General features: G+C 72.0%; 98 protein-coding genes and 2 pseudogenes (1 of these 100 cut by a window edge). 40 read left to right on the forward strand and 60 right to left on the reverse strand.

The features are described from left to right. Positions 1–103: 103 nt before the first annotated feature. From ACZ7EC_RS26085 to ACZ7EC_RS26100, 4 genes are all read right to left on the reverse strand, one after another. Positions 104–823, reverse strand: a complete 720-nt coding sequence (locus ACZ7EC_RS26085; protein ID WP_471066222.1) for a methyltransferase domain-containing protein — start codon at positions 821–823, stop codon at positions 104–106. 76 nt (positions 824–899) lie between these two features. Then, complete coding sequence (locus tag ACZ7EC_RS26090) at positions 900–3,461, reverse strand: ATP-binding SpoIIE family protein phosphatase (RefSeq protein ID WP_471066224.1); 2,562 nt, start codon at positions 3,459–3,461, stop codon at positions 900–902. Positions 3,462–3,615: 154 nt separating this feature from the next. Continuing rightward, positions 3,616–6,069 (reverse strand): MFS transporter, encoded by a 2,454-nt coding sequence (locus ACZ7EC_RS26095; RefSeq protein ID WP_471066226.1) that lies wholly within the window; start codon positions 6,067–6,069, stop codon positions 3,616–3,618. Between the two features lie 171 nt (positions 6,070–6,240). Then, entirely contained in the window at positions 6,241–6,684 is a 444-nt protein-coding gene (locus tag ACZ7EC_RS26100; protein ID WP_471066228.1) for an SRPBCC family protein, read from the reverse strand. 150 nt (positions 6,685–6,834) lie between these two features. Between ACZ7EC_RS26100 and ACZ7EC_RS26105 the strand changes: the two genes are divergently transcribed. The 4 genes from ACZ7EC_RS26105 (at position 6,835) to ACZ7EC_RS26120 (ending at position 11,482) form a co-directional block, all read left to right on the forward strand. Next, positions 6,835–7,881, forward strand: a complete 1,047-nt coding sequence (locus ACZ7EC_RS26105; RefSeq protein ID WP_471066230.1) for an Rv2578c family radical SAM protein — start codon at positions 6,835–6,837, stop codon at positions 7,879–7,881. Positions 7,882–8,073: 192 nt separating this feature from the next. Continuing rightward, positions 8,074–9,627, forward strand: a complete 1,554-nt coding sequence (locus ACZ7EC_RS26110) for an alpha/beta hydrolase (protein ID WP_471066233.1) — start codon at positions 8,074–8,076, stop codon at positions 9,625–9,627. A 147-nt stretch (positions 9,628–9,774) separates the two neighbouring features. Next, the gene (locus ACZ7EC_RS26115; RefSeq protein WP_471066235.1) at positions 9,775–10,842 is read left to right on the forward strand and encodes a YihY/virulence factor BrkB family protein; all 1,068 of its coding nucleotides are present in this window, start codon (positions 9,775–9,777) and stop codon (positions 10,840–10,842) included. 163 nt (positions 10,843–11,005) lie between these two features. Then, positions 11,006–11,482, forward strand: a complete 477-nt coding sequence (locus ACZ7EC_RS26120; protein WP_471066237.1) for a hypothetical protein — start codon at positions 11,006–11,008, stop codon at positions 11,480–11,482. Positions 11,483–11,631: 149 nt separating this feature from the next. Here the strand turns inward: ACZ7EC_RS26120 and ACZ7EC_RS26125 are convergent, their stop codons facing one another. Continuing rightward, on the reverse strand, positions 11,632–12,276 hold the full coding sequence (locus ACZ7EC_RS26125; protein WP_471066239.1) for an adenylosuccinate lyase: 645 nt from the start codon (positions 12,274–12,276) through the stop codon (positions 11,632–11,634). A 400-nt stretch (positions 12,277–12,676) separates the two neighbouring features. Here ACZ7EC_RS26125 and ACZ7EC_RS26130 point away from each other — a divergent pair, with 400 nt between their 5' ends. The 7 genes from ACZ7EC_RS26130 (at position 12,677) to ACZ7EC_RS26160 (ending at position 21,952) form a co-directional block, all read left to right on the forward strand. Further along, positions 12,677–14,479, forward strand: coding sequence for a 3-hydroxyacyl-CoA dehydrogenase family protein (locus tag ACZ7EC_RS26130; protein ID WP_471066241.1), 1,803 nt, complete (start codon positions 12,677–12,679; stop codon positions 14,477–14,479). Positions 14,480–14,636: 157 nt separating this feature from the next. Beyond that, entirely contained in the window at positions 14,637–15,455 is an 819-nt protein-coding gene (locus ACZ7EC_RS26135) for a TetR family transcriptional regulator (protein ID WP_471066243.1), read from the forward strand. 430 nt (positions 15,456–15,885) lie between these two features. Continuing rightward, the gene (gene ccrA / locus ACZ7EC_RS26140) at positions 15,886–17,223 is read left to right on the forward strand and encodes a crotonyl-CoA carboxylase/reductase (RefSeq protein ID WP_471066598.1); all 1,338 of its coding nucleotides are present in this window, start codon (positions 15,886–15,888) and stop codon (positions 17,221–17,223) included. A gap of 9 nt (positions 17,224–17,232) precedes the next feature. Then, positions 17,233–19,260 (forward strand): protein meaA, encoded by a 2,028-nt coding sequence (locus ACZ7EC_RS26145; RefSeq protein WP_471066245.1) that lies wholly within the window; start codon positions 17,233–17,235, stop codon positions 19,258–19,260. Next, the gene (locus ACZ7EC_RS26150) at positions 19,257–20,219 is read left to right on the forward strand and encodes an HpcH/HpaI aldolase/citrate lyase family protein (RefSeq protein WP_471066247.1); all 963 of its coding nucleotides are present in this window, start codon (positions 19,257–19,259) and stop codon (positions 20,217–20,219) included. Before ACZ7EC_RS26145 ends, ACZ7EC_RS26150 begins: the two co-directional genes overlap by 4 nt. 15 nt (positions 20,220–20,234) lie before the next feature. Next, a complete protein-coding gene (locus tag ACZ7EC_RS26155; RefSeq protein ID WP_471066249.1) occupies positions 20,235–20,747 on the forward strand; it encodes a MaoC family dehydratase in 513 nt (170 codons plus the stop codon). Then, the gene (locus tag ACZ7EC_RS26160; protein ID WP_471066251.1) at positions 20,747–21,952 is read left to right on the forward strand and encodes an acyl-CoA dehydrogenase family protein; all 1,206 of its coding nucleotides are present in this window, start codon (positions 20,747–20,749) and stop codon (positions 21,950–21,952) included. The genes ACZ7EC_RS26155 and ACZ7EC_RS26160 overlap by 1 nt, the downstream gene beginning before the upstream one ends. 36 nt (positions 21,953–21,988) lie before the next feature. Here ACZ7EC_RS26160 and ACZ7EC_RS26165 read toward each other — a convergent pair whose 3' ends face one another. Continuing rightward, the gene (locus ACZ7EC_RS26165) at positions 21,989–22,114 is read right to left on the reverse strand and encodes a hypothetical protein (RefSeq protein WP_471066253.1); all 126 of its coding nucleotides are present in this window, start codon (positions 22,112–22,114) and stop codon (positions 21,989–21,991) included. A gap of 18 nt (positions 22,115–22,132) precedes the next feature. On the opposite strand from ACZ7EC_RS26165, the gene ACZ7EC_RS26170 reads away from it, so the two are divergent. After that, positions 22,133–22,789, forward strand: a complete 657-nt coding sequence (locus tag ACZ7EC_RS26170; protein ID WP_471066255.1) for a phosphatidylserine decarboxylase — start codon at positions 22,133–22,135, stop codon at positions 22,787–22,789. A gap of 22 nt (positions 22,790–22,811) precedes the next feature. Next, positions 22,812–23,630 (forward strand): CDP-diacylglycerol--serine O-phosphatidyltransferase, encoded by an 819-nt coding sequence (pssA, locus tag ACZ7EC_RS26175; protein WP_471066600.1) that lies wholly within the window; start codon positions 22,812–22,814, stop codon positions 23,628–23,630. Positions 23,631–23,801: 171 nt separating this feature from the next. On the opposite strand, the gene ACZ7EC_RS26180 is transcribed toward pssA, so the two are convergent. Continuing rightward, positions 23,802–24,938, reverse strand: a complete 1,137-nt coding sequence (locus ACZ7EC_RS26180; RefSeq protein WP_471066257.1) for a glycerate kinase — start codon at positions 24,936–24,938, stop codon at positions 23,802–23,804. Between the two features lie 307 nt (positions 24,939–25,245). Between ACZ7EC_RS26180 and ACZ7EC_RS26185 the strand changes: the two genes are divergently transcribed. Next, positions 25,246–25,740, forward strand: coding sequence for an NUDIX domain-containing protein (locus tag ACZ7EC_RS26185; RefSeq protein ID WP_471066259.1), 495 nt, complete (start codon positions 25,246–25,248; stop codon positions 25,738–25,740). Positions 25,741–25,822: 82 nt separating this feature from the next. Then, positions 25,823–26,560 carry an SIR2 family NAD-dependent protein deacylase gene (locus ACZ7EC_RS26190; RefSeq protein ID WP_471066261.1) on the forward strand — a complete coding sequence of 246 codons (738 nt, stop codon included), beginning with the start codon at positions 25,823–25,825 and terminating at the stop codon, positions 26,558–26,560. Between the two features lies 1 nt (position 26,561). Here the strand turns inward: ACZ7EC_RS26190 and ACZ7EC_RS26195 are convergent, their stop codons facing one another. The 15 genes from ACZ7EC_RS26195 to ACZ7EC_RS26265 all read right to left on the reverse strand — a co-directional run bounded on the left by ACZ7EC_RS26195 (position 26,562) and on the right by ACZ7EC_RS26265 (position 42,756). Continuing rightward, complete coding sequence (locus ACZ7EC_RS26195) at positions 26,562–27,050, reverse strand: methylated-DNA--[protein]-cysteine S-methyltransferase (RefSeq protein WP_471066263.1); 489 nt, start codon at positions 27,048–27,050, stop codon at positions 26,562–26,564. 27 nt (positions 27,051–27,077) lie between these two features. After that, positions 27,078–28,565, reverse strand: coding sequence for an AlkA N-terminal domain-containing protein (locus ACZ7EC_RS26200; RefSeq protein WP_471066265.1), 1,488 nt, complete (start codon positions 28,563–28,565; stop codon positions 27,078–27,080). Between the two features lie 85 nt (positions 28,566–28,650). Beyond that, positions 28,651–29,520 (reverse strand): methylenetetrahydrofolate reductase, encoded by an 870-nt coding sequence (locus ACZ7EC_RS26205; RefSeq protein WP_471066267.1) that lies wholly within the window; start codon positions 29,518–29,520, stop codon positions 28,651–28,653. 157 nt (positions 29,521–29,677) lie between these two features. Next, on the reverse strand, positions 29,678–30,508 hold the full coding sequence (locus tag ACZ7EC_RS26210) for an enoyl-CoA hydratase/isomerase family protein (RefSeq protein WP_471066269.1): 831 nt from the start codon (positions 30,506–30,508) through the stop codon (positions 29,678–29,680). Further along, entirely contained in the window at positions 30,505–31,776 is a 1,272-nt protein-coding gene (locus ACZ7EC_RS26215; RefSeq protein ID WP_471066271.1) for a cytochrome P450, read from the reverse strand. The genes ACZ7EC_RS26210 and ACZ7EC_RS26215 overlap by 4 nt, the downstream gene beginning before the upstream one ends. Positions 31,777–31,846: 70 nt before the next feature. Continuing rightward, a complete protein-coding gene (locus tag ACZ7EC_RS26220; protein WP_471066273.1) occupies positions 31,847–33,202 on the reverse strand; it encodes a cytochrome P450 family protein in 1,356 nt (451 codons plus the stop codon). Between the two features lie 13 nt (positions 33,203–33,215). Continuing rightward, complete coding sequence (locus tag ACZ7EC_RS26225; protein ID WP_285552514.1) at positions 33,216–33,776, reverse strand: GTP-binding protein; 561 nt, start codon at positions 33,774–33,776, stop codon at positions 33,216–33,218. A gap of 3 nt (positions 33,777–33,779) precedes the next feature. Beyond that, positions 33,780–34,163 (reverse strand): DUF742 domain-containing protein, encoded by a 384-nt coding sequence (locus ACZ7EC_RS26230; protein ID WP_397983128.1) that lies wholly within the window; start codon positions 34,161–34,163, stop codon positions 33,780–33,782. Beyond that, positions 34,160–34,999, reverse strand: coding sequence for a roadblock/LC7 domain-containing protein (locus ACZ7EC_RS26235; protein WP_471066275.1), 840 nt, complete (start codon positions 34,997–34,999; stop codon positions 34,160–34,162). Before ACZ7EC_RS26235 ends, ACZ7EC_RS26230 begins: the two co-directional genes overlap by 4 nt. Beyond that, on the reverse strand, positions 34,996–36,183 hold the full coding sequence (locus tag ACZ7EC_RS26240) for an ATP-binding protein (RefSeq protein ID WP_471066277.1): 1,188 nt from the start codon (positions 36,181–36,183) through the stop codon (positions 34,996–34,998). The genes ACZ7EC_RS26235 and ACZ7EC_RS26240 overlap by 4 nt, the downstream gene beginning before the upstream one ends. Before the next feature lie 329 nt (positions 36,184–36,512). Continuing rightward, positions 36,513–37,022, reverse strand: coding sequence for an O-acetyl-ADP-ribose deacetylase (locus tag ACZ7EC_RS26245; RefSeq protein WP_471066279.1), 510 nt, complete (start codon positions 37,020–37,022; stop codon positions 36,513–36,515). A gap of 477 nt (positions 37,023–37,499) precedes the next feature. Further along, a complete protein-coding gene (locus tag ACZ7EC_RS26250) occupies positions 37,500–38,918 on the reverse strand; it encodes a phytoene desaturase family protein (RefSeq protein WP_471066281.1) in 1,419 nt (472 codons plus the stop codon). Between the two features lie 151 nt (positions 38,919–39,069). After that, positions 39,070–40,845: a gamma-glutamyltransferase family protein gene (locus ACZ7EC_RS26255; protein ID WP_471066602.1), complete on the reverse strand. Its 1,776-nt coding sequence runs from the start codon at positions 40,843–40,845 to the stop codon at positions 39,070–39,072. 193 nt (positions 40,846–41,038) lie between these two features. Next, a complete protein-coding gene (lysA, locus tag ACZ7EC_RS26260) occupies positions 41,039–42,367 on the reverse strand; it encodes a diaminopimelate decarboxylase (protein ID WP_471066283.1) in 1,329 nt (442 codons plus the stop codon). 44 nt (positions 42,368–42,411) lie between these two features. Next, positions 42,412–42,756: an SAV_915 family protein gene (locus ACZ7EC_RS26265; protein WP_471066286.1), complete on the reverse strand. Its 345-nt coding sequence runs from the start codon at positions 42,754–42,756 to the stop codon at positions 42,412–42,414. Between the two features lie 326 nt (positions 42,757–43,082). Between ACZ7EC_RS26265 and ACZ7EC_RS26270 the strand changes: the two genes are divergently transcribed. Beyond that, entirely contained in the window at positions 43,083–43,649 is a 567-nt protein-coding gene (locus ACZ7EC_RS26270) for a universal stress protein (RefSeq protein ID WP_471066288.1), read from the forward strand. Between the two features lie 199 nt (positions 43,650–43,848). On the opposite strand, the gene ACZ7EC_RS26275 is transcribed toward ACZ7EC_RS26270, so the two are convergent. From ACZ7EC_RS26275 to kdpF, 5 genes are all read right to left on the reverse strand, one after another. Beyond that, the gene (locus tag ACZ7EC_RS26275; protein ID WP_471066290.1) at positions 43,849–44,532 is read right to left on the reverse strand and encodes a response regulator; all 684 of its coding nucleotides are present in this window, start codon (positions 44,530–44,532) and stop codon (positions 43,849–43,851) included. Positions 44,533–44,628: 96 nt separating this feature from the next. Beyond that, positions 44,629–45,261, reverse strand: coding sequence for a potassium-transporting ATPase subunit C (locus ACZ7EC_RS26280; RefSeq protein ID WP_471066292.1), 633 nt, complete (start codon positions 45,259–45,261; stop codon positions 44,629–44,631). Positions 45,262–45,266: 5 nt separating this feature from the next. Beyond that, the gene (kdpB, locus tag ACZ7EC_RS26285; protein WP_471066293.1) at positions 45,267–47,393 is read right to left on the reverse strand and encodes a potassium-transporting ATPase subunit KdpB; all 2,127 of its coding nucleotides are present in this window, start codon (positions 47,391–47,393) and stop codon (positions 45,267–45,269) included. Next, positions 47,393–49,054, reverse strand: coding sequence for a potassium-transporting ATPase subunit KdpA (gene kdpA, locus ACZ7EC_RS26290; protein WP_471066295.1), 1,662 nt, complete (start codon positions 49,052–49,054; stop codon positions 47,393–47,395). Before kdpA ends, kdpB begins: the two co-directional genes overlap by 1 nt. A gap of 2 nt (positions 49,055–49,056) precedes the next feature. Further along, positions 49,057–49,146 carry a K(+)-transporting ATPase subunit F gene (kdpF, locus tag ACZ7EC_RS26295; protein ID WP_016434100.1) on the reverse strand — a complete coding sequence of 30 codons (90 nt, stop codon included), beginning with the start codon at positions 49,144–49,146 and terminating at the stop codon, positions 49,057–49,059. Between the two features lie 289 nt (positions 49,147–49,435). Here kdpF and ACZ7EC_RS26300 point away from each other — a divergent pair, with 289 nt between their 5' ends. The 6 genes from ACZ7EC_RS26300 (at position 49,436) to ACZ7EC_RS26325 (ending at position 54,262) form a co-directional block, all read left to right on the forward strand. Then, positions 49,436–50,500, forward strand: a complete 1,065-nt coding sequence (locus ACZ7EC_RS26300; protein ID WP_471066297.1) for a lipoate--protein ligase family protein — start codon at positions 49,436–49,438, stop codon at positions 50,498–50,500. 160 nt (positions 50,501–50,660) lie between these two features. Continuing rightward, entirely contained in the window at positions 50,661–51,197 is a 537-nt protein-coding gene (locus tag ACZ7EC_RS26305) for an SAV_915 family protein (protein WP_471066299.1), read from the forward strand. Next, positions 51,194–51,499, forward strand: coding sequence for a DUF6317 family protein (locus tag ACZ7EC_RS26310; RefSeq protein WP_471066301.1), 306 nt, complete (start codon positions 51,194–51,196; stop codon positions 51,497–51,499). Before ACZ7EC_RS26305 ends, ACZ7EC_RS26310 begins: the two co-directional genes overlap by 4 nt. Next, positions 51,499–52,788 carry a WXG100 family type VII secretion target gene (locus tag ACZ7EC_RS26315; RefSeq protein WP_471066303.1) on the forward strand — a complete coding sequence of 430 codons (1,290 nt, stop codon included), beginning with the start codon at positions 51,499–51,501 and terminating at the stop codon, positions 52,786–52,788. Before ACZ7EC_RS26310 ends, ACZ7EC_RS26315 begins: the two co-directional genes overlap by 1 nt. After that, a complete protein-coding gene (locus ACZ7EC_RS26320; RefSeq protein WP_471066305.1) occupies positions 52,766–53,311 on the forward strand; it encodes a hypothetical protein in 546 nt (181 codons plus the stop codon). The genes ACZ7EC_RS26315 and ACZ7EC_RS26320 overlap by 23 nt, the downstream gene beginning before the upstream one ends. Before the next feature lie 267 nt (positions 53,312–53,578). Beyond that, on the forward strand, positions 53,579–54,262 hold the full coding sequence (locus ACZ7EC_RS26325; protein ID WP_471066306.1) for a hypothetical protein: 684 nt from the start codon (positions 53,579–53,581) through the stop codon (positions 54,260–54,262). Positions 54,263–54,291: 29 nt separating this feature from the next. On the opposite strand, the gene ACZ7EC_RS26330 is transcribed toward ACZ7EC_RS26325, so the two are convergent. The 8 genes from ACZ7EC_RS26330 to ACZ7EC_RS26365 all read right to left on the reverse strand — a co-directional run bounded on the left by ACZ7EC_RS26330 (position 54,292) and on the right by ACZ7EC_RS26365 (position 63,771). Then, positions 54,292–55,827: an NCS1 family nucleobase:cation symporter-1 gene (locus tag ACZ7EC_RS26330; protein WP_471066308.1), complete on the reverse strand. Its 1,536-nt coding sequence runs from the start codon at positions 55,825–55,827 to the stop codon at positions 54,292–54,294. 156 nt (positions 55,828–55,983) lie between these two features. Next, entirely contained in the window at positions 55,984–57,006 is a 1,023-nt protein-coding gene (locus tag ACZ7EC_RS26335) for a TIGR03842 family LLM class F420-dependent oxidoreductase (RefSeq protein WP_471066310.1), read from the reverse strand. An 11-nt stretch (positions 57,007–57,017) separates the two neighbouring features. Beyond that, positions 57,018–58,421: a dihydropyrimidinase gene (hydA, locus tag ACZ7EC_RS26340; RefSeq protein WP_471066312.1), complete on the reverse strand. Its 1,404-nt coding sequence runs from the start codon at positions 58,419–58,421 to the stop codon at positions 57,018–57,020. A gap of 28 nt (positions 58,422–58,449) precedes the next feature. Then, positions 58,450–59,292: a nitrilase-related carbon-nitrogen hydrolase gene (locus ACZ7EC_RS26345; RefSeq protein WP_471066314.1), complete on the reverse strand. Its 843-nt coding sequence runs from the start codon at positions 59,290–59,292 to the stop codon at positions 58,450–58,452. A gap of 156 nt (positions 59,293–59,448) precedes the next feature. Then, complete coding sequence (locus tag ACZ7EC_RS26350; protein WP_471066316.1) at positions 59,449–61,026, reverse strand: PucR family transcriptional regulator; 1,578 nt, start codon at positions 61,024–61,026, stop codon at positions 59,449–59,451. A 56-nt stretch (positions 61,027–61,082) separates the two neighbouring features. Next, positions 61,083–62,369: an aspartate aminotransferase family protein gene (locus ACZ7EC_RS26355; protein ID WP_471066318.1), complete on the reverse strand. Its 1,287-nt coding sequence runs from the start codon at positions 62,367–62,369 to the stop codon at positions 61,083–61,085. After that, positions 62,366–63,208 carry a nitrilase-related carbon-nitrogen hydrolase gene (locus ACZ7EC_RS26360; RefSeq protein WP_471066320.1) on the reverse strand — a complete coding sequence of 281 codons (843 nt, stop codon included), beginning with the start codon at positions 63,206–63,208 and terminating at the stop codon, positions 62,366–62,368. The genes ACZ7EC_RS26355 and ACZ7EC_RS26360 overlap by 4 nt, the downstream gene beginning before the upstream one ends. Positions 63,209–63,519: 311 nt before the next feature. Next, positions 63,520–63,771: a helix-turn-helix domain-containing protein gene (locus ACZ7EC_RS26365; RefSeq protein WP_397983153.1), complete on the reverse strand. Its 252-nt coding sequence runs from the start codon at positions 63,769–63,771 to the stop codon at positions 63,520–63,522. Positions 63,772–63,893: 122 nt separating this feature from the next. Between ACZ7EC_RS26365 and map the strand changes: the two genes are divergently transcribed. Further along, entirely contained in the window at positions 63,894–64,670 is a 777-nt protein-coding gene (gene map / locus ACZ7EC_RS26370; RefSeq protein ID WP_471066322.1) for a type I methionyl aminopeptidase, read from the forward strand. 143 nt (positions 64,671–64,813) lie between these two features. Further along, positions 64,814–67,390 carry an ATP-dependent Clp protease ATP-binding subunit gene (locus ACZ7EC_RS26375; RefSeq protein WP_471066323.1) on the forward strand — a complete coding sequence of 859 codons (2,577 nt, stop codon included), beginning with the start codon at positions 64,814–64,816 and terminating at the stop codon, positions 67,388–67,390. Between the two features lie 62 nt (positions 67,391–67,452). Here ACZ7EC_RS26375 and ggt read toward each other — a convergent pair whose 3' ends face one another. After that, complete coding sequence (ggt, locus tag ACZ7EC_RS26380; protein WP_471066324.1) at positions 67,453–69,258, reverse strand: gamma-glutamyltransferase; 1,806 nt, start codon at positions 69,256–69,258, stop codon at positions 67,453–67,455. A gap of 142 nt (positions 69,259–69,400) precedes the next feature. On the opposite strand from ggt, the gene ACZ7EC_RS26385 reads away from it, so the two are divergent. Continuing rightward, entirely contained in the window at positions 69,401–70,147 is a 747-nt protein-coding gene (locus ACZ7EC_RS26385) for a hypothetical protein (RefSeq protein ID WP_471066325.1), read from the forward strand. A gap of 620 nt (positions 70,148–70,767) precedes the next feature. Here the strand turns inward: ACZ7EC_RS26385 and ACZ7EC_RS26390 are convergent. The 5 genes and pseudogenes from ACZ7EC_RS26390 to ACZ7EC_RS26410 all read right to left on the reverse strand — a co-directional run bounded on the left by ACZ7EC_RS26390 (position 70,768) and on the right by ACZ7EC_RS26410 (position 75,179). Then, positions 70,768–71,181, reverse strand: a complete 414-nt coding sequence (locus ACZ7EC_RS26390; protein WP_471066326.1) for a DUF6278 family protein — start codon at positions 71,179–71,181, stop codon at positions 70,768–70,770. A 15-nt stretch (positions 71,182–71,196) separates the two neighbouring features. Beyond that, positions 71,197–71,976, reverse strand: a complete 780-nt coding sequence (locus ACZ7EC_RS26395; protein WP_471066327.1) for an exodeoxyribonuclease III — start codon at positions 71,974–71,976, stop codon at positions 71,197–71,199. A 46-nt stretch (positions 71,977–72,022) separates the two neighbouring features. Then, positions 72,023–72,658, reverse strand: a complete 636-nt coding sequence (locus ACZ7EC_RS26400) for an MBL fold metallo-hydrolase (protein WP_471066329.1) — start codon at positions 72,656–72,658, stop codon at positions 72,023–72,025. Between the two features lie 91 nt (positions 72,659–72,749). Next, on the reverse strand, positions 72,750–74,045 hold the full coding sequence (gene pcaDC / locus ACZ7EC_RS26405; RefSeq protein ID WP_471066331.1) for a bifunctional 3-oxoadipate enol-lactonase/4-carboxymuconolactone decarboxylase PcaDC: 1,296 nt from the start codon (positions 74,043–74,045) through the stop codon (positions 72,750–72,752). 32 nt (positions 74,046–74,077) lie between these two features. Beyond that, positions 74,078–75,179 (reverse strand): annotated as a pseudogene (locus ACZ7EC_RS26410) (IS110 family RNA-guided transposase). Positions 75,180–75,862: 683 nt separating this feature from the next. Between ACZ7EC_RS26410 and ACZ7EC_RS26415 the strand changes: the two are divergent. After that, the gene (locus ACZ7EC_RS26415; RefSeq protein ID WP_471066333.1) at positions 75,863–76,906 is read left to right on the forward strand and encodes a hypothetical protein; all 1,044 of its coding nucleotides are present in this window, start codon (positions 75,863–75,865) and stop codon (positions 76,904–76,906) included. Positions 76,907–77,194: 288 nt separating this feature from the next. On the opposite strand, the pseudogene ACZ7EC_RS26420 reads toward ACZ7EC_RS26415, so the two are convergent. Further along, positions 77,195–77,617: pseudogene (locus ACZ7EC_RS26420) on the reverse strand (FG-GAP repeat domain-containing protein); the annotation flags it as partial. Between the two features lie 58 nt (positions 77,618–77,675). Here ACZ7EC_RS26420 and ACZ7EC_RS26425 point away from each other — a divergent pair. Both ACZ7EC_RS26425 and ACZ7EC_RS26430 read left to right on the forward strand, forming a co-directional pair. Continuing rightward, on the forward strand, positions 77,676–78,839 hold the full coding sequence (locus ACZ7EC_RS26425; RefSeq protein WP_471066336.1) for a hypothetical protein: 1,164 nt from the start codon (positions 77,676–77,678) through the stop codon (positions 78,837–78,839). A 247-nt stretch (positions 78,840–79,086) separates the two neighbouring features. Then, on the forward strand, positions 79,087–79,464 hold the full coding sequence (locus ACZ7EC_RS26430) for a hypothetical protein (protein WP_471066338.1): 378 nt from the start codon (positions 79,087–79,089) through the stop codon (positions 79,462–79,464). A 96-nt stretch (positions 79,465–79,560) separates the two neighbouring features. On the opposite strand, the gene ACZ7EC_RS26435 is transcribed toward ACZ7EC_RS26430, so the two are convergent. Further along, the gene (locus tag ACZ7EC_RS26435; RefSeq protein ID WP_471066603.1) at positions 79,561–80,535 is read right to left on the reverse strand and encodes a cation diffusion facilitator family transporter; all 975 of its coding nucleotides are present in this window, start codon (positions 80,533–80,535) and stop codon (positions 79,561–79,563) included. Between the two features lie 226 nt (positions 80,536–80,761). Here ACZ7EC_RS26435 and ACZ7EC_RS26440 point away from each other — a divergent pair, with 226 nt between their 5' ends. Continuing rightward, positions 80,762–81,118 carry a metalloregulator ArsR/SmtB family transcription factor gene (locus ACZ7EC_RS26440; RefSeq protein WP_471066340.1) on the forward strand — a complete coding sequence of 119 codons (357 nt, stop codon included), beginning with the start codon at positions 80,762–80,764 and terminating at the stop codon, positions 81,116–81,118. 55 nt (positions 81,119–81,173) lie between these two features. Here the strand turns inward: ACZ7EC_RS26440 and ACZ7EC_RS26445 are convergent, their stop codons facing one another. Both ACZ7EC_RS26445 and ACZ7EC_RS26450 read right to left on the reverse strand, forming a co-directional pair. After that, positions 81,174–81,581: a (2Fe-2S) ferredoxin domain-containing protein gene (locus ACZ7EC_RS26445; protein ID WP_471066342.1), complete on the reverse strand. Its 408-nt coding sequence runs from the start codon at positions 81,579–81,581 to the stop codon at positions 81,174–81,176. After that, complete coding sequence (locus tag ACZ7EC_RS26450) at positions 81,578–83,560, reverse strand: heavy metal translocating P-type ATPase (protein ID WP_471066343.1); 1,983 nt, start codon at positions 83,558–83,560, stop codon at positions 81,578–81,580. The genes ACZ7EC_RS26445 and ACZ7EC_RS26450 overlap by 4 nt, the downstream gene beginning before the upstream one ends. Before the next feature lie 110 nt (positions 83,561–83,670). Between ACZ7EC_RS26450 and ACZ7EC_RS26455 the strand changes: the two genes are divergently transcribed. Together ACZ7EC_RS26455 and ACZ7EC_RS26460 are read left to right on the forward strand one after the other, a co-directional pair. Then, positions 83,671–84,075 (forward strand): ArsR/SmtB family transcription factor, encoded by a 405-nt coding sequence (locus tag ACZ7EC_RS26455; protein ID WP_471066345.1) that lies wholly within the window; start codon positions 83,671–83,673, stop codon positions 84,073–84,075. Positions 84,076–84,186: 111 nt separating this feature from the next. Continuing rightward, on the forward strand, positions 84,187–84,693 hold the full coding sequence (locus ACZ7EC_RS26460) for a cation efflux transmembrane domain-containing protein (RefSeq protein ID WP_471066347.1): 507 nt from the start codon (positions 84,187–84,189) through the stop codon (positions 84,691–84,693). 104 nt (positions 84,694–84,797) lie between these two features. On the opposite strand, the gene ACZ7EC_RS26465 is transcribed toward ACZ7EC_RS26460, so the two are convergent. Next, complete coding sequence (locus ACZ7EC_RS26465) at positions 84,798–85,097, reverse strand: DsbA family protein (RefSeq protein WP_471066349.1); 300 nt, start codon at positions 85,095–85,097, stop codon at positions 84,798–84,800. A 315-nt stretch (positions 85,098–85,412) separates the two neighbouring features. Here ACZ7EC_RS26465 and ACZ7EC_RS26470 point away from each other — a divergent pair, with 315 nt between their 5' ends. Then, positions 85,413–87,740, forward strand: coding sequence for a heavy metal translocating P-type ATPase (locus ACZ7EC_RS26470; RefSeq protein ID WP_471066351.1), 2,328 nt, complete (start codon positions 85,413–85,415; stop codon positions 87,738–87,740). Positions 87,741–88,757: 1,017 nt separating this feature from the next. Here the strand turns inward: ACZ7EC_RS26470 and ACZ7EC_RS26475 are convergent. The 3 genes from ACZ7EC_RS26475 to ACZ7EC_RS26485 form a co-directional block, all read right to left on the reverse strand. Continuing rightward, entirely contained in the window at positions 88,758–89,516 is a 759-nt protein-coding gene (locus tag ACZ7EC_RS26475; RefSeq protein ID WP_471066353.1) for a hypothetical protein, read from the reverse strand. Further along, positions 89,476–89,778, reverse strand: coding sequence for a hypothetical protein (locus tag ACZ7EC_RS26480; RefSeq protein WP_471066355.1), 303 nt, complete (start codon positions 89,776–89,778; stop codon positions 89,476–89,478). Before ACZ7EC_RS26480 ends, ACZ7EC_RS26475 begins: the two co-directional genes overlap by 41 nt. Positions 89,779–90,836: 1,058 nt before the next feature. Further along, complete coding sequence (locus ACZ7EC_RS26485; RefSeq protein ID WP_471066357.1) at positions 90,837–91,490, reverse strand: TetR/AcrR family transcriptional regulator; 654 nt, start codon at positions 91,488–91,490, stop codon at positions 90,837–90,839. Positions 91,491–91,671: 181 nt separating this feature from the next. Here ACZ7EC_RS26485 and ACZ7EC_RS26490 point away from each other — a divergent pair, with 181 nt between their 5' ends. After that, positions 91,672–92,703: a medium chain dehydrogenase/reductase family protein gene (locus tag ACZ7EC_RS26490; protein ID WP_471066359.1), complete on the forward strand. Its 1,032-nt coding sequence runs from the start codon at positions 91,672–91,674 to the stop codon at positions 92,701–92,703. Positions 92,704–92,759: 56 nt separating this feature from the next. Further along, the gene (locus tag ACZ7EC_RS26495; RefSeq protein ID WP_471066360.1) at positions 92,760–93,290 is read left to right on the forward strand and encodes an SRPBCC family protein; all 531 of its coding nucleotides are present in this window, start codon (positions 92,760–92,762) and stop codon (positions 93,288–93,290) included. A 96-nt stretch (positions 93,291–93,386) separates the two neighbouring features. Here ACZ7EC_RS26495 and ACZ7EC_RS26500 read toward each other — a convergent pair whose 3' ends face one another. Then, positions 93,387–93,515, reverse strand: a complete 129-nt coding sequence (locus ACZ7EC_RS26500) for a hypothetical protein (protein WP_471066361.1) — start codon at positions 93,513–93,515, stop codon at positions 93,387–93,389. An 862-nt stretch (positions 93,516–94,377) separates the two neighbouring features. Between ACZ7EC_RS26500 and ACZ7EC_RS26505 the strand changes: the two genes are divergently transcribed. Next, positions 94,378–94,803: a hypothetical protein gene (locus ACZ7EC_RS26505; RefSeq protein WP_471066363.1), complete on the forward strand. Its 426-nt coding sequence runs from the start codon at positions 94,378–94,380 to the stop codon at positions 94,801–94,803. A 13-nt stretch (positions 94,804–94,816) separates the two neighbouring features. Here ACZ7EC_RS26505 and ACZ7EC_RS26510 read toward each other — a convergent pair whose 3' ends face one another. The 8 genes from ACZ7EC_RS26510 to ACZ7EC_RS26545 all read right to left on the reverse strand — a co-directional run bounded on the left by ACZ7EC_RS26510 (position 94,817) and on the right by ACZ7EC_RS26545 (position 106,237). After that, entirely contained in the window at positions 94,817–96,721 is a 1,905-nt protein-coding gene (locus ACZ7EC_RS26510) for an ArnT family glycosyltransferase (RefSeq protein ID WP_471066365.1), read from the reverse strand. Positions 96,722–96,762: 41 nt separating this feature from the next. Continuing rightward, a complete protein-coding gene (locus ACZ7EC_RS26515) occupies positions 96,763–97,824 on the reverse strand; it encodes an NlpC/P60 family protein (protein WP_471066367.1) in 1,062 nt (353 codons plus the stop codon). Between the two features lie 43 nt (positions 97,825–97,867). After that, positions 97,868–98,350 carry a poly-gamma-glutamate biosynthesis protein PgsC/CapC gene (locus ACZ7EC_RS26520; protein WP_471066369.1) on the reverse strand — a complete coding sequence of 161 codons (483 nt, stop codon included), beginning with the start codon at positions 98,348–98,350 and terminating at the stop codon, positions 97,868–97,870. Then, positions 98,351–99,949: a poly-gamma-glutamate synthase PgsB gene (gene pgsB, locus ACZ7EC_RS26525; RefSeq protein ID WP_471066371.1), complete on the reverse strand. Its 1,599-nt coding sequence runs from the start codon at positions 99,947–99,949 to the stop codon at positions 98,351–98,353. 14 nt (positions 99,950–99,963) lie between these two features. Further along, on the reverse strand, positions 99,964–102,207 hold the full coding sequence (locus ACZ7EC_RS26530; RefSeq protein ID WP_471066373.1) for a HAMP domain-containing protein: 2,244 nt from the start codon (positions 102,205–102,207) through the stop codon (positions 99,964–99,966). Between the two features lie 349 nt (positions 102,208–102,556). Then, positions 102,557–103,897, reverse strand: a complete 1,341-nt coding sequence (locus ACZ7EC_RS26535; protein ID WP_471066375.1) for an alpha/beta hydrolase family protein — start codon at positions 103,895–103,897, stop codon at positions 102,557–102,559. Positions 103,898–104,268: 371 nt separating this feature from the next. Then, complete coding sequence (locus ACZ7EC_RS26540; RefSeq protein WP_471066377.1) at positions 104,269–105,303, reverse strand: DNA topoisomerase IB; 1,035 nt, start codon at positions 105,301–105,303, stop codon at positions 104,269–104,271. A gap of 445 nt (positions 105,304–105,748) precedes the next feature. Beyond that, positions 105,749–106,237 carry a GNAT family N-acetyltransferase gene (locus ACZ7EC_RS26545; RefSeq protein WP_471066379.1) on the reverse strand — a complete coding sequence of 163 codons (489 nt, stop codon included), beginning with the start codon at positions 106,235–106,237 and terminating at the stop codon, positions 105,749–105,751. A gap of 168 nt (positions 106,238–106,405) precedes the next feature. Here ACZ7EC_RS26545 and ACZ7EC_RS26550 point away from each other — a divergent pair, with 168 nt between their 5' ends. Genes ACZ7EC_RS26550 through ACZ7EC_RS26565 form a run of 4 tightly spaced genes read left to right on the forward strand, consistent with a single transcriptional unit; the run spans position 106,406 to position 110,024 of the window. Continuing rightward, complete coding sequence (locus ACZ7EC_RS26550; RefSeq protein ID WP_471066381.1) at positions 106,406–106,795, forward strand: GntR family transcriptional regulator; 390 nt, start codon at positions 106,406–106,408, stop codon at positions 106,793–106,795. After that, positions 106,792–107,757 carry an ATP-binding cassette domain-containing protein gene (locus tag ACZ7EC_RS26555; RefSeq protein ID WP_471066383.1) on the forward strand — a complete coding sequence of 322 codons (966 nt, stop codon included), beginning with the start codon at positions 106,792–106,794 and terminating at the stop codon, positions 107,755–107,757. The genes ACZ7EC_RS26550 and ACZ7EC_RS26555 overlap by 4 nt, the downstream gene beginning before the upstream one ends. After that, complete coding sequence (locus ACZ7EC_RS26560) at positions 107,754–108,749, forward strand: ABC transporter permease subunit (protein WP_471066385.1); 996 nt, start codon at positions 107,754–107,756, stop codon at positions 108,747–108,749. Before ACZ7EC_RS26555 ends, ACZ7EC_RS26560 begins: the two co-directional genes overlap by 4 nt. Positions 108,750–108,800: 51 nt before the next feature. Continuing rightward, positions 108,801–110,024, forward strand: a complete 1,224-nt coding sequence (locus ACZ7EC_RS26565) for an acyltransferase family protein (protein WP_471066387.1) — start codon at positions 108,801–108,803, stop codon at positions 110,022–110,024. A gap of 153 nt (positions 110,025–110,177) precedes the next feature. Here the strand turns inward: ACZ7EC_RS26565 and ACZ7EC_RS26570 are convergent, their stop codons facing one another. After that, positions 110,178–111,107 (reverse strand): ketopantoate reductase family protein, encoded by a 930-nt coding sequence (locus ACZ7EC_RS26570; protein ID WP_471066389.1) that lies wholly within the window; start codon positions 111,105–111,107, stop codon positions 110,178–110,180. 385 nt (positions 111,108–111,492) lie between these two features. On the opposite strand from ACZ7EC_RS26570, the gene ACZ7EC_RS26575 reads away from it, so the two are divergent. Beyond that, positions 111,493–112,176 (forward strand): transglycosylase SLT domain-containing protein, encoded by a 684-nt coding sequence (locus ACZ7EC_RS26575; RefSeq protein ID WP_471066390.1) that lies wholly within the window; start codon positions 111,493–111,495, stop codon positions 112,174–112,176. A gap of 119 nt (positions 112,177–112,295) precedes the next feature. Here ACZ7EC_RS26575 and ACZ7EC_RS26580 read toward each other — a convergent pair whose 3' ends face one another. Beyond that, positions 112,296–113,260 carry the 3' end of an SWIM zinc finger family protein gene (locus ACZ7EC_RS26580; RefSeq protein ID WP_471066392.1) on the reverse strand. 1,180 nt of this gene lie beyond the right edge of the window, so 965 of the gene's 2,145 nt are visible here — the last part of the coding sequence; its start codon lies beyond the right edge, outside the window; it ends in the stop codon at positions 112,296–112,298.

Consider the following 113,260-nt stretch of genomic DNA (forward strand, 5'->3'; position numbering starts at 1 on the left):
CCCCCCCCCCCCCCCCCCCCCCCCCCCCCCCCCCCCCCCCCCCCCCCCCCCCCCCCCCCCCCCCCCCCCCCCCCCCCCCCCCCCCCCCCCCCCCCGGGCCCGGCTACCGTCCGGCGAGCACGAACCAGCGGGCCGGCAGGTCGATACGGGTGCCGTCGGTGAGGTGTTCGGTCTGCGGCAGGACGGTGTCGCCCTCGGCGAGGACGGTCAGTCCGGCCTCGCCGAGCAGGCGCGGGATCTCGCCCTCGTCGGCGTCGGCGGGCTTGAGGTGGTGGTGGAAGACGCGCTGGAGCTTGGGCGGCGGCCCGGACGGCTCGGCGGCGGCCCGCCCCAGGACGTCACGGGAGGCGGGGGTCAGCTCCACGACGAAGGCGCGGCCCGCGCTGCCGATGAGCGTGGCGACGGCGGCGGCGACGGCGGGCCGGGCGGCGGGCTCGCTCTGGTGGATGACGGCCCGCATGTAGACGTTGCAGTCGCCGAGCCGGTCGTGCAGGGCCTTCACCGCGTCACTGTCGGTCAGATCGAGCTGTTCGAACTCCACGGGCGCGTCCCCGGCGGCGCGCCGGGCGTGCTCGACGGCCGCGTGCGAGAGGTCCACGCCGATGGCGCGGGCGAACCGGGTGGCCAGGTAGCGGGTCTGGGTGCCGCTGCCGCAGCCGAGGTCGACTATGGTGCGGGCCGGATCCGCGTGCGGCAGGAGCAGCGCGGAGTGCGGCTCGGCGGTCAGCGAGGGATCGGAGTCCCAGATCGCCTCGCCCGGAGCGTCGGAGGTCTCGCTCCAGTAACTCTCCCAGTTGGCACGGTAGTTATTCGAAACGTTCATGCGCTCTCCCACGGTCGGTTGCCGTGATCGGGATATCGCGCCTACCGGGGTGCGGGCAAGGGGCGGGCGGCCACCTTCACCGGACGTACCGACGCTCCTCGCCGGCCCGGCCGCTGTCCGTGACCGGCTGTTCGAACCAGACCGTCTTGCGGTGCCCGGAGGCGCTCGCGCCCCATTCGCGGGCGAGCCTGCTGACCACGCGCAGCCCGCGCCCGTACTCGTCGCGGGGACCGGCGGCGATCATCGCCGGCAGGGTGGGCTCGTCGTCGGTGACCTCGAACAGCAGCGCGTCGGTGCGCACCACCCGCAGCCCGATCCGGTCGCCCTCGGCATGCCGTACGGCGTTGGTGACGACCTCGCTCACCAGCAGTTCCGCGGTCTCCACGGGCCCCGGCAGCCCCCAGGCGAGGAGTTGCTCGCGGACCAGGCGGCGGGCCCGGCCCACCTCGCGGGGATCGTTGTCGAGCCGCCACTCGGCGACGTGTTCGGCGGGGATGCCGTTGAGCCGGGCCATGAGCAGGGCGACGTCGTCCTTGCGTCCGCCGCGGGTGTTGAGGGCGCGGATGATGGTGTCGCAGGCGTCGTCCATGGAGGCGGCGGGGTGGGCGGCGGACTCGCAGAGCGCGGCGAGGCCCTCGCCGATGTCCGAGCCGCGCACCTCGACCAGCCCGTCGGTGCACAGCACCAGCCGGTCTCCGGGCGAGACCCTGATCCGGGCCGCCTCGAACGGGACGCCGCCGACGCCGATGGGCGCCCCGGTGGGCAGGTCGAGCAGTTCGCTGCCGCCGTCCTCGGCGCGCACCACCACCGGCGGGATGTGTCCGGCGTTGGCGAGGGTGATCTCGCCGCGGATCGGGTCGTAGACCGCGTACAGACAGGTGGCGAGGTAGTTGTCGCCGAGCCGGCGGGCCAGGTCGTCCAGGTTGCGCAGGAGCTGGGCGGGCGGGGTCTCCATCGCGGCCATGGTCTGTACGGCGGTGCGCAACTGGCCCATCATCGCGGCAGAGTTGAGGCCGTGGCCCATGACGTCGCCGACGACGAGGGCGGTGCGGGAGCCGGACAGCTTGATGGTGTCGAACCAGTCGCCGCCGATCCGCCCGAGCAGGGTGCCCGGAAGGTAGCGGGTGGCCACGTCGCAGCCGGCCATCCGCGGGGCGACCTGCGGGAGCATGCTGTCCTGGAGGGTGTCGGCGACGTTCTCCTGGTACGTGTACATGCGCGCGTTGTCGAGCACCAGCCCGGCGCGGGCGGCGAGTTCGGCGCCGGTGGTGCGGTCCATGTCGTCGAACGCGGGCCGGTCGGGGCGGCGCATCAGCACCATGAAGCCGAGGACGACATTGCGCGCCTTGAGCGGCACGATCAGCAGCGAACGCCCGCCGATGAGCGGTCGGAGGTCGCGCTTCTCGAACTGTCCGGAGATGCGTTCGGACAGCTCCTCGGTGACCTCCGGGATGAGGACCGGGTCACCGGTGACCATGCACCGGTAGAACGGGGTGTGTTCGGGGAAGGCGAAGGCCTCGCCGACCGGCACGGTGTCGTCCCAGCGGCCCGGTTCGTCGTTGTGCTCGACCCAGACGCGGAACATGACGGTGCTGGCGTCGGGCGGGCCGTCCGGGAAGCCCTCGCCCGCGAGGACGGCCGCGCGCAGATGGGTGCCGGCGAAGTCGGCGAAGCGGGGCACGGCGGCGCTGGTGACCTCACGGATGGTCTCGCCGAGGTCGAGGGAGGAGCCGATGCGGGAGCTGACCTCGTTGAGGAATTCGAGGCGCTCGCGGACGGCGGCGTACTCCAGGTCCCGTTCGGCGCCCGCCGGCGCGATGGCCACGGCGGGCGTGCGCTGCCGCGGTACGCGGCTGTCGGCGGTCTCGGCCGGGACGCGGCCGGGCCGGCGGGGCACGCCCCAGTACGGAGTCACCGGAACCCGCTCGAACTGGCTGAACTCCAGCACGGGATAGCCCAGTTCGAGGATCTGGGAGACGATGCGGCCGCTGAGTCCGGGGCCCATGTTGGGCAGGATCTCCGGCAGCCGCCGTTCGAGTTCGTCGAAGGCGGGCAGCTCGGTGTGGCGGGCGAAGCCGGGTGCGATGCGTTCGGCGGTCTCGTCGTCGTCACCGCGCTCCTGGCGCAGCCGGGTGGCGTCGGCGGCGAGCACCAGCAGCCGGGCGGTACCGGGGCCGACCAGCGGGTAGGCCCACCAGAGCACGTCGATCCGCTCGCCGCCCGCACGCGGATCGCCGTCCGGGTCCCGGCGCACCGAGAGGTGGGCGCGGCCGGCCTTGGGGAAGGAGGTCTGGCCGCCGAGGGACGCCTCCAGGTCGGGGCCCGGTCCCGGCTCGTCGCCGTCCGGACCGCCGTACGGCGCGCCGGCGTCGCGCTCCCCGTCGTACGCCTCGTAGGCGTCCGGCATCACGCCGCCCTGGAGGTGGTCGGGGAGGGCGCCGGAGACCGGCAGCAGATCGCCGGCGGGGCGGCCGACGGCCTCCTCCCGGCCGACGCCGAACAGCCGCCGCGCCCCGCTGCTCCAGTGGGACACCAGGCCGGTGCGGTCCACGACGATCACGGCAAGCGGAATCCGGCCCGCGTCGGTGTCGCCGGCGCCGCGCGCGGGAGTCGTGTCCCGCTCGCTGCCACGGTCCATGGCCCAGGCCCCTTCTCCCCACGGCTGTTCGCAAACGATCTGTGCCGCGGCCACTACGGTACGGCGGCGGCCGGTGGCGATGTGTGGCAATCCGGGAATTGGTTTCACATGATCGCACCGGCCCGCGGCCCCCGGCGCCCGGCGGGGTGCCGCCTCAGTCCTCGTGCCCGAGCTGGAGATCCCGCTCCGTCCGGCCGCCGCCCGCGACCTGGAGGACCGTGGCGACCGGCGGGTAGCCCGCGGCGATGACCGTGTACTCGCCGGAGGACAGGTCCACGAACCGGAACGCGCCGTCCGCCCCGGTTGTGAGGGTGTCCACGACGTTGCCCGCGGCGTCCAGCAGGGTGACCCGCGCGTCCTCCACGGGCCGTCCCCCGCTCGCCCGTACGACACCCCGCAGCACGGCGCCGCCCGCGAGTTCCACGTCCTGCCGGGTCTCGCGGGACGCCTGCACGCTGACCGGGAGGGCGGCCGGGCGGAAGGCGGGGGCGCTGGCGGCGAGGGTGTACTCGCCGGCGACCAGCTCGGTGATGACGTAGCCGCCCTCGCGGCCGCTGCGGGTGGTGGCGACGACCTCGCCGTGCACGTTGGTGAGCGTGACGGTGGCGTCCCGCACCGGGCTGCCGTCGGCGGTGAGCACGCTGCCCGCGAGGCGTCCCGCGCCGCCGAGGACGACGTCGAGTTCCACGGGCCGCTCGCCCACGGTGACGGAGACGGCCTGCGGCTGGTGTCCCCCGGCGGCGGCGATCAGGACGTACGACCCGGAGCCGGGCGTGCTCAGCGCGTACCGCCCGTCGTCGCCGCTCGCGCCCCGGCCGACCTGCTGTCCGGTGACGTCGATGAGGGTGAGCGCGGCGCGGGGCACCACGGTGCCGTCGGGGTGCTGCACGGTGCCGCACACGGGGATACCGGCGGGGTACGGCGAACGGGCGTGCGGGACCGAGGCGTTGACGCTGTCGGGGTCGGAGTCGGTGGCGTGGTGGGACACCAGGGGTTTCTCCTTGAGGAAGAAGGCGATGAGGAGGCCGAGGACGAGCACCGGGACCAGGTACAGGAAGATCCGGGGCATCGCGTCGGCGTACGCGCGGATGTAGGCGTCGCGCAGGGCCGGGGGCAGCGCGTGGACGAGCTGCGGGGTGAGGGACTCGGGGTCGGGCAGCCGGGCACCGGCGCGCGGGGGCAGCTCCCGGCGCAGGGCGTGGCCGAGCCGGTTCGCGAAGAGGGTGCCGAAGACGGCGGCGCCGACGCTGCCGCCGATCTGCCGGAAGTAGTTGTTGGCGCTGGTGGCGGTGCCGAGGTCGGCGGGGCGCGCCGAGTTCTGCACGGCGAGGACTAGGACGGGCATCACCAGGCCGATACCCGCGCCGAGTACGGCCATCCAGACGCTGTACTCCAGCCGGGAGGTGCCGGCGTCCAGGCGGGACAGCAGCCACATGCCGGCGACCGACACGGCGCCGCCGAGCACGGGGTAGAGCTTGTAGCGCCCGGTGTGGCTGATGAGCTGGCCGGAGACCAGGGAGGCCACGACGATGCCGGCCGTCATGGGCAGCATCAGCAGCCCGGAGCCGGTGGCGCTGGCCCCGTCGACCATCTGGAGGAAGGTGGGCAGGTAGCTGGCGGCGCCGAACAGGGCGACGCCGACGACGAGTCCGACCAGGCCGGTGACGTTGAAGACGGAGTCCCGGAACAGCCGCAGCGGGATGAGCGGTTCGGCGGCGAAGCGCTCGGCGACGAGGAAGAGAAGCGTGGCGGCCAGCGCGCCCGCGCCGAGACCGAGGATCTGCCGGGAGCCCCACGCGTACTCGGTGCCGCCCCAACTGGTCAGCAGGACCAGGCAGGTCGACGCGGCGGCGAGCAGCAGGGAGCCCAGCACGTCGAGACGGCCGCGCGTTTCGGGCCTGGGCAGTTTGAGGACGGCGGCGACCACGGCGAACGTGACCAGCCCGAAGGGGACGTTGACGTAGAAGCACCAGCGCCAGGAGAGGTGGTCGGTGAAGTAGCCGCCGAGCAGGGGGCCCGCGACGGAGGCGAGGCCGAACGCGGCGCCGATCAGGCCCATGTAGCGGCCGCGCTGCCGGGGCGGCACGATGTCGGCGATGATCGCCTGCACCCCGATCATGAGCCCGCCGGCGCCGACGCCCTGGAGGGCGCGGTAGGCGATCAGCTGGTCCATGCTGCCGGCGCGTCCGGCGAGCGCCGAGCCGGCCACGAAGACCGCGATGGCGAACAGGAACACGCCCTTGCGGCCGAAGAGGTCGCCGAGCTTGCCGTACAGCGGCAGGCCGATGGTGGAGGTCAGCAGGTAGGCGGTGATCGCCCAGGACATCCGGTCCAGGCCGTGCAGTTCACCGACCACCTTGGGCAGCGCGGTGGCGACGATCATCTGGTCGAGGGCGGCCAGCAGCATCGCCAGCATCAGCCCGAGGAAGACCAGCCGCACCCGGCGCGGGCTCAGCGTAGGGCCCGCGGCCGGGGCTCCGGGTCCGCCCGCCGCGCCGCCCGCCGGCGGATCCTCCGGGGGGTCCGCCGGGGCGCCCTCGGCGGGCGCCTTCCGGGCGGTGGGCAGCAGCACGAGCGTGTCGTGATCCACCAGAGTCGTCCCGCCCACGTGCCGCTCCCCTCGTCGCCGTCATCGCGGCTGCCGTAACCCGTGCGATTTCTCGCGCGAGGCGACAACTACGAACAACAGCGGTGGGTTACGGGGCGGTTCCCGGTGGGCGGTACTTCCACTCGAACCGGTGAAGGAAGGCAACTTCCTTTCACCGGCCGGGGGTTGGGGCTACTTCTCGACCTCGGCGGCGAGCCGGGCGAGCACCGCGTCGTAGATGCGGCCGAGGCCCTTGGGCGCGAAGGTCCGCTCGAAGAAGCCGCCGATGCCGCCGGCGCCCTTCCAGGTGCTGGTGACGACGACGCGGGCGCGGCCCTCGCCGGCGGGGGTGACGCGCCAGGTGGTGACCATGGAGGAGTTGCGGTCCTTCTCGACCAGCTCGCCGTCGGAGGGTTCGCTCACCTCCAGCAGGCAGTCGCGCACCCGCTTGCTGGTGGCCTGGAGCTTCCAGTGGACGAGGGTGCCCTCGCCGTCGCCGCCCTCGCGCACCTCGTACTCGCTGAACTGCTCGGGCAGCAGCTTGCGCCGGGTGCCGCGGTAGTCGGCGAGGGCGTCGAGCACCTTCTCCGCGTCCGCCGCGACGACCCGCTCCGTAGTGGCCTCGACCTGCGCCATTGCGTTCCTCCAGGACCTGATTGCTCGGGGTTGGGAAAAGCCAACCACTTCGGGTTCCGACCGCCCAAATCGGGGGGCGTATCCGGGTGCGCACGATCATGGGAACACATGTTCTATTGTGGCGGCGAGTGCTACCGAGGAGGACGGCTCATGCGCTGGGACAACCTCACCGACGAGCCCGTCGAACACGGCCGGGCCCCCGACGCCGCGCTGTTCGGCGCGGACGCCGTGACCACCCGTACGTTCGACACGCCCGAGTTCCGCGGGATCACCTTCCACGAGGTCCGCGCGCGCTCGGTGCTCAACCGGGTGCCGGGGGCCTCGCGGATGCCGTTCGAATGGACGGTGAACCCGTACCGGGGATGCTCGCACGCCTGTGTGTACTGCTTCGCGCGCAAGACGCACGGCTATCTGGACCTGGACACGGGCATCGGCTTCGACACCCAGATCGTGGTCAAGGTGAACGCCCCGGAGGTGCTGCGCCGCCAGCTCGGCTCCGGCCGCTGGCGCGGCGACCACGTGGCGATGGGCACGAACGTCGACTGCTACCAGCGCGCCGAGGGCCGCTACCGGCTCATGCCGGGCATCATCTCCGCCCTCACCGAGCACGCGAACCCGTTCTCCATCCTGACCAAGGGCACGCTCATCCTGCGCGACCTGGATCTGCTGGTGCGGGCCGCCGAGGTGACCGACGTCGGCATCTCGGTCTCGGTCGGCTTCCTGGACGCCGCCCTGTGGCGCACCGTGGAGCCGGGCACGCCCGCGCCCGAGCGGCGGCTCGACGTCGTCCGCGCCCTCGGCGAGCACGGCATCGGCTGCGGTGTCCTGATGGCGCCGGTGATCCCCTTCCTGAGCGACCGTCCGGAGCAGCTGCGGGCGACCGTCGAGGCCATCGCGGGGGCCGGGGCGACCTCGGTGACCCCGCTGGTGCTGCACCTGCGGCCGGGGGCGCGGGAGTGGTTCATGGCCTGGCTCGCCGAGCACCACCCGTACCTGGTGCGCCGCTACGAGCGGATGTACGCCGGCGGTTCGTACGCGCCGACCTGGTACCAGCGCCGGATCACCCGCCAGGTGCACGAGCTGGCGCGGGAGTACGGCATCGGGCCCGCGCGCGCGGGCGCGGCCCGCCGGATCCGCCCGGCGCAGCCCGCGCCGGCCCCCGAGGCGGCCGAGCCGACGCAGCTCACCCTGATGTGAGGCGCCGTCAGGAGCGTTCGAGCGCTTCGTGCGGGCAATTCGAGCGCTTCGTGCGGGCAATTCGAGCGCTTCGCGCGGGCAATAGGGTCAACTATCGGCCGGACACGTTCTCCAGGGGCCTCGCATCGGGACGATGCGGCGGGGACCGCGATCGCGCGGTCCGCTCGACCTCTCCGTCCCCAGGGAGGACCCATGAGAAGACGCGCAGCCGTGCTGTGCGCGGCCGCCGCCGTCCTGGCGGGCTCGGTCACCGGAGCACCGGCGCGGGCCGCCGCGCCCGCGCCGCTCACCTGGAAGAAGTGCGCCACCGCCGACTACCCGACGCTTCAGTGCGCCTCCCTGGAGGTACCGCTGGACCACACGGACCCCGCGGGCCGGCGGATCACGCTCGCCCTGTCGCGCGTCCCGCACACCGCGGCGGCCTCCCAGGGCCCGCTGCTGGTCAACCCCGGCGGCCCCGGCGGCAGCGGGCTCACACTCGCCGGGTTCGTGGCCTCGGCGCTGCCGAAGGACGTGGCGGCGCGGTACGACGTGATCGGCTTCGACCCGCGCGGGGTCGGCCGCAGCAGCCCGGCGCTCGACTGCGCCCCCGGCCACTTCCAGCCGGTGCGCCCGGACACCGTGCCGGGCACGCCCGCGCTCGAACAGGCGAACCTGGAGCGCGCGCGGGCCTTCGCCGCCGACTGTGGCAAGCGGTACGGCGATGTGCTGCCGTACATGGACACGGTCAGCGCCGCGCAGGACATGGACAGCATCCGCGCGGCCCTCGGCGCGCCGCGGATCAGCTACTTCGGCTACTCGTACGGCACTTACCTCGGCGCGATGTACGCCAGGCTGCACCCCGAGCGGGTCCGCAGGCTGGTGCTGGACTCGATCGTCGACCCGACCGGGGTCTGGTACGCGGACAACATCGGCCAGGAGCGGGCCTTCGACGACCGGCACCGCGCGCTGATGGCGTGGATCGCCAAGTACGACGCGACGTACGGGCTCGGCAAGGACCCCGCGAAGGTCGAGGCCGCGTGGTACGCGATGCGCGCGGCCCTGGCGAAGAAGCCGGCCGGCGGGAAGGTGGGCGCGGCCGAGCTGGAGGACACGTTCATTCCGGGCGGCTACTACAACGGCTACTGGCCCTACCTCGCCGAGGCGTTCGCCTCCTACGTCCACGACAAGAAGACCGGGCCGCTGGTGGAGGCGTACGACGACTTCGCCGGGGTGGACTCCTCCGGGGACAACGGCTACAGCGTGTACACGGCCGTCCAGTGCGGGGACACCGCCTGGCCGCACGACTGGGCACGCTGGAAGCAGGACGCGTGGGCGGTGTACGCGAAGTCGCCGTTCATGACCTGGAACAACGTCTGGTACAACGCGCCGTGCATGTTCTGGCCGACGGGCCGCACCCGGCAGCCGAGCGTGGCCAACGACAAGCTGCCGCCCGCGCTCCTCTTCCAGGCGACGGACGACGCGGCGACGCCGTACGCCGGGGGTGTCGCGGTGCACCGGCTGCTGGCGGGCTCCCGCCTGGTGGTCGAGCAGGGCGGCGGCAACCACGGCATCACCCTGAGCGGCAACGCGTGCCTGGACCGCCACCTGTCCGCGTATCTGGCCGACGGCACGGTCCCGCACGGCTCCGGCCCGGCCGACGCCGTCTGCCCCAAGTCCCCCGACCCGGCCCCGCTCGCCTCCAAGGCGGCGTCGCGGACCTCACCCGGCTCGATCCTGCACGACCTGCTGGGTTTCCGGAGCTGAGAGCCGGGGCCGGCCGGGGGGCGGAGGTCATGGCGACGGGCCGGCTCGTCGCCGTGGCACCGCGCTCGGGGTGGCGGCCCGGCCTCCCCGGACCAACCGGCTGACTCCGGTCGCACGACGTGCGCGGACTCGGGGTACTCGCCCCCCATGGACAAGCCGCATCTGCCAGGACGCAGGAACCAGCACGGCGATGACGCCGGGCGGACGGACCGGGTGCCCACCCCCGAGGAGGCCGGACCGGGACGGGAGGTGGAGGAGAGGGCGCCGCGGTCACCCGTGAAGCTGCCGAGGGCCGCCTGGGCGGCGGTGTTCAAGGGGAGCCTGAAGGAGTTCCAGAAGGACGAGCTGACCGACCGGGCCGCGGCGCTGACCTACTACTCGGTGCTGGCCCTGTTCCCGGCGCTGCTGGTGCTGGTCTCCCTGCTGGGCATCACCGGCCGTTCGACCACGGACCGGCTGCTGAACAACATCAAGCAGCTCGCCCCCGGCCCGGCGCGGGACATCCTCACCCGGACCGTGCAGCAGTTGCAGAACAGCGCCGGTACCGGCTCGGTCCTGGCGATCGTGGGCCTCGTCCTGGCGCTGTGGTCGGCGTCCGGATACGTCGCCGCCTTCATCCGCACCGCCAACGCCGTCTACGACGTGCCCGAGGGCCGTCCGATCTGGAAGGTGCTGCCGGTGCGCCTCGGCGTCACCGTGGTGCTGATGCTGCTGGCGCTGGTCTGCGCGGTGATCGTGGTGTTCAGCGGCGGCCTGGCCCGGCATGTCGGCCAGGCGCTCCACATGGGGGACGCGGCGCTGACCGCCTGGTCGATCGCCAAGTGGCCGGTGCTGGTCGTCCTGGTCGTCCTGATGATCGCCCTCCTGTACTGGGCCTGCCCGAACGCCAAGGTCAGGGGCTTCAGGTGGATCACTCCGGGCAGCTTCCTGGCGCTGCTCATCTGGATGGCCGCCTCCACGGGCTTCGCGATCTACGTGGCGAACTTCTCGTCGTACAACAAGACCTACGGGGCCATGGCGGGCGTCATCATCTTCCTGATCTGGCTGTGGATCACCAATCTGGCGATCCTGCTGGGCCTGGAGTTCGACGCGGAGACCGCCCGGCAGCGGGCCATCGCCGGCGGCCATCCCCCCGAGTCCGACGCGCCGTACGCCGAACCGCGGGACACCGCGAAGTGGGACGAGGACGACGTCCGCCATATGAAAGACAGCTGATCGCCGCCCGCGCGCCGGATGCGCGGGGACGGCGCGCTGGACGTGCCCCCATTGCTCCTTGTCCACGCCCCCGCACTGCTGTCAACCTCGGGCTCGGGCCACTGCGCGCACGATGTGTCGACAGCCGGTGACACCACGCAGTCGGCAGGAGGGGGGCAGCCGCATGATCATCACGTCCAGGGGTGTGGTGGCGGCGATGGCCGGTGTGGCGATGCTGGCCGTCGCGTCGGCCGCGACCGCGACGGCGGCGCAGACCGCGCGACCGGCCGGCGCCGCGGCCTCGTGCGGTACGAGCATCGATCCCGCCGCGCGGATCCCGAGCGGACGTCGGCACACCGGGCCGACCCTGCGCATCGGCGGTGCCACGGTCACGGTGCGGTACGGCAACGCGAAGCGGGGCGCGCCGTACTACGCGTGGGCGGCCATCTCCGGCGCCGGCAAGGGCGACACGGTCGCGCTGGAGTGGGACGTCGACTACGGCTCGTGGGCGGACTTCGGGGTCTGCTCGGCGACCGTGCACTCGGGCGGCAAGCAGAACACCCGCGCCGTCAAGTACGTGCACGGAAAGGGCTGGCACCTGGAGGCCCAGGCCTGCGGACGACACGCGGGCCGCCGGGCGTGCACGGCGTACTGGCCCTGACCGGACGGTCCGGGGGGCCTGCCGCACGGACGACGGAGCAAGGGGCAAGGGCGACACGGTCCAGGGCCGTACAGGCGGCGGCCCGTTCGAGCCGCCGCCCGCCCCACAAGCCGCGGGCCGGGCGCCGAACCGTCCGGCCCGCCCGTCCGTCACCCGGCCTGCTTCCCCCTCGCCTTCCCTCTCCCCCTGCTCCTCGCGCTCTCCTTCTCCTCCCCCTTCGCCCCCTCCTTCGGCAGCCGTGCCAGCGCGTGCACCGCCGCCTCCGCGAGTGCCGGGTGGGCGAGGGCCTCCGCGAGGACGCGCCGGGCGCGGGGGTCGCCGAGGGCGCCGAGACCCTCCACGCAGGCGAGGGCGACCCGCCGGTACGGATCGTGCGGGCGCAGCCGGCGCTCCAGGGTGGTGATCAGCGCGGGCACGGACTCCGGGGCGCGCAGGGCGACGAGCAGCCGCACCGGGTGCAGGGCGTAGGCGACGCGCAGTTCGTTGGTGGCGAGGGCGGCGGCCGCGCGGGCGGTGCGCGGGTCGCCGAGCCGGGCCAGCGCGTGCGCGGCGCCGGCGCAGCGCGGCGGGTCGCGGTGGTTGAGCAGGAGCACCAGGGACTCGAAGGCGCGCCGGTCGCCCGCGCGGCCCAGCCGGAAGGCGGCCAACTCCCGCGCCCACAAAGGCTGTCCGGGTGCGGTGAGCACCTCCGCCAACTCGTCCGGATCCTCGGTCGCCACCAGCGCGTCGAAGGCCGCCGAGCCCCCCGACTCCTGCCGTAAGCGCTCCGTGAGCGATCGCAACTCTTCGTCCACGGCTTCAGGTTAAGCATGTCGCCGGGGCAACGGGAGTCACCTGGCACACAAAGAACCCGAAGGGGGCTGGCGCGCTCGTTACCCACCGGTTAAGCTCAGACGAGCGAGCAACCCTCTCGCACCCCGCTGGCGACGGTCTGGTGACGCGGCCGTCGCGGGCAAGGATCGGTTCGGTACGCGTATGCGCCTCGTGCGCCAAGTACCGGGAGTACGACCCGGCTTCGGGACAGAGCCGGTCGGAAGACATCGCCGCTGCCGGGCGTGTGCACGCCCGTCGGCACCGGCACCGGGCGTGTGCGCTCGTCAGCCCGGCAACACCCGCACTCCTTCGCGTTCCGTGGTGCGCCTTCGGCGCACCCGGCGCTTCCTCGTCGTCACCCTCTTTCCCTGGAGTCCCGCGATGGCCACTCCCCTGTCCGACACCCCTCTGTCCCTCAAGAAGATCGCCGTCGTCGGCCTCGGCACGATGGGCACCGGCATCACCGAGGTCCTCGTGACGGCCGGCCGCGAGGTCGTCGGCATCGACGTCAGCGAGGCGCAGGCCGCCCGCGCGCTGGCCGCCGTGGAGGCCTCCACGGCCCGGTCCGTCGAGCGCGGCCGGCTCACCGGGGCCCAGCGCACGGACGCCCTCGCCCGGCTGCGCACCACCACCGACCTGGCCGCGGCCGCCGACGCCGACCTGGTGATCGAGGTGGCCCCGGAGTCGTACGAGATCAAGCACCAGATCTTCCGTGAACTGGACGGCGTGGTCCGCCCGGAGACCATCCTGGCCACCGGCACCAACGCGCTGTCCGTGACCCGGCTCGCCGCCGACTCGGCGCGTCCCGAGCGCGTGCTGGGCCTGCACTTCTTCAACCCCGCTCCGGCGATGAAGCTGGTGGAGGTCGTCTCCTCGGTGCTGACCGCGCCGCAGGTGGTCGCCGCCGTCACGGACCTCGCGATCGAGCTGGGCAAGGAGCCCGTCGCGGTCGGCGACCGCCCCGGCTTCGTCGCCGACGGCCTGCTGTTCGGCTACCTGAACCAGGCCGCCGCGATGTACGAGGCCCGCTACGCCTCCCGTGAGGACATCGACGCGGCGATGCGGCTGGGCTGCGGCCTGCCGATGGGCCCCCTCGCACTGCTCGACCTGATCGGCATCGACACCGCGCGCACCGTCCTGGACGCCATGTACGCCGAGTCCCGCGACCGGCTGCACGCCCCGGCCCCCATCCTCAAGCAGCTCAGCGAGGCGGGCCTGACCGGCCGCAAGTCCGGGCGCGGCTTCTACACCTACGAGGCGCCGGGCAGCGCCACCGTGGTGCCGGACGCGCTGACCCCGGCGGCGGACGGCGCCCGCGCCCGAGGCCGCGAGGTCCGCTCGGTGGGCGTGGCCGGTTCCGGGACCATGGCCTCCGGCATCGCCGAGGTGTTCGCCAAGGCGGGCTACGGCGTCGTGCTGGCCGCCCGCAGCGAGGAGAAGGCCGAGGCGGCCAAGGCCCGGATCGGCAAGTCCCTGGCGCGCTCGGTGGACAAGGGCCGGCTGACCGCCGAGGCGGCCGCGCAGGCCCTGGAGCGGATCGCCCCGGCCGGGTCCTACGACGCGTTCGCGGACGTCGACCTGGCCGTCGAGGCGGTCGCCGAGGACCTGGAGGTCAAGCGGCAGCTGTTCCAGGCGCTCGACAAGGTCTGCAAGCCCGGCGCGGTGCTCGCCACCACCACCTCCTCGCTGCCCGTCGTCGCCTGCGCCCGCGCCACCTCGCGCCCGCAGGACGTGATCGGCATGCACTTCTTCAACCCGGCCCCGGCGATGAAGCTGGTCGAGGTGGTGCGCACGGTGCTGACCGACGACGAGGTGCACGCCACCGTCCGCGAGGTCTGCCGCACGGTCCGCAAGCACGCGGTGGACTGCGGCGACCGGGCCGGATTCATCGTCAACGCGCTGCTGTTCCCGTACCTGAACAACGCGGTGAAGATGGTCCAGGAGCACTACGCGACGCTGGACGACATCGACGCGGCGATGCGGCTCGGCGGCGGCTACCCGATGGGTCCGTTCGAGCTGCTGGACGTGGTCGGCCTGGACGTCTCGCTGGCCATCGAGAAGGTGCTGCACCGCGAGTTCCGCGATCCCGGCCTGGCCCCGGCCCCGCTCCTGGAGCACCTGGTGGCCGCCGGCTGCCTGGGCCGCAAGACCGGCCGCGGCTTCCGCGAGTATGCCCGCCGCTGACGGCGGCGGCGACCGGTCCCCCGCGCCGCCGGACGCGGAGGCGGACTGGGGCGGGCTGCTCGGCCCCGCCACGGCTGTCCCGCCCGGCCCTCCGGGGCCGGGCGGGGCAAACCGGACTCCCGCGCACGGCACCGCGTCCATGCAGTACGTTCGGGTCATGTCCCAGCCCGCCAAGTCCTCCCGTACACCAGCTACGCCCGACGCGCCGGAAAGTGCCGCAGGCAGTCGCGCCGCCGCCCAGCGGCTCAAGATGCGCCGAGAACTGGCGGCCGCCGCGATGGAGCTGTTCGCGACCAAGGGGTACGAGGCCACCACCGTCGACGAGATCGCGGCGGCTGCCGGTGTCGCCCGCCGCACCTTCTTCCGCCACTTCCGCTCCAAGGAGGAGGCGATCTTCCCGGACCACGACGACACCCTGGTCCGCGCCGAGGCGGTGCTCAACGCCGCCCCCGCGCACGAGCATCCGCTCGACACGGTGTGCCGGGGCATCAAAGAGGTCATGAAGATGTACGCGGCGCACCCGGACATCTCCGTGGCCCGCTACCGGCTCACCCGCGAGGTGCCCACCCTGCGCGAGGCCGAGATCGCCTCCGTCGCCCGTTACGAGCGGCTGTTCACCCGCTATCTGCTCGGCCACTTCGACGAGCGGGCGCACGCGGACGACGCCAACGACGACCCGCTGCTGGCCGAGGTCGCCGCCTCCGCGGTCGTCACCGCGCACAACCACGTGCTGCGGCGCTGGCTGCGCGCGGACGGCAAGGGCGATGTGGAGGCGCAGCTCGACCACGCGTTCGCGATCGTCCGCAAGACCTTCGGCACCGGCATCGGCGCCGGCCGGAGCACGGCCGCCCGACCGGCCGCCTCCGCCCCGGCGACGGTCTCCCCGCACGGCGAGGTGCTCGTCACGGTCGCCCGCACCGACGCCCCCCTCGAAGAGGTCATGCGCACCATCGAGGAGGCGCTCAAGGAGCGCTGAACCGCTTTTCCACTGTGCCGACGGCCACCCTTCGGGGTGGCCGTTTTGGCATGTCAGGGGCGCTTTTCGCGCGGATTCCGGGGGCCGTTCGATCGATCATCGCTCATTTGTTACGTAAAGATTTCATCTGAGAGGAAGTTCTGGCACTCAGTGCCTTGTCACCTGACACGCGGTGTCATACGTTGAAGGAAGTCCGGGCGGCCGGCGAGCAGCGACCAGCGTTCGCCGGCTGTCCCCGCAGGCCATGGCCTGCGCGCCCGGACGCCTGCGTCACAGGCAACCTCCCGCGCCACAAAGCGCTGCCGAAGCACCACCGAGCCGAACCGACGGCACCTTTCCACAAACCCTCAGCAGCACGCACCACAGCACCGACGAACCCCCAAGCGCCCCTTTCTCGGGGGCGCTCACCGCCGGAGGCACTACCGTGACCGTGAAGGACATCCTGGACGCGATCCAGTCGAAGGACGCCACGTCGGCCGACTTCGCCGCCCTGCCGCTGCCCGAGTCGTACCGGGCGATCACCGTGCACAAGGACGAGACGGAGATGTTCGCGGGCCTCGAGACCCGCGACAAGGACCCGCGCAAGTCGATCCACCTGGACGACGTCCCCGTGCCCGAACTCGGGCCGGGCGAGGCCCTGGTGGCCGTGATGGCCTCCTCGGTCAACTACAACTCGGTGTGGACCTCGATCTTCGAGCCGCTGTCCACGTTCGGGTTCCTGGAGCGCTACGGCCGCACCAACGAGCTGGCCAAGCGGCACGACCTGCCGTACCACATCATCGGCTCCGACCTCGCGGGCGTCGTCCTGCGCACCGGCCCCGGCGTCAACGCCTGGAAGCCCGGCGACGAGGTCGTCGCGCACTGCCTCTCGGTGGAGCTGGAGTCCTCCGACGGGCACAACGACACGATGCTCGACCCCGAGCAGCGCATCTGGGGCTTCGAGACCAACTTCGGCGGCCTCGCCGAGATCGCCCTGGTCAAGTCCAACCAGCTGATGCCGAAGCCGGACCACCTCAGCTGGGAGGAGGCCGCCGCCCCCGGTCTGGTCAACTCCACCGCGTACCGGCAGCTGGTGTCCCGCAACGGCGCCGCCATGAAGCAGGGCGACAACGTCCTCATCTGGGGCGCGAGCGGCGGACTCGGCTCCTACGCCACGCAGTTCGCGCTGGCCGGCGGCGCCAACCCGATCTGCGTCGTCTCCAGCGAGCAGAAGGCGGAGATCTGCCGGTCGATGGGCGCCGAGGCGATCATCGACCGCAGCGCCGAGGGCTACAAGTTCTGGAAGGACGAGCAGACCCAGGACCCCAAGGAGTGGAAGCGCTTCGGCAAGCGCATCCGCGAACTCACCGGCGGCGAGGACATCGACATCGTCTTCGAGCACCCCGGCCGCGAGACCTTCGGCGCCAGCGTCTACGTCACCCGCAAGGGCGGCACCATCACCACCTGCGCCTCGACCTCGGGCTACATGCACGAGTACGACAACCGCTACCTGTGGATGTCCCTGAAGCGGATCATCGGCTCGCACTTCGCCAACTACCGCGAGGCATGGGAGGCCAACCGCCTCATCGCCAAGGGCAAGATCCACCCCACCCTGTCGAAGACGTACCGGCTGGAGGACACCGGCCAGGCCGCCTACGACGTCCACCGCAACCTGCACCAGGGCAAGGTCGGCGTCCTGTGCCTCGCCCCCGAGGAAGGTCTCGGCGTGCGCGACGAGGAGATGCGGGCCCGGCACATCGACGCCATCAACCGTTTCCGGAACATCTGAGAGCCGTAGATGACTGAGCGTCAGAAAGATCGTCCGTGGCTGATGCGGACGTACGCCGGCCACTCGACGGCCGAGGCGTCCAACGAGCTGTACCGGCGCAACCTCGCCAAGGGCCAGACGGGTCTGTCGGTGGCGTTCGACCTGCCGACGCAGACCGGCTACGACCCTGATCACATCCTCGCCCGCGGCGAGGTCGGCCGGGTGGGCGTGCCCGTCTCGCACGTCGGTGACATGCGCCGGCTGTTCCAGGACATCCCCCTGGAGCAGATGAACACCTCGATGACGATCAACGCCACCGCCATGTGGCTGCTGGCGCTCTACCAGGTCGTCGCCGAGGAGCAGGGCGCGGACATCACCAAGCTCCAGGGCACGACCCAGAATGACATCGTCAAGGAGTACCTGTCCCGCGGCACGCACGTCTTCCCGCCGGGTCCCTCGCTCCGGCTGACGACGGACATGATCGCGTACACGGTGTCCCACATCCCGAAGTGGAACCCGATCAACATCTGCAGCTACCACCTGCAGGAGGCCGGGGCCACGCCGGTGCAGGAGATCGCGTACGCGATGTCCACCGCGATCGCCGTGCTGGACGCCGTGCGCGACAGCGGCCAGGTGGCGCAGGAGCGCATGGGCGACGTGGTCGCCCGGATCTCCTTCTTCGTGAACGCGGGCGTGCGCTTCGTCGAGGAGATGTGCAAGATGCGGGCGTTCGGCCGCATCTGGGACCAGGTGACCCGCGAGCGGTACGGCATCGAGAACCCCAAGCAGCGCCGCTTCCGCTACGGCGTCCAGGTCAACTCCCTCGGCCTGACCGAGGCCCAGCCGGAGAACAACGTCCAGCGGATTGTCCTGGAGATGCTGGCCGTGACGCTGTCCAAGGACGCCCGCGCGCGTGCCGTCCAGCTCCCGGCCTGGAACGAGGCGCTGGGCCTGCCCCGGCCCTGGGACCAGCAGTGGAGCCTGCGCATCCAGCAGGTGCTCGCCTACGAGAGCGACCTGCTGGAGTACGAGGACATCTTCGACGGCTCGAAGGTGATCGAGGCCAAGGTGGCGCAGCTGGTCGCCGACTCCCTCGCGGAGATGGCGCGGATCGAGAAAATGGGCGGCGCGATGGCCGCCGTGGAGTCCGGCTATCTGAAGTCGCAGCTGGTCGCCTCGCACGCCGAGCGCCGGGCCCGGATCGAGTCCGGCGAAGAGAAGATCATCGGTGTCAACGCCTTCGAGGGCACCGAGCCCAACCCGCTCACCGCCGACCTGGACACCGCGATCCAGACGGTGGACCCGGCGGTCGAGGCACGGGTCATCGCCGCGCTCCAGCAGTGGCGGGACACCCGCTACCAGCCGCCGTTCAACCACCCGCGCCCCTGCAAGGCGCTGGAGCGGCTGAAGGAGGCGGCACGCGGTACCGAGAACCTGATGGAGGCCACCCTGGAGTGCGCCCGCGCGGGGGCCACGACCGGCGAGTGGGCGGGGGCGCTGCGCGAGGTGTTCGGCGAGTACCGGGCGCCCACCGGGGTCTCCTCCGCGCCGGTGGCGGTTCCCGCCGAGGCCGGCTCGGCGCTCGCCGAGGTCCGCGCCAAGGTGGACGCCACCGCCCGCGACCTGGGCGTCGGCAAGCTGCGCTTCCTGGTCGGCAAGCCGGGCCTGGACGGGCACTCCAACGGCGCCGAGCAGATCGCCGTACGGGCCCGTGACGCCGGCTTCGAGGTGGTCTACCAGGGCATCCGGCTCACCCCGGAGCAGATCGTGGACGCGGCCCTCGCCGAGGACGTGCACGCGGTCGGCCTGTCGATCCTGTCCGGTTCGCACGCCGAGCTGGTCCCGGACGTGCTCCGGCGCCTGCGTATGGCGGGTGCCACAGATATTCCGGTGATCGCAGGTGGCATCATCCCGAACGGTGACGCCGAGCAGCTCAGGGCCGCCGGAGTGGCCGCCGTCTTCACCCCGAAGGACTTCGACATCACCGGGATCATCGGCCGCATCGTCGACGAGATCCGGACCGCGAACAAGCTCGACCCCCTGGAGGTCCCCGCATGACGACCGTCAACCGCCTGCGCCCGCGGCGCTCCTGCCTCGCCGTACCGGGCAGCAACCCGCGCTTCCTGGAGAAGGCGCAGGGCCTGCCGGCGGACCAGGTCTTCCTGGACCTGGAGGACGCGTGCGCCCCGCTCGCCAAGCCCGAGGCGCGGCACACCATCGTCAAGTTCCTCAACGAGGGCGACTGGACGGGCAAGACGCGGGTGGTCCGCGTCAACGACTGGACGACCGAGTGGACGTACCGCGACGTCGTGACGGTCGTCGAGGGCGCCGGGCCGAACCTCGACTGCATCATGCTGCCGAAGGTGCAGAACGCCGAGCAGGTCGTGGCGCTGGACCTGCTGCTCACCCAGATCGAGAAGACGATGGGCTTCGAGGTCGGCCGGATCGGCATCGAGGCGCAGATCGAGAACGCGCAGGGTCTGAACAACGTCAACGCGATCGCACAGGCCTCCCCGCGCCTTGAGGCCATCATCTTCGGCCCGGCCGACTTCATGGCCTCGATCAACATGAAGTCCCTGGTCGTGGGCGAGCAGCCGCCCGGCTACCCGGCGGACGCCTACCACTACATCCTGATGAAGATCCTGATGGCCGCCCGCGCCAACGACCTCCAGGCGATCGACGGCCCCTACCTCCAGATCCGCAACGTCGACGGCTACCGCGAGGTCGCGAAGCGCGCCGCCGCGCTCGGCTTCGACGGCAAGTGGGTGCTGCATCCGGGCCAGGTCGAGGCCTCCAACGAGATCTTCTCGCCGTCCCAGGAGGACTACGACCACGCCGAGCTGATCCTGGACGCGTACGACTACTACACGTCCGAGGCCGGCGGCAAGAAGGGCTCCGCGATGCTCGGCGACGAGATGATCGACGAGGCCAGCCGCAAGATGGCCCTGGTCATCGCCGGCAAGGGGCGGGCGGCGGGCATGCGCCGCACCACCACGTTCGAGACCCCCACCAGCTGAGGAGCCCTGAGCGCGATGCAGTTCGGACGCACCTACGAGGAGTTCGAGGTCGGGGCGACGTACAAGCACTGGCCGGGCAAGACGGTCACGGAGTACGACGACCACCTGTTCTGTCTCCTCACCATGAACCACCACCCGCTCCACATGGACGCCAACTACGCGGAGAAGACGACGGACTTCGGCAAGAACGTCGTCGTCGGGAACTACATCTACTCGCTGCTGCTCGGCATGTCCGTGCCGGACGTCTCCGGCAAGGCGATCGCCAACCTGGAGATCGAGTCGCTCAAGCACGTGGCGCCGACCTTCCACGGCGACACGATCTACGGCCAGACGACCGTGCTGGACAAGTGGCCGTCGAAGTCGAAGAACGACCGCGGCATCGTCTACGTCGAGACCAAGGGCTACAAGCAGGACGGCACCCTGGTGTGCGTCTTCCGCCGCAAGGTGATGGTGCCGACCGAGACGTACATCAAGGAGCGCGGCGGCGAGCAGCCGGGCCGCCCGGAGCCGAAGCAGCAGGAGAAGTGATGGCGCGCCTCGCCCAGACCGCCGGTCTGACCGACGTCCAGCAGGAGATCGTCTCCACGGTCCGCGATTTCGTCGACAAGGAGATCATCCCGGTCGCCACCGAGCTGGAGCACCGCGACGAGTATCCGCAGCAGATCGTGGACGGCCTCAAGGAGCTGGGCCTGTTCGGTCTGATGATCCCCGAGGAGTACGGGGGTCTGGGCGAGTCGCTGCTCACCTACGCGCTGTGCGTGGAGGAGATCGCCCGCGGCTGGATGTCGGTGTCCGGCATCATCAACACCCACTTCATCGTCGCGTACATGCTCAAGCAGCACGGCACGCAGGAGCAGAAGGACCACTTCCTGCCGCGGATGGCGGCCGGTGACATCCGGGGCGCCTTCTCGATGTCGGAGCCGGCGCTCGGCTCCGATGTGTCGGCCATCTCCTCCAAGGCGGTCAAGGAGGGCGACGAGTACGTCCTGACCGGTCAGAAGATGTGGCTGACCAACGGCGGCACGTCCTCCCTCGTGGCCGTCCTCGTGCGCAGCGACGAGGGTCACCCGGAGGGCACGGCCCCGCACAAGTCGATGACCACCTTCCTGGTCGAGAAGGAGCCGGGCTTCGGCGAGGTCCGGCCGGGCCTCACCATCCCCGGCAAGATCGAGAAGATGGGCTACAAGGGCGTCGACACCACCGAGCTGATCATGGACGGTCTGCGGGTCCCGGCCGATCGGGTGCTCGGCGGGGTCACCGGCCGAGGTTTTTACCAAATGATGGACGGCGTGGAGGTCGGCCGGGTCAACGTGGCCGCCCGCGGCTGCGGTGTCGCCCAGCGCGCTTTCGAGCTCGGCGTCCAGTACGCCCAGCAGCGGCACACCTTCGGCAAGCCGATCGCCCAGCACCAGGCCATCCAGTTCAAGCTGGCCGAGATGGCGACCAAGGTCGAGGCCGCGCACGCGATGATGGTCAACGCGGCACGCAAAAAGGACTCCGGGCAGCGTAACGACCTGGAGGCGGGCATGGCGAAGTACCTCGCCTCCGAGTACTGCAAGGAGGTCGTGGAGGACGCCTTCCGCATCCACGGCGGGTACGGTTTCTCCAAGGAGTACGAGATCGAGCGCCTGTACCGGGAAGCGCCGATGCTGCTCATCGGTGAAGGTACCGCCGAGATCCAGAAAATGATCATCGGTCGCAGGTTGCTCGAAGAGTATCGATTCCAGGGCTGATTGTCCGTATACGGGGTGTTTTCTTCGAGGGGAAGATCACACCCCGTAGACGTTGTTCAGCCGGTCTTCGGCCGCCGACTCGGCTTCCTGGCTTGCCCAGTTGCGGCCCGCGACCGGTACGATCCCCGGAAAGCCGCCGTCCCCCGTCTTGTGCGGCATCATCCGCTACGAAGGTCATCCATGCCCCACAGCCAAACCTCTGCACCTCGCGACAGCCGAGTCGGCGTACGCCTCGCGCGCGGAGCATCGCCGTGGCTTCTCCCGACCGTCGCCACCGCAGCCCTCAGCCTGGCCCGCGCCCGCCGCTCGGGCGCCGCCAAGGCCGTCGCCGTGCCCGCCACCGCGCTCGCGGCGGGCATGCTGTGGTTCTTCCGCGACCCCGAGCGAGAGATCGCCGAGGGCCGGGTCATCTCCCCGGCCGACGGTGTGGTGCAGAGCATCATGCCCTGGAAGGACGGGCGCACCCGCGTCGCCATCTTCATGAGCCCGCTCAATGTTCATGTCAACCGCGCGCCGCTCGCGGGCACGGTGACGTCGGTCGAGCACATCCCCGGCGGCTTTGTTCCGGCTTTCAACAAGGAGAGCGAGAACAACGAGCGCGTAGTCTGGCATTTCGACACCGAACTCGGCGACATCGAGATGATCCAGATCGCCGGCGCGGTGGCCCGCCGTATCGTGCCCTACATCCCGTCGGGCACGAAGGTCGAGCAGGGCGACCGTATCGGTCTGATCCGCTTCGGCTCGCGTGTCGACCTCTACCTGCCCGAGGGCGTGGAGGTGGCGGTCGAGGTCGGACAGAAGACCGTGGCTGGGGTGACTCGCATTGACCGTGATTGATCCGGAGACCCAGGCGAACTGGGTGCCCGAGGCCGACGAGGTGGACGAAGCGGAGGAGATGCCGCTCTCGCTCCGCTTGTCGATAGCGGACACCCTCACTCTCGGCAACGCCACGTGCGGGTTCATGGCGGTGTACTTCACCACCACCGGCATCCTGATCCCGCACCTCACCGGCAGCCAGGAGTCCGGCATGGCCCGCCACAGCGCGGCCACGGCGGTCATCCTGATGCTCTGCGCGGCGGTGTTCGACCTCTTCGACGGGCTGGTGGCCCGCAAGCTGCGGTCCTCGCCGATGGGCGCCGAGCTGGACAACCTGTCCGACCTGATCAGCTTCGGACTGGCGCCCGCGTACTTCGTCCTCGTCTACGGCATGGTCGCGGACGACGCGCACCAGAGAGTGGCGGCGCTCGGGGCGATCGTGGTGCTGCTGGCCGTCGTCCTGCGGCTCGCCCGCTTCTCGTGCGTGACGATGAAGGACGGCGTGTTCCAGGGCATGCCCTCGCCGTTCGGCGCGCTCACCGTCGTCTCGATCGTGCTCCTGGAGCTGCCGTTCGTGGCGACGCTGCTGGCGATCGTCGGTACGGCGTGGCTGATGGTGAGCCGGGTGGAGTACCCGAAGCCGCGGGGGCGTCTGGCCGGGGCGATGCTGTCCTGGATCGTGCTGTCCATGGGTCTGCTGGCGGCCTGGGCCTTCGACGCGCCCAGCGGTCAGCTGCTCCTCCAGACGGGGTGTGCGCTCCAACTGGTCATGGGCGCGGTGATCCCGCTGTTCGCGACGGCGCGGAGGGTGAACAACTTCCGCGACAACCGGCGGGAGGCGCGGGCGGCGCAGTTGCCGTGACGGCGTCCTGGCAGGGGCCTCGGATCCAGGGTTGGCTGGGTTCGGGGCCCCTTGCTTTTTCGGCCGGGGGTGGTGGGCACCTGGCTGCACGCACCGCCCGGAGGCTCCGCCCCCGGCCAGCCGAACCCTCTGGCCGCCCGCCCTCCAGCCGGGGGGCGGGCGACAGCGGGGTTACCGCAGGAGGTCCTCCGCGATGCCGGAGGCGATGCGTTCCAGGATGGGGCCGGCGTCCGCGATGCAGCGGGCCACGTCGGGCTCGGCGGAGGTGAGGGGATACGCGCGGCTGATGCCGGCCGCGTGCAGGGCCGCCTCCGGCAACGCGAGCCGTCCGCACACCGCCACCACCGGCTTCCCCGCCGCCCGCGCCGCCGACGCCACCCCCGCCGGGGCCTTGCCGTGCAGCGTCTGCTCGTCCAGGGAACCCTCGCCGGTGATCACCAGGGACGCGCGGGCGAGGGCGGGCGCGAAGCCGAGGACGTCGAGCATGATCTCGATGCCGGGCCGGAACCGCGCGCCGAGCAGCAGCGCGCCGTAGCCGATGCCGCCGGCCGCCCCCGCGCCCGGCGCCGCCGCGTACTCCGCCGCCCGCGCTCCGACCGACGCCTCCAGCACCCTCACGTAGTGCCCGAGCGCCGCGTCCAGGGCCCGTACGTCATCCGGCGAAGCCCCCTTCTGCGGGCCGTACACCGCGGGCGCGCCCTTCGGCCCGGTCAGCGGGTTGTCGACGTCGCTGGCCAGCACCAGAGAGACCGCGAAGAGGCGGGGGTCCAGGCCGGAGAGGTCGGCGCGGGCCAGCGCGGCCAGGCCGCCGCCGCCCGGTCGCACCGGCTCACCGTCCGCCGCCTGGAACCGCGCCCCGAGCGCCGCCAGCATTCCCGCGCCGCCGTCCGTCGTGGCACTGCCCCCGACGCCGAACACGATCGTCCGCGCGCCGGCGTCCAGCGCGGCCCGCAGCAGTTCCCCGGAGCCGTACGTGGAGGCGGTCAGCGGGGCGAAGACGCCGGCCGGCAGCCGGTGCAGCCCGCTCGCCTCGGCCATCTCCACCACCGCGGTGCCGTCGCGCAGCGCGAAGGCCGCCGTCACCGGCTCCCCCAGCGGCCCGGCCACCGTCACCTCGTGGCGCTCGAACCCGGCCGCGACCGCCGCCGCCACCGTCCCGTCGCCGCCGTCCGCGACCGGCAGCGCCTCGACCTCAAGATCCGGCACCACCCGCCGCAGCCCGGCCGTCACCCGCTCGGCGACCTGCACGGCCGTCAGCGAGCCCTTGAACTTGTCCGCGGCGATGAGTACCCGACGGCTCTCACCCACAGCTTGCGCCACCTTGCCATCCCCTTGCTCTCCGGGCCCCGCGCGCGGCGGGACCAGTCGCGCCGCTGCGACCCTAACCTCAGCCTCCCCTCCCCGTCATGCCCCGACCACGGGCTGAACCGGCCCCGAGGACACGACCGGGGCAGGCCGGATCGGGCGGATCGCCGGCAACATGCCCGGCAAGCCGGTGGTACCCATGGTCTTCCGTTGGGACCAGGCCGGGCTCGCGGGTCCTGGCACCGCGCCCTGACCGGAGCTGTTTCAGACGAAGGAACGTGGTCCGGACCCGGCTGGATACCCTTCGGGCATGACCTCCACCGCTGACTACGCCGCGTACATCGCCGGGCTGCCCAGGGTCCTCGCCGGGGCGGCCGCGCTTTTCCGGGACGGAGCGGGCCGGGTGCTGCTGGTCGAGCCGAACTACCGCGAGGGCTGGGGGCTTCCGGGCGGGACGGTGGAGTCGGACCGCGGGGAGACGCCCCGGCAGGGGGCCCGGCGGGAGACACGGGAGGAGATCGGTCTCGACCGGCCGCTCGGTCGGCTGCTCGCCGTGGACTGGGTGCCGGGCACGGGGCGGCCGCCGCTGGTGGCGTACGTGTACGACGGCGGGGTGCTCACGGACGACGAGCTGGGCGCGATCCGGCTTCAGGAAGAGGAGCTGCTGTCCTGGCGGCTGGTCCCGCGCGGGGAACTCGCCGCGCACCTCCCCGGCGCCCTCGGCCGCCGCGTCCTGGCCGCCCTGGACGTCCTCGCCGGCGACCGCGGCCCGGCCGAGCTGGAGAACGGCTACCGGGCGGACTGACCTGTACGGCGCCTCGGTGCCGGAGGCCCAGCGCGCCGATATCCCCTCGCTCCGCCCGGCACCGCGCCCTACCCTCGGCCCCATGGGCAAGCCTCTCGTGGCCATTCTCAGTGGCGCAGGTATCTCGACCGACTCCGGCATCCCCGACTACCGGGGTCCCGACGGGCTGTGGCGGCGTGACCCCGAGGCCGAGAAGCTCGTCACCTACGCGTACTACATGGGCGATCCGGAGATCCGGCGGCGGGCCTGGCGGATGCGGCGCGCCAGCCGGGCGCTGGGGGCCGAGCCGAACGCCGCGCACCGGGCCGTCGCCGAGCTGGAGCGGTCCGGGGTACCGGTGCGGGTGATCACGCAGAACGTGGACGGGCTGCACCAGCTCGCCGGGACGCCCGCCCGCAAGGTGCTCGAACTGCACGGCACCGCACGGGAGTTCCTCTGCACGCAGTGCCACACGCGGGGCCCGATGGAGGACGCCCTGGAGCGACTCGACGCCGGTGAGGACGACCCGCGGTGCCGGGAGTGCGGCGGCATCCTGAAGTCCGCCACCGTGATGTTCGGCGAGCGCCTCGACCCGCTGGTGCTCGGTCAGGCCGTCGCCGTCACCAAGGCGTGCCAGGTGTTCATCGCCGTCGGCAGCAGCCTCCAGGTCCAGCCCGCCGCCGGCCTCGCGGGCGTCGCCGCGGACCACGGCGCCCGCCTGATCATCGTCAACGCGGAACCGACGCCGTACGACGACCGGGCGGACGAGGTGATCCGCGAGCCCATCGGCACCGCGCTGCCCCGGCTGCTGGCCGGGCTGGCCGGGGACGCGGCGGGCTGAGTCAGAACAGGGACGCGCCGCGTTCGAAGTCCAGCAGGCGGCGTTTGCGCTCCAGGCCGCCGCCGTAGCCGGTGAGGCTGCCGTCGCTGCCGACGACGCGGTGGCAGGGCACGATGATGCTGATGGGGTTGCGGCCGTTGGCGAGGCCGACGGCGCGGGAGGCGCCGCGATTGCCGAGGGCGTCGGCGAGTTCGCCGTAGGTGCGCGTCTCGCCGTACGGGATGCGGGTCAGCTGTTCCCAGACGCTGCGCTGGAACGGGGTGCCGCGCAGGTTGAGTTCGAGGGTGAACTCGCGCAACTCGCCCGCGTAGTAAGCCTCCAGTTGTTCTCGCGCGGCGCCGAAGCAGCGCAGCGTGTCGTCGCGCGGGCCGAAGCTCTCTTCGGGTGGGCGGTGCCGCTGGCTGGTCATGTAGAGGCCGCTCAGGGCGCCGTCGGCGGCGACCATGGTCAGCTCGCCGTACGGGCTGTCGGTCACGGTGTGGCAGATCATGGCAGAACCTTCTTACGCGGAGCCTTCCTACACGGGAAGGAAGTTGATCGGGTGGCTGTCGGTCGCCCACAGATACTGCACCGCGTACGCCCGCCACGGGCGCCATGCCTCGGCGCGGGCGGTGAGCGCGGCGGGGGTGGACGGCAGCCCCAGTTCGCCCGCCGCGCGGCGGATGCCGAGGTCGGTGGGGAGGAAGGCGTCCGGATCGCCGAGGGCGCGCATGGCGATGACGTCGGCCGTCCAGGGTCCGAAGCCGGGCAGCGCGAGCAGCCGGGCGCGGGCCTCGGCCCAGTCGGATTCCACCCCCAAGTGGAGTGTACCGTCGGCGAGTTGACCCACCAGAGTGGTGAAGGTGGTGCGCCGGGTGCGGGGCATCGCCAGGGTCTCGGGATCAAGGGCGGCCAGCGTCTCGGGCGCGGGGAAGAGATGGGTGAGGCCGCCCTCGGGATCGTCCAGGGGCTTGCCGTGGGCGGTGACCAGGCGGGCCGCGTGGGTACGGGCGGCTGCCGTGGACACCTGCTGCCCGAGCACGGCCCGTACCGCGAACTCGGCCTCGTCCACCGTGCGCGGCACCCGGCGGCCCGGTGCCTTGTCGACCAGCGGGGCGAGCAGCGCATCGGTGCGCAGCCGGTCGTCGACGGCGACCGGGTCGGCGTCCAGGTCGAGCAGCCGCCGGCAGCGGGCGATGGCGACCGCCAGGTCGCGCAGGTCGCTGAGGGTGAGGCGGCAGGCGATGTGGTCGGGGCGGGGGGTGAGCGCGGCGATCCCGTGGCCGTACGGCAGCCGGAGGGTGCGGCGGTAGGCGCCGTCCCGCCACTCCTCGACGCCGGGTACGGCGGTGGCTGCGAGGTGGCCGAAGAGATTGGCCGGGTTGAGCGGGGCGCGGAACGGCAGCCGCAGGCACAGGGTGCCCGGAGTGCTGTCGCCCGGCGCGCGGCCGGCCGGTACTCGGCGGCGCAGCTCGCTCGGGGTGAGCGCGTAGACCTCGCGGACGGTGTCGTTGAAGGCGCGGATGGAGGAGAAGCCGGCCGCGAAGGCGATCTGGGCCATGGGCAGCGCGGTGGTCTCGACGAGCAGCCGGGCGGTCTGGGCGCGCTGGGCTCGGGCCAGCGCGAGGGGTCCCGCGCCCAGCTCGGCGAGGAGCTGCCGCTCGACCTGGCGGGTGCTGTAGCCGAGCCGGGCGGCGAGACCGGGCACGCCCTCGCGGTCCACGACGCCGTCGGTGATCAGACGCATGGCGCGGGCCACCAGGTCGGCGCGCTGGTTCCATTCCGGGGAGCCGGGGCTGGTGTCGGGGCGGCAGCGCTTGCAGGCGCGGAACCCGGCCTGCTGGCAGGCGGCCGCGCTCGGGTAGAACGTCATGTTCCGGGGCTTGGGCGGGACGACGGGGCAGCTTGGCCGGCAGTAGATCCGGGTGGTCAGCACGGCCGTGTAGAACCATCCGTCGAACCGCGCGTCCTTGGACTGCACGGCGCGCACGCAATGCTCCCGGTCGAGGTGCGTCGCTGTCTGCATGCCTCCAGGATGGCCAGCGCGGGGGCGGGGTGCTGGCGGAATTCCGACACGTAGGCCGGGGGCCCGGACCAGGTTCGCGGGGCCTCTACCGGGCCCGTTCGCGAAATCCGCCGACCCATTCCGCGGTGGTACGCAGCCCGCCGAACGTGTAGAAGTGCACCTTGACCACGCCGTGGCGCGCGGGGTCGTAGCGTTCGCCCAGCGTGTGCAGGAAGCGGTCGGGGCCCGCCGTGCCCAGCAGGTTGGTCAGCGAGAAGCCGTACTTGCGGGCGACGGAGGCGCTGGTGCCGACGCCGAAGCGGGTGGCGTAGCCGACAAGGCGGCGGACGCCGGCGGGGCCGGGGACGCCGATGCGCACGGGGAGGTGGACGCCGCGGGCGCGGACGGCGGCCAGCCAGTCGAGGACCGGCTCGGCGTCGAAGCCGAACTGGGTGATCACGTCGCCGGTGAAGGGGCCCGCCTCGATGGCGGCGGCCTTGCCGGTGAGCGCCGACCACAGCGCGGGGCCGGATATCGCGGGGTGGCCCTCGGGGTAGCCGCTGATGCCGATGTGGCGCACGCCGTAGCGCTCCAGCAGTCCGGTGCGGATGACGGCGAGCGCGTCCTCGTACGGCCCCTCGGGGCGGGCCGGGTCGCCGCCGACGACGAAGACGTTGTCGGCGGTGCCGTCCTCGGCGAGGCCCGCGAGGAACTCCTCCAGGGCGGCGGACGAGGACAGCCGGCGGGCGGAGATGTGGGGCACGGGGACGAAGCCGAGGCGGCGGACCGCGCGGGCGGCGGCGAGCCGGGTGGCGTGGTCCTCGCCCGCGAGGAAGGTGACATTGATCCGGGTGCCCTGCGGGATGCTGCCCCGCGCCTCCTCCAGGGCGGGCACGTCCTTGCCGGTCATCTCCAGCGAGAAGTCGTCCAGCAGGGCGGTGCCCACCGTGGCCGGGGCGGTGACGGCGGGGTTCATCGGTCTCCTTGCGGCTCGGGCGCTGCGGTGGCCGCCGGACGGGGCGCTGGCGGCCGGCCGGGGGTCCCGGCCCCGGCCGATGATGCCACGGGGGCATGGGCGTGCCGCGCACGGGCCCGCGGTGGCCCGTTGCCTGCTTGCTCGGGTCCGACCCCGGTCAGGGAGTGACCGGGGTGGAGGACGGGGCGGGTCGGCCGGCCCCGGCCAGGCTCAGCTGGGCGCTGAGCAGATGGGCGTCGAGCAGGCCCACGTCGGCGGTGCGGGCGGCTCGCGCGTAGCCGTTCAGCATGCGCTTGGTGAGGACGAGCGCCTCGGGCGCGCGCCGCAGCAACGGCCTGATCCAGGAGTCGACCGCCGCGTCCAGGCCGTCGCGGGGCGCGACCTTGTGCAGCAGGCCGAGCCGCTGGGCGGCGATCGCGTCGAAGTTCTCGCCGGTGAGCATGAGTTCCCGGATGTGCGAGATGCCGGCCTCGGCGATCAGCCGGCCCATGGCGCCGCCCCAGGCCGGGGGCAGGCCGAGGGCGACCTCGGGCATGCGGAACCGGCAGTCGTCGGCGCCCGCGCGCAGGTCGCAGTAGGAGGCGAGGGCGAGGCCCGCGCCGATCACCCGGCCGTGCAGCCGCGCGATGGTGATGGCGTGGGTGGCCTCCAGGGCCTCGCACACGCGCAGCGCCTTGTCGTTCATGCGGCGCAGGGCGGTGCCGGTGGGGTCGTCCGCCAGGGCCGTCCGGAACTCGGTGCGCTCGGCGCCCAGGTTGAAGTCGTCGCCCGGCCCGGTCAGCACCAGGACGCGGATGTCCGGCCGGTCGTGGAGGGCGTGCAGGACGGCGAGGAGGTCGTCGAGGACGGCGACCGTGAAGGTGTCGTCCGCCGGGGTGGCGCCGAGGCGGATACGCAGCACGGGGCCGTCGAGGTCCGTCCGGATCGCGGTGGTCGCGCAGGGGAGGTGGGGGCCGGCCTGCCGGGCCGTTACGGGTATGTCGGTCATGGGAGGGTGACGTCCAGGTTCAGCAGTCGTCTGAAGGCCACGCGCGGCGCCCAGGTCGGGCGGCGGACCAGGGTGAGCCGCGGGAAACGCGTGACCAGCTGGTGGAGGAGGGTCTGGGCCTCCAGGCGGGCCAGCGGCGCGCCGAGGCAGTAGTGGATGCCGCCGCTGAAGGCGAGGTGGGCGGGTCTGCGGTGCAGGTTGAACAGTTCGGGGTCCTCGTGCTTGGCGGGGTCGCGGTGGGCCGCGCCGATCAGCAGGTGGACCATCTCGTTCCTGCGGATCTCCACACCGCCCAGTTCGCAGTCGCGCGAGGAGACGCGGCTGATGACATGGGTGGGCGGGTCGTAGCGCAGCGACTCCTCGACGGCGGCCGGCACCAGGTCGGGCTGGACGGTGAGCCGTTCCCACTGGCGGGGGTGTTCGAGGAGCAGCAGGACGGTGGTGGACAGCAGGGTGGTCGTGGTCTCCAGGGCGGCCAGGAGCACGAACAGGGCGAGGAAGTAGACGGCCTCGTCGGCCTTGTCCCGGTCGCTCTCCATGCCGTCCCACAGCGTGATCCAGCGGGAGACCGGGTCGTCGCCCGGACGGGCGCGCCGCTCGCGGACCAGGTCGGTGAAGTAGGCGCGCAGTTCGGCGGTGGCCGCGTCCGAGAGCGCCAACTGACTGGCGGTGGGCAGCAGTTCCTGGGCGAACACCTGGTCGTGGGTCAGCTCGCGCAGCCGGGGGTGGTCGGCGGTGGGCAGGCCCAGCCAGTGGCCGATGACGGCGACCGGCAGTTCCTCGGCGACCAGTTCGTTCAGGTCGGCCTCGCCGTCGCCCAGCCGCTCGGCGAGGTGGTCGAGCAGTCTGGTGGTGAACTGCTCTGTTATCCCGCGCATCTGGTCCAGGGACCTGCGGTCGAACATGCCGGCCGAGCGGCGTGCCCAGGTGTGCTCCGGGGGGTTCAGAGCGGGCAGCATGCGGCTCATCTCCCGTGCGGAGGGGGCCGTCCAGCGGGGGCTGTCGGCCTGCTGTTCTCGCCAGCGGGCGTCCGGCTCCAGCCAGTCTCTGCTGCGCACGACCTGGTCGCATACCTCGAATCCGGTCACGACATGGCCGCCCCAGGGTGCGGGGGCCACCGCTCCCCGGCTGCGCAGTTCGGCGTAGACCGGGAACGGATTGGCCTGGCCCTGGGGCGTGCGCAGCCGGCGGAACAGCGATATGGCGAGGCGTCTGTCGGTGGGCTGAGTGGCGACGGTTTCCACAATGACCCTTTCTGATCTAGACATCAGCCCGCATGCATACCCTCCGCTTCTGACGCATATACAAAATGACTATGTGAGCGGCGGGTTGCCTTCCTCACTCGCCCCGCGTCCATGCCAGGAAGCGGCTGAACAGGCCCGCCTTGGGCTTGGGGCCACCGCCCATCGGCGGCCGGGGCGTGGCCGTGACCTGGTTACCGGAAGCCGCCACCGGGGATTCCGCCTTCTGCGCCGCCGTGGGCACCACGATGCGCGGGGTGAAGCGGACCGGAAGCGCCACCAGGGAGCGGCTCCACGGCGCCGGGATCCAGCTCAAGTCCTTGAACGGCATCCGGACTTCGACATCCGGAAGCCGGTTCAGCAGGGTTTCCACGGCGGTCACCGCGATCACGAACGCCGGGTCCTTGGCGGGGCAGGCGTGCGGACCCGCGCCGAAGGCCAGGTGCGCCTTGGCGCTCAGCTGTTCGCGGTGCTCGGCGAGCCGGGGATCGGTATTGGCCGCGGCGAAGGAGATCAGCACCGGGTCGTTCGCCTTGACCACCCGGCCGCCCAGCTCCACGTCGTGGGTGGGGTAATGAGCCGCGTAGTTGGCGATGGGCGCGTAGTTCCACAGCACCTGGGTGACGGCGTCCTCGACCGGCAGGCCCGACTGCCACTCCTCGCCGAGCATCAGCGCGCTCGCGGTGCCGATCACGGCGGACAGCGGGGCGGTGCCGCCGGACAGCAGGGTGACGAGCTGGTGCAGCACCTCCTCGTCGGTCAGCTGCGCCGAGTGCTGCATCAGCCGCGTCGTCAGGTCCTCGGCGGGATTGCGCCGCTTGAGCGTGATCAGCTCGTTCAGCGCTTCGGCGAGGAGCTGGTCGGCGCCGTTGCTGCCGGAGAAGATGCCGGTGATGCCGGCGATGACGCGGTCGCCGATCTCCGGCGGGCAGCCGAACAGATCGCTGAACACCAGCAGCGGCAGCGGCTGGGCGTACTCGGCCATCAGCTCGGCCTGGCCCATGCGCTCGGAGCTGAAGCGGCTGATCAGATAGTCCGCCGAGGCCTGCGTCTGGCGCACCAGCTGCAGCTCGTTGACGCTGGCCAGCGAGTCGGTGACGGCCTGGCGCAGCCGGGCGTGCGCCGCGCCGTCGCTGAACAGCGCGTTGGGCCGGTAGGCCAGCATCGGCAGCGCGGGGCTGTCCTCGGGCACCCGGCCCTCGTTCAGCGCGTTCCAGCGCCGCGAGTCGCGGACGAAGGAGGCGGGGTTCTGGAGGATGTAGAGCGCGGCGTCGTAACTGGTGACCAGCTCGACCTCGACGCCGGGCGCGATGTCCACCGGCGCGCTCGGGCCGAGGCTGCGCAGGTAGGCGTAGTGGCCGTCCGGGTCGGAGCCGAACCGGGGGCCGTAGAGCGGGACGTTTCCGTGTGCGGGGCAGCCGGGGGGCGGCTCTATGCCGGGTCGCTGCTGCATGAGCGGGGGGCTCCTAGTCGATGAGGGAGAGAAGGTGGTGCACGAGGGTGATCAGCGCGTGGGCCGACGACTGCTCGTTGCGGACGTCGCAGGGGACGACGGGGGTGTCCGCGGACAGGTTGAGGGCCTCGCGCACCTCGGAGAGGGGGTAGCCGGGCGTGCCGTCGAAGTGGTTGACCCCGATGGCGTACGTCAGCCCGAACCGCTCGACCAGGTCGAGAATGGGGAACGACTCGGACAGCCGCTCGGGATCGACGAGGACGAGCGCGCCGAGGGCACCTCGGGACAGCTCCTCCCACATCTCCTTGAAGCGTTCCTGGCCGGGGGTGCCGAAGAGGTACAGCACCACCTCGTCGTTGATGGTCAGACGGCCGAAGTCCATGGCGACCGTCGTGGTGGTCTTGTCGGGGGTGCCCGACAGATCGTCGAAGCCCTCGCTGGCCTCGGTGATCTCTTCTTCGGTCCGCAGCGGCTCGATCTCGGAGATGCTGGCGATGCACGTGGTCTTGCCGACCCCGAAGTGCCCCACCACGAGCACTTTCACCGCCGTACGGACACCTGAGTCCAGGTACACGAATCACGCTCCGAATCGGGCTCTGAGGCCGTCGAGCACGGCGTTCAGTACTTCTCGGTCGACACGTTCCGCGCGGGGCACCGGCTTCCGCGCGATGATCAGGCCGCTGTCCTCCAGCTCGGCCAGGAGGATCCGTACGACCCCCAGCGGCAGATGGGTGTGGGCGGCCACCTCGGCCACGGACAGGAAGCCGTCCATGACCAGGTCCAGGACCTGCCGGGCCTCCGGGGTGAGCGTGCGCACCGTGGTGGCGGCGTGCTCGCTCGCGGACACGAGCGTCGTATGCCCGTAGGCGTGTTCCGGGGGCAGGGAGCGTCCGTTCGTGATCACGAAGAACGGCACTAACGCGCCGGTGAGTTCCAGGTCCTCGTCGGGCTCGTCACTCACGCGCGGCTCGCCTCCCCGTACGGGGACAGATAGGCGCCGAGGCGGGGCACGACCCGGTGCAGCCGGGTGGTGAACTCCTCGATGTCGGCGTCGTGCTGGGCCGCGGCGGCGAGGAAGGCGCCCCGTCCGGCCGAGATCAGGAAGATCCAGCCGTGCTGGAACTCGATGACCGTCTGCCGCCAGGCCGCGTCCGGCTGCGCGCCCGCGAACTGGGCGGTGGCCCGGCTGTAGGCGTGGATGCCGGTCATCGCCGCGGAGATGGTGTCCGCCAGATCCTGGCTCATGCCGGTGGTGGCGCCGCGGGGCAGGCCGTCGCCGCCCAGCAGGACCGCGTGCCGGGCGCCGTGCACCTCGCTGATCACCTCGTCCAGGTCGGCGATCCGGATGCCGGTGCCCGTCTCCTGGCCTGCGGGGGCGCGCCGGGCGCGTTCCCGGGCCTCGTCGGCGTGCACCCGCGGCGGCGAGGTGAGGTTGTTGCCGAGCCGGGCGACGAGCCGGTGCATGCGGAAGGAGATCTGCTGCATGTCGACATCGGGTGCCGCGGCCGCCGCGAGATAGGCGCCCTGCCCGGCCCCGATCAGGAAGATCCAGCCGTGCGAGAACTCGATGATGGTCTGGTTCCACTGCCGGTCCGGGCCGTCGCCGGCGAAGTGGGAGGTGGCCCGGCTCAGCGACTGCATGCCCGCCATGGCGGCGGCGATGGTCCGCACGTCCTTCTCGGCCATGCCGTCGGTCGCCCCGCGGGGCAGGCCGTCCGCGGACAGCAGGACGGCGTGGCGTGCCTTGGGCACATTGGCCACGATGTCCTCGAGCATCCACGACAGGTCTGTGATCATGTGTCATCGGACCCTTCGGACGGTGCCGCGGAGAGGTTGCGGCCGGAGAGCGTGCCGCGCTGGAAGGCACCCAGGCTGCGGCCCGCCGCGCGGCCGGCGTCCTCCTCCGCCGCGAGGTGCGGCAGGCCGACGGTGTCCTGGTCGGGAACGCTGGCGATGGGCACCTGGCGGGCGCCGCGCCGGGGCAGGCCGTTGGCGGTGCGCGCCACCGGTTCGGGCCGGGCGGGGACGCCGGGCTGCTCGATCACGGGCTGGATCTCGTCCACCGGTGCCGTCTCCTCCTCGGTCCACAGCTCCTCGGGCAGCAGCACGACCGCGCGCACACCGCCGTAGCGGGAGACACCGGTCACGTCCACCCGGAAGCCGTACTGCTGGGACAGCAGGCCGATCACCGGGAAGCCGAACTTGGGCTGGTTGCCCAGCTGGGAGAGGCGGGGGCGGTACTGGCCGGAGAGCAGGGCGGTGGCCTTCTGCCGCTCCTCGTCGTTCATGCCGACGCCCGCGTCGTCGATGACGATGCACAGATTCCGCTGCACCCGCTGGAACGTCACCTCGATGGGCGAGCCCTGCTGGGAGAAGCTGGCAGCGTTGTCGAGCAGCTCGGCGACGGCGAGGGCGACGGGCGAGACCGCCGACGCCTTCAGCGCGAGGCCGGTCTGCTGCATGATCTCCACGCGCCGGAAGTTGCGGATCTGCCCCTGGGCGCTGCGCACCACGTCGTAGACGCTGGCGGCGCGGCTGCGGCGGCCCAGCGGGGCGCCGCACATCACCGCGATGCCCTGCGCCTTGCGTGCCATCTGCGCGTTGGCGTGGCCGACTTCGAGGAGGTCGGCGAGGACGGAGTGGCCGCCGTACTTGCGCTGGATCTCCTCCAGCAGGGCGAGCTGTTCGGCGGCGAGGCTCTGCAGGAAGCGGGCGGAGCCCTTGAGTACGGCCTTGGTGCTGTCCTCCGCCGCCTCCTCGGCTTCCTGGATGGTCTTGGCGTGGTCGGCGCGGTGCTGGTGGAGCTCCGCTCGTAAAGCGGCCAGCCGGCCGTCGGCCTCGCTCAGCCTCTGGGTCAGTGCGGCTTCGGACCTGTCCTTGTTGGCCGCTATGGCCTTGGCGCGACGACTGAGGACCACGGCCGCGGCGACGCCGAGCGCCGCGACGACAGCCAGGCACCAGACAAGTGCGTCTCGATTCATGGAAACCTTTCCTGGCGGTTAGCCTGCGGCCGTTGGCGGAAGCGCACCGCGCCACCGGTGCGGGACGACCGGTCGCGAAAGGGTCGGGCAGGTCACGCGGAGGACCGGACCGAAACCGTTTTCTGCGGTGCCTGAGCCGAGGGGACCAAGGTCACAGACGCGGGGATGCTATCACCCGCTTAGGTGAACCTTTGCCACTCCAAGGCATGCCAACAAGCCTGCTCACCGCCTGGGTTGCGGTGGTTACGCGCTGCTGGCCGGACAATTCCGGATAGCGGCCCGGCAGTTGCCTGAGGGGGCCGCCGACGGGGCCCGAAGGGGCGGCTGGATCAGCCGATCTGACGGGCGAACACCTCGTACGCCGGGGAGTCGAACAGCACGAAGCGGACCTCCTCGACGGCCGTGTCCGCGCTACGGACGCTCTCCACGGCGATCCGGGCGGCGTCGTTCATCGGCCAGCGGTAGACGCCGGTGGAGATGGCCGGAAACGCCACCGTGCGGGCGCCGAGCGCGTCGGCGACGGTCAGGGACGCGCGGTAGCAGGAGGCGAGCAGCGGCGAGCGGTCCTCGGCCGTGCTGAAGACCGGTCCGACGGTATGGATCACCCACCGGGCGTCGAGCCGTCCGGCGGTGGTCGCGACGGCCTGCCCGGTCGGCAGCCCCCGGCCGTAGCGGGCGGCGCGCAGGGCGCGGCACTCGGCGAGGATCTCGGGTCCGCCGCGGCGGTGGATGGCACCGTCAACGCCTCCGCCGCCGAGCAGCGAGGAGTTGGCCGCGTTGACGATCGCGTCGGCGCTCTGGTGGGTGATGTCGCCCTGGACGAGCAGAATGCGGGTCATGACCGCCTCCGCCTCCTCCGGATGTCGGATCGTCTACCTCGGCCTCCGCCGGATGCCGGGTGCTCTGCCTGAGCCTCCCCCGGAGGCCGGGCCGTCCGGCGCAGTCTCCGCCGGATGCCACGTCTGTCTCAGCCTCCGCCGGACGCCAGGCCACCGGCCCCGGCCTCCGCCGGACGCCAGGCCGTCTGCCGCGGCCTCCGCGGGCCGACAGATCGCCTGCCCCAACCCCCGCCGGAGATCACGCCTCCCCCACCATCCGCCGGACACCAAGCCGTCTGCCCCAGCCTCCGCCAAACGCCAGGCCGTCTGCCCCGGTCTCTGCCGGAGGCCACGTCTGTCTCAGCCTCCGCCGAACGCCAGGCCGCCTGCCCCAATCCCCGCCGGAGATCACGCTCGCCCCAGCCTCCGTCGGCAGCCAAGCCGTCTGCCCCACCCTCCGCCGAACGCCAAGCCGCCTGCCCCGGTCTCCGTTGGAGGTCACGTCTGTCTCAGTCTCCGCCAGACGGCCTTCGCCGCGTTGTGCCCCGACATGCCGTGGACGCCCGGTCCGGGTGGGGTGGCCGAGGAGCAGATGAAGACGGCCGGGTGGGGGGTGTGGTACGGGAACAGGGTCGGCCGGGGCCGCAGCAGGAGCTGGAGCCCGGAGGCGGCGCCGCAGGCGATGTCGCCGCCCACGTAGTTGGCGTTGCGGGCGGCCATCTCGGCGGGGCCCGCGACGGCGCGGGCGAGGACGCGGTCGCGGAAGCCGGGAGCGAAGCGCTCCAGCTGGCGCTCCATGGCGTCGGTGAGGTCGCCGGACCAGCCGTTGGGTACGTGTCCGTAGGCCCAGAAGACGTGCTTGCCCGCGGGGGCGCGGCCGGGGTCGGCCACGCTCGGCTGCACGGTGATCATGAACGGCTTCTCGGGGGCCCGGCCCTCGCGCGAGGCGGCGCGCAGGGCGGTGCCGATCTCGGCCTGGCTCGCGCCGATCTGGACGGTGCCGGCGACGCGGGCCTCGGGGGCGGTCCAGGGCACCGGGCCGTCCAGCGCGTAGTCGATCTTGAAGACGCCGGGGCCGTAGCGATAGCGGTCGTAGAACCCGCCGAAGCCGGCGATGCGGGCGACGGCGGCGGGCGAGGTGTCGAAGACGTACGCACGGGCGGGCGGCAGGTCGTCCAGGCGTTTGACCTCGTAGTCGGTGTGGATCGCGCCGCCGAGGTCGGCGAGGTAGGCGGCCAGCGCGTCCGAGATCGCCTGGGAGCCGCCGCGGGCCACCGGCCAGCCGCGGGCGTGCGCGGCGAGCGCGAAGACCAGGCCGACGGCGCCGGTGGCGAGCCCGTCCAGCGGGGCCATCACATGGGCGACGAGCCCGGCGAACAGGGCCTTGACCCGCTCGTCCCTGAACCGGCGCAGCAGCCACGTGGACGGCGGCAGCCCGGCGAGGCCGAAGCGGGCCAGGGTGACGGGGTCGCGGGGCAGCGCGGTCAGCGGCAGGGACATGAAGTCCCGCACCAGGGTGTCCCAGTGGGCGAGCAGCGGCTCGACCAGTCTTCGGTACGGCCCCGCGTCGCGCGGTCCGAAGGAGGCCGCGGTCTCGGCGACCGAGCGGGAGAGCACGGCCGCGGTGCCGTCCGGGAAGGGGTGCGCCATGGGCAGCTCGGCATGCAGCCATTCGAGGCCGTAGCGCTCCAGGGGCAGGGCGCGGAAGGCGGGCGAGTTGACGCCCAGGGGGTGGGCGGCCGAGCACGGGTCGTGCCGGAAGCCGGGCAGGGTCAGCTCCTCGGTCCGGGCGCCGCCGCCCACGGTGGAGCACGCCTCGAACAGGGCCACGGAGAAGCCCCGCCGGGCCAGTTCCACGGCGGCGGTCAGTCCGTTCGGCCCCGCACCCACCACGACCGCATCGAGCATCGACGGCACCTTCGGACCCCTTCGTCAGCCGATGGCCACTCGGCTTCAGGATATGCCGGGGCACCGACAGTGCGGGCCGGGGGCGGCGGGCGTACGGGGAGCCGGGGCACTCGGGGATCAGCGGGCCGAGGGAATCAGAGGTGCCCTGAGACCCGGATGTTCAGCGTCCCACCGCGTAGCCCTGCATCCCCCGCGGGTTCGCCGCCGCCGACAGGATGCCGGTGTCCGGGTCGCGGGCGACCGCGCACAGCCGGCCCTCGGACCAGGCGGGGCCCACGGTGAGGCGGTGGCCGCGGCGGCGCAGGCCGGCCACCACCGCGTCCGGCATCCGGGACTCGACGGTCAGCGCGCCGGGGTGGTGGCCGCGGGGGTAGAAGGAGCTGGGGAATGCCTCGTTGTGCCAGTTGGGGGCGTCGACGGCGCCCTGGAGGTCGAGGCCGCCGCGGACCGGGGCGCGCAGCGCGACGGCGAGGAAGAAGTGCGGCTGCCACTGGTCCTGCTGATCGCCGCCGGGCGTGCCGAACGCCATCACAGGGACGCCGTCGCGCAGCGCGAGGGAGGGGGTGAGGGTGGTGCGGGGGCGGCGGCCGGGGGTGAGGGTGTTCGGCAGGCCCTCCTCCAGCCAGGCCATCTGGAGCCGGGTGCCGAGCGGAAAGCCCAGTTCGGGCACGACGGGGTTGGACTGGAGCCAGCCGCCGCTGGGCGTGGCCGCGATCATGTTGCCCCAGCGGTCGACCACGTCGAGATGGCAGGTGTCGCCCCGCGTCGCCCCGTCGGGGGCCACTCGGGGGTCGCCGGACAGCCGGGCGACGGTCGGCTCCCCCACGCCCATCGGGTCGAACTCCTCCCGCGCGAGCGGCGCGGGCTTGCCGACCCACTCGGGCAGCCGGGGGGTGCGGCCGCCGGGGGCGCCGGGGCGCAGTTCGTACGACGCCTCGTGCCCGATCAGGGTGCGCCGCACGGCGTTGTAGTCGTCCGACAGCAGCTCCGCGAGCGGCACCTCGGCGGCGTCGCCGTACCAGGCCTCCCGGTCGGCCATGGCCAACTTGCAGCCCTCGACCAGGAGATGGACGTAGTCGGGGCTGCCGTACTCGGGCAGTTCCGCCGGCAGCAGGGCGAGTTGCTGGAGGAAGGCGGGGCCCTGGCTCCAGGGTCCCGCCTTGCACACGGTCCAGCCGTTCCAGTCGTACGACACCGGATCCTCGTACCCCGCCGACCAGTTGGCGAGGTCGTCCGCGTCGAGTGTCCCGGTGTGCCGTTCGCCGCTGGTGTCCAGGGTGGGGCGCCGGGACTGCCGGATCAGGGCCTCGGCGATGAAGCCGCCGCGCCACACCTCGCGGGCGGCGTCGATGCGGGCCTCCCGGTTCCCGGCCCGCGCGGTCTCGGCGAGCAGCCGGCGCCAGGTGGCGGCGAGGGCGGGGTTGCGCAGCGGGACGCCGGGGCGGGGCGCGCGGCCGCCCGGCAGGTACAGCCGGGCCGAGGAGGTCCACTCCGTCTCGAACAGCGTCCGTACGCTGTCCACGGTCGCGCCGAGGTTCTCCACCGGCGGGTGTCCGTGCTCCGCGTAGCCGATGGCGTATTTCAGCACGTCGTCGAGGGGCTTGGTGCCGTGGTCGCGCAGGAGCAGCAGCCAGGCGTCGAAGGCGCCGGGTACGGCGGCGGCGAGCGGGCCGGTGCCGGGCACGAGGTCCAGGCCGAGGTCCCGGTAGTGGGCGGCGGTGGCGCCTGCGGGTGCCGCGCCCTGTCCGCACAGCACCCGCACCGCGCCGCCGGCCGGGGCGAGCAGGATGGGCACCTCCCCCGCCGGGCCGTTCAGGTGCGGCTCCACGACGTGCAGCACGAAGGCGCCGGCCACGGCAGCGTCGAACGCGTTGCCGCCGTCCTCCAGCACCGCCATCGCGGACTGGGCGGCCAGCCAGTGGGTGGCGGAGGCCATGCCGAACGTGCCTTGCAGGGTGGGCCGGGTGGTGAACTGCACGTCTCACCTCGCGGGGGTGCGGACCGGTTCCGGCCGGCCGGGCGTCCGGCCGGGCGTCCATCGGCCGCCAGGCTACCGACGCTTCCGTCCCCTGTCCCGCCCCCGCCGCGGGTGCCGGGGGCGGGGGCGCGCTCCGGTGGGCGGCCGTGGGTCACAGGCCCACGTCGCGGCGGCGGATGTCCTCCAGGGACTCCCGGCGGACCAGCAGGCGGGCGTGGCCGTCGCGTACGGCGACCACGGGCGGGCGGCCGACCAGGTTGTAGCCGGAGGCCATGGAGAGGTGGTAGGCGCCGGCCACCGGTACGGCGAGGAGGTCGCCGGGGCGCAGGTCGGCGGGGAGTTCCGCGTCGGCGGCCAGCACGTCGCCCGCCTCGCAGTGCCGGCCCACGACGGTCACCCGGACCGGATCGGCGGCGCTGGGCCGGCCGATCAGCCGGGGCGCGTACCGCACGCCGTACAGGGCCGGGCGCGGGTTGTCGCTCATGCCGCCGTCCACGGCGACGAAGACCCGCTCGCCGGTGTGCTTGACCGCCAGCACCCGGTACAGCGCGATCCCGGCGGGGCCCGCGATGGCCCGGCCCGGTTCGATGATCAGGCGGGGCACCGGCAGCCCGGCCGAGGCGCAGGCGTCGGCGAGTTCGGCGCGCACCCTGCGGGCCAGCGCGGTGAGGTCCAGGGCCGCCTCACCGGGCCGGTAGGCGATGCCGTGGCCGCCGCCCAGGTCCAGTTCGGGCAGCACCACGCCGTACTGCCCGTGCAGCCGGGCCATCAGGCCCACGATCCGGCGCACGGCGGTCAGATACGGCTTGACGCTGGTGATCTGGGAGCCCAAATGGCAGTGCAGACCGCTGAGTTCGAGGTTGGGCTGGTCGAGGATGCGGGTGAGGGCGTGCAAGGCGTAGCCGTCGCGGATGGAGAGGCCGAACTTCTGGTCCTCGGTGCCGGTGCGGATCTTGTCGTGGCCGCCCGCGCTGATACCGGGCACGACGCGCACCATCACCTTCTGCCGGGCGTCGGGGCCGACGGCGGCGGCCAGCCGGGCGATCTCGCCGGGGCTGTCGATGACGATGCGGCCGACGCCCAGGCGCAGCGCGGTCGCCAGGTCGCGGGGGGTCTTGGCGTTGCCGTGCAGCACGATCCGCTCGGGCGGGAAGCCGGTGGTGACGGCGAGTTCGAGTTCGCCGGCGGAGCAGACGTCGAGCCCGAGTCCCTCCTCGTCCATCCAGCGGGCCATGGCCCGGCACAGGAACGCCTTGGCGGCGTACAGGACTTCGGCGTCGGGGAAGGCGTCGCGGTAGGTACGGCAGCGGTCGCGGACCTCGGCCTCGTCCAGGACGTAGACGGGGGTGCCGAAGCGGTCGGCGACCTCGGCGAGGGGCACACCGCCCACCGTGAGGTCGCCCGCGCGGGGCTCGGTGGTGGCGGCGGGCCAGACCGACAACGCGGCGGCGGGGGTGGGCAGTTCGTGGATGGTGGTCATCTCGGCGTTCCTCTTTCGGGCGGTCCGGCTCGGGCGGCGGGGGTTCAGGCGATCCGGGCGATCCGCGGGGCGCGGGCGGCGGCCGGGGCGGCCAGCGGCGCCGCAGCGGGGGCGGTGAACTGCGGGTCCACCGTGAGGACGGTGACGCCGAGCGGTGCGGTCAGGGTGCGCAGTTCGGTCCCCGCGAGGCGGATGAAGGCGTGACCGGGGCCGAGCGCGGCGGTGAGCCGGGGCACGGAGGTGAAGCCGACGGCGGTGCGCGCGCCGGGCGGGGTACGGAAGAGGCGTACCGCGTATCCGGAGGGTCCCGGCCGGACGGGGACGTACAGGGGTCCGGCCGGGAACGGTTCGGGGGGCTCGGGGTCGTCGCCGTGGCGGAGTTCTGTCATGGGGTGCCTCCCGTGCGGCAGGGAGTGTGGAGTCGAAAGACCCCGGACGCGGGGAGGCGGTCCGGGGTGCGCTGTCGACGGTATGCCCGGACCACCCGCTCAGCGGGCCCTTCCTGACGCGACGCTGACGGGGATCCGGGCGGCTTTGACGGGTTGCTGACGTTCCCGCCGAAAGGGGGGCGGACAGGCCGTCAGCGGAGCGCCAAGAAAGGGCGTTCGCCCTGTTCCGGGGCCTGGAACGCGGGTGTGATGGAGGGGATTCCCGAGAACCCCCGGCCGGGGCGGCGGCGCCGTCTTCCGGTCGCCGTCCGCAGAAGGTGGAAGCGATGCCCGAGTACCAGGAGCCGGCGGCGGCGCGCGTGCTGGTGGGGGTCAGCGGCTCGCCGGGCAGTCTCGCCGCGCTCGGGCGGGCCGCCGCCGAGGCGCGCTCGCGCCGGGCGGAGCTGTGGCCGGTGCTGGCCTGGGAGCCGCCCGAGGGGGATCTCGCCGCGCGCCGCTTCCCGGCCGCGGCGACGGTGGTCCCGGAGTGGGAACGGCTCGCCGGGGAACGGCTCCTCGGCGCGCTGCGCGCCGTGTTCGGCGGGACGTCGACCGGGTTGCCCGGAGGGGCACTCGTCGCGCGGGGCGCGCCCGGACCCGTGCTGGTGCGGCTCGCCGACCGTGACACCGACCTCCTCGTGATCGGTGCCGGTGGCCGCGGCCGGCTGCGCCGCGCCCTGTGGCCCTCGGTGAGCCGCTACTGCCTCGCCCGCGCCGCCTGCCCCGTCCTCACCGTCCCGCCCTCTCCCCTGCACACGGCCCTGGCGCACGCCCACCGCCGCAACGCGCTGCGGCTGCGCCTGGACAGCGGGGATGTGGAGCGGGAACTGGGGCTCGGACGACACGGGGCGTGAGGCGGCGGGCCGGAGGCGGCGGCTTGGAGGCGGTGCGACAAGCCGGGAGGCCGGGCGGCGGGTCGGACGGTGGGCCGGCCGGGACCTGCGCCGACTCCCGAAGCCCGAGCCGACCTGTCCGAACCGGCCCCCGAAGCCCGAGCCCACCCCGCGTCCGCCTCACCCCACCCCACGCCTGCCCAAGCCCGCTCACACCCGCTCACACCTCGAAGCGGTACCCCATCCCCGGCTCGGTGATCAGGTAGCGGGGGTGGGCGGGGTCGGTCTCCAGTTTGCGGCGGAGTTGGGCCATGTAGACCCGCAGGTAGTTGGTCTTGTCGGTCCGCGTGACGCCCCACACCTCCCGGAGCAGGTGCCGCTGGGTGATCAGCCGGCCGGGGTTGGTCACCAGGATCTCCAGCAGCTGCCACTCGGTCGGGGTGAGCCGCACGTCCCTGCCGTCCCGCAGCACCTTCCTGGCCGGCAGGTCGATGCTGAAGTGCTCCGTCCGCACCCGGACCGGCTCCGGCGCGGCCGGGGTGTCCTCGGTGCGGCGGACCGCGGCGCGCAGCCGGGCCAGCAGCTCGTCCATGCTGAACGGCTTGGTGACGTAGTCGTCGGCGCCCGCGTCGAGCGCCGCGACCTTCTCGCCGGACGCCTGCCGGGCGGAGACCACGATGACCGGCGTCCGGGTCCAGCCGCGCAGCGCCCTGAGGACGTCGAGACCGTCCATGTCGGGCAGCCCGAGGTCGAGCAGGATCACGTCGGGTCGGCGGGCTGCGGCGAGGCGCAGGGCCGTGGCTCCGTCGGGGGCGGTGTCGACGCCGTAGCGCCGCGCCCGCAGGTTGATGACGAGGGCCCGTACGAGCTGCGGGTCGTCCTCGACCACGAGCACCCGTGTCATGGGGGTCACTCTCCTGTCCGTAGGGGATGCCGCGGGAGCCGGCGCCGCCGGGATGTCTCCCAGGGCGCCGGCTCCGTGCGCGGGCGGGGCGGTACGTCACCGCCGCGCGACGAGGTCCCGCAGCGCGATGTTGAGTTCCAGGACGTTGACCTGCGGTTCGCCCACGAAGCCGAGGGCTCGGCCCTGGGTGTGGTCCTTCACCAGCCGTTCGACCCGCGCGACCGGCAGGCCGTTGCGCTGGGCGACCCGGTGCACCTGGAGCTCGGCGTACGCCGGGGAGATGGCCGGGTCGAGGCCGGAGCCGGAGGAGGTGACCGCGTCCGCCGGGACCTGGGCGGGCCGGACGGTGTAGCCGGGCACGGAGTTGTCCTTGACGACCTTCGCCCTGGCGTCCTCGACGGCCCGGACGAGTCGGGGGTTGTCGGCGGCCAGGTTGGTCGCCCCGGAAAGGATCAGCTTGTACCGGGTGTTGACGGAGTTCGTGCCGAGGCCGGCGGCGGGCCGGGGCTGGAAGTACTTGAGGCTGTAGCCCTGTTGGCCGATGAGGGAGGAGCCGACGACCTTGCCGTCCGCCTTGATCTCGGAGCCGTTCGCCTTGCCGGGGAACAGCGCCTGGGCGACGCCGGTGACGGCCAGCGGGTAGACGACGCCGGTCACCAGGGTCAGCACGAGCAGGGCCCGCAGGCCCGCCCAGAGCAACCGGGCGGTGTTCGGGACGGAGTTGTTCATGGCGATCAGCCGATTCCGGGAATGAGGGAGATGAGCAGGTCGATGAGCTTGATCCCGACGAAGGGGGCGATCAGCCCGCCGATGCCGTAGAGGCCGAGGTTGCGGCGGAGCATCTTGTCGGCGCTCATCGGCCGGTACCGCACGCCCTTGAGGGACAGCGGGACCAGCGCGATGATGATCAGCGCGTTGAAGACGACCGCCGACAGGATCGCCGAGTCGGGCGAGGACAGCCGCATGATGTTCAGCTTGTCCAGGCCCGGATAGACGGCCGCGAACAGCGCCGGGATGATCGCGAAGTACTTCGCCACGTCGTTGGCGATGGAGAACGTCGTCAACGCGCCGCGGGTGATGAGGAGTTGCTTGCCGATCTCGACGATCTCGATCAGTTTGGTCGGGTTGGAGTCGAGGTCGACCATGTTGCCGGCCTCCTTGGCGGCCGACGTGCCGGTGTTCATCGCGACGCCGACGTCGGCCTGCGCGAGCGCGGGTGCGTCGTTGGTGCCGTCACCGGTCATCGCGACCAGCTTGCCGCCGGCCTGCTCCCGTTTGATGAGGGCCATCTTGTCCTCGGGGGTGGCCTCGGCGAGGAAGTCGTCGACGCCCGCCTCCTCGGCGATCGCCTTCGCGGTCAGCGGGTTGTCGCCGGTGATCATCACGGTCTTGATGCCCATGCGGCGCAGCTCCTCGAACCGCTCGCGCATGCCCTCCTTGACGACGTCCTTGAGGTGGATGACACCGAGGACGCGGGCGCCGCGCTCGTCGTGCACGGCGACCAGCAGCGGGGTGCCGCCGGCCCCGGCGATCCGGTCGGTCAGGTCCTGGGCGTCCGGGCCGACGTCACCGCCCTGTTCGCGCACCCAGCCGATGACGGACGCGGTGGCGCCCTTGCGGATGCGGCGGCCGTCCAGGTCCACGCCGGACATCCGGCTCTGCGCGGTGAAGGCGATCCACTCGGCGCCCGCCAGCTCGCCCCGGTGGCGTTCGCGCAGCCCGTACCGCTCCTTGGCGAGGACGACGACGGACCGGCCCTCGGGGGTCTCGTCCGCGAGCGAGGAGAGCTGGGCCGCGTCCGCGACCTCGGCCTCGGTCGTCCCGCGCACCGGCGTGAACTCGGCGGCCTGGCGGTTGCCGAGGGTGATGGTGCCGGTCTTGTCCAGCAGCAGCGTGGAGACGTCGCCGGCGGCCTCGACCGCGCGCCCCGACATGGCGAGCACATTGCGCTGCACGAGCCGGTCCATGCCGGCGATGCCGATCGCGGACAGCAGCGCGCCGATGGTGGTCGGGATCAGGCAGACCAGCAGGGCCACCAGCACCACCATGGTCAGATGGGTGCCCGCGTAGTCGGCGAACGGCGGCAGGGTGGCGCAGGCCAGCAGGAAGACGACGGTCAGCGAGGCCAGCAGGATGTTGAGCGCGATCTCGTTGGGCGTCTTCTGCCGGGCCGCGCCCTCCACCAGTCCGATCATCCGGTCGATGAAGGTCTCGCCGGGCCGCGTCGTGATCCGCACGACGATGCGGTCGGACAGCACCTTGGTGCCGCCGGTGACGGCGCTGCGGTCGCCGCCGGACTCGCGGATGACCGGGGCGGACTCGCCGGTGATCGCCGACTCGTCCACCGAGGCGACGCCCTCGACGACGTCGCCGTCACCGGGGATGATGTCGCCCGCCTCGCACACCACCAGGTCGCCGATGGTCAGCGCGGTGCCGGGGACCTGCTCCTCGGCGCCGTTCACCAGCCGGCGGGCGACGGTGTCGGACTTGGCCTTGCGCAGGGTGTCGGCCTGGGCCTTGCCGCGGCCCTCGGCGACCGCCTCCGCCAGATTGGCGAAGATCACCGTCAGCCACAGCCAGGCGCTGATGGTCCAGCCGAACCAGTCGGTGGGATCCTTGAAGGAGAACGCGGTGGTCAGGACCGAGCCGACCCACACCACGAACATCACGGGCGACTTCACCATCACCCGCGGGTCGAGCTTGCGCACCGCCTCGGGCAGGGACTTCAGCAGCTGCTTGGGGTCGAACAGGCCCGCTCCGACGCGGCCCTCGTCGGCCTGGTGACCGGTGGGCGCGTCCTGGTGGGGCGCAAGGGTGGGAGTGGACATCGCGTCCTCGTGGGAGGGAGTTCGGGTCGTCATCACGCCAGCCCTTCGGCGAGCGGGCCCAGCGCCAGCGCCGGGAAGTAGGTGAGACCGGTGATGATCAGGATCGCGCCGACCAGCAGGCCGGTGAACAGCGGCTTGTCGGTGCGCAGGGTGCCCGTGGTGGCCGGCACCGGCCGCTGCCCGGCGAGGGAGCCGGCGAGCGCGAGCACGAACACCATCGGCAGGAACCGGCCGAACAGCATCGCGAGCCCGGTCGTGGTGTTGAACCAGTCGGTGTCGGCGTTCAGTCCGGCGAAGGCCGAGCCGTTGTTGTTCGACGCGGAGGTGAAGGCGTACAGCACCTCGGAGAACCCGTGCGCGCCCGGATTGAGCATCGAGTGCGGCGGGGTCGGCAGCGCCATCGAGGCGGCGGTGAAGACGAGGACCAGCGTCGGGGTGACGAGGATGTAGCAGGCGGCGAGCTTCATCTCTCGGCCGCCGATCTTCTTGCCCAGGTACTCGGGGGTGCGGCCGACCATCAGACCGGCGATGAACACCGCGATCACAGCCATGATGAGCATGCCGTACAGGCCGGAGCCGACGCCGCCGGGCGCGATCTCGCCCAGCATCATGCCGAGCATGGTGATGCCGCCGCCGAGGCCGGTGAAGGAGGAGTGGAAGGAGTCCACCGCGCCGGTGGAGGTGAGCGTCGTCGCCACCGAGAAGATCGAGGAGCCGGCGACCCCGAACCGGGTCTCCTTGCCCTCCATCGCGCCGCCCGCCACCTGGAGCGCCGGGCCGTGGTGGGAGAACTCCGCCGCCATCATCAGCAGGGTGAAGCCCACCCAGATGGTGGCCATCGTGGCGAGGATCGCGTAGCCCTGCTTCACCGAGCCGACCATCACACCGAAGGTGCGGGTCAGGCAGAACGGGATGACCAGGATCAGGAAGATCTCCAGGAGGTTGGTCAGGGCGGTGGGGTTCTCGAAGGGGTGGGCGGAGTTGGCGTTGAAGTAGCCGCCGCCGTTGGTGCCCACCTCCTTGATGGCCTCCTGGGAGGCGACCGCGCCGCCGTTCCACTGCTGGGTGCCGCCCATGAACTGGCCGACCTCGTGGATGCCGGAGAAGTTCTGGATCGCCCCGGCGGCCACCAGGAGTACGGCGGCCACGGCGGCGACGGGCACCAGGATCCGTACGGTGCCGCGCACCAGGTCGGACCAGAAGTTGCCGAGTTCACCGGTGCGGGAGCGGGCGAAGCCTCGCACCAGGGCGATGGCCACGGCCATGCCGACCGCCGCGGAGACGAAGTTCTGCACGGCCAGACCGGCGGTCTGCACCACGTGCCCCATCGTCTGCTCGCCGTAGTACGACTGCCAGTTCGTGTTGGTCACGAACGACACGGCGGTGTTGAAGGACTGCGCCGGGCTCACCGAGGAGAAGCCCAGCGAGCCGGGCAGCACCCCCTGGAGCCGCTGGAGCAGGTAGAGGAACAGGACGCTCACGGCCGAGAAGGCGAGGACGCCGCGCAGATACGCGGGCCAGGTCATCCCGGCGTCCGGGTCCGCCCCGATGCCCCGGTAGATCCACTTCTCCGCCCGCAGATGCCGGGGGGAGGTGTAGACACGGGCCATGTAGCCGCCGAACGGGATGTACACGAGCGCCAGCACGCCTATCAGGGCGAGCAGTTGCAGGAAACCTGCGAGTACGGGGCCCACCGTCAGAACCTCTCCGGGAAGATCAGGGCGAGGACGAGATAGCCCAGCAGGGCGACGGCCACGACCAGGCCGACGATGTTCTCGGCGGTCACAGCTTCGTCACCCCCTTGGCGACGAGAGCCACCAGCGCGAACGACACGATCGTGGTGACGACGAAGGCCAGATCGGCCATCGTGAACTCCTGGAATGAGGTGCGAAAGAACGCGGACGGTTAGAGGAAAACGCCCGTGTGGCCGGTTCTGACCGCTGTTGACGCCCCTCTTACGGCCATCCCTCCGCCTTTGACGACTCTCTTACGGGGCGTGATCCGCACCAGTCGGCGGGGAACACCTCGGGCAGGCGGCGCGTTGATCACTGGGAGTGGAACGGAGGGCCCGGACGGTGCACGGAGAGTACAAGGTGCCCGGCGGCAAGCTGGTCGTCGTGGATGTGGAGACGGACGGCGGCGTGCTGCGCGACGTCCGGGTGGCCGGCGACTTCTTCCTGGAGCCGGACGAGGCGCTGGACGCGGTCGACGCCGCGCTGGAGGGCGCTCCGGCGGGCACCGACGCGGCCGGACTCGCCGCCCGGATCGAGGCGGCGCTGCCCGCGGGCACGGTGATGTACGGGCTGACGGCGGAGGGCATCGCGATCGCGGTGCGTCGGGCCCTGGCACGCGCCACCGACTGGACCGACTACGACTGGCAGCTGATCCACGAGGGCCCCCAGGCCCCGGCCCTGCACATGGCCCTGGACGAAGTGCTGACCGCCGAGGTGGCCGCGGGCCGGCGCCCGCCGACGCTGCGGGTGTGGGAGTGGGGCGCCCCCGCGGTGATCATCGGCAGCTTCCAGTCGCTGCGCAACGAGGTCGATCCGGCCGGCGCCGCCCGGCACGGCATCGAGGTGGTGCGGCGGATCTCCGGCGGCGGCGCGATGTTCGTGGAGCCCGGCAACACCATCACGTACTCCCTGTCGGTGCCCGAGTCCCTGGTGCACGGCCTGTCCTTCCAGGACAGCTACGCCTATCTGGACGACTGGGTGCTCGCCGCCCTCGGCGACATGGGCATCAGGGCCTGGTACCAGCCGCTGAACGACATCGCCACCGACCAGGGCAAGATCGCGGGCGCCGCGCAGAAGCGGATCGTCGGCCCCGGCGGCGGTCCGGGCGCGGTGCTGCACCACGTGACCATGTCGTACGACATCGACGCCGACAAGATGACCGAGGTGCTGCGCATCGGCCGGGAGAAGCTGTCGGACAAGGGGACCCGCAGCGCGAAGAAGCGGGTGGATCCGCTGCGCCGGCAGACCGGGCTGGCCCGTGAGGCCGTCATCGAGCGCATGATCGACTCCTTCCGCGCGCGCTACGGCCTGGCGCCGGGCAAGGTCACCGACGAGGAGCTGGCGCGGGCCCGTGAACTGGCCCGGACGAAGTTCGCCACCGGCGAGTGGACCGCGCGGGTGCCGTGACGGTTCCCCGAGGCGGGGGCCCGGTTCAGGCGCGGGTCAAGGAACGCCCATGCCCCGTCCAAGCCCCTGTATGAGTTCCGTGCACGCCGGGGCGCCGGCTCCGACATAGCCGGATTTGCCCCGCCGCCCGCTGGCTACCGTGGTCTGGCCTGAATCGGCCATGCACGACCACGGGGAAGAGGTGACGGCGGTGGCGCCGCCGATACGTTCACGCCTGCTCGACTTCCTGGAGCCGGGACCGGAGCCGGACCCGCGCACCCCACCGGAGCCGCGACCGCGCCCCTCCCGTCTGCTGGAGCTCGCCGAGACCGCCCCTCCCCCGCGCGCGCCCGCGGACGGCCGGCCGGGTCCGCGGCCCGGTGTGCCGCCGTACGACACCCCGGTGTGCGTCCCGGCGCACCCGCGCTCCGTCGTGGGCACCGGCCGCGGCGGCCGCCCGGCGCGGCTGCCCTTCATCTGCTTCGAGCTGTTCGAGCATCCCGCGCACGGCACGGTCGCCTTCGCCTTCACCTCGCCGTCGAGGCTGGCCGCGTCGCTCGGCGACGCCCAGCCATGGGTGGGCAGTTCCCTCGGCCCGCTGGCCGAGGGCATGGCGGAGCGGGGCGTCACCGTCCTGCTCGACCCGCAGACCGCGCCCGCACAACCCCACTGGCGGCCCGCCGACCTGGCCGCGTTCGCTCAGGAGGTGCGCCGGTGACGGCCGACTTCAAGGTCATCTACGCGGACCTCACCGCGCTGGCCAAGACCTTCCACGACCAGGCCGGCGACTACCGCAAGCTCGCCCCGGACGTGTCCCCGCCCGTCGTCAGCGGCGGCGATCCGGGGCTGGACTCCGCGCTCAAGGAGGTCGCGGACCTCCTGATCGCCCTGCACACCGGGCTCGCCGACCGCATGGACGACCACGGCGACAAGGCCGCCTACGCACGCGACTCCTTCCACCGGCACGACGTGGACGTCCATGGCGTCTTCGCCGACCTCACCCCCGAGGAGTGGTCCTGATGGGCGACAGCTGGGTGGGCGGTGACATCGGTGGCCTGCACACGATGGCCGCCACGTACAAGGGCGCCAAGGAGAAGCTCGACGGCGTCGTCAAGCCACTCGGCACGGCCGTCGACAAGCTGGCCAGCGACGCGAGCTGGAAGGGCGAGGCGGCCGAGAAGTTCCGTTCCATGTGGAGCGAGGACGCGGTCACGGCCGGCGGCTTCGCCGAACTGGTGGCGGCGGCGGGCGAGATCATCGAAACGCTCGCCCAGGCCCTCTCCACGTGCGAGACGTCCCTGCAGAACGCGGAGCACGTCGCGGCCGGCAAGGGCGTGGCCACGGACGCCAAGGGCGCGCCGCTGCCGATGATGACGTCGAACCCGCCGAGCGCCGACGACCAGAAGGCCGTCTCCGCGATGAACGAGTACGCGAAGGTGCGCGAGGGCATCCTGCACACGGCGCAGCACGCGCGGCTGGTGGCGGCGCAGCAACTCCAGGACCTGTACGACAAGGTGACCGGGAAGGACTCCTCCGTGTCCACCGGGGACAAGGTCACGCTGTACGACGCCCTGCGCGGGCTGTACGCGTACGACGCCGAGGACGCGCGGGCCGGCGGCAAGAAGGCGCGTGAGAAGCTCGACGACGCCCGGCAGGCGGCGCAGGACGCCAAGAAGGAACTGCGCGCGGAACGCAGGGCCTATCAGAAGGCCGGCAAGGCACTGCCCAAGGACCTGCCCGCCAAGAGCGCCTACCGCGACGCGGTCACCAAGGTCGACGCCCTGGAGGACGACATCGCGCGCGCCGACCACGGGAGCACGAAGCTCCCGTACGACCGCGCCCTGAACGTCAAGCTCGCGGACGTCGCGGACGCCGTGCGGCTCGGCAAGGGGCTGGAAGCGGTGCCGGACGTGCTGCGGGAACTCCCCGTCCTGGACATCGCCGCGGCCGGCACCTGCGGGCTCCTCGAAGCCACCGACGACCACGACGCGGGCTGGTCCTGGCAGCGTTCCGTCGCCACCGACGAGGGTGCCAACGTCGGCGGGCTGGTCGCCGGAGCGGTGGTGGCGGGTGCCCTGCTGCCGGCCGAGGCACCGGCCGCCGCCGTGGCCGCGGTCGGGGTGGGCGCGACGATCATCGCGACCGGCGTCATCGACCACTCGCTGCACGAGCACTGGAGCGAGGACATCCACGACCACGGCGTGATCGGCGGCGTGGCGGTCGGCACCGGGCACGTGCTCAGCGACACCGGCAAGGACGTCGGGCGCATGGGAAAGGACATCTGGCATGGCGTCAAAAGCATCTTCTGAGGCCCCCGCGCCCGAGTTCTCCGTACCCGTCCCCGCCCTGCCGAAGCTGGGCCGCACCTGGTACCGGCGCGGCCCGCGGTACTGGCTGTGCCGCGCCCGTACGACGGTCTTCATCGTCCTCGTCCTGGCCATGTTCGGCTTCTTCGCGCTGAGTCTGTACGACGGGTTCACCAGCGAGTGGTCGCCGGGCGTCCGGGCGGCGGTGAACTGGGTGCAGGCGGCCGGTGCGTGTGTCGCGGTGGTCTGGGGCTGGGTGACACAGCGCCGGAGCCACCGCGCGGCGCTGCTCGACCCGCCCGCTCCGGGCGAGACCGCGGCGGCCCAGCGCGACCACGGCAGGCGGGTTCCCGGCCGGATCGCGCTGGGCCGCGGCCTCGTCATCCTCGCCGCGCCCGTCCTGCCGATGTTCGCCGCCTACGTCGCCGGCTGGCTGCTCGCCTGGACCACCGTGCGCGAATACCCCAGCGAGGTGGGCGCCCGCCGCTGGATGGAGGCCCAGAGCAGACGCGCCGCGACGCGCTGAGCACGGTGCGGATCCCTGAACTGCCCGCGCACCTGATTGCCGGGGGCCGTGCGCCGTAGCAGCGCGGGCTCCTCCTCCTCGCCGCCCCCGTGCTGCCGGCGGCGGCTGGAGGCGCGAAACGGGCGGATCGGTACGTCGTGAGCGCCCGCCGGTGACCGGGCGGGCACCGTGCGAGTTCGCGCTTTTGCCGCACAGGCAGTCGTGTGACACTGTCCTCCCCGCTCCTCCCGCGGGCCTCTTCCGTCCCCCCTCAACGAGATGTGCGCCGTGCGTTCTCTGCCTCTGCCGCTCGCCCTCGCCGCTCGGCTGACCCCGGTCGCGGTCCTCGCCTGCGCCGGGTGGGCGCTGTCCTCGACTCCCGCCACGCCCCGGGAGTCCTCCGCCGGGCACCAGTCCGCGGCGAGCGCGCCCGAACCGTCGTCGTCCACCGCGCCCTCCGCCCCGGACGCGGCGGCGAAGGCGTACTCCAGCGCCTCCTCGCCCTGCGCCGCCGTGCCCGCCTCGACCGTGGGCGATCTGGTGCCCGGTGCGAAGCCGGCCGGCAAGGAGATCCCCTCGACCGACCCGAAACTGCGCCGCACCTGCTCCTGGAACGCCCTGCACGGCTACGCCTACCACTGGCTCGACGTCTCCTACGAGATCAGCGACTCCGTGCCGGAGGCCGAGCAGGAGTACCGGCAGCAGGTGGACAAGAAGGACGGCGGCGGCAGCGTGCCGGGGCTCGGGGACAGCGCCTACTCGGTCGTCGGCCTCTCCACCGAGGACAAGCAGCAGACCCGCGAGGGCGTGGTGGTGGTGCGCGTCTCCAACGCCCTCGTGGTGGTGACGTACAGCGGCAGTGACTTCGACACCGGGAAGGCGCCGGGGACGGACGAGATCAACAAGGGTGCCATCAAGGTGGCGCGCGCGGCGGTCGGTGCGCTCGGGGGCGGGCGGTCCGGGTCCGGCTGACCGTCCCGCCCCGCGAGGACGGCCCCCGCTCAGGCGGCCTCCGTGGCGGGCACCCTCCGGACGGCAGGCAGGGTCAGCGCCAGGTAGAGGACGAGCGAGGTGCCGAGGCCGACCGCCCAGCCGTAGTCGGCGAGCGGGGCGAGGGCCGGGACCGGGCGGCCGTCGTACAGCGGTTTCAGGCTGGCGCCGCCGATCGCGAGGACGCCGCCGGCGAGGAAGGCGAGGACCGCCCGCCAGTTCCAGCCGCCCGTGTACCAGTACCGGCCGCCGGCGCGGTAGAGGTCGGCGAGGTCCAGCCGGGTGCGGCGCACGATCCAGTAGTCGGCGACGAGGATGCCCGCGACGGTGCCGAGCAGTCCGCCGACCAGGCCGAGCCAGGTGAAGATGTAGCCCTGCGGGTCGGAGTACAGCTTCCACGGGCAGATCAGCACCGCGAGGACGGCGGTGATCAGCGCGCCCGCGCGGAAACTCACCTTGCTGGGCGCCACGTTGGAGAAGTCGAAGGCCGGGGAGACCAGGTTGGCGGCGATGTTCACCGAGAGGGTCGCCACCAGGACGGTGACCAGGGCGTAGAGCAGACCGACCACGTTGTCGGTCTTCGCGGCCAGCTGCACCGGGTCCCAGACGGGCTTGCCGTAGACCGCCTGCGAGCCGGAGGTGACCAGCACGGACAGGAAGGCGAACAGCGTCATGGTGGTGGGCAGGCCGAGCGCCTGGCCCCGCGTCTGGGCCCGCTGGCTGCGGCCGTAGCGGGTGAAGTCCGGGATGTTCAGCGAGAGCGTGGACCAGAAGCCGATCATGCCCATGAGGGACGGCCAGAACAGCTTCCAGAACCGGCCGCCCCAGCCGAGCGTGGACGGCTGGTCGAACAGCGGACCGACCCCGCCGGCCCTGGACGCCATCCACCACAGCATCACGAACGCGCCGACCAGCACGAACGGCGCGGCCCAGTTCTCGAAGCGGCGGATGGTCTCCATCCCCCGGTGGATGATGGCCACTTGGAGCGCCCAGAAGAGGGCGAACGACAGCCACATGGTCCAGGCGTAGCCGCCGAGGCGCGCCGCGTCCGACCAGCCGTCGCCGATCAGTTTCCCGGCGAGGAAGTAGATGGCCTCGCCGCCGATCCAGGTCTGGATGCCGAACCAGCCGCAGGCCACCAGCGCCCGTACGACGGCGGGGAGGTTGGCGCCGCGTACCCCGAAGGAGGCGCGGGCGAAGACCGGGAAGGGGATGCCGTACTTCGGTCCGGCGTGCCCGGTCAGCAGCATCGGCACCAGGACGACCAGGTTGGCGACGGCGATGGTGAGCACCGCCTGCTTCCAGTCCATGCCGACGGCGATCAGACCGGAGGCCAGCGTCCAGGAGGCGGTGTTGTGGGCCATGCCGACCCACAGCGCGGAGAAGTTGTACGTCGTCCAGGTGCGCCGGCCGGCCGGGACCGGGAGCAGATCCTCGTTGGCGTAGCGGCCGCTGGGCCGCGGCGCGCCGGAGGCGATCTCCACCCGGCCGTCGGCCAGGGTGACTTGGGTGGGTGCTGGTATGTGGCCGGGAGCGGTGTCGGTCATGGGCGGGCCCCAATCGGGAACGAGGCGGGTCGGCACAGGCCCTTGCGGGCACCAGTCCCTCCCCGCGGGGAGGCGGGGAGGGACGACCAGGGGTGGGGGGTTGGGGCGGACCCCCGAGGGGACCGGAAGGAAGAGGAACGAACAGAGCCGGTGCGACTAGGAGTTGACGGCCGGGATCACCTGTGTGCCGTAGGCGTCGATGGTGGCCTCCTGCGCGTCGTGCATGTCGTACAGCGCGAACTGGTCGACGCCCAGGGCGCGCAGGGCGGTCAGCTTCTCGATGTGCCGCTCGGGCGGGCCGATGAGGCAGAAGCGGTCCACGATCTCGTCCGGCACGAACTCGGTGTCGGGGTTGCCGCTGCGCCCGTGGTGGGCGTAGTCGTAGCCCTGCCGGGCCTTGATGTACGCGGTGAGTTCCGCCGGGACCTGCGCGGAGTGTTCGCCGTACTTGGCGACCAGGTCGGCCACGTGGTTGCCGACCATGCCGCCGAACCAGCGGCACTGGTCGCGGGCGTGGACGAGGGCTTTTGGGGAGTCGTCGGCGGTGACGTACGCCGGGGCCGCCACGCAGATGCGGACCTCGGCGGGGTCCCGGCCGGCCGCCTTCGCCGCGTCCTTGACGGCCTTCACCATGTACTCGGTGAGGTAGAGGTCGGCCAACTGGAGGATGAAGCCGTCGGCTTCCTCGCCGGTCGTCTTCAGCGCCCTGGGGCCGTACGCGGCCATCCAGACGGGCAGGTGGGCGCCCGGCCTGACCCAGGGGAACCTGACGACCGTGCCGCCGCCGAGGTCTGCGGAGTCGCCCCGGCCGAGGGCGCGGATCACCTTGATGGCCTCGCTGATCCGGGCGAGGGTGTTGGGCTTGCGGCCCGCGACGCGCATGGCGGAGTCGCCGCGGCCGATGCCGCACACGGTGCGGTTGCCGAACATGTCGTTGAGGGTGGCGAAGGTGGAGGCGGTGACCTCCGGGGTGCGGGTGGACGGGTTGGTGACCATCGGCCCGACCGTCAGCCGTTCGGTCCGGGCGAGGATCTGGCTGTAGATGACGAACGGCTCCTGCCACAGCACGGCGGAGTCGAAGGTCCAGCCGTGGCTGAAGCCGTTGCGCTCGGCCCGCTGCATGAGGCCGATGACGCGGGAGGCCGGCGGGTCGGTCTGGAGGACGAGTCCGAAGTCCATGGGCGCTGCTCCTAGTCGAGGTACTGGCAGGTGGAGCGCGGGGTGTAGACGCCGTGTCCGGCGTGCCCGGTGTACTCCCGCCGGTCGATGACGGTCTCGCCGCGCGAGAGGACCGTCTCCACCCGGCCGGTGATCCGCCTGCCCTCGTACGGGGAGTAGTCGACGTTCATGTGGTGCGTCTCGGCGGAGATCACCTGCTCGGCGCGCGGGTCGTAGATCACCACGTCGGCGTCGGCGCCGGGCGCGATGGTGCCCTTCTTCGGGTACAGGCCGAACATCCGCGCCGGGGTGGCGCAGGCGATCTCGATCCAGCGGCGGCGGGAGATGCGCCCGTCGACCACGGCCTGGTGGAGGAGGTCCATGCGGTTCTCCACGCCCGGCATCCCGTTGGGGATCTTGGAGAAGTCGCCCCGGCCCAGCTCCTTCTGGCCGCTGAAGCAGAACGGGCAGTGGTCGGTGGAGACCACCTGGAGGTCGTTGGTGCGCAGGCCCCGCCAGAGCGCCGCCTGGTGCTCCCTGGGCCGCAGGGGCGTCGAGCACACGTACTTGGCGCCCTCGAAGCCGGGCTCGGCGAGGTTGTCGGTGGACAGGAACAGGTACTGCGGGCAGGTCTCGCCGAACACGTTCAGCCCGTCGTCGCGGGCCCGCGTCAGCTCGGCCAGCGCCTCGGCGGCCGAGACGTGCACGACGTACAGCGGTGCGCCCGCGACCTGGGCGAGCCGGATGGCGCGGTGGGTGGCCTCGGCCTCCAGCAGGGCCTTGCGGACCTCGCCGTGGTAGCGGGGGTCGGTCTCGCCGCGGGCGAGGGCCTGTTCGACCAGGACGTCGATGGCGATGCCGTTCTCGGCGTGCATCATGATCAGTCCGCCGTTGCCCGCGGCGCGCTGCATGGCGCGCAGGATCTGGCCGTCGTCGGAGTAGAACACGCCGGGATAGGCCATGAACTGCTTGAAGGAGGTCACGCCCTCCTCCACGAGCAGGTCCATCTCCTTGAGCGTCTCCTCGTTCACATCGGAGACGATCATGTGGAAGGCGTAGTCGATCGCGCAGTTGCCCTCCGCCTTCTGGTGCCAGGCGTCCAGGCCCTCGCGCAGGGTGTGGCCGACGCTCTGGATGGCGAAGTCCACGATGGTGGTCGTACCGCCCCAGGCGGCGGCGCGGGTGCCGGTCTCGAAGGTGTCGCAGGCGTAGGTGCCGCCGAAGGGCATCTCCATGTGGGTGTGGCCGTCGACGCCGCCGGGGATGACGTATTTCCCGGTGGCGTCGACGACCCGGTCGGCGGTGAAGGTCTCCGCGGCGGGCGTCTGGGAGGCGGCGAGGGCGGCGATGCGGCCGTCCTCGATCAGGACGTCGGCGTGGATCTCGTCGGACGCGGTGATGACGAGACCACCACGGATGACGGTACGGCTGCTCATGCTGCTCCCTCGGGTCACTCGGCTTCGGTCAGGGCGCCGTCAGCGGGCCGTACGCGCCCGGCGCCCGGTCCCGGTAGAACTGCCAGCGGTCGCGGACCTCGCGGAGCTTGGCCATGTCCAGGTCGCGGACGATCAGTTCGGGCTCTTTGTCACTGGCGATCTCGCCGACGTACTGGGCCTCGGGGTCCACGAAGTACGTCGTGCCGTAGAAGTCGTTGTCGCCCAGGTCCTCCACGCCGACCCGGTTGATCGCGCCGACGAAGTACTCGTTGGCGACGGCCGCGGCCGGCTGCTCCAGCTGCCACAGGTACCTGGACAGGCCGCGGGAGGTGGCGGAGGGGTTGAAGACGATCTCGGCGCCCTGCAGGCCGAGCGCCCGCCAGCCCTCCGGGAAGTGCCGGTCGTAGCAGATGTAGACGCCGATCCGGCCGACCGCGGTGTCGAAGACGGGCCAGCCGCTGTTGCCGGGCCGGAAGTAGAACTTCTCCCAGAATCCCCGCACTTGGGGGATGTGGGTCTTGCGGTACTTGCCGAGGTAGCTGCCGTCCGCGTCGATCACGGCGGCGGTGTTGTAGAGGACGCCCGGCTGCTCCTCCTCGTACATCGGCAGGATCAGCACGATGCCGAGGGCGCGGGCGAGGGACTGGAAGCGCTGGACGGTGGGACCCTCGGGGATCCGCTCGGCGTAGTCGTAGAACGCCGTGTCCTGGACCTGGCAGAAGTAGGGGCCGTAGAACAGCTCCTGGAAGCACAGGACCTGGGCGCCCTGTGCGGCCGCGTCGCGGACCGCCTGCTCGTGGACCTGGATCATGGATTCCTTGTCGCCGGTCCAGGCGGTCTGGAACAGGGCGGCACGGATCACTCGGCTCATCGGGACCTCCGTGTAGCTGGGTGTGCGGTGAGCCTAGGAAGCGGGCGGACCGGCTTCGACGGGCAGCGTGTCACGTCCCCGGCAGCTTCGCGTGCCACCGTGTCATGTCTGCGCTGGCCCATGTTTCCCCGCCGTTTCCCCAGGTGGTCACCGGTTTCAGCGTTGTTGCGCGTCGTGCGCGAGCAGCGCGATGTGCACGGAGGCGGCCTGTTCGAAGTCGTCCAGGTCGACGCCGAGCCGGCTCTGTATGGCCTCCAGGCGGCGGTAGAGCGCGGGCCGGGACACATGGTGGAGGCGGGCGGTGCGGGACTTGTTGCGACCGGTGGCGAGGTAGGTGCGCAGCACGCCCAGCAGCTCGGGTTCGGCCTGCCGCAGCAGCCCGTCCAGCTCCCGTTCCGCGAAGGACTGCACATGCGGGTTCTCGCGCAACAGCCGTACGAGCCCCCGCAGATGGACGTCTTTGAGGCGGACGACGGCGGGCAGGCCGAGGGCGGCGGCGGAACCGGCGACGGCCTCGGCGACATGGCGGGCCTCGCGCAGCCCGGCGGACACCTCGTCCCAGCCGGTGCGCGGGTCGGCGGCGGCGACGACGGCGTCCGGCCGCCCGGTGCTCTCCCGCAGCCGGGCCGCGAACAGATCGGTGAGGGTGTCGGCGGGCCGGTCGCGCGGGAGGCTGAGCAGCACGGCACTCACCCCGTCGGCCAGTTCGGCGGCGAGCCCGGACAGGCCCAGCACCCGCAACAGCCGGTCCAGCGCGGGGGGTTCGGCGTCGGGGACGACGAGCGGCACGAAGGTGCGCAGGTTGACCGGCAGCCCGGCGGCGCGGGCGCGGGGCAGCAGTTGGCGGGCCGGTACGACGCCGGAGACGAGGTCGGTCAGCAGGCTCTGCGCGGACTGCTCCTCCCAGCTCGGCGCGGAACCGGAGAGCATGCGGTGCAGGACCAGGGCCTCGGCGGCGCGGTCGGCGAGCAGCCGTCCGGTGGCCGTCTCGCCCCGGTAGCCGCACAGCAGCAGCCGGCCCCAGCGCTCGCCGCGCCCGCCGAGTTCGGCGCTGATCCAGGCGTCCAGGGCGCCGCCGCCGGCCTGCCGGGCGACCCGTTCCCAGTCCCGCAGCACGTCGTCCACGGCGGAGCGCTCCCCCGCCGTGGCGAGGACGCGGTGGGCGAGGTTGGTGAGCACGACGGGGCAGGCGCTGTGCCGGGCGACCTCGTCGAGCAGCCGCTGGAGCGGGGCGCCGGCCGTGATCAGCGCGGTGAGGTCGGTGCGTACCGCCTCGGACAGGCTGACGGCCGCGAACTTGCGCCGCAGCAGCCGGGACTGCACCTCCTCCGTCAACTCGGCGAAGGGGAACGGGCGGTGCAGTACGACCAGGGGCAGTCCGCAGCGTTCGGCGGCGCGGCGCATCACCTCGGGCGGGGCGGGGAACGCCCGGCCGAGGCCGAGGACCACGGCGGCGGCCTCGGCGCGGTGCAGGGAGCGGATGTACTCGGTCTGCCGGCTCTCGTCGCCGGCGAGGAGCACGCCGGTGGTGAGCACCATCTCGCCGCCGGTGAGCATCACGCCCACGTCGGCGGCCTCGGCGACGTGCACCCAGCGCACCGGCCGGTCGAGGCCGCCGGCGCCGGCCACCACCTCGGGCTCCCCGGCCAGCACCCGCTCCAGCGTCAGCACCTGGCGCACGGACAGGGCGGGTTCCGGCGGGGCGGCGGGACGGGAGGCGGAGGTGGTGGTCATGGCCGTATCCCCTTGCTCGGCAGTACCAGGTGTCCCCTTGGTGTACTACGCGTTCGTTACGCGTACGCGCTCCTGAGCGCGGCTTCCAGGACGGCGGCGCCCTCCTCGGCCTCCGCGACGGTCAGCGACAGCGGCGGGGCGATGCGCAGGGCACTGGTGTCGTGGCCGCCGCCCTTGCCGATGAGCAGGCCCCCGGCGCGGGCCGCCTCCAGGACGGCGGCGGCCGCCTGCGGATCGGCCTCGTCAGTGCCCGGCCGCACCAGCTCGACGCCGATCATCAGTCCGCGCCCGCGCACCTCGCGCACGCCGGGCAACTGGGCGGCGACGGCCCGCAGCCGCTCGATGAGCAGGCCGCCGACCCGGCGGGCGTTGCCCTGGAGGTCGTGGTCGAGGAGGTAGGTGAGGTTGGCGAGCCCGGCGGCCATGGTGAGCTGGGTGCCACCGAAGGTGGAAATGCTGTTGGCGTCCAGGCAGTTCATGATGTCGGCGCGGGCGATGACCCCGCCGATGGAGGCGCCGTTGCCGATGCCCTTGGCGAAGGTGACGATGTCCGGCGGGCCGCTGCGGGCGTGTGCCCCCCAGCCCCAGAAGTGCTCGCCGGTGCGGCCCCAGCCGGTCTGCACCTCGTCGGAGATCCACAACGTGCCGCGTTCGGCGAGGATTTCGCGGAAGTCGGCGTAGAGACCGTCGGGCGGCGAGGTGAACCCGCCGACGCCCTGGATGGGTTCGGCGATCAGCGCGGCGGGCGGCCGGGTGTGGCCGAGGACGTCCTTGAGGTCGGCGACGCAGGCGTCGATGAAGGCCCGGTCGTCCAGGTGCGCGAAGGGGCCCCGTGTGCGGACGCCGCCGTGCACGTACAGGGTCTGGAGCGGGGACAGGGAGGTCGGGGACCAGGTGCGGTTGCCCGTGATGCCGACGGTCGAGAAGGAGCGGCCGTGGTAGCTGTTGCGCATGGCCAGGACGGTGTTGCTGCGCCGGTACGTGGTGGCGAGCAGCAGGGCGGTGTCGTTGGCCTCGGTGCCGGAGGTGGTGAAGAAGACGCGGGCGTCGGGGATGCCGCTCACCTGGGCGATGCGCTCGGCGAGTTCGACCATCGGGCGGTTGAGGTAGAGGGTCGAGGAGTGCAGGATGCGCCCCGCCTGCTCACTGACCGCCTTGGTGATCTCGGGCAGCGCGTGCGCGGTCATGGTGGTGAGGATGCCGCCGAAGAAGTCCAGGTAGCGGTTGCCGTCGGAGTCCCAGACGTGCCGGCCCTCGCCGTGGGTGATCTCGATCGGGTCGTCGTAGTAGAGGGCGAGCCAGTCGGGCATCACCCTGCGGTGGCGGGAGTAGAGGTCGCTCACGGCTGCACCAGCCCTTCGTAGGCGTCGGGACGGCGGTCGCGGTAGAAGGCCCACTGCTGCCGTACCTCGTCGATGAGTGCGAAGTCCAGGTCGCGGACGAGGAGTTCCTCGTCCTTGTCGCCCGCCGTGCCGCCGACGAACCGGCCGCGGGGGTCCACGAAGTACGACGTGCCGTAGAAGTCGTTGTCCCCGTACTCCTCCTGCCCCACCCGGTTGATGGCGGCGACGAAGTACTCGTTGGCGACGGCCGCGGCGGGCTGTTCCAGTTGCCAGAGGTGGGCGGACAGGCCCCGGTGGGTGGCAGAGGGGTTGTAGACCAACTGGGCGCCACCGAGCCCGAGTTGCCGCCATCCCTCGGGGAAGTGGCGGTCGTAGCAGATGGAGACGCCGACCTTGCCGACGGCGGTGTCGAAGACGGGCCAGCCGAGGTTGCCGGGGCGGAAGTAGTACTTCTCCCAGAAGCCCTCGACCTGGGGGATGTGGTGCTTGCGGTACTTGCCGAGGTAGCTGCCGTCGGCGTCGATCACGGCGGCGGTGTTGTAGTAGAACCCGGACTGCTCGACCTCGAAGACCGGCGCGACGACCACCATCCCGGTCTCCCGCGCGAGGTCCCGCATCCGCCGCACGGTCGGCCCGTCGGGCACGGGCTCGGCCCACCGGAAGTGCTCCCGGTCCTGGACCTGGCAGAAGTAGGGGGCGTTGAACACCTCCTGGAACCCGATGACCCGCGCGCCCCGCCGGGCCGCCTCGCGGGCGTGCGCCTCGTGTTTCGCCACCATGGACTCGGTGTCGCCGGTCCAGGTGGCCTGGACCAGCGCGGCGCGGACGACGTTGGCCATGAGCCGCTCCTTCGACACGACGTCAGAGCCTCTACGCCCGTAGACGGACCGCAGAGGCCACGAAGGTAAGCCCCGTGGGGCGGCTTGCCAAGACCATCGCCGCGATGCCGCCGATTCGCACTCCGGTGGGTGAGCGGGCCCTGCGGGCGGCTGCGCCGTGAAGATCCGCGGGTGCGGTGCTGCGAAGATCCGCGGGTGCGGCGCCGTGCTGGTCCGGGGCGGCGCCGTCATGGTCCGCGGGGCATGTCGCGGCTGGTCGCGCCCGCGCGGCGAAGCCGCCTGCCGACCGAGCCCCGCACCCCTCGGGGCGCTCAGGCAGCCAGCAGCGTGCAGTGCACCGCCAGCTCGTCCATCGACAGGCCGAGGGATCTCGCCAGCGCGGCCACCGTGAAGAAGGCCGGGGTCGGGGCGCGGCCGGTTTCGATCTTGCGGAGGGTCTCGGCCGAGATGCCCGCCGCGGCGGCGACCTCGACCATGCTGCGGTCACCGCGCGCCTCGCGCAGCAGCCGCCCGAGCCGCTCGCCGCGTTCGTGTTCTTCGGGGGTGAGGGGGGTGCGCACCATGCGTCCATTGTGCCCGCCGCCCTGGCCCATTCCCATACCGCCCGCCATTCCCATACCGCCCGCCCGTCCGGCCGGCGCGCACCCGCACGCGACCCAATTCAAATACCGGTATAGTAATTGGCATGGTGGAACTGAAGACGGACGCGTCCATCGACGCGATGCATGCCGCGGGCCAGGTCGTCGGGCAGGCCCTGAGCGCCGTACACAAGGCCGCGGACGTGGGAGTCTCGCTGCTGGAGCTCGACGAGGTGGCGCGCGAGGTGCTGCGGGCGGCCGGGGCCACCTCGCCCTTCCTCGGGTACCGGCCCTCCTTCGCCCCGACGCCCTTTCCCGCGGTGATCTGCGCCTCGGTCAACGACGCGATCGTGCACGGCATCCCCACCGGCTACCGACTGCGCGACGGCGACCTGGTCTCCATCGACTGCGGGGCGCTGCTGGACGGCTGGGCCGGCGACTCGGCGATCAGCTTCGTGGTGGGCCGCCCGCGCCCCGAGGACGTCCGGCTGGTGGACACCGCCGAGCGGGCGCTGGCGGCCGGTATCGCGGCGGCCGTCGTCGGCAACCGCATCGGCGACATCGCGCACGCCGTCGGCCGGGTCTGCCGTACGGCGGGCTACGGCGTCCCGCAGGACTTCGGCGGCCACGGCATCGGCCGCCGTATGCACGAGGACCCCGGCGTGCCCAACGAGGGCCGCCCCGGCCGCGGCCTCCTCCTGCGCCCCGGCCTGGTCCTGGCGATCGAGCCGATGCTGATCGGGGGCGGCGGGGACGACTACTACGCCGCCCCCGACGGCTGGACCCTGCGCACGACGGACGGCTCCCGCGCGGCCCACGCGGAACACACGGTGGCGATCACGGACGACGGCCCCCGGATCCTGACGGCACGCGTCCCGGCGTAGGGCCTCTCGTCCGGATCGTGCCGGGCGCGCCCAGCCCTCGCTTGGGCGAACATGCCCGCCCCCACACTTCATGCCATCGTGGGCATGAGCAGCACCATCCCGGTTACCCGGCGGAGCCACCGTCAGCGAAGGAACGCATCGCCATGACCAACGGCTACCCTCCTGACCCCTTCGGCGAATTCCTCGCCCGCTTCTTCAGCGGCGCCGCCGGGGGCGGCAGCGCGCCAGGTCCGCGGCACATCGACATCGGCCGGCTGCTCAGCCAGCCGGCGCGGGAGCTGGTCAAAGGGGCGGCGCAGTACGCGGCCGAGCACGGCAGCCGGGACCTGGACACCCAGCATCTGCTCCGCGCCGCCGTCTCCACGGAGCCCACGCGGAGCCTGCTGAGCCGGGCCGGGGCCGACCCGGACTCGCTCGCCACGGAGATCGACGACCGGGCGGGCCCGGTGCAGCACCCGCCGGGCGAGGTGCCGCCGCCGACCTCGCTGTCCCTGACCCCCGCGGTGAAGCGGGCCCTGCTGGACGCGCACGACATGGCCCGCTCCAGCGGCGCCGGGTACATCGGCCCGGAGCATGTGCTCAGCGCGCTGGCCTCGAACCCGGACTCGGCCGCGGGGCACATCCTGCACGCGGCCCGCTTCCCGGCGAGCGGGCTGCCGGCGGAGCCGTCCGAGAGCACCGGCCAGGTCCGGGTGGAGCGGCAGCGGGCCACCGGCACGCCCACGCTGGACAAGTACGGCCGTGATCTGACCGATCTGGCCCGCGAGGGCCGGGTCGACCCGGTGATCGGCCGGGACACCGAGATCGAGCAGACCATCGAGGTGCTGTCCCGACGCGGCAAGAACAACCCGGTGCTGATCGGCGACGCGGGCGTGGGCAAGACGGCCATCGTGGAGGGCCTCGCGCAGCGGATCGCCGACGGCGACGTGCCGGACCAGCTGGCCGGGCGGCGGGTGGTCGCCCTCGATCTGACCGGAGTGGTGGCCGGCACCCGCTACCGGGGCGACTTCGAGGAGCGCCTGAACAACATCGTGGAGGAGATCCGGGCCAACTCCGACCGGCTGATCGTGTTCATCGACGAGCTGCACACCGTCGTCGGCGCGGGCTCCGGGGGCGAGGGCGGCGCGCTGGACGCGGGCAACATCCTCAAGCCCGCGCTGGCCCGCGGCGAGCTGCACATCGTGGGCGCGACCACCCTGGAGGAGTTCCGCCGGATCGAGAAGGACGCGGCGCTGGCCCGCCGCTTCCAGCCGGTCCTGGTGCCGGAGCCGACCGTGCCGGACACCATCGAGATCCTGCGCGGGCTGCGCGACCGCTACGAGGCCCACCACCAGGTCCGCTACTCCGACGAGGCACTCGTCGCCGCCGTGGAGCTGTCCGACCGGTATCTCACCGACCGGCGGCTGCCGGACAAGGCGATCGACCTGATCGACCAGGCGGGCGCCCGCGTCCGGCTCGGCGCGCGCACCAAGGGCACCGATGTGCGCGCGATGGAACGCGAGGTGGACCAGCTGATCCGGGACAAGGACCAGGCGGTCGCCGACGAGGACTACGAGCAGGCCAAGCAGCTGCGCGACCGGATCGCCGAGCTGAAGGGGCGCATCACCGAGGTCAGCGGGGGCGGGCAGGCCGACGAGGGGCAGCTGGAGGTGACCGCGGAGTCCATCGCCGAGGTGGTCTCGCGGCAGACCGGCATCCCGGTCAGCCGGCTCACCCAGGAGGAGAAGGAGCGGCTGCTCGGCCTGGAGGAGCACCTCCACCAGCGGGTCGTCGGCCAGGAGGAGGCGGTCGCGGTGGTCGCCGAGGCGGTGCTGCGCTCGCGCGCCGGGCTCGCCAGCCCCGCCCGCCCGATCGGCAGCTTCCTCTTCCTCGGCCCGACCGGTGTCGGCAAGACCGAGCTGGCCCGCGCGCTCGCCGAGGCGCTGTTCGGCAGCGAGGACCGCATGGTCCGCCTCGACATGAGCGAGTACCAGGAGCGGCACACCGTCTCCCGGCTGGTCGGCGCCCCGCCCGGCTACGTCGGCCACGAGGAGGCGGGACAGCTCACCGAGGTGGTGCGCCGGCACCCGTACTCGCTGCTGCTGCTCGACGAGGTGGAGAAGGCGCACCCGGACGTCTTCAACATCCTGCTCCAGGTGCTGGACGACGGCCGGCTCACCGACTCGCAGGGCCGCACGGTGGACTTCACCAACACGGTCATCGTGATGACCAGCAACCTCGGCTCGGAGGCGATCACCCGGCGCGGCGCCGGGATCGGCTTCGGGCCGGGGGGCGCGGAGGCCGACGAGGAGGCGCGGCGCGAGCAGATCATGCGGCCGCTGCGCGAGCACTTCCGGCCCGAGTTCCTCAACCGCATCGACGAGATCGTGGTCTTCCGGCAGCTCACGAGCGAGCAACTGCGACAGATCACCGACCTGTTGCTGGAGAGCACCCGGCGGCTGCTGGACGGGCAGGGCGTCCGGGTGGAGTTCACGGACGCGGCGGTCGACTGGATCGCCGAGCGCGGCTACCAACCGGAGTACGGCGCCCGGCCGTTGCGCCGCACCATCCAGCGCGAGGTGGACAACCGGCTGTCGCGGCTGCTGCTGAACGGCACGATCTCCGAAGGCAGCCACGTCACGGTGGACGTCGAGGACGGGCGGCTGGACTTCCGGACGGCCGGGGCGCCGGGAGCCGCCCCCGAGGCCCGACAGGCCCCGTCCGCCGGTCCGATGGTGTGAGAGCCGTACGCGAGGGCGCCGGGGACGAGCCGTCCCCGGCGCCCGGTGCGTCGTACCGCTCGCTACGGCGCCGGGTCCACGACCATCGCCGAGCCCCCGCCGCGGCGTACCTTCTCGGCCGCGGCCAGCCACTTGCCGTCCGGCAGCCGCTGCACGCCGGTCGCGGCGCCGATCTCCGGGTTGAGGGTGAAGTGGTGGCCGATGGCCTCCAGCTGCTTGCGCAACGGGCTGTCGTACAGGGCCGGTTCGAGTTCCGTCTGGGCCGCGTTGCGCTGGCTGGCGCGGGGCGCGGCGATGGCGTCGACCAGCGGCAGGCGCCGGTCCAGGAACTCGGTCAGGGTCTGCAGCACGGTGGTGATGATGGTCGCGCCGCCGGGCGAACCCAGCGCCACCACGGGCCGGTTGTGCCCGTCGAGGACGATCGTCGGGGAGATCGAGGAGCGCGGCCGCTTGCCCGGACCGGGCAGGTTCGGGTCGGGCACGGACGGGCTCGCCGGGGTGAAGGAGAAGTCCGTCAGCTCGTTGTTGAGCAGGAAGCCCCGGCCGGGCACGGTCATCGCGCTGCCGCCGGTCTGCTCGATGGTGAGGGTGTACGAGACGACGTTGCCCCACTTGTCGGCCACCGTGAGATGGGTGGTGTTCTGGCCCTCGTACGTCGTCGGCGCCGCCTTGCCGCCCGTGGCGCAGTTCTCCGGGTGGTACGGGTCACCGGGGGCGAGCGGGCTGGTGAGGACCGCGTCGTCCTTGATCAGGCAGGCCCGCGAGTCGGCGAACTTCTGCGAGAGCAACTGCCGGGTGGGGACCTTCTCGTAGGCGGGGTCGCCGACCCAGCGGCCGCGGTCGGCGAAGGCGATCCGGCTGGCCTCGATGAAGTGGTGCAGGTACTGCGCCTCGCTCATCTTCGACAGGTCGGAGCTCTCCAGGATGTTGAGCGCCTCGCCGACCGTGGTGCCGCCCGAGGAGGACGGGGCGATGGAGTAGACGTTCAGGCCGCGGTACGACGTCCTGGTGGGGGCCTGGAGCTTGGCGCGGTAGACGGCGAGGTCCTTCTCGGCGAGCTTGCCGGGGCGCGCCTTCCAGCCGGAGGCCGGGTCCACGCGCGGGTGCTCGACGGTCTTCACGATGTCGTCGCCTATGTCACCGCGGTAGATCGCCCCCATGCCCTTCTTCGCCAGTTCCTCGTAGGTCTTGGCGAGTTCGGGGTTCTTGAAGGTCGAGCCGACGACGGGCAGCTTGCCGCCGGGCAGGAACAGCCGGGCGGTGTCCGGGAAGTAGCGGAACCGGGTCTCGTTGTCCGCGGTCTGCGAGCGGAAGGTGTCGTCCACGGTGAAGCCGTCGCGGGCGAGCCGCTCGGCCGGCTTCAGGACGCTGCCGAGCTTCCGGCTGCCCCACTGGTCGAGGGCGGTCTGCCAGGTGGCCGGGGTGCCCGGAGTGCCCACGCTGAGCCCGCTGCTGACGGCGTCGCCGAAGGGGAGCGGCTTGCCGTTCTCCACGAACAGCCGGGAGTCGGCGGACTGCGGTGCCGTCTCGCGGCCGTCGATGGTGTGGACGGTGCGCGTCCGGGCGTCGTAGTAGACGAAGTAGCCGCCCCCGCCGACGCCGGACGAGTAGGGCTCGGTGACGCCGAGCGCGGCGGCGGTGGCGACGGCGGCGTCCACCGCGTTGCCGCCGTGCTTGAGGACCTCGATGCCGGCGGCGGTGGCGTCCTTGTCGACGCTGGCGACGGCACCGCCGTAGCCCACGGCCACCGGCGTCTTCCCGGCCGGCTCGCCCGTCTTCGGGGCGGGCGGCGCCGCGGCCCCCACCGTCACCACGGCGGCCGACACCACTGTCAGAACCGCCAGTCTCCGCGTGCCTGGACGACGCATCCGTACCTCCCGTCGGAACAGTCAGCGCAGCGTAGCCAGATTGTCACACTAGCGACAGTACGTCTCGGCTGCTCGTCACACGACCGCCACAGTTCGAACACCGGTACGTCCAAGGTGTCCTGGCCCGCTAGCATGCGCGGCCATGAACGACGACGTGCGCAACATCGTCCTGGGGCTGGTGGCGACCGCCATCTCCGCCTCCCTGGGCTGGCTGGCCCGCACCTTCCTGTGGCGCCGCGGACTCCGGCGCAAGCAAGCGTTCTTCGGGCTGCCGGAGCACGCGGAGGCGCTGCTGGTCGTCAACCGGGACCCGGCCGCGACCGAACCCGCGGTGCACCGCTACGACGTGTTCGCGCTGCTGGAGCTGTCCGCGCTCATCAAGGAGTGCGGGGCGCACGCCGAGGTGGCCACCCAGGACACGGTCCGCCAGGGCTTCGGCGAGCGCACCGAGTTCTGCGTGGGCGGGCCGGCCTCGAATCGCCGTACGGCCGCGCATCTGTCGGCGATGCTGCCGGGGGTGCGGATCACCACCGACCCCGAACCGGTCACCGACCGGGGCACGTTCCGCATCGGCGCGCAGCGCTACCGGATGGAGCGGGGCACCTCGGAGTACGTGCTGCTCGCGCGGGTCACCACCGAGGGCCAGGCCCGTCCGGTCTTCCTGTGCTGCGGCCAGAGCGCGATCACCAATCAGGCCGCGACCCGCTATCTGGCCCGCCACCACGAGCGGTTGGCCCGCACGTACGGCGACGGCACCTTCGTGCTGCTGCTGAAGGTCCTCAACTCCGCGGCGTACGGACCCGATGTGGTGGAGCTGGTGGCCGATGTGACGCGGGCGGCGCGCGCACCGCTGCCGGAACCGGAGCCGGAGCCGGCCGGTTCCGCGTGAGGCGCGGGCGCCGCGGCGGTGACGGACCGTCGAGCGCAACTCGTCCGGCGCAGCTGACCTTCTCCTCGCCCGTGCGAGCAGTGATCTCCGGCTGCCGCCGGACGAGCCTGGCCCGTGTGAACTGCCGCCCCTCTCACGGCGCGGGGACCATGGGGACCCCGCCCTGCGGCAGTGTCTCCGTCCCGGTGCGGCGGGGCTTGATCACCTCACCACGGGGCGGAACGCACCATCGTAGTCGAGACGTCGGGGGCCGGGGTTCCCGGCATGGGGGCAGGGCCCGCGGGCAGTCGCCGGGGCCGGAGGCCGGACGCGTCCGCAGGCTCGGGTAAGGAGTGGGCCGCGAAGGGGTGGGCCGGACGGGGATCGACGGGGCGCCGGGTGAACCGGCCGGTGCGCGTTGCCTGGTAAGCCTTCTTCCAGTCGCCGTTCCTCGGTTCGATCAACGGATCGACGGCCATACGCAGCCCTACTCCACTCTCCGATCGGTGGTGGTCGCCGCAAACTATCCAGCCGGACCGGGGAGTCGGGGGGCGACACGCACCTTTCGGGCAATAGCCGTATTTACGGCGGCACCGGGGAAGGGCGGTCGGCAGGGCCGCGCTCTGGGCGGCACCGGGGGTTCAGACCTCGGCGATCTCCGCGTACAGCTGGGACAGTTCGGGCACACCGGTTGCGGCCCACTGGCGGCCGGCCTCCACCACCTCCACCTCGCGGCCGGAGGCGAGACGCAGGACGGGCTCGCCGCCGGCGCTGATCCGCCAGGCGGCGCCGGGCACGGTGCGCACCACGACGGTGCCCAGGTAGAGCCCGGCGTCATGGCCCAGCCAGGGCAGCGTCTCGGCGTCGTCGCGCCAGCGCGGGACCATCTGGTCCAGGGCCTCCAGGGAGGCCGGTGTGTCGTCCAGGCGGACGCCGCCGCCAAGCGCCTGGGCACGCAGCAGATCGCACTCGGAGAGCAGCGCGGCCACCGACTCGGGGTCGGCGGGCAGCGCGGGGTGCTTCTTGTGCCGGGGGCCCAGGAACGGAAGGTTCATGGACCCAGCGTGGCATCACACGTCGAGGTCGACCACCACGGGCGCGTGATCGGAAGCGCCCTTGCCCTTGCGCTCCTCGCGGTCCACGTAGGCGTCCTTGACGGCCCCCGCGAAGGACGCGTTGCCGTACACGAGGTCGATGCGCATGCCGCGGTTCTTGGGGAAGCAGAGCTGGCGGTAGTCCCAGTAGGTGAACGGGTGGTCGTACTTGAGCGGGCGGGGCACGATGTCGTCCAGACCGGCCTCGCGCAGGGCGGTGAGGGCGGCGCGCTCGGCGGGGGTGACATGGGTGGCGCCCTCGAAGGCGGAGCGGTCGTAGACGTCGTCGTCGGTCGGCGCCACGTTGTAGTCGCCGAGGACGGCGAAGGGGCGGCTGCCGCGGGCGTCGCCGAGGACGGCGGCGCGCAGGGCCTCGAACCACTGGAGCTTGTACGCGTAGTGCGGGTGGCCGACCTCGCGTCCATTGGGCACGTACACCGACCACACGCGCACCGGGCCGCAGGTGGCGGAGATGGCGCGGGGCTCGGTCACGCCCTCGTAGCCGGGGTCGCCGGGCAGCCCCCTGACCACGTCCGCGAGGCCGACGCGGGAGAGCACCGCCACGCCGTTCCACCGGCCGGTGGCGTGCACCGCGGCCTCGTAGCCCAGCTCGCGCAGCGGCTCGATCGGGAACTGCTCCTCGGCGACCTTGGCCTCCTGGAGGCAGAGCACGTCGGTGCCGCTGCTCTCCAGCCAGGCCAGCAGGCGCGGGAGGCGGGCGGTGATCGAGTTCACGTTCCAGGTCGCGATGCGCATGTCCCACAACCTACCCGGAGGCTGTGACAACCCGGTCCCGGCCGCCTCAGACCCGCGCGGACGCCCCCGGCGCGAGCCGCTGGTGGTCGGTGCCGCCGAGGGCGCCGATCTGGCGGTCGTAGATCGGCCGGGCCAGGTCGGTGAGCAGGGCGTCATGGATGTCGTAGGCGCGCTGCGGGCGGACCTCGCGGACATAGTCGATCACTTCGGCGATCTTGCTCCAGGGGGCCATGACCGGGAGCATCAGCGTCTCCACGGGCTGGTCCGGGACGGTGAAGGCGTCGCCGGGGTGGAAGACCTTCCCGCCGTCGAGGAGGTACCCGACGTTGGTGATGCGCGGGATGTCCGGGTGGATCACGGCGTGCAGCTCTCCGTGCACCTGTACGTCGAAGCCGGCGGCCGTGAAGGTGTCGCCGTGCCCGACGGTGTGCACGCGGCCCGGAAACGCCGGCGCGATCCGCTCCGCGACGGACCGCAGCGTCCAGATCCGCGCGGCCGGGTTGTCCTCCATCGCCGCGCGCAGCCGGGACTCGTCGAAGTGGTCCGCGTGTTCGTGCGTCACGAGGATCGCGTCCGCCCCGAGGGCCGCGTCCTCCTCGCTGAACCCGCCGGGATCGATGACGAGCACCTGCCCGTCCTTCTCCACCCGGACACAGGCATGGGACTTCTTGGTGAGCTTCATGCCTCACCATCCTGCCGGAGGGGGCGCGGGGACGCGTGGGGGCGGCCCACCGGATTCCCACGGGGGCCTCCCCCACGCCGGACCGCCGGGCTCACTCCGTCGGGGTCGTCTCCTCCTGGATGATCTGCTGGGCCACCTTGAAGGCGCTGGTGGCGGCGGGCAGGCCGCAGTAGAGGGAGGTGTGGAGGAAGACCTCGCGGATCTCGTCCGGGGTGAGACCGTTGCGCAGGGCGGCGCGGGTGTGGGCGGCCAGCTCGTCCAGGTGGCCGCCGGCGATCAGCGCGGTGAGCGTGACGCAGCTGCGGGTCCGGCGGTCCAGGCCCGGCCGGTCCCAGATCTCGCCCCAGGCGTAGCGGGTGACGAACTCCTGGAAGTCCCCGGAGAAGCGGTCCGCCGCGGCCAGTTCCTGGTCGACGCGCGCGTCGCCGAGCACCTCCCGCCGGATCTTGAGCCCGGTCGCGTACCGGTCGGCCCGGTCCGCGGGCGCCGGCGCCGCGGCGGGCGGGGCGATCTCCGCCACCGGCACGACGGCCTGCGGCGGCACCACCGGCACCGGCGCGGCGACCGGGGCACTCGGCAGGGCGATCTGGCCGGTGTCGTACGGCTGCTGCCAGGCGGTGGAGAAGTGGTGCACCAGCAGATCGGTGACGGCGGCCGGCTGCTCGACCGGGACCAGGTGGGAGGCGCCGGGCACGACCGCGAGCCGGGCGTCCGGGATGCCCGCGACCAGTGTGCGGGCCTCGGCCGGGCCGGTGATCTGGTCCTCGGAGCCGACCAGGACCAGCGTCGGCGCGGCCACCCGGCCCAGCTCGGCCCGCACGTCGAACGCGGCCAGGGCCTCGCAGGAGGCGATGTAGCAGCCGGGGTCCGTGGTGCGCACCATCTGCACGGCCCACTCGGTGATCGCGGGCTGCGCCGCCGAGAACCCGCCGGTGAACCAGCGGTCCGGCGAGGTGCGGGCGATCGGGTCCAGCCCGTTGGTGCGGACGACCACTCCGCGCTGCCGGAACTCGTCGGCGGTGCCGAACCGGGGCGAGGCCGCGACCAGCCCGAGCGAGGCCAGCCGCTCGGGGTGGCGCAGGGCCAGCTCGATGCCGATCGCGCCGCCCAGCGCACAGCCCGCGTACCCGAAGCGCTGCACGCCGAGCGAGTCCAGGGTGGCCAGCAGCCGGGCGCTCAGCTCGGCGACGGAACCGGCCGGATGGGCGGGCGCACCGCCGTGGCCCGGCAGATCGAACCGGAAGATCCGCCACTGCTTGGCCAGCTCCGGGACCTGCCGGTCCCACATGTGCCATGTGGTACCCAGTGAGGGACCCAGGATCAGGACCGGAGCGTCTTCTGGCCCGTCGAAGCGGTATTGCAGGGTGTTCGGGGGTGTCTCACTCACGCCCCAGACCCTCTCACGTCTCACGACTGCCCCTATGACGGGGGTTGCGACTGCATATGTCCGACCAGGTGGAAGACCTCCCTGGCCGCGTAGCGCTTGAGACTTCGGACTATCTCGCGCCGGGTCTTGCCTTCTTTGCTGCGGCGTTCGTAGTACTCCTGGGTGCGTGGGTCGACGCGCAGGCGGGTCTGCACGATCCGGTGTAGGGCCGCGTTCGCTTGCCGGTCGCCGCCGCGGTTGAGGCGCCTGTACTGGCGACTGCCTGAGGATCGCTCGACGGGGCTGACCCCGCACAGCGCCGCGAAGGACGCCTCACTGCCCAGGCGTTCCGGGTTGTCCCCGATCGTGATCAGCAAAGTGACGGCGGTGTCCGGACCGATGCCCACTACCTCAAGCAGCTGCGGAGCGTGGCGTTCCACCAGCCGGGTCAGGCGGCCGTGCAGTTCCTGCATCTCTTCGCTGAGCTGCCTGATGCGCCGGGCCAGGAGTCCCAGGGTCACGTGGGTGGCGTGGAGCACCGCCCCTTCGTCGGTCTCGTGGTTCAAGCTGTCGTCGACGAGCCCTGCGCAGGTGCGGAGGAGCTCTGCGTTGCCTAGCCCCCGGCCAGTTCCTCCCTCAGCTGCGGATCTGCACGGATGAGGACCGCCTTGAGCTGGTTGATCGCCTGGGTGCGGGCCTTGACCGCCGAGTCCTTGGCCAGCTTGTACATCCGGGCGATCTCCACCGGCCCGTCGCCCGTCTTGGCCTGGGCACGCGCCCGCCCGCTCAGCACTGACCGGGCCGCGTTCTCGGCATCGAGCGGGTCCGACTTGCCCCGCCTTCGGCGGTCGGCCCGGTCGAACCGATTCACATCGAAAACGTCCACGCCCTGGGCCAGCAGGTAGCGGGACAGGGCTGCCCCGAAGGAACCGGTCCCTTCCACTCCGGCCCGCCGCACCGTACCCGACCTTCTGGCCCACCCCAGCAGGTTGCGGTATCCAGCCATGGTGGCCGGGAACTCCGCGGTGCCGATCACTTCCCCCACCAGGGAGGCACAGCGGCCACATGGGCGTCCCGGTGCGTGTCCACTCCCAGGACCACCTCCCCCGCCGGCCGACGCCGACGAGGACGCGAAGCGGAGGATGTGCCGGTCATGCGCGTTCCCTTTCCAGGCCGTCGGCTTGTGCCGTAGCCAGCACCGGGCCGTGCGGACGGTCAGAATCGTGATGACGCCTTTCCGGCAAGCCCCTATCGAGACACGTCCATCAGCCCGAGATCGACAGCGGGCTGCCCCCTGGCCGGCGGTCGACACAGTGTGATCAGGACACCTCGGTCAGAGATCTCAGGAGTCAGGCCCGCCGCAGGACAGCGCCCACCTACTGTTCTCCATCCAATCGGCTTGCAGCCACGTCACCCCGCTCGTTCGGACGAATTGGCTCGAAGCATCGGTCGCCTACCAACTCAGCTGGCACCATGCCGCCGTTGTACGTCAACTTCATGGCGAAGGCGGACCATTGAAACGGCAGGTCAACGAGCGGCAGCTCTCGGTGTTGCAGTGGGTGGGAGCCGGGTGCCCTGCCGGCGTATGGAACACAAGCTCCTACAAGACCACCTGCCAGGCACTCCACGACCGTGGCCTGGTGACGGTCTCCCGAAGAAACGGGCAGTGGAGCGTCGCCCTGACAAGCACCGGTCGGCACTACCTGGCACACGGCACGTACCCTCCCCGCGGATCACGCCCGCGCAAGGCCCAGGCCGCCGCCCCACAACCCCAGGTCACCCGGGCACAGGCAACTCCGGCCGCCGACCGGAAGCCAGACCCTCCCTCACAGCCTCGCGTGACGTTCACGGAGCAGCTGTTACAGGAGCTCGCGGAGGCCGGCGGCAGGATCGTCAAGAGCGGCAGCGGTCCCGGCTTGGAGAAGTGGCCGTCCCGCGTCGCCGCCGCACGCAGATCCGGAAGGGTTCCGGAGACGAAGGAGCTGTACGGAAACCGGTGCCGTGACGGGTACGAGATCAAGCTCGTCGACATCCCCGCCTGGCGTCTTGCAGTCATCGACCCCGTCCCCGTGCCCTCGCGGCTCACCCGGCCGCACACCGTGGTGCGGGCCATGCAGAACGAACGCCAGCCGCTGGGCCTGACCAAGCCCGTCCAAGGACGCGCTCTCCGACTCATCCAGGCACTGATCACCGCCGCCGAGGCCGACGGACACACCTGCTCCGCGGGGCAGACCGGCTTCGCACCCCCACCGCATCGCCGCCGCAGGGCTCATCCCCACTTCACCATCACCGCACAGGGCCAGACCGTAGGGTTTCTCGTCCTCCAGGAACAGGACCGAGCCGAGCACATCGCAACCGAGAAGGAACTCGCCGACGCCAAGAAACACTCCTGGGTCAGGATTCCCCGTTTCGACTACATCCCGTCCGAACGCCTCCGCATCATCCTCAGCGGCGGCCAGCCACACCGGGCGAGCGAATGGGCCGACGCTCCCGGCCACCCTCTCGAAGAGCAGCTCGCCGAGATCGCACAAGAGGTCACACTTCGCGGTGAAGCCGCCGAACGCAGACGGCAAGACGAGGCCGAAGCGGCACGCCAGAAGCGCCTCCGCTGGGAAGCCGCCATGGAACAAGCCCGCATCCGGTACGCCGAGGCGTACCGCGTCCGGCACCTTGAAACCCAGGAAGCGGCATGGCGCCACGCCACTCGGCTGACCGAGTTCGTGAGCGCCAGACGCGCACGAGTCGAGGCCATGCCGCCAGGGCAGACCAGAACCGAAGCCGAGGCGTGGATCAGCTGGGCAGCAGCCACCGTGGAGCGCCTGCACCCGCTGAACACACCGCCCCGGCCGCCCGACATTCCGAACCCACGGGCGACGACCTGAAACCCTTCCTCGGGCACTGGAGCCCCTACTGAACGCCCGCTTTTACGACAGCGTCCGGCCCGCCGATCTACGGGGGCAGCCCGACAGCCGCCGCCTCAGCGGCGCCGGTACCCGGCTGCTTTTCCTTTCAGCTTTCGCTAGGACAGCGTGCGGGGGTGCACCCGTCATCTGGCATGACCTGCGCGACCGTCCAAGAAGCAATGAGACATGCCCCGTAGTGAGTCGTACGGCGCCGCGCGCGACGATGCGCTCGCGCGGCGCCGTACGGCTGCGCAGACCCTTGAATGGTTATCGGGTCCTGAATCGGCGGAAGAAGTTGCGGGCCACGTAGACGCCCGGGCCTCCGAAGCCGACGATGTCGACGCGTCCGTCGCCGGTGATGTCGGCGAGGAAGCGGGGGTGGCGGTCGACTCGCCAGGCGCCTGCGTCGTCGTTGTATCCGAAGCCGCGGCAGACGAGTTGGGCCTGGTCGAACCGGCCGTCGCCGCGGTTGTGCGACGCCCAGACTCCTTCGTCGCCGAAGCCGACGATGTCCGGGTTGCCGTCGCCGGTGACGTCGGCGAGGAAGCGGAGGTGCTTGCTGCCGGTCCAGCCCTGGGCGTGTCCGAAGTCGTTCAGGAGGAGTTGTGAGGGCTCGAACGTGCCGTCGCCGCGTCCCCGTGCGACGACGACACCTTGGGGGCCGAATCCGATGATGTCCATCTCCCCGTCACCGATGGTGCGGACCCGGCCGGCGATCGAGGCTATCCGGGCTGAGCACGGTTTGACCGTGGCCTGGCGCAGCAAGGTCGGCGAGATGGTCCGCCTCGCCCTGGCCGTGCGTGAGGCAGAGGGCGCCGAGCGCCTTCCCGAGGCGATGCTGCGGGACCTGTCGGCCAACGGGGACGCGGTCCGCCTGATCCTGCTGCGCACCGGTTTCCTGGACGAGGCGCCCGAGACCCTGCGGTTCTCCAGGACGAACCATCTGACGAACACCCCGTACATCACCGCTCCGCCACCGCTGCCGCCCCGGACGCCGCGCCAGTGCTCGGACTGCGACGCCTGGATTGTCGCCGGCCGGCGAGCAGGGTTCGTCTGTGATCCATGCCGGCACTGGCGGGAGCGGGCCGGGCGGGGGCGGTGCTGCCGCTGTGGCCGCGACGGCCTGGCGCTGCGCGACGATCGCTGCCGCAGCTGCCACCCCTATCGGCTCCTCGACGAAGCCCGTCCCGCCACCCGGCGGTTCACGCAGCTGGTGATCTCGCTCCCGGCCGGCAAGGGCGGCCCGTTCGAGGCATTCCCGGTCGGTGATCCTAAGGTGCCGGACTACGACGAGCGACGGCCTGCTCTGCACACGAGTCGCGGGCAGCAGACGCTGTTCACGGTCCGGCGGGACTGGGCCCCGGTGCTGCATCGGCTGCGGAGTGCACCCGCTGGCGAGCCGCCGCTCACCGCGCCCGCCCGCCGCCTAGTCGAGGAGTTCACATGGACCCGGCCGGGGCAGCGACCGGACTACAAGAAGAACACCCGCACACTCACGATCCCGCTGTACTGGCTCGGCGCCGACGCGAGGATCCACGAGCGGGACGTGTACGACCTCGCTCGGATCGACGTGAACCTCGCGGCCAAGCCGGTCTGCCAGTTCCTGCGCGATCGAGGACTGCTGGTGGAGGACCCCGCCCTGCACCGGGACGCGCATCAGGTGTGGATCGAGACCACTGTGGCTGCCCTGCCGGAACGCATGGCGAGCGAGGTCGCCACTTGGGTGACAGTGCTGCGCAGCCAGGGCCCCCGCGAGGCTGAGCCACGCAGTTACAAGGGGATCCGCCGCTACCTCGTCTCCCTCCAGCCGATCCTCACCGGGTGGGCCCGATCCGGCATGGTCACGCTGCGAGAAGTCACGTCGGCCGACACGAAGGCAGCCCTGGAGAACCTGTCGGGCCATGCCCGCTGAGGGCTTGCCGTCGCCTTGCGCAGCCTGTTCCGGGCACTGAAGCGGGAACGGCTGATCTTCCTCAACCCCGCCCGCAGTCTGCCGGTCGGCGACCTTGAGAGCCTCCCGAGGTCCGTGTCCTCCGACCTCTTGGCCGGCCTGCTCGAACAGACGTCGTCCCCGTTCGGGAAGTTCGTCATCGCGCTGGTCGCCGTCCACGCACTGCCCGGATCCGACATCCGGGCTCTGCCAGACGCAGGCCCTCGACTTGTCCCGCGGCACCCTCGAAGTGCGCCGGGGCTTCCTGCGGCACACCCTCTACCTCGAGCAGTTCACCCACCAACTCGCTGCCGACTGGCTGACCTCCCGGCACCAGCGGTGGCCGACCTCCACCAACCCCCACCTGCTGGTCAGCCAGAAGACCGCAGTCGATCCCGACCACCCGGCCGTGTATCCGGGCATGCTGCGGCTGGTCCTCCCGAAGGGGGTGACGCTGTCCGGCCTGCGTCAGGACCGCATCCTCAACGAGGCTCTGGAGACCGCCGATCCCCTGAAGCTGATGCGTCTGTTCGGAATCACCGAGCGGACGGCCATGCGCTACGTCAAGGCCGCACACCCCGAGCGGACGGCGAAGCTGCCGCGGTGAGTCGGAAGGCACAAGGACAGCAGCCGACGGCGAACCGCCGCTCGGCCGGCTGGTCTGCCGGGTTCGGCGCCGGACTCGGTGATGGTCCCGCGCCTTTCAGGCCGCGCTGTGGTGCGCGAGGGCGGCGTGCGGGTCGGTGCCGTGCGGCAGGTGGTCGGTGTGGACGGTGGCGGCGGTCAGCCGGGGCACGGCGTGGATGAGGGCGTGCTCGGCGGCGACGGCCATCTCGTGGGCGGCGATGACGGTCAGGTGGGGATCGACGACGATGTCGGCCTCGGCGCGCAGTGCGTGCCCGATCCAGCGCATGCGGACCTGTCCGACGCCGAGGACACCGTCGACGTCGCGCAGGGCCTGCTCGGCTGCCTCGACCAGCTTCGGGTCGACGGAGTCCATCAGACGCCGGTAGACCTCGCGGGCGGCGTCCTTGAGCACCATCAGGATGGCGACGGTGATCAGCAGGCCGACGACCGGGTCGGCCCAGCGCCAGCCGAGCGCGACGCCGCCGGCGCCGAGGAGAACGGCCAGGGAGGTGAAGCCGTCGGTGCGGGCGTGCAGGCCGTCAGCGACCAGCGCGGCGGAGCCGATCTTGCGGCCGGTGCGGATGCGGTAGCGGGCGACCCACTCGTTACCGATGAAGCCGACCACGGCGGCGATAGCCACCGCCCACAGGTGCGTGATGCCGCGGGGGTTGAGCAGCCGATCGACCGCCTCATAGGCGGCCAGCGCGGAGGAAGCGGCGATCGTGAGCACAATGGCGATGCCAGCCAGGTCCTCGGCGCGGCCGTACCCGTAGGTGTAGCGGCGGTTCGCGGCCCGGCGGCCGAGGACGAACGCGATACCGAGAGGGACAGCGGTCAGCGCGTCGGCCGCGTTGTGGATGGTGTCGCCCAGCAACGCGACCGACCCGGATATCGCCACGATCACCGCCTGGACCACCGTGGTCGCCCCAAGGATGCCCAGCGACAGCCAGAGGGTGCGCATCCCCTCGCGGGAGGTCTCCATCGCGGAGTCGACCTTGTCCATCGCCTCGTGACTGTGCGGAGTGACCAGGTGCGCCAGCTGGTGTCGCAGCCTCGCCCACCGACCGTTCCCGTGAGCATGGTCATGGTCGTGGCCGTGGTCACCGTGCGGGTGCCCGTGGTCATGGTGATCGTCGGCATGAGGGTGCGGGTGCTCGTGATGGCTGTGGCCGTGCGGCTTGTGGGAGTGGGTCTGCTCGCTCACGGTGGTGCACCTTTCCCGGACGGCGGGCTGGGTCGGACTGGACGACGCGCTGCTACCCATCCATTATGTGCATATGAACGCACGCATGCATCTATCAGATGCGCACGGCTCGCAACAGCCAGGAGAAGGTGAACGCATCGCTGTGGCCGTGGAGGTTCTCGGCCTGCTCGCCGACCGCACCCGGCTGGCCCTGCTGCGGCTGCTCGGCGAGGGAGAGGCCGATGTCACGACCCTGACCGCAGCGACCGATGCGACGCGGACCTCGGTCAGCCAGCATCTGGCCCGGCTGCGTCTCGCCGGGCTCGTCACCACGCGCAAGGAGGGGCGCCGGGTCGTCTACGGCCTGCGCCACGGACACCTGCGCCGTCTGGTCGACGAGGCTTTGAGCGTCGCCGACCACCAGATCGGCCACCTGCCGCCCCACGACTGACGCCCCACCGCGCAGAGGATTGCCGGCCGGTGACGTGGTGACCGGATCGGACAGGTCAGGGCTCGACGGCTTGGCGGATGCGGCGGGACGGGCTGAAGGCGTACAGGTCGAGGACGCCAGGAGGGTCGGCCAGTCCCGGCCCGCCGGCTTCGACCCAGGCCGCGATGTCGTCTGCGGCGTCGGGGTCGTTGACCAGGCCGAGCCAGACGGGCCGTCCGCCGGCCGCGCGACCGGCTGCGGAGGGCTGGATGACGATGACGTTGGCGTGCTCGCAGGCGTCCAGGCAGCCGGTGACGCGTACCTGGGCGATCTGGGCGAGGGCTGAGCGGAGCTGGTCGAGCTGGGCGGGATGGTCCAGGCCGGGGATCTTCGATGTGCCGCAGCAGCAGCCGCGGCAGACGGTGACCGTGCAGCGGGCCGCCCCCGCGCTGGCGGGGGCGGCTTTGCGGCTGCGGCGGCTCACTGGCCGTTCCTGGTGCGGGCGCGGCGCCAGGCGCCGTCGGCCAGCAGGCGCAGGCCGTTCAGGCCCACGATGACGGTGGAGCCCTCGTGTCCGGCGACACCGAGCGGCAGCGGCAGGTGGCCGGCCAGGTCCCAGATGACCAGGCCGGTGATGAAGACCGCGGCGATGACGAGGTTCTGCACCACCAGGCGGCGGGCGCGGCGGGAGAGCGCGACGACGGTGGGGATGGTGGCGAGTTCGTCGCGGACGACGACGGCGTCGGCGGTCTCCAGGGCGAGGTCGGATCCGGCCCGGCCCATGGCGATGCCGGTATGGGCGGCGGCGAGTGCGGGGGCGTCGTTGACCCCGTCGCCGACCACCAGCACCTTGCGCCCGGCCTGCTCCAGCTCCTGCACGGCGGTGACCTTGTCCTGCGGGAGCAGTCCTGCGCGGACGTCGGTGATGCCGACCTCCTCGGCGAGGCGGGCGGCGGCGCGCGGGTTGTCGCCGGTGACCAGCACCGGCGCGGTTCCGGTCAGGGCGGTCAGCGCGGTGACGGTGGCGGCGGCCTCCTCGCGCAGCCGGTCGGCGATGCCCAGCACGCCGACCGGGGTGTCCCCGACCTCGACCAGGACGGCGGTGCGGCCCTCGTCCTCCAGCCGGGCGGCGACCACGGCAGCCGCGTGATCGCTGCGCCCGTTCAGCAGCCGGGCGGGGCTGCCGACGGCGACGGCCTTGCCCTCGACGGTGGCCGTTACACCGGTGCCGGGGGCGGAGGTGAAGTCCTCCACCACGGGGACGTCCAGGTCGCGGTTGCGGGCGGCGTCCACGACGGCGCGGGCCAGCGGGTGCTCGCTGGGGTGCTCGGCCGCAGCCGCGAGGCGCAGCAGCTCGTCCTCGCTCAGGCCGGAGGCGGCCAGCGGGCGGATGTCGGTCACCCGGGGGGTGCCCTCGGTCAGGGTGCCGGTCTTGTCCAGCGCCACCGCGTCGATCTGGCCGAGCTGTTCCATCACGACGGCGGACTTCACCAGCACGCCGTGGCGTCCGGCGTTGGCGATGGCGGACAGCAGCGGGGGCATGGTGGCCAGCACCACCGCGCACGGGGAAGCGACGATCATGAAGGTCATCGCCCGCAGCAGGGTGGGCTGAAGCGCGGCGCCGAACAGCAGCGGCAGCGCGAACAGCGCGATCGTCGCGGCCACCATGCCGATCGAATACCGCTGCTCGACCTTCTCGATGAACAGCTGGGTCGGCGCCTTGGTCTCGGAGGCTTCCTCAACCATGGCCACGATCCGGGCGATCACCGAGTCCGACGGGTCGCGCTCGACCTTCACACGCAGGGCGCCGGTGCCGTTCAGGGTGCCGGCGAAGACCTCGTCGCCCTCCTGCTTGGCCACCGGCAGCGGTTCGCCGGTGATGGTGGCCTGGTCGACCTCGCTCGCGCCGTCCAGGACGCTGCCGTCGGCGCCGACCCGCTCACCGGGGCGCACCAGAATGGTGTCGCCCACGGCCAGCTGCTCGGTGGGGACCGTCTCCTCGGTGCCGTCGTCGGCGAGCCGAGTGGCGGTAGTGGGAGCGAGGTCGAGCAGGCCGCGCACCGAGTCGGCGGTGCGGGCGGTGGCGATCGCCTCCAGCGCACCGGAGGTGGCGAAGATGACGATCAGCAGCGCGCCGTCCAGGACCTGCCCGATCGCCGCCGCCCCGAGCGCCGCGACGACCATCAGCAGGTCCACATCCAGCGTCTTCTCCTTGAGCGCCTGCAATCCGGCCCAGCCGGGCTCCCAGCCGCCGGTGGCGTAGGTGAGGGCGAACAACGGCCCCCACAACCACGCCTGCGCCCCGAGCAGGTAGAGCGGCAGCGCGATCAGGAACAGCACCAGGGCAGCTGCCGCCCAGCGGGCCTCGGGCAGCGCGAAGATCCGGGTGCGCCGCCGGGGCGCGACCGCGTCACGCACGGCCGCGTCACCGGCGGGCGACGGGCGGGTGAGGGTGGAAGACATCGAAACGGGGGTCCTTACGCAGACGTGAGCGGACAGCGTCCAACCCCACCACCGTAACAGGAACGAATGAACATCGATTCATACGTTCATGGGGCGCGTACGATGGCCGCATGGGTCATGGAGCCGCAACACCCGACAGCAGCGTCCCGCGCACCCGCCTCACCGCGGACAACGCCGCGAAGGTGGCCGCCACGCTGCAGGCACTGGCGACCCCCTCGCGGCTGCTGATCCTCGCCCGGCTGCGCGAGGGCCCGCTCCCGGCGACCGAGCTGGCCGCCGAAGTCGGCATGGAGCAGTCCGCCTGCTCCCACCAACTGCGCCTGCTGCGCAACCTCGACCTGGTCGTCGGCACCCGCAAGGGCCGCTCGGTGGTCTACTCCCTCTACGACAACCACGTCTGCGAACTGCTCGACCAGGCCCTCTACCACGTCGAGCACCTCCGACTCGGCCTCAGCGACACCCCCGCAGATACCGTCGAGCCGGAACGGCAAGCGGTACCCGCTCCGAGCGCCTGAGCACCCTGAGTGAGGATCAGCCGTGCGGTGCCCCGGCGAGAGGCGCTGATGCGGCCGTCTGCGAGACTCGGCCGGTGACCACCTTGGACGCCACTACCCGTACTCGGCATCGTGGTGCTCGCCATCGCGGCGATCTCCGCGAAGTCGGTGGCGCTCGCCGGGTTCGGCCTGGACTCGCTGATCGAGATCGGCGCGTCCACCGTGGTGGTCTGGGAACTGTCCGGCACCGGCGAGGACCGCCAGCGCCGCGCCCTCAAACTGATCGGCGCCGGATTCGCCGCGCTCGCCGTCTATCTGCTGGTGCAGTCCACATGGGTGCTGGCCACCGGATACCACCCGCACCACTCGCCGCTCGGCATCGGCTGGACAGCGACCACCGCGGCCGTGATGTTCACCCTCGCCGCAGGCAAGGCCCGCACCGGCGCCGGCCTGGACAACCCTGTCCTGAAGACCGAGGGCCGCGTCACCCTGATCGACGGGCTCCTCGCAGCAGCCGTCCTGCTCGCCCTGATCCTCAATGCCGCCGTCGGCTGGTGGTGGGCCGACCCGGCCGCCGGGTACGTACTGGTCTACTACGCGATCCGCGAAATGCGGGAGATCTTCACCGGCGAGCACTGACTCGGTCGCGCGAGCCAAGACACACGAAAGCCGACTGTTGCCTCCTTCCGGCTCCAGCCGGCGTTTCATGGTGCTTCCGGCGTTCGCGTTCAGCAGCGGGGCGGTCAGGCTGCGGTGCCGACGGCTTCCTGAAGGGCCTGCCGGAGCTGATCGAGACCGGGCGCCCCGCCCGGGCCCTGCCGGGTGCGGTAGATCCGGCAGCAGAGCGAGGGCATGGTGCCGGGCTCGGCGAAGGGGTCGCGGCCGTCGATCAGGATCGTCGGGGAGCCGGTGAAGCCGGACCGTTCGGCGTCGGCCTGGTCGGCGACCACCCGGGTGGTGAAGCCGGTGGCTTCCAGCCCGGCGCCGTCCAGAGCCTGCCGCAGTCGCTCCTCGGCGAGCTGCTGGTGAGGGCAGTCCGGCACGACCGCAAAGGAACATACGAGAATCGCTGTGCGTGACGATCGTCACGCACAGCTACATCACGCTAGGCGGCAATCGTGCGAAGGGGCGGGAGCGGAACCAGTGCTACCACTGATCGCTCATCTCGATGTTCCTCGGCCAGCCCGTGCTGCTGCCGAGGAACAGGTGGGCTGCTAATCCGGTGCCAGGTCGCCCGCAAAGTCACGGCGAAGTGGAGATGGCTGAGCCCTGCGGGGCCGTTTGGTTGCTGCTTCGGGTGCGGTGCCGAGGTGTGATGGACCGGGCCCGGGCCGAGGATGGACGGCAGAGGTGTTTCCATGAATTCTTCTGCCAGCGCAGGGCCGACGCGTCATTTGGTGGCCGCCGTCTCCGCGTATCTGGAGCCGTTCCTCCTCGCGGTCACGGCGGCGGCTCTGACGGCCGGCGGTGTGGCCTGGGTCGCCGGTACCGGCGCTCTCGCGGATCTTCTGTGGGGCCTGGGGACTGTGTTCGCCATCGTTCCGGCGGTGGGGTGGGTCGTGGCTGCGTTGCGGCGTGGTCATGCGGGGGTGGATCTGATCGCGGTTCTGGCTCTCGGCGGCACCCTGGCTGTGCGTGAGTATCTGGCCGGCGCGCTGATTGCTCTGATGCTGGCCACAGGACGCACCCTCGAAGCCGCGGCCCAGCGGCGGGCCTCCCACGATGTGCGTGCCCTTGTGGAACGCGTGCCACGTACGGCGCGGCGCCACGCCGATGTCGGAGTGCGTGTGGTGCCGCTTGCCGAGGTGGAAGTCGGTGACCTGCTCGTGGTCGGGCCGGGAGAAGTGGTCCCGGTCGACGGCCATGTGCAGAGCCCGCTCGCCGTGCTGGACGAGTCGGTGCTCACCGGGGAGCCTTTGCAGGTCGAGCGTGCGAAGGACGAAGCCGTGCGCAGCGGGGTGGTCAACGCCGGCGGCGCCTTCGATCTGAGGGCCACCGCCACTGAGCAGGACAGCACTTATGCCGAGATTGTGAGGCTGGCTCGGCAGGCTGGTGCGGAATCGGCTCCCGTGGTCCGCCTGGCCGACCGGTATGCGGCCTGGTTTCTGCCCCTGTCGTTGGTGGTGGCCGGGCTGGCCTGGCTCCTGAGCGGTTCCGCGGTCCGGGCGGTGGCGGTCCTGGTGGTCGCCACGCCGTGCCCGCTGCTTCTGGCCGCGCCGGTCGCGATCGTCTCCGGCCTGTCCCGCGCCTCGCGGCTGGGTGTGGTGGTCCGCGGCGGCGGTGCTCTGGAGAACCTTGGCCGGGCCCGCACCCTGCTGCTGGACAAGACCGGCACTCTCACCGGCGGCCGTCCCCGCGTCCTTGACGTCGCTGCCGCACCAGGGTGGAGGCCGGCGCAGGTGCTGTGCCTGGCGGCGGCACTCGACCAGTACTCGCCGCACGTGCTGGCCCACGCCGTCGTCGACGCCGCCCGGGAGCGCGCACTGGCGCTGCCCGTGGTGGGGGACGTCACCGAGGAGCCCGGCCGGGGTGCCTCGGGAACCGTGGACGGGCAGCGGGCGTCCATCGGCCGGATCGACACCGCGGACGCCGTGCCGTCGTGGGCCGCAGCGGTGGACAACCGCGCGCTGCTCGACGGTGCGGCCATCGCCTGGCTGACGGTCGCCGGGCAGGTGGTCGGCGCTGTCCTTCTACGCGACCCCATTCGTTCCGACGCCCCCAGGACCCTGCGCCACCTGCGGACGGCGGGTATCGAGCGGATCTTGATGCTCACGGGTGACCGTGCCGAGCCCGCGCACGAAGTCGCTGCCATTCTCGGTCTCGACGGCGTACGGGCCGAGCTCAGCCCCGCAGACAAGGTCGCCGCGGTCCGCGCCGAACGCGAGCACGCCGTCACCGTCATGGTCGGTGACGGTGTCAACGACGCCCCCGCGCTCGCCGTGGCGGACATCGGGGTAGCCATGGGCGCCCATGGCTCCACCGCTTCCTCCGAGGCCGCTGACATCGTCCTGACCACCGATCGCGTGGACCGTCTTGCCGATGCGGTCGCCATCGCCGGACGCGCCCGGCGCATCGCCGTGCAGAGCGCGCTGGGCGGCATGCTGATGTCGCTCGCTGCCATGGCCGCGGCCGCCGGCGGCCTGCTTCCGCCCGCCGCCGGCGCCCTGCTCCAGGAGGGCATTGACGTCGTGGTCATCCTCAACGCCCTGCGGGCACTGCGCGTCGACCGGGCGATGCGACCGGCTCTCACCCCGGCCGCCGAAGTGCTCATCCGCCGTTTCGCGGCCGAGCACGATGATCTGCGGGATGTCGTCGAGGCGGTACGCGCTGCCGCCGACCGCCTGTCCGACAGCTCCGGTCCTCAGGCCCTGGCAGCCGTCGAGGAGACATACCAGCTGCTGACCGAGCGGCTTTTGCCGCACGAGTACGCCGAGGAGCACCAGCTCTACCCCGCGCTCGCTCCCACGCTCGGCGGCCCCGAGGCCACCGCCACCATGAGCCGCGCCCATACCGAGATCGAGCGTCTTTCCCGGCGCGTCGCCACCCACCTGCGCCTGGCCCACGCCCGCGGCGGCCTGGACGCCGATCAGCTCGACGATCTGCGTTCCTGTCTCTACGGACTGCACACCGTCCTGCGCCTGCATTTCTCCCAGGAAGAGGAGAACTACTTCTCCTTGGCCCCGTGAGGCGAAGACGCCTGCGGCGACTGACCGCTCAGCCGGGCTCATTTCCGGTCGGCAGGACTCACGGCCCATCCGGAGCCTTGAGGACTCGGCAGGTGCGAGGGCACTGCTCCACACACGCGCTCCTCCTGTGCGCGGACGGATCTACCGCATAATCTCCGAAAAGGTAGAAATCTGGGTGAATGCTCCCTTGTGTGCCCACCGGAGGAGAGCTCTGTGGATGTTGGGCTGATCAACGGCCTTCCCGGCCACCCACTGCAAGCGTTCGTGTCGAATGGTGGAACACGATGTCCTCCTTCCGGGGCACACCCTTGTGGGTGCGCACGCCCCTTCCTCACGCCACCCGCACATGCTCACCACCACTTCTTCACGCCACCCATCCGAGTGAATACGCACAGTAATCGCATGGCATGCTCGTCGAGGGCCTCGACGAGTCGGCGCTGACCGCGAACGCGCTGCGGGAGGCGGTCACCGGTCAGCCTGGTCAGGGCCGGACGAGTCGGTGCGGGTGGTCATCGACCGCCGAGGCCCACCGGCAAGGCTGGGCGCAGACCGTCTCTTGTCCGAGCAGCGAAATCGTCCGCAAGGTCGACCAAAGCCGCCACCAGGGCGCAGCACGACCGCATTCAGGAATCGGCGAACCCACGCTCTTCTGCGAGGTCGCGAGCCAAGACCTGAGCTGGGGACCCGGGCCACCGAATACAATGCAGCAGAGGGCGGCGCGCCAACCAGTCCTGAGCCGGTTGGTGGTGAGGCCGCACCCCTGCAGGGCAGCCTGCCGCTGGATACCGCCGTCGAGGATCCGACCGAGTCCGGCCGCGAGGGAAACCCCTGCTGGACGCGCTCGCCGACGCGTGGGGCGTCCGCCGCACGGCCTGGGAATAAGCGTCTGGTTCGTGCTGCCGACCCACCCGGACTCCGTCGCCGCGGTCGCGGCCAGGCCCCCTGACAGCTCCGCTGACGTCCGTATCACGGCCGCACCCCGCCGGTCCCCCTGAGGCCGCACGCCCCGAACGAGCATCAGAACGGCGCTTCCGCGGTACCACCGGATGGCGTCGCACTCGGCAGCACACCTACGGGAAGCGGCAGGTTGGTCACCACGAACTGGTTCAAGATGTCGTCGCGATCCATGAACATGATCTGGCTCCGCTTCGCAGCGTCCAACGCGTTGCCCAGCCAGTTGCGTGCAGCCTTGGTGATCTCCCCGCCGGCCACGATGAACGCATGGTCAACGAGGACGCGCCGGTTGGTCTCGGGGTCGAAGATCTCGTGCGCCAGCATCATCAGAGCCTGATTATGGATCTCAGCGATGTTGGCATTGCCCGCCCTGGACTTTCCGGTGGCGTCCAGTTTCCCGCGCTTCACCTGGATGCCGAAGTACAGGAAGTGCTGGGTCGGCAGGGTGTACCTCATCCAGATGTCCTTGCCGTACTCCAGCGCCTTGTCCCGGTGCCCGGCTGCAGTGATCCGGTGAAAGCCCAGCTGACGGAAGATCGGCAGCAGCACTTCCTCAATGAGTGCATCCTCACTGCACGTGTCCAGGAACGCGGCAAGTGCTGTGCGCCGCTGCATCTCGGCGGCACTCAGAGGGCGATGCGGGTTCTTGGCCAACATCGAGACCGTGTTCGTTCCGACGTGCCGCAGGTAGCAGTGCTTGTCCTCCCCATAGAAGGCTTCGAACCCTTCGCGGGCGAGCACATTGTTCAACAAGCGCAGGGCATTGGGTCGGTCGAGACCCTCATTGAGGGCATCCGCCGGATTCATCAAGTGGTCGATCACCCTGCAGAAGGACTCCGGCGGGTGTGAAGGCCCCCTCGTGCGGCTCCGCCAACAATTGTTCCAGCACCTCCGCGACCCAGCGGTGCCGCGTCGAACCATCGTGCTCCCAATCCATGTTGAGTTCCGTGAAGAACTCGGTGATGTAGCTGCTCGACCGATACGGAAAATATGCTGGCTCGGCATCAGCTTGATGATCTGCCGTACCGAGGTTTCCGCAAACGAGGTCGCCAAGCATTTCCAGCGTTCGCTTTCTGAACTTCACGACGCCCTCCCCAGAGCCGCTCCCCCAGCCACCGCGTGCGGACCATTGTGCCCTGTCACCGCAGAACCGTCCGGCACGTACGACCGAGTCCGGTTTCGTCACGGCTGCAGCATCAACGGTGGCCACGACGTCACCCATCCACCGACAGCCGGCATACCGCTGAGCCCGCCTGACAGGGCACACCGCATCGACCCACCACACGACACGACCCACCCGGATTCCCGCGGGGCCGCGTCGCCTCACGAAGCTCCACCTTGCTGGCTGCGATCGCAAATCCAGCGTCACCGAGCGCATCGCAGGAATACGAACTGCATGAGAAGCCGGGCGCGTCATGCGCGCAAGCACAGTCGAGCTCGACGAGACGAAGCCCCACCGGAGTGCTCCGGTGGGGCTTCGTCTCGTGGCTCCGGGCAGAGGCCCCGTCAGCGTGTTCCCCGGCGCGGCCTCGCCCTATCACCGCTCTGTCACAGGCACTGTCACACGTCTGTCACCAACTACGCCGACTCCCCCGGACCACGATGTCTTACGCCCCAACCTTGGACTGACGTGGACGCCCATGGACGATCTTTACAACCTGTGCCATGTGGTACCCAGTGAGGGACCCAGGATCAGGACCGGAGCGTCTTCTGGCCCGTCGAAGCGGTATTGCAGGGTGTTCGGGGGTGTCTCACTCACGCTCCAGACCCTCTCACGTCTCACGGACCCCCTATACCAGGGGGACGCTGGGCGAGCATGCTCAGGTCACGCTTCGCGGTGAAGCGGCCGAACGCAGACGCCAGGACGAGGCCGCAGCGGCACGGCACGCCAGAAGCGCATCCGCAGGGAAGCCGCCATGGGACAGGCCCGCATCCGGTACGCCGAGGCGTACCGCGTCAAGGACCTTGAAACCCAGGAGGCGGCATGGCGCCACGCCACCCGACCGACCGAGTACGTGAGCGCGGTACGCGCACGAGTCGGGGCCATGCCACCGGGGCAGACCAGAACGCCTGCGCTTCACATACTCGTCCGGGCCGCCGACCTGACGTAGCACCTTGTGGGCAGCCCGGCAGGGAGGCCGTCTATCGCGTCAGGTGCTTCAGTTCGCTGTCGTACAGCTCGTTCGGGTCGAAGCCCATGCCGGTGAAGTGGCCTGCCAGTTCCAGGGAGAGGATGCCGTGCAGACGGGTCCAGAACAGCAGGGCGCGGCGCAGGTCGGCCGGGGGTGCGTTATGGCCGGCCACCCATTGCCGGTTTTCGGCGAGGTGGGCGTCGAGACGTTCCTCGTCCGGGGCGTCCGCGGCAGGGCCGGTCGGCTGGGCGGCGTCGAGGAGGACTTCCATGATCTGGGACGCGATCTCGGTGACGTCGTCGGGGGCGTGGTAGCCGGGGACCGGTGTGCCGTAGACGAGGAAGTAGCGCTGCGGATCGTCCAGGGCCCAACCGCGCAGCGCGCGTCCGAGTTCTGACAGGTCCGCCCCCGGCCCGGCGGCGGCACGGACGGTGTCGGCGAGGCTGCGGTAGGCGTCGCGGATCAGTTCGGTGATCAGTTCGTCGCGGCTGGCGAAGTACCGGTAGAGCGCGGGGCCGCTCATGCCCATCTGCTTGGCGATGGCGTTCAGGGAGAGCCCAGGGGCTCCGGCGGTGGCGATCTGTTCCCAGGCGCGTTCCTTGATCTCAGCCCGCAGCTGCGCACGGTAGCGCTCGCGTGGGGTCTCCTTACGGGCAACGGCCATGTGCTCATCCCTCCGCCTGCGTGATCCGGTCGGCTTCTTCCCTCAACCGGCGGGGTCGCCCGACCCCAGTTGAGTTAGACCCTATTACGAACGTTCTTGACCGTCACCCATCCGTGCGGTTATAACTTCTAACGAACGCACCAGCCACTAACGGGACTGGTCGATGTCGAGGGAGGTCGTCATGGGCGCTGGGGAAATGATCGAGGTCGTACTGCCGGGCAAGGTCGAGCCGGAGGGGCTTCAGGTGCGACAGGGGGCAGTTCCGGCCGCCGGTCCGGGTCAGGTGGTCATCCGTATGGAGGCGACCGGCGTCTCCTTCGCCGAGCAGCAGATGCGCCGCGGTCGCTACTACGACCAGCCGCCCTTCCCGTTCGTCCCCGGTTACGACGTGGTCGGCACGGTTTCGGCGATCGGCGACGGCGTCGCTCCCGGCCTGGTCGGCACCCGCGTGGCCGCGCTGCTCAAGGTCGGCGGCTGGGCCAGCCACGTGGTCGTGGACGCCGCCGACGCAGTGCCGGTCCCGGACGGGATCGCCGCCGCGGAGGCGGAGACGGTGGTGATCAACGGCATCACGGCCTGGCAGATGCTCCACCGCAAGGCCCGCGTCCGCGCCGGGCAGACCGTCCTGGTGCACGGCGCCAACGGAGGAGTCGGCTCGGTCCTGGTCCAGCTCGCCCGGGCCACGGGGGCGAAGGTGATCGGCACCGCTTCCGCACGCCACCACGCGGCCCTGCGGGAACGGGGAGTGACCCCGGTCGACTACCGCACCGAGAACATCCCGGCCCGTGTACGTGAGCTGGCTCCCGGAGGAGTGGACGCGGTCTTCGACCATGTCGGCGGCCGCAGCATCGTCGACTCCTGGAGCCTGCTCGCGCCCGGCGGCACCCTCGTCTCCTACGGCAGCGCCGCGACCCGCGACGACACCGGCTCCAAGCAGTGGCCCGTCCTCAAACTCCTGGGCCGGGTCTGGCTGTGGAACGCGCTGCCCAACGGCCGCCACGCCTACTTCTTCAACGTCTGGGCGGGCAAGGCTCTGTCGAAGAACCGATTCCGCGCCCGCCTGCGCAGCGACCTCACCCAGGTCTTCACCGCGCTGCACCGCGGTGACGTCACCCCGTTCATCGCCGCCCAACTGCCCCTCGACCGTGTCGCCGAGGCCCTGCGCCTGGCCGAGTCCGGCACGGTCAGCGGCAAGGTCGTCCTCGTTCCGTAATCACGCCGCCCCACACCAGAAACCCTGGACCAACCACTCCGCAGAGGGAGAAATCCATGCTCACCAGCCTGCTCACCAAGGCTGCGGCCGTACCCGCCGCCCTCCTGATCGCCGTATCGGGACAGACCGCAACTGCTCGCCAGCAGCCGGGCATCGACCCGGACGCCCCCGTGATCACACGCGACGACATCGTGATCCACGCACCACTGACGCAGGTCTGGAACATCCAGACCGATGTCGACGCCTGGCCCACCTGGCAGCCCGACGTGACGAAGGCTGCCAAGCAGACTCCGGGTCCGCTACGGGAGGGCTCCGTGTTCCGCTGGTCGGTCAACGGCCTGCAGGACATCACCTCGACCGTGAAGCAGGCCCGCCCCGGATACCGCATCGTCTGGGGCGGCCCCGCCCAGGGCATCACCGCCGTACACGTGTGGACCTTCCGCCAGGAACGCGACGGAGTACACGTCCACACCGAGGAGTCCTGGTCCGGCGACCCCGTCGTATCCGACACCCCGGCCCTCCAGGCCGCACTCGACGCGTCCCTGGACGCCTGGCTCCACAACCTCAAGGCGAGGGCGGAAGGCTGACTGAGGTGGGTTGAGCGGAAGGGCGGCACCGCTCACCAGCCACGTCAGGAACTCCGGCCGGTATCCACCGCTTGCCGTCGCCGGTCCACGGCCGGGTCAGTAGTTGGAGGCCACGACCTTGGCGACGCCGCTGCGTTGAGCTTCCGCGGGCACCTCGCGGCCCGCGTCCAGGGCCGCCGGCGCGGCGTAGGCCATGGAACGCGCGGCGCAGAACTCGGTGGCCATGTCGGCGACCTTGCGGGTCCGGGTGCGTTCCAGGGTGAGGGCGAGGGCCCGGCGCGTGGCGCCGAGGACGGTGGGGCAGTGCAGGCGGCTTGCCGCCCTCTTGCTCTCCGGTGCCGCCCATGGGGGCGACGACGATCTCGAAGTCGGCGAAGGGGCCGGCGGAAGGGAAGACCTTGTACCCGGTGAGCCGGTAGCCGTTGCCGCGGGCGTCGCGTACGGCGACGGGTGCGCGTGGAGCAGACGTCGGAGCCGACGTCGGCCTGGCGCCGGAGCCCTGGTCTGCGCGCGCACGCCGGGAGGCCGACGAGACGAAGCCGGGGGCGAAGTCCCCGACGAAGGCGTGGCGGAATGAGGACGAGCGTCGTCACTCGCAGGCGCTGCATCGCCGTGAGAGCCGCTGGCGATGCTTTTACGGCTGGGCTGTTGAACGGACTGGAAAATTCCAGGATCGGGAATAGGTCATCTCCCACCGACAGCAATCGGTCGGGCGCTTAATTAAGTGCGAGCTTCACATCCGTGAGGTCGCCCCCCGCACACTTCGGCCCTCCTGTCTCCCGTTCCTCACCCCCATACCGGGCGCAGCGCTGCATAACGCCCCACGTGAGGCCGCCGCCGCGCGTCCCCAGCTTGCACGACAAAACGTGCGGAACCAGTTATTCGAGAAGCGCGACGGACCGTACACGAACGTCGAAGATCAGCCAGAAACGTAAGCTCATCCGCCGTTTTTCGGTGGTTCTGGCTGCTCCTTTCCTTGAGAATGCACAACGGCGCGGACCCAGGGGGGCCGTCTGAGTCCCGCGGAGGATCTCAATTCGATGTCAGCGTTTCGCTCGGCCCTACAGGCGTCCAGAGGTTTCTGATCATGCGCAAGACGAAATTGATCACGGGCGCCATCCTCGCCCTGGCCATCGTCGGTGCCGTCGCGAGCGCCGAACAGGGCGCGCACACGACGAAGGCCGCGTCCACCCAGGGCAGTGACACCTTCGGCGAGGTGCCCCCCGAGATGCGCGTACCGACCTCGGAGGCCGGCACTTTCAGGCTATGGGTCGCCCAGGAAGGCACCCCGCCCGAGAAGGCCGCCGTCAGACACGTCACCCGGCTGGTCGCCCACACCGGCAATCACCAGGTCGGCATACACACCGACTGGGAGAGCCGCTTCTCGGGCAGATACCTCGCACAGGCCCGGCAGGTCATCGCCGCCTACCGGGACTGGCAGGCCGGCACGGGTCGCGTCCGGGTGACCGTATACGCCTCCGACGGACGGATCATCTCCACCCGACGCTCCTGACGAATCCTTCTGATCAGGAATTGGGCGCGCAGTCGTACAGCCTGAAGCTGCCGTCGGTGTGGCGGCCGTACGCCGTGGGGCGGATGCGGGCGCAGTGGGACTTCACCCAGGCGGTGTCGGCGGTGGCGGGACGCCGAGAGGTGAGCAGGACGTAGCGGAGCCGGTGGGTCGTCACCAGGGTGGCGAGCTGCTGAGCGGCGGGGAACGGGGTGTTGCCGGTGAAGCCGCCCATGACCAGCACGGGTTCCGGCGCCGCGCGCAGCAGCGGCTCGGCGGTGTAGGCGGCCTGGGTGGCGAGAAGGTACTGCTCACCGTGGCGGTGCTCGGTGAGATAGCTCAGCAGGGCCCGGTCGCGGGCGCTCGGCCGGTCGAGGCCGACTCGGGCCGCGGGCCGGTGATGCCGCAGCGCCTCGGCGTACGCGATGCCCACCGGGCCGGCCATCGGCGAGGTGGAGGCGCCCGCGTAGAGCGGCTTGAGGGTGGACAGCGCCCACCCGGCCGGTACGACCAGCGTCGCCGCGATTCCGGCGGCGAGCGCGCCGTTCACCATCCGCTGGGAGGTACGGGGGCCCCGCGACCACAGCCCCACCGCGCCGCACAGCGCGAGCATCACGGCGACCGGCAGCAGCCAGGAGACGAACCCGGTGGGCAGGTCGAGCACCAGCGCCCACAGCACCGTGACCGCGATCACCGCCGGAAGCGCGACGCGCCGTCGCCCGCCCTGCTCGTACTCCGTGCGCAGCAGCGCGAATCCGCCACCGGTCAGCGCGGCCAGGGCCGGGGCGATGACGGCGGTGTAGTAGGCGTGGTTGCCGTTGGAGACGCTGAACACCAGCGCGTGCACCACCAGCCAGCCGCCCCAGAGGACGAACCCCGCGCGCAGCGCGTCGGTGCGCGGCTGCCCGGTGCGCCAGGCGACGCCCAGCACCGCGGCGGCCGCGGCGAGCGGCAGGAGCCAGGCGATCTGGGGGCCGACCGTGTGGTTGACCAGCATCGACCAGCCGGTGTTGCCGGTGGTGCGGCTCGCGGCGGTGCTCGCGGCGGCGCCGAACGCGGTGGAGTCCCCGGTGAACCGGCTCAGGCCGTTGTAACCGAAGACCAGGGCGAAGGGGTTGTTGTCGGTGGTGCCGTCCAGGTACGGGCGGTCGGCGGCCGGGGTCGCCCAGGCGAGCAGCATCCACGAACAGGACACGACCAGGGCGATCGCGCCTGCCAGCAGTGAGCGCAGCGTCCGCTTCAACGGCGCACCCTGCGCGGCGAGTTGGTAGACCAGCCAGAACACCGGCAGCACCAGCCACGCCTGGAGCATCTTGGCCTGGAAGGCGAGCCCCACCCAGATTCCGCAGGTGATCAGCGGGAGCAGCCGGCCGGTGCGTACCGCCTTCTGCAACGCCCCCGCGGCCGCCACCAGCAGCAGCGTCAGCGCGGTGTCCGGGATGGTGGCCCGGTTGAGGGCCGCGGTGACCGGAGTGAGGGTGAGCGCCAGTGCGGCGATCAGCGCGGCGAACGGCCCGGCCCATGCCCGGACGATCCGGTACAGCAGCCATACGGTGAGCACGCCCTCGGCGGCCTGCGGAAGCGCCGCCGCCCAGGTGTGGGGACCGAAGATCCACACGGAGACGGCGCCGGGCCAGAAGGCACCGGGCAGTTTGTCGATGGTGATCGAACCGCTCGCGTCGAGTCCGCCGAAGAGGAAGGCGCGCCACCCCTCGGCCATCGACCGTATCGCCGCGCCGTAGAACGGGTGGAGCGCGGCGTGCCCGATGCCCCAGGAGTACAGCGCCGCGGCGGCGACCAGCACCGCGGCGAGCGCCGGGCGTTCCCAGCGCGGCGCGGCGTCCGGCCGGCCGGCGGGTGGCTCGTCCGGCCGGTGCAGCGGGCGCGCGCCGGCGGGCTGGGCGGCGGGGGTGGTGGCCATGGCAGTGGTCCTCGGATCGGCGTTCGGGTGGGGCGGTGGGGTCACAGGCGGCGGGCCGCTCGGAAGCCGCGGGCGTAGAAGTCGGTGCCGTCCAGCAGGGAGTGTCCCGACAGGTCGCCCATGGTGGGTCCGTTGGCGGCGGAGCGGCTGGAGTAGAAGCGGTGCCGGCCCTGGTCGTCCAGGCCCAGGTACATACCGCAGTGGTCGATGAAGTTCGGCTGGTCCTTGATGATGGCGAAGAAGACCAGGTCTCCGGGTTGCAGGGCGCTCAGCTCGGCCGGCTGGCGGCCCTCGTCGGGGATCACCAGCACGCCGGGGCCGTAGGCGGCGATGGCGAAGGCGCGGCGCGGCAGGCCGGCGCCCTTGGTGTTGGTGTTGTGCAGCGGGATGCCCATCCGGTAGCCCCACACCAGCCGCTGGAACCCGGAGCAGTCGACGTCGCCGTAGCGGGCCTGCTCGGGCTGGGCGCGGGTGCCGTCGGCGAAGGTCCAGGGGATGCCCAGGTAGTCGTAGAAGTCGGACTGCTCGTCGTGGTAGGCGAAGTCCAGCGGGTTGGCGACCCGCTGGTTGCGCGGACCGAAGTGCGCGGTGCCCGCGTAGCGCACACCGGAGGAGTCGTGTTTGTCGGGCGCCCCGGCGCTGCTGTACTGGAAGGCCACCGCGAAGACGTCCGGCCCGGAGTCACCGAGCGTCTTGGTGAACCAGGACGTGAACCAGGCGGACTTCTCCGCGCCTTGCTGCCAGGTGTGCGGAAGCACCCGTACCCAGGCATTGGTGGTCAGCGTGGCGCTGGTGGTGCGCGGCTCGCTGAAGGTCCGGCTGGGCCCGGTAAGTACGGCGGTGCGGGCACCGTCGGTGAAGGTGGCCAGGGTGGCGCCGTCGGCGGTCCGGACCACGGTGCGGCCGGGGTCGGTCAGCCGCTCGAAGGTGTGGGGGCCGGATGCCTGGCTTCGCGGTCCCGTGGCACCGTCGTCGCCACCTCCGTGGGAGAGGCGGTCGTACCCGAAGCCGGCCACCGCCCCGGCGGCCGCCAGGCCCGTGATCGTCCCGAGTACGGCGCGGCGGGTCGGGCGGCCGCGGCTGCCGGTGGGTTCAGGGTGCATGGCGGGACCTCCTGGAGGGTGCGGGGTGGCAGGGGCGGGCTGATCAGCCGACGGGCAGGGCGCCGAGCAGCAGTCCGGCGACCAGCACCACGTACGTGGCCAGCGTCACCGCCGTCGTCGAGATCAGCGTGGGGGCCAGCGGCTGGCGGACCATCTGGTAGGAAACCAGGCCCGGCACGATGAAGCCCAGAGTCTGCGACGTGTACAGCAGGGGGAACTCGTGGTTGAGGGTGAGCATCACGGTGGTCTGCATGAGTACGGCGCACAGCACCACGGCGGCGAACAGGCGCTTGCCGTAGAGGATCACCGTGCGTTGCAGCAGCTTCGTCATGAAGAAGGTGAGCGCCGCCACCGCCACCATCAGCGCGGCCATCTGCACATCGGTGATGAGCGTGAGCGCGATCCAGCCGGGGGTGATCATGCCGCCCGGGGAGAGGTTGGTGGTGAGGTAGCAGACGAGCGAGAAGATCAGCCCGAGGGCGATCCCGAGCGCGGCGGTCTGTGCGGTGAGGTGAGCGGGGATCACTTACGGGTTCCTCGGCAACTGGTGGGGTTCGTAGGGGTGGTGCGGCCCGCTCTCGGGCCACTCGGCATGGGGCTGGTCCTGCCGTTCGTAGCCGTCATGCCGGTCGTGCGGTTCCTGCCGGAAGTGGCCGCCGCGACCGTGCTGCCCGTCGTGCTTGCCGTCGTAGCCGCTGTGGCCGTCGTGCCGGTCGATCCGTTCGTGGCGGGCGGCGAGCCGACGGGCCAGTTCCCGCTGACCGGGGACGTGGAAGCCGTACGCCGGTGTCTCCAGCGGTGCCACCCAGCTGAAGGGCTCGGGGGCGGGCGGCGGGGACACCGCCATCCGCCGGGGCACCGCGATCTGCATGGTCTCCTGGTCGAGGCCGTCGCCCGTGGTGCCCGCCCGGTCGGCGGGTACGGCGGAGGGCTCCTCCTCGGAGTCGTCCAGCGGCAGTTCGGCCAGGCATTCGAGGAACAGCTCGCCCTGGCCGTGGATGTTGCCGATCGCCACCAGCGAGGAGGCCGGACCGAGTTCCGCGAGGATGGCCGCGGTCAGCTCCTCGGGGTCCCGGCGGTCGCCGCCGAGGTCCACCACCCGCCCGGCGAAACCACGCGGGATGGTGTCGCGGGCGCTCTTGGTCGGATGGCCGATCAGGAAGACCGTCTCGGCGCCGAGGTCGGAGACGATCGCGCCCATCTGGCCGTTGCGCTCCACCCGGTCCGGGCGGCAGTTGACGACCACGTTCACCGGCTGCTTGATCGCGCCCAGGTCCTGCAGCTGCCTGACGTTCATCAGCGTCGACTCGGGGTCGTTCGCCGCGAAGACGTTGGCGAACCGCAGCCGCTTGCCGTCGGGGGTGACATAGCGTTCCACCGACAGCACGCCCGGATCGGGCGGCGCGTCCCACATACCCTGCAACGCGGTCTGCCGCTCCACCCCGCAGAGTTCGGCGACGGCGAGCGCGATCGCCACGTTCTCCTTGAAGGTGAACCAGCTGAAGCCGCGCAGTTCGTCGTCGCTCACCGACTCCGGGTCGACCGCGACAAGACGGCAGTCCCGCTTGTCGGCCTCTTCCCTGAGGATGTGCAGCCGGTCCTTCTCCGCGGTGACGCACACCCCGCCGACCGGCATGGAGCGGGAGAGCGAGCGCGCCACGTCGTCCAGCGTCGGGCCCATCTCCTCGAGATGGTCCTCGCGGACGTTGCACAGCACACCGATGGTGGAGCGGATCAGCTTCTCCTGGTTGATCTCCTGCAGCGCGGGCATCACCGCCATGCACTCGATCACCAGCGCGTCCGGCCGGTAGGTCGCCGCCCGCCGCACGATGCCGATCTGCTCCACGATGTTGGACAGCCCGAACTTGCGGTACACCGGCTCCTCGGTGGCGTCCGGGTGGATGAACCGGGCCGCGGTGCCCGTGGTCTTGGCCACGGTCACCAGACCGCCGCCGCGCAGCGCGCCCGCGCACAGCCGGGTGATGGAGGACTTGCCGCGGATGCCGTTGACCAGCACCCGCGTCGGTATCTGCTCCAGCGAGGCGAAGTGCCGTTTCTGCTCGAGGATTCCGGCGCCCCACAGTGCGCAGCAGCACAGCAGGACGATGACATAGAGGAAGATCACGCCGAATCGTCTTTCTACCGCTGGAGTGAGTTCTCGCGCCGCGGCCCGGCAAGGCCGGCGGGGGGTCCGGATCGGCCGGCCCGGCCGCGCTGCGCCAGTGCCTGGCGGATCAGCTCCAGGCTGCGGGTGACCGAGCCGACCTCGTCGTGGTTGACGGGGTGGAGCACGGTGCGCCGGTCGCCGGCCGCGAGTTGTTCGATGAGCCGGGCGACCGCGCGCAGCGGCCGGATGACCACGACGTACAGCCAGCCCAGGCAGGCGGTGCCCAGAGCGAGGGCGAGGATTCCCGCGAGCATGGTGCGCTGCTGGGCCTGTACGGCGGGCAGTCGCAGGGCCGCCGCGGGCTCCGCGGTGACCACCCGCCAGCCGAGTCGGGCCGTCGGCCCGCTCTGCGCGAGCGGTGCCGCGGCGTCGACCGAGGGCCCGGAGGAGGAGGCGAGCACCGCCGAGGTCGCGGCTCCCACCGTGCCCGGTGCGCTCTGCGCGCCGCGGGCGAGACGGGACAGGCCCGGCTCGGGCAACTTCTGGAAGGCGCGGTAGCCCACGCTGGCCGCCAGTACCTTGCCGTTCTCGTCGGTCACCCAGACACTGCCCAGGTCCGGCCTGGCCAGCGTCGAGTTGAGGGTGTTGACGTCGATCTCGCCGAAGAGGACCACCCCGTCCGCCGGGGGTGTGCGCCGGGCGTCCCGGACCTGCGCGTAGGCGGCGATGGCCGGTATCCGGCCGGAGGTGTTGACGGTGGTGACCCCGCCGCCCTGAGGCACGTGCACCAGGGTGCGCAGCGGACTGTCGCCCACCCGCAGCGTGATGGCGCCGGAGCGGTCCAGCAGATACAGCGAGCGGTACTGCTTGTGCTCGTCCAGGGTCTTGCGGAGCAGCTCGCTCTGCGCGCTCCGGGTCCGTCCCGCCAGCCGGGCGGCCACATCGCTCAGCGCGCTGTACGACTGGTCGAGCGACTGCCGCACCCGGTTCGCCGCGATCTCGGTGCGCACCTGCTGACCGGCGAGGACCGGGGCCGGAACCGCGGTCGCGGTGTCGGCCCGGTTCAGCAGGAAGATCATCGGCACCGACCAGCAGGCCACCAGCAGCACACCGACCACGGCCAGCGCCCGGTAACCAGGGGTACGGCGGACGGAGAGCTCCTGCGGGCCCCTGTCACCGCGCAGTTGCCCGCGCAGCGACTCCAGCGCCCGTCCGATGCGCGCGAGTTCCCCGAAGCCGTGCACCGGGACCGGCCGGTCCAGCTCCGCCCACGCGGCCGGTCCGTTCGCGGACGCGCTCCGGGCCAGACGGCCCGCGGACAGGTACAGCCGCAGCAGCGGCCGCTGGACGAGGAGGTGCAGTCCCAGCCCGAGCAGGACGGCGAGGCCGGCGAGCGTGGCCGCGGCGCTCAGCGCGAAGCCCGAGTAGTCGACGGCGGCCGCCCCGACGGGCACCGGGCGGGAGGTGAGCACCACCAGCCCGAGGTCGTCGGTGTCACCGGGTCCGGTCCCGGCGGCGACCTGCGCCCAGCCGCCCACGATGCGCCGGTCGCCGGTGGTGGCACCCAGCAGGCTGCCCGAGGCCCCGGTGGCCCGCGCCGACGCGCTCGCCGCTCGGGAGACCGGTGCGGACAGTCCGTCGTCGGGCGCCGCGGCGTCGTGGGCCGCGCTGCCGAGCGTGTCGCCCTTGGCGTCCAGGATGCGGGCGGTGCCGCCCTGGCCGTGTGCCGTGACGGCGGGGAGTGCCTCGGCGACCACCAGCAGCCACTGCCGCTCGGTGGTGTCCGCCTGGTTCTGGTCCTGGTTGGCGTCCTGCTGCTGCGCGGGCAGGGTCACCCTGGCGAAATACAGCAGCCGCGCCTGGCCATCGGAGGTCACCAGCCGGGGCGGGAGCGGGCCGTGCGCGGACGACAGCGCGGCCGCGTCCAGCCCGGCCGGCGGCACGGGCTTGCCGCTGGAGGCCAGCGGCTTACCGGTGCGCGCGTCGAGCAGCGCGCCGCCCAGGACGGCCTTGCGCGCGGAAGTGAGCTCCTTGAGCGCGCTTGCGGGCGTGGAGGTGGTACGGGTCGGGGTGTACGTGTCGGCGCTCCGCCGTACGGTGTTCGCCTCGACGTCGATCGAGGTGCGCACCGACAGCGCGGTGTCCGCGGCGATCCGCTGTTCGGCCGTGAGCACGGCCGACGGTATCCGCTCGGCGTGTATCGCGCCGAGACCGGCCACGGTCAGGGCGGCGACCACGAGGAGCAGCAGGACCAGCGAGGCTATGGGTGGACGCACCCCGCCGAGGAGCGGCATATCGGCGCGGCGGCGGATACGGTGTCGGCGTGGCGCCCGGAACTCGGTGGGCAGGGCAGGGGTTCCTCTCTGACGCCGAGCGCATGAGCGTTCGATTGATGCGAACGAACACTTTAGTGCCGAGTGATGGCATGTCCATCACGGTTTCGCCCCCACTTGTGCAACTGGGGGGTGATCCGGCCGAATGCCGGGGCGGCCGGGTACCGGCGGCGACCGTCGGCCGCGCGCGGTGTCGGCCGGGTCCCGGCGGCGGAAGAAGAGGGGCGGACCAGCGCAAAGCGGTCGGCCCCTCCTCGCACCCGCGGTCACGGCCCGAGGCCGCGACCAGGGGTCAGTGGACGAACGAGATCTCCGGGTACTTCTTGCTCGGCCCGTTCAGCAAGGACTGGGACTTGTGCCGCAGTTCCTGGTCGAAGAAGGCCGCGAGATACGTACTCTGCACAGCGAACGCACGGTTCGGGTCGATCGTGCCGTACTGCTGTTCCAGCTGGGACCGGGAGAGCCCGAGCAGGGCCGCCTCCTGCCGCACCATCCACTCGTTGTCGCTGAACGACAGGTGCGCCGCGCCATGGAGTTGGATGTCCAGGCGGTAGCCCTTGAGATGGGACCAGAGCGTACGCCAGGAACTGTCGTTGTTGCGGTTGTGGCTGCCGGAGCTGAACAGCATGAACGGGCGGTCCAGGTTCTTGCTCGGAGCCGAGCCGAAGAACTGGCCGTCCAGGTTGGCACCCGCCGCGATCCGGTGGTCGAGCTGCATGGCGGTGTCCACCGCCGCGCCGCCCAGCGACCAGCCGAACATGCCGATGTGGGACATGTCGACGGCCTTCGTCAGCCCGGTGGGCAGGGTGGCGTGCCCGACGTCCGGGTTGCCGCCCTTGCTGAGCACGCCGAGCTGGTCGATGACGTACTTGATGTCGGCCGCGCGCACATTGAGGGTGTCGGAGGAGTGCGCGTTGGACGGCATCGTGTTCACCTCGACCCGGTTGCCCGGGAACTGCACCTCGTTGGCGTCGTGGGTGTGGTCGACGGTGACGACGAGGTAGCCGCGGCTGGCGAGGTCCTGGACGAGCGCGGTGCCCTGCGCCCGGTCGGAGTGCAGCCCGGTCGAGTACAGCAGCACGGGCAGCTTGCCGAGCTTGGTGTCGACCGGCGCGAGGACGTGCCCGGCGGTCGTCGGCAGCGTCACCTGCTGCGGCGACAGGCCGCGCGAGGCGAGGAAATGGGCGCCCGAGAGCGAGGACATCCACGGCGCCTGGTAGTGCCCCGACGGTGCGGAGGTCGGGTAGAAAAGCGAGATCATCAGCTCGCGGGGCTTCTTGCCGGGCACGTACGGGTCGGTGCGGGACTTGTCGACCAGGTGCAGCCCGACCATGCCCACGCTGTGGCTTCCGGACGGCGCGGGGATACTGAGCTTGAGCCCGGACGCCCGTACCGAGTCGCGCGGTGTGGCCGACGGCTTGAGGGCCTTGTGCGGCATCGGCGGCTCGTCGTTCTCGGGCGCCCAGGGCGCCTTGCCGTCAGGTGCGGCAGCGCCGACCGCGTCCTTGTCGTGCGTCATCCCGGCGGCCATCGCCGGTGACATTCCCGCACCCAGGACGACGGCGAGCGCGCTCGCCGTACCGACCGCCCCGGCGATCACTCTGCGACGGCGGCGCGGGTGGCGGTGTTTCATGGAACCCCCTAGTGGCTCAGCGATCACGAAACAGGTAATCGACTGCCGCACACCGTATCGCCGTTTCCTGTACACAGAACCAGCGCACCCTCCTTACGCTCCCCCGCCCGGTGCCGCGGACGCCCGGCCGTCGGCGATGCGGCCCGCCGCCGGCTTCGACACCCCGAGAAGCGGCACGAGTTGCCGCGCGCGTTCCGCGCCCGGCCGACGAGCCCGGCTACCGAGGGCAGTTCACGGTGCAGGCCAACTCCGGTACTGCCAGGGGCGACGGCGGTCTGCGGCCCCGTCCTGCTCGTCCGGGCTGGCGGGTCGGCCAGCGCCGCACCGGGGTACGCGGACGCGGCGAGCCGGCTTCTCCTCGCGCGCCGCTCTCATCCCTCGCGCGGTGGGCGTCCGTCGCGGAGCATGCGCAGTACCGCCTGTTCGACGGGTCCTTGAGTGGCGGGGATGCCGTACACCCCCTCGTCGCCCAGGTGCGGCAGAGCGGCGGCGACCGTGACGCCCTCCTCGTACAGCTCGATGACCCGAGGGTTGATGTAGGAGTTCCGGCAGACCGCGGGCGTGTTGCCGAGATACCCGGCCACCTCGCGCGCCGCGCGGGCGATGGCCCGGCGCCGGGCGCTCTCGCTGCGGGCCACGGGCTGGGAGACGGCCAGTGCCACGGCGGCCATGACGGTGCCGTGCCAGGTACGGAAGTCCTTGGCGGTGATCTCCAGGCCGGCCAGCTCCCTGAGATACGCGTTGACGTCCTCACCGGTCACGGTGTGCCAGGAGCGCCGCTCCCAGTAGGCCAGGAGCCGGTCGCCGCCGCCCCGGCGCCGGCGCAGCGCGGTGAGGCAGCGGCAGGCGGCGGGGTCCGCGACGGTCTGGACGATCTCCTTGCCGTGCTTGCCGGTGTAGGTGAACAGGACCGCACCGGCGTGGCAGCGGGAGTGCTCGCGGAGCAGCGTGGTGAGGCCGTAGCTGTCGTTCAGTTCGGTGTAGCGGTCGCTGCCGATGCGGAAGAAGCCGAGGTCGAGCAGTCGTACGGCCGTGGCCAGGATCCGGTGCCGGGTCAGCCCCCGGTCGTGCAGATGCCCCTCGACGGCCTCGCGTACCGCGGGCAGGGCATCGGCGACGTCGAGCACGTGCTCGTGCTTGGCCCGCTCCTGCTCCGCGCGGAAACGCGGGTGGTACAGGTACTGGCGGCGGCCGGCGGTGTCCGTGCCGACGGCCTGCAGATGTCCGTTGGCCCTGGCGCAGATCCACACGTCCCGCCAGGCGGGCGGAATGACCAGCTCCCGGATCCGGGCCAGTTCGCCGGGATCGCGCAGTGGCTCGCCGTGCGCGTCCAGGTAGCGGAAGCCTCGGCCATGGCGCAGGCGGCGGAAGCCGGGGTCGGTGGGACGGCTGTGGTGAAGACGCATCCCCACCTCCCTGAACGGACCCCGCCCCGTCGCGGAGCCGTGTCGCTCAGGTACCCGCCCCCGTCCCCCGCACGCCGGCGTTCCGGTACGGGCCGGCTACTCGCCAGGGTCCCGACGACAGCCGGCGCACACGGCACGGGTGGGTCCTGGCCGCAGTGACGGCTCGATACGCATGGTCCGTGTTGGTCGGTGACGATGTGCGACAACGCCGCCAAGGAAGCAGACCGGTATCGTCGAGCAACCGGAGGAGTCCGTGCTCGACCACTGGTGGGACTGGTGCAGGGCCTCCGGCCGGGGGCTCGCCCGCGAGATCGGGGCCGGATTGCGCCGGGGCGCGGCGGATCGTGCCGGGGACCTGCCGGCCGCGCTCCGGCCGGGCCCCGGCGAGCGGCCGGGGGGATGACGGGGCTTCCCGCGTGCCGGACCCCTCGCCGACGGCGCCGCGTCACTCCGCGGCGATACGGAACTCGAACTCGGGCCGGTCCCAGGGCACGGCGGGCGGGTTCGCGAACGCGGTCCCGGTCCGCACCGCGCCGACGCGGTGGTAGAAGTCCTGGGACGGAACGTGCGAGACGACCTTGAGGCGGTCGAGCCCGGCGGCGCGGGCCTCGGACCGCATGTGCGCGACGAGCTGTCGTCCGATGCCCTGCCCCTGCGCCTCGTCGGCGACGAACAGCAGGTCGAGCTCCGGCGGCGCGAGGATGAGCGAGTAGAACCCGAGGACCCGGCCGTCCTGCTCGTCGGCGCCGACGGCCACGAAGGCGCGGTGGGCCTCGATGTAGTCGGGACCGACCCGGTAGCCCGCGACTGCGGACGCGTACTTGCCCTCGTACGCCCCCGATGCGCGCACGAGCCGGGTGAGCCGTCTGGCATCCCGCGCGACGGCCCGCCGTATCGTGACCGGCCGGCCGGCCGGGGAAGTGCGTGGCGTCATCGGGCGAGTATGCCGCACCGCCGACCGCCCCCGTACGGCGGGTCGGCCGCTCGGGACGGAGCGCCCGACCTCCCCCGCCTCCCGGCCCCACCCCTGCGCGCCGATGCGGTTTGACACCTCCTCAGACGCTGACTACTTTCCCTAATCAATTAGGGAAAGGGTTACCTCGTGAAGTACCAGCTGCGCAGAGCCGGCGGCACCCCCGCGTATCAGCAGATCATCGAGCAGACCGAGCAGGCCCTTCGGCTGGGCGTCCTGAAGCCCGGCGACAAGCTGCCCACGGCCCGCGAGGTGGTCGAGACCGCCGCGGTCAACGGCAACACCGTGCTGCGGGCGTACCAGGAGCTCCAGCGGCGGGGCCTGGTCGAGTCCCGGACCGGGCTGGGCACGTTCGTGGTCGGCACGCTCGGCAGCGCCGACCGGGTCGACGGCTCCGGTCTGCGGCAGGAGCTGGAGCAGTGGATGGCCCGCGCCAGGGAGCACGGTCTGGAGCGGGAGGACGTCATGGCCCTGGTCGTCTCCGTCGGGGACGCCTGCTTCGCGGAGCGGACGCGGTGACGACGCTCACCGCGGCGGCCGTCCAGGCCGAGGGGGTCGGGCTGCGCGCCGGGCGGGGCGGGCGGCGTAGGCAGCTGCTCACCGACTGCACCTTCCGCGTCCCGCGCGGCGCGGTGTGCGGCATCGTCGGCCCGAACGGCGCCGGCAAGAGCCTGCTGCTGTCGGCCGCGGCCGGGCTCGTCCGTCCCGACGCGGGCCGGCTCACCGTGCTCGGGCAACCGGCCGGCGCGGACGCGCTGCTCGGCCAGGTCGCCTTCGTGGACCAGCACCGCCCCCTGTATCCGCGGATGCGGGTCGAAGAAATGCTGGCCATGGGCCGTGACCTCAACCCCCGCTGGGACGGCGCACTGGCCGGGGAACTGCTGGCGTTGGGCCGGATTTCGCTCACCAGCAGGGCCGGCTCCCTCTCCGGCGGCCAGCGCTCCCTGCTGTCCCTCGCCCTCGCGCGCGGCAAGCGGCCCCGGCTGCTCCTCCTCGACGAGCCGCTGAGCGACCTCGATCCGCTGGCCCGCCGCGCCGCCCTGGGCCTGCTGCTCGGTGACGTCGCCGACGGCGGCGGCACGGTCCTGCTCTCCTCGCATGTGCTGGGCGACCTCGAAGAGGCCGTCGACCACCTGCTGCTGATCGACGGCGGCCGGATCCGGCTGGCCGGCGAGCTGTCCGAACTCCTCGGCTCGCACCGCCTGCTCGACCGGCTCGGCCTGCTGGAGTGCCAGGCGGGTCTGGCGCCGTGGCGGGTGCACCCCGTGGACCCGGTGGACACCGAGCCGCGGCACCTCACCCTGGTCCGCGTGGACCGGCAGGCGCGGACGCGGGAGACCGACGCCGAACTCCCCAGCCTGGAGGAGCTGGTGGTCTCCTACCTGCGCTCCCCCTCCGTCGCGGGCTGGCTCGCCCCCGGCATGCGGCCGGTCGGGTACGGCGACGCCGATGGGGACGGCACCGGGACGGTGGCGGCATGACCGTCTCCTCCCCCCTGCCGGTCGTACCGGTCCGGCTCGAAGGTTCGGCCCTGCGCCCGGAGCCGGTGCCGTACCGGGCCCTGGTGCGGCTGAGCCTGCGGCGCCACCGCGGTGCGCTCGCCGCCATGGCCCTCTCCTCGGCCCTGCTCGCGGTGTGGGCGGTGCGCACGGCGGACGCGATGGCGCGGGCCCGCGCCGCACGCGCCGCGGCCTCGTGCGACGACCTGTTCTACCTCGACCGGTGCGCCCCGACGGCCCACCGTGTCTCCGACGCGCTCCAGGCGGTGCAGCACGCGCAGTCCGCCCTCGTGGCCGTGCCCGCGCTCGTCGCCGCGCTGCTCGGCGCGCCGCTGCTGGCGCAGGAGTACGAGCGCCGCACGCACCGGCTCCTGTGGACGCAGTCGGTGCCCCGGCAGCGCTGGCTCACCAGCCGGCTCCTCGTCCTGGGCGGCGCGTCCGTCGCGGTGGGCCTCGTCGCCGCCGCCCTCGGCACCCGCCTGCACGCGGTCACCTCGCCGGCGCTCGGCAGCGACTCCTCGGCGTTCTCGGCGCTGCCGTACTCCTCCTTCGGTCCCGTCCTCGCGACGGCGACGCCGCTGGCCTTCGCGATCGGCGTCCTGGCCGGGGAGCTGACCCGGCGCACGATCCCGGCCATGGTCTGCGCCCTCGCCGGCCACACGGGGCTGTTCTGCCTGCTGACCGGTCTGCGCCGGTTCTTCCAGCCGGCCCTCACCCGGTTCCCGCCGCACGGCTACGACCTCAGCGCCGACGACTGGCTGCTGCGGGACGGCGTGGTCACCGCGGACGGCCGCCGCCTGTCGTACGCGCAGTGCGGGCCCACCGGCTGCCCCGACGGGTCACGGGTCTTCGACGTCTACCACAGCGCGGGCCAGCTGTGGCCCATGCAGTGGACCCAGGCGGCGCTGACGGTGCCGCTGACCGCGCTGGCGGTCCTCCTCGTCCACCGGTCCGTCCGCCGCCGCCGGCTCTGACTCCGCGGCCACCTTCCCGATGCAGCACACCCGTTGGAGGACACCTTCACCATGTCCGTCACCGCTGTCCCCGTCCCCCTCCCGCCGCCGGCCGCCCGCAGCAGAGGCGCGGCGGGCGGCGGCCGGCTCGCCGCCGTGGACGCCCTGCGCCTGCTCGCGGCGGCCGGTGTGGCCGCCTACCACTACCTCGGCACCCCCACTCCGCACTTCTGGGGCACCTACGACCTGACCCGGACCGCCCCCGTGCTGCACGCGCTGAGCCGCTACGGCTGGCTCGGTGTCGAGGCGTTCTTCCTGATCAGCGGGTTCGCCATCTGCATGAGCTGCTGGGGGCGCACCCCCACGCAGTTCGCGGTCTCCCGGATCGCCCGCCTCTTCCCGCTCTACTGGACGGTCGTCCTCGCCATCGTCGCCGTCGCCTGGATCGCCCGGCTCGCCGGACAGCGGCCCGGAGCACCCACCGACCTGCGCACCACCCTCGGCAACCTGACCATGCTGCCCGGACCGCTCGGTCTGCGCACCACCGACGGGGTCGCCTGGACGCTCTGGGTGGAAGCCCGGTTCTACCTGCTGATGGCGGTGCTCCTGCTGATCGGCCTCACCTACCGCCGCACCATCGCCTTCTGCCTGCTGTGGCTGACCCTCGCCGCCATCGGCCGCGAACTGCACTCCGCCGTGCTGGACGAGTTCCTGCTCACCCAGTACGCCGGGCTGTTCGTGGCGGGCATGGCCCTCTATCTGATGCACCGCTTCGGCCCGAACCTGCTGCTGTGGCTGCTCACCGGATTCGCCTGGTGCTACACGCTGACCCTGCTGGGCGACCGGGTCGCCGCGCACGCCGCCCCCGCGGGCCGCGGGGGGACGCCGGGCTGGGGCGTGTGCGCCGCCATCCTCACGGTCTTCCTGCTGCTGCTCGCCCTGTCCGGACCCGGCCCCCTCGGCCGGCTGCGCTGGCGCGCGCTGGTCTACGCGGGCGCCCTGACCTACCCGTTCTACCTGGTCCACCAGAGCCTGGGCATACCGGTCGTGCGCGGGCTGCTCAAGGCGCTGCCCGCGCTCGGCCTGGTCCCCGCCATCGCCCTCGGGCTGTGCTTCTCGCTCGCCCTGTCGGCCGTGCTCAACCACCTGGTGGACCGCAGAGTCGGCGCCTGGCTGCGCCGCCACCTCACGTCCGGCTTCGACGCCGCGCACGATCCGGTGGGGCACCCCGCTCCCCCACCGGATCCGGGGGTGCCTCAGCCGTCCAGCCGTACCGGAACCGCCTGCCGGCCGTAGGCGATGAAGGACGGGACCTGCTTGAGGTCGACCACGGCACCGGCCGACATGGGCTTCGGGACGCTCGTACGATCCCGTGGCGGGAGCGTGCTGATCCGCGCCGCCGGTCACGGACAGAGGGAGCCGCGGCCCCGCGCCCCGGCGGCCACGCGGTCAGGCGGAGGGGGCCGTCGTCGCGCCGTCCGTGAGTTCCGCGACCAGGCGGGTGGCGAGGGGCACCTGGATGCCGTGCCGCTCGGCCGCCCGCAGTACGGCGCCGCCGATCGCGTCCAGTTCCAGCGCCCGGCCGGCCTCCGCGTCCCGCAGCATGGAGGACTTGCTGCGCGCCGGGAACGCCTCGTAGCGCGCCAGGATCCGGGTGGCGTCCCCCGGTCCCCCGCAGGCCCGGCTCACCGCGGCGGTCTCCTCGACCAGCGCCGCCAGCTCCTCCGGGTGCTCGTCCCGGATGCCGCCGATCGGCAGCCCGTAGCGCGTCGTGAGCAGGGCGAAGGGCGCGAGGAAGGCCAGCTTCGCCCAGAGCGCGGCGTTCTCGTCCGCGACCGTGCGCGTCGCGATCCCGGCGCCGTCCAGCACGGCGCCCAGCGGTGCGAGCCGGGCCTCGTCCGCGCCGGCCACGTCGATCTCGGTGAAGGGGCTGCCGTGCTCGATGACACCCGCGGCGGTACGGGTGGACTCGACCCGGATCACGGCCGGTACGACCCGCTGCGCGCCGTACCGTTCCCGCAGCGCGGCGATGTGCTCGACGCCGTTGAGCAGGGGCAGCACGAAGCCCCGTGCGAAGCGGGCCGGGAGCCGGTCGAGGGCCGCGTCCAGCGCGGTGTGCTTGACGGTGACCAGGCACAGGTCCGCGGGCTCGCGCAGTTCGGTGTCGGCCTCCACACGGGCGGTGAAGTCGCCGTGCTCCCCGCTGGAAACCCGGATGCCGTCCCTGGCCAGCGTCCGCGCGGTGTCCTCGCCCGCCAGGCAGATCACCCGGTGCCCGGCGCGGGAGAGCAGGGCCGCGAGAAGGCCGCCGACGCCTCCGGGACCCAGCACGGCGATGGTCCAGGGCGTTGCAGATGCGGCGTCCGGCGCGGTGTCCATAGAAGGGGTGCCCTCTCCTTGGGTCGCGGCAGCGACGGGGGAACGTCAGGGTGTCCGGCAAGATCATCAGTTTGCGCCGGGGCCCCCGTCAAGCCCGGCGATCAACGGGGATGCCGCGGCGAGCACTGGATTTCACACAGCGAGTGACGCATTGCTTACGGCAGGTTCCCGAATCGCCCCTCCGTGATACCCCGCGCCGCCGACACCCCTCCCCCGAAAAAGGCCCGTTTCGGGCTGTTTTGGGGCCCGATCCTGTGACGCCACCCATAGGAGCCAGATCACGTCCTAGGCAGGACCGTAGGAACGGAACGCCCTGAGCTGCGCAGGCGTCTCCATATCGGTACATATCGGGCATTGCTCCGAAGTAGGGTAGTACGTCACATCCTTGCCAAGCACTTCGGCCCCGGCTAACCATTGCTGTCGTTGCCGGGAAGCAACGGGCCGGACCGAGCGGATATCCGCCGGAACCATTCGCCCGGTCCCACCCGCAGCGCGGGGCACACCGCCCCACCGCCACCGCGATCCTCGCGGCAGGCACGACCTTGTCCCCCAGAGGAAGAGTTCACGCATGACCATGGCCACCACCCGCACCCGCATCGCCCGCCTCGCCGTCACCGGTCTCGCCGCCACCGGAGCCGCTGCCGCGGCCCTGACCCTGGTGCCGACCAACGCGCAGGCCGCCGAGATGCCCCAGGTGCACGCCTCTGTGGTCAAGGCCTCGCACACCACCGCCGCCAAGGCGGGCTCCGGCAACAACCTGGACGGCTGGATCAAGCAGTCCCTCGCCATCATGAAGGCCAAGGGCATCCCCGGTAGCTACGACGGTCTGAAGCGCAACATCATGCGCGAGTCCGGCGGCAACCCGAACGCCCAGAACAACTGGGACGTCAACGCCAAGAACGGTGTCCCCTCCAAGGGCCTGCTCCAGGTGATCTCCCCCACCTTCAACGCGTACCACGTCGCCGGTACCCCGAAGAACATCACCGACCCGGTGGCGAACATCACCGCCGCGGCCAACTACGCCGCCCACCGCTACGGTTCGATCGACAACGTCAACTCGGCGTACTGATCGCACTGATCCACGCGGTCCCCGCGCCGAAGGCCGGTGTCGGCAGCTCCCACGCTGCCGGCACCGGCCTTTTGCCTTTCGCTGTTTCTGCGGGACCGCGTGCCGGCGGGACCGTTCGGTCAGGTGCCGCCGAGTCCGGTGAGCGCGCCGACGGGGTCCAGGTCGGGGGTGCCGCGGGGCCACCAGTCGTCCTCGCCGGGCTCGGACTCGTAGACGTACCACAGTCCGTCGCGGCCCAGCCGGAGCTGCACATGGCCGAGCGGATGGGTGAGCCGGTTGCGCCAGGGCCGGAAGGCGGGCAGGTCGGCGGCGAGCAGCAGCGGCCGGGCCCGGTCGAAACGGCCGGCCGGCGGGTCCCACGGCTCCTCCAGGACGGCCAGCCCCTCCGCCCCGCCCTGCCGCCAGGCGGCGACGGCCCGCGCGAGGTCGGCCGGGGTGCGGTCGGTGGCCCGCGCGAGGGTCGCGTAGAGGGCGCGGGTCGTCGCGGTCAGTCCGGAGCCGGGCCGGGCCGCGGCGAGCCGCACCGCGTCCTGCCACAGCGACAGTCCGCCGACCGGGTCGCGTCCGGTGGCGAGCAGCGCGTGCGCGCGGGCGGCGGCGTCGGTCGCCAGCTGGTCCAGCGCGAACGGGTCCGGGCCGCCGGGCGCGGCGGGGTACGCCGGGGGCTGCTCGGGGTGCGCGGGGACCGGCGCCGGCGGGGGCAGCGCGGGCAGGTCGCGCGGGGCGAGGGCCTCGGTGGCGCGTATGCCGGGCAGGGACGCGGGCGGCCTGCCCTGTCCGTCGCGGGCCGCGCGGGCGGCGCTGCGCCGGGAGAGCGCGTCGAGCAGTTCCCGCTCGCCCCGGCCGCGCAGGAGCAGCAGCACGAAGGGGTCGGCGTCGAGCAGCCGCGCCGTCTGGTAGCACAGGGCGGCGGCGTGCTTGCAGGGGTGGCCGGAGTCGGGGCAGTTGCACCGCGGGGCGAGATCGCCGGGACCGGGCAGCAGCGGGACCCCGCAGTCGGCGAGGGAGTGCGGCAGTTCCTTGTCGAGGAGGGCGGCGATATGGCCGGGCCGGTCGGCCGCCGCGTCCAGGAACCGCTCCCACT

This window comes from Streptomyces sp. NPDC037203 (assembly GCF_055605065.1).

What these genes read in the sequence shown, in the direction of transcription:
- ACZ7EC_RS26085 (WP_471066222.1), bottom strand. Translation starts at nt 823, where the DNA reads ATGAACGTTTCGAATAACTACCGTGCCAACTGGGAGAGTTACTGGAGC.
- ACZ7EC_RS26090 (WP_471066224.1), bottom strand. Translation starts at nt 3,461, where the DNA reads ATGGACCGTGGCAGCGAGCGGGACACGACTCCCGCGCGCGGCGCCGGC.
- ACZ7EC_RS26100 (WP_471066228.1), bottom strand. Translation starts at nt 6,684, where the DNA reads ATGGCGCAGGTCGAGGCCACTACGGAGCGGGTCGTCGCGGCGGACGCG.
- ACZ7EC_RS26105 (WP_471066230.1), top strand. Translation starts at nt 6,835, where the DNA reads ATGCGCTGGGACAACCTCACCGACGAGCCCGTCGAACACGGCCGGGCC.
- ACZ7EC_RS26110 (WP_471066233.1), top strand. Translation starts at nt 8,074, where the DNA reads ATGAGAAGACGCGCAGCCGTGCTGTGCGCGGCCGCCGCCGTCCTGGCG.
- ACZ7EC_RS26115 (WP_471066235.1), top strand. Translation starts at nt 9,775, where the DNA reads ATGGACAAGCCGCATCTGCCAGGACGCAGGAACCAGCACGGCGATGAC.
- ACZ7EC_RS26120 (WP_471066237.1), top strand. Translation starts at nt 11,006, where the DNA reads ATGATCATCACGTCCAGGGGTGTGGTGGCGGCGATGGCCGGTGTGGCG.
- ACZ7EC_RS26130 (WP_471066241.1), top strand. Translation starts at nt 12,677, where the DNA reads ATGGCCACTCCCCTGTCCGACACCCCTCTGTCCCTCAAGAAGATCGCC.
- ACZ7EC_RS26135 (WP_471066243.1), top strand. Translation starts at nt 14,637, where the DNA reads ATGTCCCAGCCCGCCAAGTCCTCCCGTACACCAGCTACGCCCGACGCG.
- ACZ7EC_RS26145 (WP_471066245.1), top strand. Translation starts at nt 17,233, where the DNA reads ATGACTGAGCGTCAGAAAGATCGTCCGTGGCTGATGCGGACGTACGCC.
- ACZ7EC_RS26150 (WP_471066247.1), top strand. Translation starts at nt 19,257, where the DNA reads ATGACGACCGTCAACCGCCTGCGCCCGCGGCGCTCCTGCCTCGCCGTA.
- ACZ7EC_RS26155 (WP_471066249.1), top strand. Translation starts at nt 20,235, where the DNA reads ATGCAGTTCGGACGCACCTACGAGGAGTTCGAGGTCGGGGCGACGTAC.
- ACZ7EC_RS26160 (WP_471066251.1), top strand. Translation starts at nt 20,747, where the DNA reads ATGGCGCGCCTCGCCCAGACCGCCGGTCTGACCGACGTCCAGCAGGAG.
- ACZ7EC_RS26165 (WP_471066253.1), bottom strand. Translation starts at nt 22,114, where the DNA reads ATGATGCCGCACAAGACGGGGGACGGCGGCTTTCCGGGGATCGTACCG.
- ACZ7EC_RS26170 (WP_471066255.1), top strand. Translation starts at nt 22,133, where the DNA reads ATGCCCCACAGCCAAACCTCTGCACCTCGCGACAGCCGAGTCGGCGTA.
- ACZ7EC_RS26185 (WP_471066259.1), top strand. Translation starts at nt 25,246, where the DNA reads ATGACCTCCACCGCTGACTACGCCGCGTACATCGCCGGGCTGCCCAGG.
- ACZ7EC_RS26190 (WP_471066261.1), top strand. Translation starts at nt 25,823, where the DNA reads ATGGGCAAGCCTCTCGTGGCCATTCTCAGTGGCGCAGGTATCTCGACC.
- ACZ7EC_RS26195 (WP_471066263.1), bottom strand. Translation starts at nt 27,050, where the DNA reads ATGATCTGCCACACCGTGACCGACAGCCCGTACGGCGAGCTGACCATG.
- ACZ7EC_RS26200 (WP_471066265.1), bottom strand. Translation starts at nt 28,565, where the DNA reads ATGCAGACAGCGACGCACCTCGACCGGGAGCATTGCGTGCGCGCCGTG.
- ACZ7EC_RS26205 (WP_471066267.1), bottom strand. Translation starts at nt 29,520, where the DNA reads ATGAACCCCGCCGTCACCGCCCCGGCCACGGTGGGCACCGCCCTGCTG.
- ACZ7EC_RS26210 (WP_471066269.1), bottom strand. Translation starts at nt 30,508, where the DNA reads ATGACCGACATACCCGTAACGGCCCGGCAGGCCGGCCCCCACCTCCCC.
- ACZ7EC_RS26215 (WP_471066271.1), bottom strand. Translation starts at nt 31,776, where the DNA reads ATGTCTAGATCAGAAAGGGTCATTGTGGAAACCGTCGCCACTCAGCCC.
- ACZ7EC_RS26220 (WP_471066273.1), bottom strand. Translation starts at nt 33,202, where the DNA reads ATGCAGCAGCGACCCGGCATAGAGCCGCCCCCCGGCTGCCCCGCACAC.
- ACZ7EC_RS26235 (WP_471066275.1), bottom strand. Translation starts at nt 34,999, where the DNA reads ATGATCACAGACCTGTCGTGGATGCTCGAGGACATCGTGGCCAATGTG.
- ACZ7EC_RS26240 (WP_471066277.1), bottom strand. Translation starts at nt 36,183, where the DNA reads ATGAATCGAGACGCACTTGTCTGGTGCCTGGCTGTCGTCGCGGCGCTC.
- ACZ7EC_RS26245 (WP_471066279.1), bottom strand. Translation starts at nt 37,022, where the DNA reads ATGACCCGCATTCTGCTCGTCCAGGGCGACATCACCCACCAGAGCGCC.
- ACZ7EC_RS26255 (WP_471066602.1), bottom strand. Translation starts at nt 40,845, where the DNA reads ATGGCCTCCGCCACCCACTGGCTGGCCGCCCAGTCCGCGATGGCGGTG.
- lysA (WP_471066283.1), bottom strand. Translation starts at nt 42,367, where the DNA reads ATGACCACCATCCACGAACTGCCCACCCCCGCCGCCGCGTTGTCGGTC.
- ACZ7EC_RS26265 (WP_471066286.1), bottom strand. Translation starts at nt 42,756, where the DNA reads ATGACAGAACTCCGCCACGGCGACGACCCCGAGCCCCCCGAACCGTTC.
- ACZ7EC_RS26270 (WP_471066288.1), top strand. Translation starts at nt 43,083, where the DNA reads ATGCCCGAGTACCAGGAGCCGGCGGCGGCGCGCGTGCTGGTGGGGGTC.
- ACZ7EC_RS26275 (WP_471066290.1), bottom strand. Translation starts at nt 44,532, where the DNA reads ATGACACGGGTGCTCGTGGTCGAGGACGACCCGCAGCTCGTACGGGCC.
- ACZ7EC_RS26280 (WP_471066292.1), bottom strand. Translation starts at nt 45,261, where the DNA reads ATGAACAACTCCGTCCCGAACACCGCCCGGTTGCTCTGGGCGGGCCTG.
- kdpB (WP_471066293.1), bottom strand. Translation starts at nt 47,393, where the DNA reads ATGACGACCCGAACTCCCTCCCACGAGGACGCGATGTCCACTCCCACC.
- ACZ7EC_RS26305 (WP_471066299.1), top strand. Translation starts at nt 50,661, where the DNA reads ATGCACGACCACGGGGAAGAGGTGACGGCGGTGGCGCCGCCGATACGT.
- ACZ7EC_RS26315 (WP_471066303.1), top strand. Translation starts at nt 51,499, where the DNA reads ATGGGCGACAGCTGGGTGGGCGGTGACATCGGTGGCCTGCACACGATG.
- ACZ7EC_RS26320 (WP_471066305.1), top strand. Translation starts at nt 52,766, where the DNA reads ATGGCGTCAAAAGCATCTTCTGAGGCCCCCGCGCCCGAGTTCTCCGTA.
- ACZ7EC_RS26330 (WP_471066308.1), bottom strand. Translation starts at nt 55,827, where the DNA reads ATGACCGACACCGCTCCCGGCCACATACCAGCACCCACCCAAGTCACC.
- ACZ7EC_RS26335 (WP_471066310.1), bottom strand. Translation starts at nt 57,006, where the DNA reads ATGGACTTCGGACTCGTCCTCCAGACCGACCCGCCGGCCTCCCGCGTC.
- hydA (WP_471066312.1), bottom strand. Translation starts at nt 58,421, where the DNA reads ATGAGCAGCCGTACCGTCATCCGTGGTGGTCTCGTCATCACCGCGTCC.
- ACZ7EC_RS26345 (WP_471066314.1), bottom strand. Translation starts at nt 59,292, where the DNA reads ATGAGCCGAGTGATCCGTGCCGCCCTGTTCCAGACCGCCTGGACCGGC.
- ACZ7EC_RS26350 (WP_471066316.1), bottom strand. Translation starts at nt 61,026, where the DNA reads ATGACCACCACCTCCGCCTCCCGTCCCGCCGCCCCGCCGGAACCCGCC.
- ACZ7EC_RS26360 (WP_471066320.1), bottom strand. Translation starts at nt 63,208, where the DNA reads ATGGCCAACGTCGTCCGCGCCGCGCTGGTCCAGGCCACCTGGACCGGC.
- ACZ7EC_RS26365 (WP_397983153.1), bottom strand. Translation starts at nt 63,771, where the DNA reads ATGGTGCGCACCCCCCTCACCCCCGAAGAACACGAACGCGGCGAGCGG.
- map (WP_471066322.1), top strand. Translation starts at nt 63,894, where the DNA reads ATGGTGGAACTGAAGACGGACGCGTCCATCGACGCGATGCATGCCGCG.
- ACZ7EC_RS26375 (WP_471066323.1), top strand. Translation starts at nt 64,814, where the DNA reads ATGACCAACGGCTACCCTCCTGACCCCTTCGGCGAATTCCTCGCCCGC.
- ggt (WP_471066324.1), bottom strand. Translation starts at nt 69,258, where the DNA reads ATGCGTCGTCCAGGCACGCGGAGACTGGCGGTTCTGACAGTGGTGTCG.
- ACZ7EC_RS26385 (WP_471066325.1), top strand. Translation starts at nt 69,401, where the DNA reads ATGAACGACGACGTGCGCAACATCGTCCTGGGGCTGGTGGCGACCGCC.
- ACZ7EC_RS26390 (WP_471066326.1), bottom strand. Translation starts at nt 71,181, where the DNA reads ATGAACCTTCCGTTCCTGGGCCCCCGGCACAAGAAGCACCCCGCGCTG.
- ACZ7EC_RS26395 (WP_471066327.1), bottom strand. Translation starts at nt 71,976, where the DNA reads ATGCGCATCGCGACCTGGAACGTGAACTCGATCACCGCCCGCCTCCCG.
- ACZ7EC_RS26400 (WP_471066329.1), bottom strand. Translation starts at nt 72,658, where the DNA reads ATGAAGCTCACCAAGAAGTCCCATGCCTGTGTCCGGGTGGAGAAGGAC.
- ACZ7EC_RS26440 (WP_471066340.1), top strand. Translation starts at nt 80,762, where the DNA reads ATGAACGCACGCATGCATCTATCAGATGCGCACGGCTCGCAACAGCCA.
- ACZ7EC_RS26450 (WP_471066343.1), bottom strand. Translation starts at nt 83,560, where the DNA reads ATGTCTTCCACCCTCACCCGCCCGTCGCCCGCCGGTGACGCGGCCGTG.
- ACZ7EC_RS26455 (WP_471066345.1), top strand. Translation starts at nt 83,671, where the DNA reads ATGGGTCATGGAGCCGCAACACCCGACAGCAGCGTCCCGCGCACCCGC.
- ACZ7EC_RS26470 (WP_471066351.1), top strand. Translation starts at nt 85,413, where the DNA reads ATGAATTCTTCTGCCAGCGCAGGGCCGACGCGTCATTTGGTGGCCGCC.
- ACZ7EC_RS26485 (WP_471066357.1), bottom strand. Translation starts at nt 91,490, where the DNA reads ATGGCCGTTGCCCGTAAGGAGACCCCACGCGAGCGCTACCGTGCGCAG.
- ACZ7EC_RS26490 (WP_471066359.1), top strand. Translation starts at nt 91,672, where the DNA reads ATGGGCGCTGGGGAAATGATCGAGGTCGTACTGCCGGGCAAGGTCGAG.
- ACZ7EC_RS26495 (WP_471066360.1), top strand. Translation starts at nt 92,760, where the DNA reads ATGCTCACCAGCCTGCTCACCAAGGCTGCGGCCGTACCCGCCGCCCTC.
- ACZ7EC_RS26500 (WP_471066361.1), bottom strand. Translation starts at nt 93,515, where the DNA reads ATGGCCACCGAGTTCTGCGCCGCGCGTTCCATGGCCTACGCCGCGCCG.
- ACZ7EC_RS26505 (WP_471066363.1), top strand. Translation starts at nt 94,378, where the DNA reads ATGCGCAAGACGAAATTGATCACGGGCGCCATCCTCGCCCTGGCCATC.
- ACZ7EC_RS26510 (WP_471066365.1), bottom strand. Translation starts at nt 96,721, where the DNA reads ATGGCCACCACCCCCGCCGCCCAGCCCGCCGGCGCGCGCCCGCTGCAC.
- ACZ7EC_RS26515 (WP_471066367.1), bottom strand. Translation starts at nt 97,824, where the DNA reads ATGCACCCTGAACCCACCGGCAGCCGCGGCCGCCCGACCCGCCGCGCC.
- ACZ7EC_RS26535 (WP_471066375.1), bottom strand. Translation starts at nt 103,897, where the DNA reads ATGAAACACCGCCACCCGCGCCGCCGTCGCAGAGTGATCGCCGGGGCG.
- ACZ7EC_RS26540 (WP_471066377.1), bottom strand. Translation starts at nt 105,303, where the DNA reads ATGCGTCTTCACCACAGCCGTCCCACCGACCCCGGCTTCCGCCGCCTG.
- ACZ7EC_RS26545 (WP_471066379.1), bottom strand. Translation starts at nt 106,237, where the DNA reads ATGACGCCACGCACTTCCCCGGCCGGCCGGCCGGTCACGATACGGCGG.
- ACZ7EC_RS26560 (WP_471066385.1), top strand. Translation starts at nt 107,754, where the DNA reads ATGACCGTCTCCTCCCCCCTGCCGGTCGTACCGGTCCGGCTCGAAGGT.
- ACZ7EC_RS26565 (WP_471066387.1), top strand. Translation starts at nt 108,801, where the DNA reads ATGTCCGTCACCGCTGTCCCCGTCCCCCTCCCGCCGCCGGCCGCCCGC.
- ACZ7EC_RS26570 (WP_471066389.1), bottom strand. Translation starts at nt 111,107, where the DNA reads ATGGACACCGCGCCGGACGCCGCATCTGCAACGCCCTGGACCATCGCC.